The 115,343-nt window shown below is 68.2% G+C and carries 95 protein-coding genes, 1 tRNA gene and 5 pseudogenes; 49 read left to right on the top strand and 52 right to left on the bottom strand.

Annotated features, from left to right (window positions below; translation table 11 throughout):
- Nucleotides 1-393 precede the first annotated feature (393 nt).
- Nucleotides 394-843, bottom strand: coding sequence for a YybH family protein (locus IG04_RS0104085; RefSeq protein WP_030475154.1), 450 nt, complete (start codon nucleotides 841-843; stop codon nucleotides 394-396).
- Nucleotides 844-958: 115 nt separating this feature from the next.
- Between IG04_RS0104085 and IG04_RS0104080 the strand changes: the two genes are divergently transcribed.
- Both IG04_RS0104080 and IG04_RS0104075 read left to right on the top strand, forming a co-directional pair.
- The gene (locus tag IG04_RS0104080; RefSeq protein ID WP_030475153.1) at nucleotides 959-1,333 is read left to right on the top strand and encodes a YciI family protein; all 375 of its coding nucleotides are present in this window, start codon (nucleotides 959-961) and stop codon (nucleotides 1,331-1,333) included.
- Nucleotides 1,330-2,508: an RNA polymerase sigma factor gene (locus IG04_RS0104075; RefSeq protein ID WP_030475152.1), complete on the top strand. Its 1,179-nt coding sequence runs from the start codon at nucleotides 1,330-1,332 to the stop codon at nucleotides 2,506-2,508. The genes IG04_RS0104080 and IG04_RS0104075 overlap by 4 nt, the downstream gene beginning before the upstream one ends.
- Here the strand turns inward: IG04_RS0104075 and IG04_RS0104070 are convergent.
- From IG04_RS0104070 to IG04_RS0104060, 3 genes are read right to left on the bottom strand one after another with little or no spacing between them, the layout of a single operon-like run.
- Nucleotides 2,480-3,172: a histidine phosphatase family protein gene (locus tag IG04_RS0104070; RefSeq protein WP_030475151.1), complete on the bottom strand. Its 693-nt coding sequence runs from the start codon at nucleotides 3,170-3,172 to the stop codon at nucleotides 2,480-2,482. The two genes, IG04_RS0104075 and IG04_RS0104070, sit on opposite strands and share 29 nt — an antisense overlap.
- A gap of 9 nt (nucleotides 3,173-3,181) precedes the next feature.
- Entirely contained in the window at nucleotides 3,182-4,009 is an 828-nt protein-coding gene (locus IG04_RS0104065) for an undecaprenyl-diphosphate phosphatase (protein WP_030475150.1), read from the bottom strand.
- Entirely contained in the window at nucleotides 4,006-5,055 is a 1,050-nt protein-coding gene (locus tag IG04_RS0104060) for an LLM class F420-dependent oxidoreductase (protein ID WP_030475149.1), read from the bottom strand. The genes IG04_RS0104065 and IG04_RS0104060 overlap by 4 nt, the downstream gene beginning before the upstream one ends.
- 72 nt (nucleotides 5,056-5,127) lie before the next feature.
- Between IG04_RS0104060 and IG04_RS0104055 the strand changes: the two genes are divergently transcribed.
- From IG04_RS0104055 to IG04_RS0104045, 3 genes are all read left to right on the top strand, one after another.
- Complete coding sequence (locus IG04_RS0104055; RefSeq protein WP_030475148.1) at nucleotides 5,128-6,093, top strand: aldo/keto reductase; 966 nt, start codon at nucleotides 5,128-5,130, stop codon at nucleotides 6,091-6,093.
- Nucleotides 6,094-6,300: 207 nt separating this feature from the next.
- Nucleotides 6,301-6,957 carry a YncE family protein gene (locus IG04_RS0104050; RefSeq protein WP_051768856.1) on the top strand — a complete coding sequence of 219 codons (657 nt, stop codon included), beginning with the start codon at nucleotides 6,301-6,303 and terminating at the stop codon, nucleotides 6,955-6,957.
- Nucleotides 6,954-7,166 (top strand): DUF5703 family protein, encoded by a 213-nt coding sequence (locus IG04_RS0104045; RefSeq protein WP_030475146.1) that lies wholly within the window; start codon nucleotides 6,954-6,956, stop codon nucleotides 7,164-7,166. The genes IG04_RS0104050 and IG04_RS0104045 overlap by 4 nt, the downstream gene beginning before the upstream one ends.
- Here the strand turns inward: IG04_RS0104045 and IG04_RS0104040 are convergent.
- Nucleotides 7,159-8,091, bottom strand: coding sequence for an aldo/keto reductase (locus tag IG04_RS0104040; protein ID WP_030475145.1), 933 nt, complete (start codon nucleotides 8,089-8,091; stop codon nucleotides 7,159-7,161). The two genes, IG04_RS0104045 and IG04_RS0104040, sit on opposite strands and share 8 nt — an antisense overlap.
- Nucleotides 8,092-8,160: 69 nt before the next feature.
- Between IG04_RS0104040 and IG04_RS0104035 the strand changes: the two genes are divergently transcribed.
- From IG04_RS0104035 to IG04_RS0104025, 3 genes are all read left to right on the top strand, one after another.
- The gene (locus IG04_RS0104035; protein ID WP_036013646.1) at nucleotides 8,161-8,883 is read left to right on the top strand and encodes a helix-turn-helix domain-containing protein; all 723 of its coding nucleotides are present in this window, start codon (nucleotides 8,161-8,163) and stop codon (nucleotides 8,881-8,883) included.
- 46 nt (nucleotides 8,884-8,929) lie between these two features.
- A complete protein-coding gene (locus IG04_RS0104030) occupies nucleotides 8,930-12,571 on the top strand; it encodes an nSTAND1 domain-containing NTPase (RefSeq protein WP_030475143.1) in 3,642 nt (1,213 codons plus the stop codon).
- Between the two features lie 169 nt (nucleotides 12,572-12,740).
- A complete protein-coding gene (locus IG04_RS0104025) occupies nucleotides 12,741-13,202 on the top strand; it encodes a hypothetical protein (RefSeq protein WP_030475142.1) in 462 nt (153 codons plus the stop codon).
- On the opposite strand, the gene IG04_RS0104020 is transcribed toward IG04_RS0104025, so the two are convergent.
- The 9 genes from IG04_RS0104020 to IG04_RS43700 form a co-directional block, all read right to left on the bottom strand.
- Nucleotides 13,183-13,773 carry a hypothetical protein gene (locus tag IG04_RS0104020; protein ID WP_030475141.1) on the bottom strand — a complete coding sequence of 197 codons (591 nt, stop codon included), beginning with the start codon at nucleotides 13,771-13,773 and terminating at the stop codon, nucleotides 13,183-13,185. The genes IG04_RS0104025 and IG04_RS0104020 overlap by 20 nt on opposite strands.
- A 367-nt stretch (nucleotides 13,774-14,140) precedes the next feature.
- Nucleotides 14,141-14,974 (bottom strand): alpha/beta fold hydrolase, encoded by an 834-nt coding sequence (locus IG04_RS0104015; protein ID WP_030475140.1) that lies wholly within the window; start codon nucleotides 14,972-14,974, stop codon nucleotides 14,141-14,143.
- A gap of 63 nt (nucleotides 14,975-15,037) precedes the next feature.
- Complete coding sequence (locus IG04_RS0104010) at nucleotides 15,038-15,826, bottom strand: SDR family NAD(P)-dependent oxidoreductase (RefSeq protein ID WP_036013642.1); 789 nt, start codon at nucleotides 15,824-15,826, stop codon at nucleotides 15,038-15,040.
- Nucleotides 15,827-15,836: 10 nt separating this feature from the next.
- Nucleotides 15,837-17,162 carry a M20/M25/M40 family metallo-hydrolase gene (locus IG04_RS0104005; RefSeq protein WP_030475138.1) on the bottom strand — a complete coding sequence of 442 codons (1,326 nt, stop codon included), beginning with the start codon at nucleotides 17,160-17,162 and terminating at the stop codon, nucleotides 15,837-15,839.
- A 19-nt stretch (nucleotides 17,163-17,181) separates the two neighbouring features.
- Entirely contained in the window at nucleotides 17,182-18,072 is an 891-nt protein-coding gene (locus IG04_RS0104000) for a glutaminase (RefSeq protein ID WP_030475137.1), read from the bottom strand.
- 26 nt (nucleotides 18,073-18,098) lie between these two features.
- Complete coding sequence (locus tag IG04_RS0103995) at nucleotides 18,099-18,692, bottom strand: DUF6801 domain-containing protein (protein ID WP_030475136.1); 594 nt, start codon at nucleotides 18,690-18,692, stop codon at nucleotides 18,099-18,101.
- Between the two features lie 143 nt (nucleotides 18,693-18,835).
- Nucleotides 18,836-19,993 carry a PucR family transcriptional regulator gene (locus IG04_RS0103990; protein ID WP_036013638.1) on the bottom strand — a complete coding sequence of 386 codons (1,158 nt, stop codon included), beginning with the start codon at nucleotides 19,991-19,993 and terminating at the stop codon, nucleotides 18,836-18,838.
- A gap of 58 nt (nucleotides 19,994-20,051) precedes the next feature.
- On the bottom strand, nucleotides 20,052-20,714 hold the full coding sequence (locus tag IG04_RS0103985) for a GAP family protein (RefSeq protein ID WP_030475134.1): 663 nt from the start codon (nucleotides 20,712-20,714) through the stop codon (nucleotides 20,052-20,054).
- Nucleotides 20,711-21,277: a TetR/AcrR family transcriptional regulator gene (locus tag IG04_RS43700; RefSeq protein WP_084401009.1), complete on the bottom strand. Its 567-nt coding sequence runs from the start codon at nucleotides 21,275-21,277 to the stop codon at nucleotides 20,711-20,713. The genes IG04_RS0103985 and IG04_RS43700 overlap by 4 nt, the downstream gene beginning before the upstream one ends.
- Nucleotides 21,278-21,387: 110 nt before the next feature.
- On the opposite strand from IG04_RS43700, the gene IG04_RS0103975 reads away from it, so the two are divergent.
- The 5 genes from IG04_RS0103975 to IG04_RS0103950 all read left to right on the top strand — a co-directional run bounded on the left by IG04_RS0103975 (nucleotide 21,388) and on the right by IG04_RS0103950 (nucleotide 25,254).
- On the top strand, nucleotides 21,388-22,272 hold the full coding sequence (locus tag IG04_RS0103975; RefSeq protein WP_030475132.1) for an ABC transporter ATP-binding protein: 885 nt from the start codon (nucleotides 21,388-21,390) through the stop codon (nucleotides 22,270-22,272).
- Nucleotides 22,269-22,976 carry an ABC transporter permease gene (locus tag IG04_RS0103970; protein ID WP_030475131.1) on the top strand — a complete coding sequence of 236 codons (708 nt, stop codon included), beginning with the start codon at nucleotides 22,269-22,271 and terminating at the stop codon, nucleotides 22,974-22,976. The genes IG04_RS0103975 and IG04_RS0103970 overlap by 4 nt, the downstream gene beginning before the upstream one ends.
- Nucleotides 22,973-24,115 carry a sensor histidine kinase gene (locus tag IG04_RS47595; RefSeq protein WP_051768952.1) on the top strand — a complete coding sequence of 381 codons (1,143 nt, stop codon included), beginning with the start codon at nucleotides 22,973-22,975 and terminating at the stop codon, nucleotides 24,113-24,115. Before IG04_RS0103970 ends, IG04_RS47595 begins: the two co-directional genes overlap by 4 nt.
- Complete coding sequence (locus tag IG04_RS0103960; RefSeq protein ID WP_030475129.1) at nucleotides 24,112-24,717, top strand: response regulator transcription factor; 606 nt, start codon at nucleotides 24,112-24,114, stop codon at nucleotides 24,715-24,717. Before IG04_RS47595 ends, IG04_RS0103960 begins: the two co-directional genes overlap by 4 nt.
- A 454-nt stretch (nucleotides 24,718-25,171) precedes the next feature.
- Nucleotides 25,172-25,254: transfer RNA gene (locus tag IG04_RS0103950), tRNA-Leu, on the top strand.
- Here the strand turns inward: IG04_RS0103950 and IG04_RS44935 are convergent.
- From IG04_RS44935 to IG04_RS0103920, 6 genes are all read right to left on the bottom strand, one after another.
- Nucleotides 25,236-26,999, bottom strand: a complete 1,764-nt coding sequence (locus IG04_RS44935; RefSeq protein ID WP_030475128.1) for a recombinase family protein — start codon at nucleotides 26,997-26,999, stop codon at nucleotides 25,236-25,238. The genes IG04_RS0103950 and IG04_RS44935 overlap by 19 nt on opposite strands.
- A 150-nt stretch (nucleotides 27,000-27,149) precedes the next feature.
- The gene (locus tag IG04_RS0103940) at nucleotides 27,150-29,273 is read right to left on the bottom strand and encodes an FtsK/SpoIIIE domain-containing protein (RefSeq protein ID WP_036013629.1); all 2,124 of its coding nucleotides are present in this window, start codon (nucleotides 29,271-29,273) and stop codon (nucleotides 27,150-27,152) included.
- On the bottom strand, nucleotides 29,270-29,911 hold the full coding sequence (locus tag IG04_RS0103935; RefSeq protein ID WP_030475126.1) for a hypothetical protein: 642 nt from the start codon (nucleotides 29,909-29,911) through the stop codon (nucleotides 29,270-29,272). The genes IG04_RS0103940 and IG04_RS0103935 overlap by 4 nt, the downstream gene beginning before the upstream one ends.
- Nucleotides 29,908-30,240, bottom strand: a complete 333-nt coding sequence (locus IG04_RS0103930) for a hypothetical protein (RefSeq protein WP_030475125.1) — start codon at nucleotides 30,238-30,240, stop codon at nucleotides 29,908-29,910. Before IG04_RS0103930 ends, IG04_RS0103935 begins: the two co-directional genes overlap by 4 nt.
- Nucleotides 30,237-30,575 (bottom strand): WhiB family transcriptional regulator, encoded by a 339-nt coding sequence (locus IG04_RS0103925; RefSeq protein WP_030475124.1) that lies wholly within the window; start codon nucleotides 30,573-30,575, stop codon nucleotides 30,237-30,239. The genes IG04_RS0103930 and IG04_RS0103925 overlap by 4 nt, the downstream gene beginning before the upstream one ends.
- Nucleotides 30,568-30,765, bottom strand: coding sequence for a MerR family transcriptional regulator (locus IG04_RS0103920; RefSeq protein ID WP_030475123.1), 198 nt, complete (start codon nucleotides 30,763-30,765; stop codon nucleotides 30,568-30,570). The genes IG04_RS0103925 and IG04_RS0103920 overlap by 8 nt, the downstream gene beginning before the upstream one ends.
- Before the next feature lie 166 nt (nucleotides 30,766-30,931).
- On the opposite strand from IG04_RS0103920, the gene IG04_RS0103915 reads away from it, so the two are divergent.
- The 3 genes from IG04_RS0103915 (at nucleotide 30,932) to IG04_RS0103905 (ending at nucleotide 33,381) form a co-directional block, all read left to right on the top strand.
- Nucleotides 30,932-31,336, top strand: a complete 405-nt coding sequence (locus tag IG04_RS0103915; RefSeq protein WP_030475122.1) for a helix-turn-helix domain-containing protein — start codon at nucleotides 30,932-30,934, stop codon at nucleotides 31,334-31,336.
- Between the two features lie 135 nt (nucleotides 31,337-31,471).
- The gene (locus IG04_RS0103910; protein ID WP_030475121.1) at nucleotides 31,472-33,034 is read left to right on the top strand and encodes a hypothetical protein; all 1,563 of its coding nucleotides are present in this window, start codon (nucleotides 31,472-31,474) and stop codon (nucleotides 33,032-33,034) included.
- Complete coding sequence (locus IG04_RS0103905; RefSeq protein WP_030475120.1) at nucleotides 33,019-33,381, top strand: hypothetical protein; 363 nt, start codon at nucleotides 33,019-33,021, stop codon at nucleotides 33,379-33,381. The genes IG04_RS0103910 and IG04_RS0103905 overlap by 16 nt, the downstream gene beginning before the upstream one ends.
- Here IG04_RS0103905 and IG04_RS0103900 read toward each other — a convergent pair whose 3' ends face one another.
- The gene (locus tag IG04_RS0103900; protein WP_144065260.1) at nucleotides 33,382-34,941 is read right to left on the bottom strand and encodes a transcriptional regulator; all 1,560 of its coding nucleotides are present in this window, start codon (nucleotides 34,939-34,941) and stop codon (nucleotides 33,382-33,384) included.
- Nucleotides 34,942-35,142: 201 nt separating this feature from the next.
- On the opposite strand from IG04_RS0103900, the gene IG04_RS0103895 reads away from it, so the two are divergent.
- Entirely contained in the window at nucleotides 35,143-36,045 is a 903-nt protein-coding gene (locus tag IG04_RS0103895) for a Scr1 family TA system antitoxin-like transcriptional regulator (protein ID WP_030475118.1), read from the top strand.
- Between the two features lie 102 nt (nucleotides 36,046-36,147).
- Nucleotides 36,148-36,639: a hypothetical protein gene (locus tag IG04_RS46265; protein WP_144065261.1), complete on the top strand. Its 492-nt coding sequence runs from the start codon at nucleotides 36,148-36,150 to the stop codon at nucleotides 36,637-36,639.
- Between the two features lie 276 nt (nucleotides 36,640-36,915).
- Here the strand turns inward: IG04_RS46265 and IG04_RS46260 are convergent, their stop codons facing one another.
- Nucleotides 36,916-38,019 carry a hypothetical protein gene (locus IG04_RS46260; RefSeq protein WP_144065262.1) on the bottom strand — a complete coding sequence of 368 codons (1,104 nt, stop codon included), beginning with the start codon at nucleotides 38,017-38,019 and terminating at the stop codon, nucleotides 36,916-36,918.
- A 146-nt stretch (nucleotides 38,020-38,165) separates the two neighbouring features.
- A complete protein-coding gene (locus tag IG04_RS0103890; RefSeq protein ID WP_030475117.1) occupies nucleotides 38,166-38,474 on the bottom strand; it encodes a helix-turn-helix transcriptional regulator in 309 nt (102 codons plus the stop codon).
- Between the two features lie 167 nt (nucleotides 38,475-38,641).
- Between IG04_RS0103890 and IG04_RS46255 the strand changes: the two genes are divergently transcribed.
- Entirely contained in the window at nucleotides 38,642-39,451 is an 810-nt protein-coding gene (locus IG04_RS46255; RefSeq protein ID WP_144065263.1) for a DUF5677 domain-containing protein, read from the top strand.
- A 244-nt stretch (nucleotides 39,452-39,695) separates the two neighbouring features.
- Here the strand turns inward: IG04_RS46255 and IG04_RS0103885 are convergent, their stop codons facing one another.
- Nucleotides 39,696-40,841 (bottom strand): recombinase family protein, encoded by a 1,146-nt coding sequence (locus IG04_RS0103885; RefSeq protein ID WP_051768850.1) that lies wholly within the window; start codon nucleotides 40,839-40,841, stop codon nucleotides 39,696-39,698.
- Between the two features lie 65 nt (nucleotides 40,842-40,906).
- Nucleotides 40,907-41,293, bottom strand: a pseudogene (locus IG04_RS44930) (histidine kinase); the annotation flags it as partial.
- Nucleotides 41,294-41,498: 205 nt separating this feature from the next.
- On the opposite strand from IG04_RS44930, the gene IG04_RS0103870 reads away from it, so the two are divergent.
- The 5 genes from IG04_RS0103870 to IG04_RS44925 all read left to right on the top strand — a co-directional run bounded on the left by IG04_RS0103870 (nucleotide 41,499) and on the right by IG04_RS44925 (nucleotide 46,146).
- Nucleotides 41,499-41,804: a hypothetical protein gene (locus IG04_RS0103870; RefSeq protein ID WP_144065264.1), complete on the top strand. Its 306-nt coding sequence runs from the start codon at nucleotides 41,499-41,501 to the stop codon at nucleotides 41,802-41,804.
- Nucleotides 41,801-42,142: a hypothetical protein gene (locus IG04_RS0103865; RefSeq protein ID WP_051768849.1), complete on the top strand. Its 342-nt coding sequence runs from the start codon at nucleotides 41,801-41,803 to the stop codon at nucleotides 42,140-42,142. The genes IG04_RS0103870 and IG04_RS0103865 overlap by 4 nt, the downstream gene beginning before the upstream one ends.
- 214 nt (nucleotides 42,143-42,356) lie before the next feature.
- Nucleotides 42,357-44,687, top strand: a complete 2,331-nt coding sequence (locus IG04_RS0103860) for a phosphoketolase family protein (protein WP_030475112.1) — start codon at nucleotides 42,357-42,359, stop codon at nucleotides 44,685-44,687.
- Complete coding sequence (locus tag IG04_RS0103855; protein ID WP_036013626.1) at nucleotides 44,684-45,790, top strand: acetate/propionate family kinase; 1,107 nt, start codon at nucleotides 44,684-44,686, stop codon at nucleotides 45,788-45,790. The genes IG04_RS0103860 and IG04_RS0103855 overlap by 4 nt, the downstream gene beginning before the upstream one ends.
- Nucleotides 45,791-45,795: 5 nt before the next feature.
- Nucleotides 45,796-46,146, top strand: coding sequence for a universal stress protein (locus IG04_RS44925; protein WP_159460440.1), 351 nt, complete (start codon nucleotides 45,796-45,798; stop codon nucleotides 46,144-46,146).
- 206 nt (nucleotides 46,147-46,352) lie between these two features.
- Here IG04_RS44925 and IG04_RS0103850 read toward each other — a convergent pair whose 3' ends face one another.
- On the bottom strand, nucleotides 46,353-46,718 hold the full coding sequence (locus IG04_RS0103850) for an ArsR/SmtB family transcription factor (RefSeq protein WP_036013623.1): 366 nt from the start codon (nucleotides 46,716-46,718) through the stop codon (nucleotides 46,353-46,355).
- Between the two features lie 155 nt (nucleotides 46,719-46,873).
- On the opposite strand from IG04_RS0103850, the gene IG04_RS0103845 reads away from it, so the two are divergent.
- On the top strand, nucleotides 46,874-47,539 hold the full coding sequence (locus IG04_RS0103845; RefSeq protein ID WP_030475109.1) for a CBS domain-containing protein: 666 nt from the start codon (nucleotides 46,874-46,876) through the stop codon (nucleotides 47,537-47,539).
- 36 nt (nucleotides 47,540-47,575) lie between these two features.
- On the opposite strand, the gene IG04_RS0103840 is transcribed toward IG04_RS0103845, so the two are convergent.
- From IG04_RS0103840 to IG04_RS0103800, 9 genes are all read right to left on the bottom strand, one after another.
- The gene (locus tag IG04_RS0103840; protein WP_084401013.1) at nucleotides 47,576-48,334 is read right to left on the bottom strand and encodes a hypothetical protein; all 759 of its coding nucleotides are present in this window, start codon (nucleotides 48,332-48,334) and stop codon (nucleotides 47,576-47,578) included.
- A gap of 2 nt (nucleotides 48,335-48,336) precedes the next feature.
- Nucleotides 48,337-48,543, bottom strand: coding sequence for a hypothetical protein (locus IG04_RS0103835; RefSeq protein ID WP_030475107.1), 207 nt, complete (start codon nucleotides 48,541-48,543; stop codon nucleotides 48,337-48,339).
- 105 nt (nucleotides 48,544-48,648) lie between these two features.
- A complete protein-coding gene (locus IG04_RS0103830) occupies nucleotides 48,649-50,133 on the bottom strand; it encodes a hydrogenase large subunit (RefSeq protein ID WP_030475106.1) in 1,485 nt (494 codons plus the stop codon).
- Complete coding sequence (locus IG04_RS0103825; protein ID WP_030475105.1) at nucleotides 50,130-51,587, bottom strand: proton-conducting transporter transmembrane domain-containing protein; 1,458 nt, start codon at nucleotides 51,585-51,587, stop codon at nucleotides 50,130-50,132. Before IG04_RS0103825 ends, IG04_RS0103830 begins: the two co-directional genes overlap by 4 nt.
- Complete coding sequence (locus IG04_RS0103820; protein ID WP_030475104.1) at nucleotides 51,587-52,249, bottom strand: hypothetical protein; 663 nt, start codon at nucleotides 52,247-52,249, stop codon at nucleotides 51,587-51,589. The genes IG04_RS0103825 and IG04_RS0103820 overlap by 1 nt, the downstream gene beginning before the upstream one ends.
- Nucleotides 52,250-52,261: 12 nt before the next feature.
- On the bottom strand, nucleotides 52,262-53,209 hold the full coding sequence (locus IG04_RS0103815; RefSeq protein ID WP_030475103.1) for a respiratory chain complex I subunit 1 family protein: 948 nt from the start codon (nucleotides 53,207-53,209) through the stop codon (nucleotides 52,262-52,264).
- Nucleotides 53,206-55,203, bottom strand: a complete 1,998-nt coding sequence (locus IG04_RS0103810) for a proton-conducting transporter transmembrane domain-containing protein (RefSeq protein ID WP_030475102.1) — start codon at nucleotides 55,201-55,203, stop codon at nucleotides 53,206-53,208. Before IG04_RS0103810 ends, IG04_RS0103815 begins: the two co-directional genes overlap by 4 nt.
- Nucleotides 55,200-55,685 carry an NADH-quinone oxidoreductase subunit B family protein gene (locus IG04_RS0103805; protein WP_211257665.1) on the bottom strand — a complete coding sequence of 162 codons (486 nt, stop codon included), beginning with the start codon at nucleotides 55,683-55,685 and terminating at the stop codon, nucleotides 55,200-55,202. Before IG04_RS0103805 ends, IG04_RS0103810 begins: the two co-directional genes overlap by 4 nt.
- Nucleotides 55,686-55,769: 84 nt before the next feature.
- Complete coding sequence (locus tag IG04_RS0103800; protein ID WP_030475100.1) at nucleotides 55,770-56,120, bottom strand: ArsR/SmtB family transcription factor; 351 nt, start codon at nucleotides 56,118-56,120, stop codon at nucleotides 55,770-55,772.
- 214 nt (nucleotides 56,121-56,334) lie between these two features.
- Between IG04_RS0103800 and IG04_RS46250 the strand changes: the two genes are divergently transcribed.
- Nucleotides 56,335-56,490: a hypothetical protein gene (locus IG04_RS46250; RefSeq protein ID WP_157512863.1), complete on the top strand. Its 156-nt coding sequence runs from the start codon at nucleotides 56,335-56,337 to the stop codon at nucleotides 56,488-56,490.
- Nucleotides 56,487-56,882 (top strand): DUF5313 family protein, encoded by a 396-nt coding sequence (locus tag IG04_RS0103790; RefSeq protein WP_030475099.1) that lies wholly within the window; start codon nucleotides 56,487-56,489, stop codon nucleotides 56,880-56,882. The genes IG04_RS46250 and IG04_RS0103790 overlap by 4 nt, the downstream gene beginning before the upstream one ends.
- 18 nt (nucleotides 56,883-56,900) lie before the next feature.
- Here IG04_RS0103790 and IG04_RS0103785 read toward each other — a convergent pair whose 3' ends face one another.
- From IG04_RS0103785 to IG04_RS0103775, 3 genes are all read right to left on the bottom strand, one after another.
- A complete protein-coding gene (locus tag IG04_RS0103785) occupies nucleotides 56,901-57,554 on the bottom strand; it encodes a hypothetical protein (RefSeq protein WP_030475098.1) in 654 nt (217 codons plus the stop codon).
- Nucleotides 57,555-57,556: 2 nt separating this feature from the next.
- Nucleotides 57,557-58,714, bottom strand: coding sequence for a hypothetical protein (locus IG04_RS0103780; RefSeq protein WP_144065265.1), 1,158 nt, complete (start codon nucleotides 58,712-58,714; stop codon nucleotides 57,557-57,559).
- Between the two features lie 83 nt (nucleotides 58,715-58,797).
- Nucleotides 58,798-59,253 carry an IS110 family transposase gene (locus tag IG04_RS0103775; RefSeq protein ID WP_030475096.1) on the bottom strand — a complete coding sequence of 152 codons (456 nt, stop codon included), beginning with the start codon at nucleotides 59,251-59,253 and terminating at the stop codon, nucleotides 58,798-58,800.
- A 945-nt stretch (nucleotides 59,254-60,198) separates the two neighbouring features.
- Here IG04_RS0103775 and IG04_RS0103770 point away from each other — a divergent pair.
- The 5 genes from IG04_RS0103770 to IG04_RS0103750 are packed head-to-tail and all read left to right on the top strand — an operon-like array spanning nucleotide 60,199 to nucleotide 88,501.
- Nucleotides 60,199-61,473, top strand: coding sequence for a serine hydrolase domain-containing protein (locus tag IG04_RS0103770; RefSeq protein ID WP_030475095.1), 1,275 nt, complete (start codon nucleotides 60,199-60,201; stop codon nucleotides 61,471-61,473).
- A 49-nt stretch (nucleotides 61,474-61,522) separates the two neighbouring features.
- On the top strand, nucleotides 61,523-69,022 hold the full coding sequence (locus IG04_RS0103765; protein WP_051768842.1) for a non-ribosomal peptide synthetase: 7,500 nt from the start codon (nucleotides 61,523-61,525) through the stop codon (nucleotides 69,020-69,022).
- Between the two features lie 14 nt (nucleotides 69,023-69,036).
- Complete coding sequence (locus IG04_RS0103760; protein ID WP_030475093.1) at nucleotides 69,037-87,105, top strand: non-ribosomal peptide synthase/polyketide synthase; 18,069 nt, start codon at nucleotides 69,037-69,039, stop codon at nucleotides 87,103-87,105.
- Complete coding sequence (locus IG04_RS0103755) at nucleotides 87,102-88,307, top strand: MFS transporter (protein ID WP_030475092.1); 1,206 nt, start codon at nucleotides 87,102-87,104, stop codon at nucleotides 88,305-88,307. Before IG04_RS0103760 ends, IG04_RS0103755 begins: the two co-directional genes overlap by 4 nt.
- Nucleotides 88,304-88,501, top strand: coding sequence for an MbtH family protein (locus IG04_RS0103750; protein WP_030475091.1), 198 nt, complete (start codon nucleotides 88,304-88,306; stop codon nucleotides 88,499-88,501). Before IG04_RS0103755 ends, IG04_RS0103750 begins: the two co-directional genes overlap by 4 nt.
- Nucleotides 88,502-88,613: 112 nt before the next feature.
- Here IG04_RS0103750 and IG04_RS48775 read toward each other — a convergent pair whose 3' ends face one another.
- Together IG04_RS48775 and IG04_RS47950 are read right to left on the bottom strand one after the other, a co-directional pair.
- Nucleotides 88,614-89,318: a cold shock domain-containing protein gene (locus tag IG04_RS48775; RefSeq protein ID WP_420843954.1), complete on the bottom strand. Its 705-nt coding sequence runs from the start codon at nucleotides 89,316-89,318 to the stop codon at nucleotides 88,614-88,616.
- A 30-nt stretch (nucleotides 89,319-89,348) separates the two neighbouring features.
- Nucleotides 89,349-89,552, bottom strand: a pseudogene (locus tag IG04_RS47950) (cold-shock protein); the annotation flags it as partial.
- A gap of 36 nt (nucleotides 89,553-89,588) precedes the next feature.
- Between IG04_RS47950 and IG04_RS46245 the strand changes: the two are divergent.
- Nucleotides 89,589-89,819, top strand: a complete 231-nt coding sequence (locus IG04_RS46245) for a hypothetical protein (protein WP_144065267.1) — start codon at nucleotides 89,589-89,591, stop codon at nucleotides 89,817-89,819.
- On the opposite strand, the gene IG04_RS0103740 is transcribed toward IG04_RS46245, so the two are convergent.
- Nucleotides 89,794-90,396 (bottom strand): integrase core domain-containing protein, encoded by a 603-nt coding sequence (locus IG04_RS0103740; RefSeq protein ID WP_211257664.1) that lies wholly within the window; start codon nucleotides 90,394-90,396, stop codon nucleotides 89,794-89,796. The genes IG04_RS46245 and IG04_RS0103740 overlap by 26 nt on opposite strands.
- A gap of 170 nt (nucleotides 90,397-90,566) precedes the next feature.
- On the opposite strand from IG04_RS0103740, the gene IG04_RS0103735 reads away from it, so the two are divergent.
- Nucleotides 90,567-91,004, top strand: a complete 438-nt coding sequence (locus IG04_RS0103735; protein WP_030475088.1) for a nuclear transport factor 2 family protein — start codon at nucleotides 90,567-90,569, stop codon at nucleotides 91,002-91,004.
- A gap of 471 nt (nucleotides 91,005-91,475) precedes the next feature.
- Here the strand turns inward: IG04_RS0103735 and IG04_RS0103725 are convergent, their stop codons facing one another.
- Entirely contained in the window at nucleotides 91,476-93,908 is a 2,433-nt protein-coding gene (locus IG04_RS0103725; RefSeq protein WP_169745975.1) for a winged helix-turn-helix domain-containing protein, read from the bottom strand.
- Nucleotides 93,909-94,349: 441 nt separating this feature from the next.
- Nucleotides 94,350-94,700 carry a hypothetical protein gene (locus IG04_RS47945; RefSeq protein WP_245816039.1) on the bottom strand — a complete coding sequence of 117 codons (351 nt, stop codon included), beginning with the start codon at nucleotides 94,698-94,700 and terminating at the stop codon, nucleotides 94,350-94,352.
- Between the two features lie 658 nt (nucleotides 94,701-95,358).
- Here IG04_RS47945 and IG04_RS0103710 point away from each other — a divergent pair.
- The 5 genes from IG04_RS0103710 (at nucleotide 95,359) to IG04_RS0103690 (ending at nucleotide 97,998) form a co-directional block, all read left to right on the top strand.
- The gene (locus IG04_RS0103710; RefSeq protein WP_030475085.1) at nucleotides 95,359-95,667 is read left to right on the top strand and encodes a hypothetical protein; all 309 of its coding nucleotides are present in this window, start codon (nucleotides 95,359-95,361) and stop codon (nucleotides 95,665-95,667) included.
- Between the two features lie 215 nt (nucleotides 95,668-95,882).
- On the top strand, nucleotides 95,883-96,194 hold the full coding sequence (locus IG04_RS0103705) for a hypothetical protein (RefSeq protein ID WP_051768943.1): 312 nt from the start codon (nucleotides 95,883-95,885) through the stop codon (nucleotides 96,192-96,194).
- Nucleotides 96,191-96,373: a hypothetical protein gene (locus IG04_RS0103700; protein ID WP_030475083.1), complete on the top strand. Its 183-nt coding sequence runs from the start codon at nucleotides 96,191-96,193 to the stop codon at nucleotides 96,371-96,373. Before IG04_RS0103705 ends, IG04_RS0103700 begins: the two co-directional genes overlap by 4 nt.
- A 477-nt stretch (nucleotides 96,374-96,850) precedes the next feature.
- Nucleotides 96,851-97,696 carry an aminoglycoside phosphotransferase gene (locus IG04_RS0103695; protein ID WP_245816023.1) on the top strand — a complete coding sequence of 282 codons (846 nt, stop codon included), beginning with the start codon at nucleotides 96,851-96,853 and terminating at the stop codon, nucleotides 97,694-97,696.
- A 62-nt stretch (nucleotides 97,697-97,758) separates the two neighbouring features.
- Nucleotides 97,759-97,998: a hypothetical protein gene (locus tag IG04_RS0103690; RefSeq protein ID WP_030475081.1), complete on the top strand. Its 240-nt coding sequence runs from the start codon at nucleotides 97,759-97,761 to the stop codon at nucleotides 97,996-97,998.
- A gap of 132 nt (nucleotides 97,999-98,130) precedes the next feature.
- Here the strand turns inward: IG04_RS0103690 and IG04_RS0103685 are convergent, their stop codons facing one another.
- A complete protein-coding gene (locus tag IG04_RS0103685; protein ID WP_030475080.1) occupies nucleotides 98,131-98,988 on the bottom strand; it encodes a phosphatidylinositol-specific phospholipase C/glycerophosphodiester phosphodiesterase family protein in 858 nt (285 codons plus the stop codon).
- A gap of 373 nt (nucleotides 98,989-99,361) precedes the next feature.
- Here IG04_RS0103685 and IG04_RS48870 point away from each other — a divergent pair, with 373 nt between their 5' ends.
- A complete protein-coding gene (locus IG04_RS48870; RefSeq protein WP_084401048.1) occupies nucleotides 99,362-99,721 on the top strand; it encodes a DUF3592 domain-containing protein in 360 nt (119 codons plus the stop codon).
- A 42-nt stretch (nucleotides 99,722-99,763) separates the two neighbouring features.
- Here IG04_RS48870 and IG04_RS48865 read toward each other — a convergent pair.
- The 5 genes and pseudogenes from IG04_RS48865 to IG04_RS47940 all read right to left on the bottom strand — a co-directional run.
- Nucleotides 99,764-99,874 (bottom strand): annotated as a pseudogene (locus IG04_RS48865) (ATP-binding protein); the annotation flags it as partial.
- 251 nt (nucleotides 99,875-100,125) lie between these two features.
- Complete coding sequence (locus tag IG04_RS0103670; RefSeq protein WP_030475078.1) at nucleotides 100,126-101,085, bottom strand: hypothetical protein; 960 nt, start codon at nucleotides 101,083-101,085, stop codon at nucleotides 100,126-100,128.
- A gap of 350 nt (nucleotides 101,086-101,435) precedes the next feature.
- On the bottom strand, nucleotides 101,436-102,113 hold the full coding sequence (locus tag IG04_RS0103660) for a response regulator (RefSeq protein WP_030475077.1): 678 nt from the start codon (nucleotides 102,111-102,113) through the stop codon (nucleotides 101,436-101,438).
- Nucleotides 102,110-102,748 (bottom strand): annotated as a pseudogene (locus IG04_RS0103655) (sensor histidine kinase); the annotation flags it as partial. The gene IG04_RS0103660 and the pseudogene IG04_RS0103655, both read right to left, overlap by 4 nt.
- A gap of 48 nt (nucleotides 102,749-102,796) precedes the next feature.
- Nucleotides 102,797-102,904, bottom strand: a pseudogene (locus IG04_RS47940) (hypothetical protein); the annotation flags it as partial.
- A 321-nt stretch (nucleotides 102,905-103,225) separates the two neighbouring features.
- Between IG04_RS47940 and IG04_RS0103650 the strand changes: the two are divergent.
- The 9 genes from IG04_RS0103650 to IG04_RS0103605 all read left to right on the top strand — a co-directional run bounded on the left by IG04_RS0103650 (nucleotide 103,226) and on the right by IG04_RS0103605 (nucleotide 112,723).
- The gene (locus IG04_RS0103650; protein ID WP_030475075.1) at nucleotides 103,226-104,554 is read left to right on the top strand and encodes a TrkH family potassium uptake protein; all 1,329 of its coding nucleotides are present in this window, start codon (nucleotides 103,226-103,228) and stop codon (nucleotides 104,552-104,554) included.
- A complete protein-coding gene (locus IG04_RS0103645; RefSeq protein ID WP_245816025.1) occupies nucleotides 104,547-105,221 on the top strand; it encodes a potassium channel family protein in 675 nt (224 codons plus the stop codon). Before IG04_RS0103650 ends, IG04_RS0103645 begins: the two co-directional genes overlap by 8 nt.
- 68 nt (nucleotides 105,222-105,289) lie before the next feature.
- Nucleotides 105,290-105,925, top strand: a complete 636-nt coding sequence (locus tag IG04_RS0103640; protein WP_030475073.1) for a TetR/AcrR family transcriptional regulator — start codon at nucleotides 105,290-105,292, stop codon at nucleotides 105,923-105,925.
- The gene (locus IG04_RS0103635) at nucleotides 105,922-107,190 is read left to right on the top strand and encodes a glycosyltransferase (protein ID WP_030475072.1); all 1,269 of its coding nucleotides are present in this window, start codon (nucleotides 105,922-105,924) and stop codon (nucleotides 107,188-107,190) included. Before IG04_RS0103640 ends, IG04_RS0103635 begins: the two co-directional genes overlap by 4 nt.
- A gap of 17 nt (nucleotides 107,191-107,207) precedes the next feature.
- Nucleotides 107,208-107,699, top strand: a complete 492-nt coding sequence (locus IG04_RS0103630; protein ID WP_030475071.1) for a DUF6653 family protein — start codon at nucleotides 107,208-107,210, stop codon at nucleotides 107,697-107,699.
- A gap of 297 nt (nucleotides 107,700-107,996) precedes the next feature.
- Nucleotides 107,997-108,659, top strand: a complete 663-nt coding sequence (locus tag IG04_RS0103625; RefSeq protein WP_030475070.1) for a potassium channel family protein — start codon at nucleotides 107,997-107,999, stop codon at nucleotides 108,657-108,659.
- A gap of 406 nt (nucleotides 108,660-109,065) precedes the next feature.
- Nucleotides 109,066-109,701: an NAD(P)-binding protein gene (locus IG04_RS42215; protein WP_030475069.1), complete on the top strand. Its 636-nt coding sequence runs from the start codon at nucleotides 109,066-109,068 to the stop codon at nucleotides 109,699-109,701.
- A 12-nt stretch (nucleotides 109,702-109,713) separates the two neighbouring features.
- Nucleotides 109,714-111,726 (top strand): APC family permease, encoded by a 2,013-nt coding sequence (locus tag IG04_RS0103610; RefSeq protein ID WP_030475068.1) that lies wholly within the window; start codon nucleotides 109,714-109,716, stop codon nucleotides 111,724-111,726.
- 76 nt (nucleotides 111,727-111,802) lie between these two features.
- Complete coding sequence (locus tag IG04_RS0103605) at nucleotides 111,803-112,723, top strand: SDR family NAD(P)-dependent oxidoreductase (RefSeq protein ID WP_030475067.1); 921 nt, start codon at nucleotides 111,803-111,805, stop codon at nucleotides 112,721-112,723.
- A 213-nt stretch (nucleotides 112,724-112,936) separates the two neighbouring features.
- Here the strand turns inward: IG04_RS0103605 and IG04_RS0103595 are convergent, their stop codons facing one another.
- From IG04_RS0103595 to IG04_RS0103585, 3 genes are all read right to left on the bottom strand, one after another.
- The gene (locus IG04_RS0103595) at nucleotides 112,937-114,010 is read right to left on the bottom strand and encodes a sulfite exporter TauE/SafE family protein (RefSeq protein ID WP_030475066.1); all 1,074 of its coding nucleotides are present in this window, start codon (nucleotides 114,008-114,010) and stop codon (nucleotides 112,937-112,939) included.
- Between the two features lie 110 nt (nucleotides 114,011-114,120).
- Complete coding sequence (locus tag IG04_RS0103590) at nucleotides 114,121-114,537, bottom strand: hypothetical protein (RefSeq protein WP_030475065.1); 417 nt, start codon at nucleotides 114,535-114,537, stop codon at nucleotides 114,121-114,123.
- Nucleotides 114,538-114,658: 121 nt separating this feature from the next.
- Nucleotides 114,659-115,343 (bottom strand): MFS transporter (locus IG04_RS0103585; RefSeq protein WP_036013616.1); only part of this gene is annotated, 685 nt, incomplete at its 5' end.

Raw genomic sequence — 115,343 nt, 5'->3', positions numbered from 1 at the left:
ACTCTGTGTAGTTAACTATAAACAAGATCCCCGCCGGTAGGGCTGCACCACCCGGAGTAGCGGGCTACGCCGAAGGAACGTACGTACCGGGAAGTTTCCGTCGTGTTTCCACGCCGTTGAGCTGCTCTTATGTTCCACCATCCGGACAAAACCCGGTGTCCTGACCAGCGACTCAGTCCAAATCATGAAGCGATCTCGCATTTTGGGAGTGGCTGATCGCATGCACTGAGAGCAATACGATCACCACGCCCGGTCATAGACGACGGCCGGGTGTTCGCCCCGGCACCCCTGTAACGCCACCACGGTGAACGAACGTCACACAGACCCGCCGCCGAAGAAGCGCCGAGGCCCGGACCGACCCCCTGCACGGTCCGGGCCTCGGCACGGTCGTGCTCAGGGCTCCAGATCAGTCGCCGCCAGGAACGACCCGTCCATATGGAACGGCACCGAGTCATGCGCGTGCGTCACCAGCCACCGCCCGTCACGCCGCTGCAACCCCACCGTCGTGCGCATCCACATCGAGAAACCCTCGGGATAGCCGACCGGCACCGCCGACAGCCGCGCCAGCCCGTGCGCGAACGCCACGTCACCGGACACGACGACCGTCAGATCCCGGTGCTCCAGCGTGATCGGCCCCGTGAACCCGGCCATCCACCCCGCCAACGCCTCCACGTCCCGCGCGTCCGGCCCGGAGTTACGCAACGGAGGCGCCAACGTACACGTCACCACATCGTCGGCGTAGCGGGCCGCGATCCGCGCGGGATCACGCAGCCGCATGCCTTCCTCGTGCTCGGTGAACGTCTCGCGGATCGCCGCCTCGTCCTGCACCAGCGTGTGAGTCATCTCGAAACCCTCCGTCGAAATCGGCTGACACACCGGTGTCGAGACATGACCCGCGGTCTCGACATGACGGTGAGAAGATTTTTCCGCCAGCCAGCCACGAGCCGGGAGGCCGCACGTGAAGTACCTGATCCTCATCTACAGCAACCCGAAGTCGCGGGCCGCGTGGGACAAGCTCACCGAAGAGCAGCAGGCACAGTTCGGCAAGGACCACTACGACCTGTCCGACAAGCTCCGCGCCTCCGGTGAGCTCATCGTCAGCGAAGGCCTCCCCGGACCCGAGACCGGCAAAGGCGTCAGCATCCGCGGCGGCGAGGTCGTCGTCACCGACGGACCCTTCGCCGAGGCCAAGGAATACCTCGCCGGGTTCTACCTCGTCGAAGCCGACTCGATCGACCAGGTCATCGCCCACGCCGCGACACTGCCCGACGCCCACAACGACGGCATCGAGGTCCGGCCGGTCTGGGACACGTCCATGCTGGACGGCCTGTGAACCCTGAGGTGGAGGGCCTGCTGCGCACACTCGCGCCGCAGGTCCTCGGCGTGCTCGTACGCCGCCACGGCCAGTTCGACATCTGCGAGGACGCCGTGCAGGAAGCCCTGCTCGGCGCCGCCCAGCAATGGCCGGCCGACGGCATCCCGGACAACCCCAAGGGCTGGCTCATCACCGCCGCCTCACGACGATGGATCGAGCAGTACCGCTCCGACACCGCCCGCCGCCACCGCGAGGACAAGGTCGTCGCCCTCACCCCCACACCACCCGACCCGGTGCCGGCACAGGACGACACCCTCACCCTGCTCGCCCTGTGCTGCCACGAATCACTCACCACCGCCTCGCAGATCGCCCTCACACTCAGAGCGGTCGGCGGACTCACCACCGCCGAGATCGCACGAGCGTTCCTCGTCCCCGAAGCGACAGTGGCGCAACGCATCAGCCGCGCCAAACAGAAGATCAAACAGTCCGGCGCCAAGTTCCGGCCACCACAGGACCTCACCGCCGTCCTGCACGTGCTCTACCTGATCTTCACCGAAGGCTCCACCGCCAGCTCAGGCGACGACCTCGTGCGCGTCGACCTCACCGCCGAAGCCCTCCGCCTCACCCGGCAACTGCACAAACGCAGACCAGCCGACGGCGAACTCACCGGACTGCTCGCGTTGATGCTGCTCACCGACGCACGCCGCCCCGCCCGCACCGACACCAACGGCACACTCATCCCGCTCGCCGAACAGGACCGCACCCGCTGGGACACCGCAGCGATCGAAGAAGGCACCAACCTGGTCAGCACCGCGCTCAAGACCGCCCAGATCGGCCCCTACCAGCTGCAAGCGGCCATCGCGGCAGTCCACGCCGACGCCACCAAGGCCGAAGACACCGACTGGAACGAAATCCTCGGCCTCTACGACCTGCTCACCGTCACCGCACCCGGCCCGATGGTCTCACTCAACCGCACCGTCGCCGTCGCCATGGTCCACGGCCCGCGACAAGCACTCGACGAACTGTCCACACTGGACCTCGACCACTACCGCGTGCACGCCGTCCGAGCACATCTCCTCGACCTGCAAGGAGACCACGACCAAGCACGCCAGGAATACGAGAAAGCCGCCAAACTCACCCTGAGCGCACCGGAACAGCGCTACCTCAGGTCCCGGTCGCGCCACCCACGGTAGCGTCCGACGACGGAGCCTCCTGCGGCGGCGCCACCGGCACGACACCCGACAAATCCCCACCATTGTCATTGGTGCGCAACACAAAAGGCCGCGTCTGCGTGTACTGCACCACCGAGATCGAACACGGATCCACCACGATCCGCTGGAACCCGTCCAGATGCACACCCAGCGCATCCGCCAGCACAGCCTTGATCACATCACCGTGCGAACACAACACCCACACCGCACCAGGACCATGCTCCTCGGAAACACGCGCATCATGCGCCCGCACCGCCGCCACCGCACGAGCCTGAACGCGCGCCAGCCCCTCACCATCCGGAAACACCGCGGCGGAAGGATGCTGCTGCACAACCGCCCACAACGGCTCGTCGTACAGGTCCTTCAACGCCTTACCGGTCCACGCCCCGTAATCCACTTCGGACAGATCCGGCTCCGCCACCGCCTCCAAAGACCGATCCGCCAGCAACGGCGCCAACGTCTCCTCACACCGCTGCAAAGGAGACGACACCACCGCGCTGACCGGAACGTCCTTCAACCGCGACACCAGAGCCGTCGCCTGCGCCTGCCCCCGCTCGTCCAAACCCACACCCAGCGAACGCCCGGCGAGCACACCGGAACCGTTGGCGGTCGAACGCGCATGCCGAAGCAGGATCACCGTAGCCACGAACCCACCTTAGATCGGCTGCAGCAACCCCATCGACAGCAGCCCCATCAGCACCAGACCCAGCATCAACCGGTACCACACGAACGCCGAATACGAATGCTTCGACACATACTTCAACAACCACGCGATCGTCGCGTACCCCACCACGAACGAGATCAGCGTCGCCACGACCATCTGCGGAACCGACGCCTGCACACCCGTACCCGAACGCTCCAGCACGTCCGGAATGGAGAACAACCCCGCCCCGAACACCGCCGGAATCGCCAGCAGGAACGAGTACCGCGCCGCCGCCTCACGGTTCAGCCCCAGGAACAGACCCGCCGTCAACGTGCCACCCGAACGAGAAACACCCGGGATGAGCGCCAGGGCCTGCGCCAGCCCCATCCCGATCGCGTCCTTCATCCGCAACTCGTCACGCTGCTGCTTCGCGAGATGGTCCGCCAGACCCAGCAGCAGACCGAACACGATCAACATCGTCGCCGTGATCCACAGGTTCCGCGCCGACGTCCGGATCTCGTCCTTCAGCAGATAACCGAGAACCGAGATCGGCACGGAACCGATGATCACGTACCAGGCGAGCCGGTAATCCCTCTCCTTGCGCGCCTCCGCGCTGAAGAGACCACGGAACCAGGCGCTGATGAAGCGCCCGATGTCCTTGGCGAAGTAGATCAACACCGCCACCTCGGTACCCAGCTGGATGACCGCGGTGAACGAAGCACCCGCGTCGTTGCCGAAGAACAGCGTCGACGTGATCCGCAGGTGCGCACTGCTGGAAATCGGCAGGAATTCCGTCAGTCCTTGGACCAGTCCGAGGACCAGAGCCTGCAACCAGCTCAACTACCCACTCCTGCCAGATCCAAAGCCTCGGCCGCGGTCCGAAGACCAGCGATCCCCTGCTCCAGATCTTGCAGCATCGGCGAAACGGACAGCGTGGTGACCCCCGCCGCGGCGAGCGCCTTCATCCTGTCTGCTATGCGCTCCTTCGGGCCCAGCAACGACGTCGCGTCCAGGAACTCCAGCGGGATCGCCGCCATCGCACCGGCGTAGTCACGAGCCAGGTACTTCTCCTGGATCTCCTCGGCCTGAGCCGGGAAACCCATACGCACCATCAGGTTGTTGTAGAAGTTCTGCTTGCGCGAACCCATGCCACCGACATAGAGCGCCGTGTACGCCCGAACCGGGTCCGCACACGCCTTCCAGTCCTCACCCACGATCAACGGCACCGTCGGCACCACGTCGAAGCCGTCCATCGTCTTACCGGCCTTCTCACGACCGGCCTTCACCGACGCCAGCGACTCCGCCGAGTACTCCGGCGAGAAGAAGATCGCCAGCCACCCGTCCGCGATCTCCCCCGTCAGCTCCAGGTTCTTCGGGCCGACAGCGGCGAGGTAGATCGGGATCTGGTCACGCACGGGGTGCACCGTCAGCTGCAACGCCTTACCCGGACCATCGGGAAGCGGCAGCGTGTAGTGCTCACCCTCATAACGCAACTTCTCCCGAGACAGCGCCTTCTTCACGATCGCCACATACTCACGCGTGCGCGCCAACGGCTTGTCGAACCGCACACCGTGCCAGCCCTCCGACACCTGCGGACCCGACACACCGAGACCCATCCGGAACCGGCCACCCGACAGCGTGTCCAAAGTGGCCCCGGTCATCGCCGCCATCGCCGGCGTCCGCGCCGGAATCTGGAAGATCGCGCTACCGACGTCGATACGTTCGGTCTGCGCGGCCACCCACGCGAGCACCGTCGGCGCGTCGGAACCGTAGGCCTCCGCGGCCCACACCACCGAAAAACCGAGTCGGTCGGCCTCTTTGGCCAGCTCAAGGTTCGCGGCGTCGTTGCCGGCGCCCCAGTATCCGAGGTTCAGTCCGAGCTTCACACGGCAAGACCCTACCGGTCAGTAACACCGATTGCCAGGCTCAACCGATGATCACCCCTTAGCATCGCGCACGTGGAACAGCGATACCTCGGCCGCAGCGGCCTCCGCGTGTCCAGAACGGCACTGGGCACGATGACATGGGGCCGCGACACCGACGCGGACGAGGCCGCCACCCAGCTCATGGCCTACGCCGACGCCGGCGGCACCCTCATCGACACCGCCGACGTCTACTCCGAAGGCGAAGCCGAACGCATCCTCGGCACCCTCCTCGGAGAAGTCGTCCCCCGCGACGAACTCGTCCTCGCCACCAAAGCCGTCGCCCGCCGCACCGAAGGCCCCTTCGGCGGAGGCGCCTCCCGCGGCGCACTCCTGTCCGCCCTCGACGGCTCCCTGCACCGCATCGGCGTCGACCACATCGACCTCTGGCAACTCCACGCCTGGGACGCCGGCGTCCCCGTCGAGGAATCCCTGTCCGCCCTCGACCACGCCATCTCCTCCGGCAAAGTCAGATACGCGGGCATCTCCAACTACAGCGGCTGGCAACTCGCCACCGCCGCCCTCACCCCCACCACGTACCCGCTCATCTCCACCCAGGTCGAGTACTCCCTGCTGGAACGCGGCATCGAACGCGAAGTCGCCCCCGCCGCCCTGCACCACGGCCTCGGACTCCTGCCCTGGGCACCACTCGGCCGCGGCGTCCTCACCGGCAAGTACCGCAACGGCACACCACCCGACTCCCGCGGCGCCTCCGCCCACTTCGCCGGCTACGTCGAACAACACCGCAACGACCGCGCCGCCCGCATCGTCCAGGCCGTCTCCACCGCCGCCGAAGGCCTCGGCACCTCGGCGTTGTGCGTCGCCCTGGCCTGGGTCCGGGACCGCCCTGGCGTCGTCGCACCCGTGGTCGGCGCCCGCGACACGAACCAGCTCATCGCGTCCCTGGAAGCCGAGCACCTGACGTTGCCGCCGGCGATCAGGGCCGCACTGGACGACGTCAGCGCCATCGAACTGGGCTATCCCGAACGCCCCATGCTCTGACTTGGCCCCTTTTCTGTGCTGGTTGTCATGACCGGCGCTTGGAGGTTGTCGGGACTGTGATTGAGTATTAATTTCAGGCCACACTGAAGCTATAGAGATAAGTACCGGAAGGCCGCCGATCGGGATTTCACCCCACCCCTTGCGTGACCTTCGACCGAACGTCGTGGATGCTGGAAAAGACCACGACGTTGTACGGAGGAACCGCTCTTGCGCCGGCTCGCTGCTCTGATCCTGACCACCGCCGCTCTGACAGCGTGCGGCCAGAGCGAGGGGTCACAGGATCCGCTGCAGGTCGCCGAAGTCCTCGAGGCGGCCAAGCCCGCCCTCTCCCCCGCCCAGAACGGCACGCCGCCCGGCGCCATCACCCCCGGCGGCACGTTCTCCGAGGGCGGCACCACCCTGAAGTTCCAGGTCAACGGCCGCAACGTCGAACTCGACCGGCTACGCAGCGCCGTCTTCGAGATGACCACCGACGACAAGGGCACCGAGACCAGGGGCGCCGGCCTGCGCGCGGGCGACGGCGCCACCAACGGCGTCCCCGACCGCTTCGGACGCCTGCTCGTCGTCGACACCCGCGGCGGCGAGTTCATCGCGTTCTCCATCAACCCGCTGATCATGCGCCAGCGCTACCCGATGCCCGGCACGCCCTACGGCATCGCCTACGACGCCAAGCGCGACATCGCGTGGATCACGCTCACCGAGCGCAACGAGGTCGTGGGACTCAACGTCGCCGCCGGGGAACCGGCCGAGAAGTACCGGTTCCCCACCGTGCGTCAGCCCAACACCGTCAGCGTCGACCAGGAATCCGGACGCGTCACCGTCACGTCCGGCGACAACGGAGGGATACAGGTGATCTCACCATGAACGAAGGGGTGATCGACGGGGACTGGGAATACCGGCCGCTGCGTCTGCCGCCCGGCATCTCCCGCCGCACCGCGACCACGCAGCTGGCCATCCACGCCGAGTTCGCGGGCTGGGAACTCTCCAGAACGCTCCTCTACGGCGACGGCTCCCGCAAGATCTGGCTCCGCCGCAAGCGCCAGCCCGCCCTGGTGCCAGGCCTCATCACCTGACCACCAGCCCGTCGCCGAACGCCGCCGGCTCGCACTCGGCGATGAAGTCCGCCGGAAAGCCCCGCTCGAACGGGGCCGCCGCCTCCAGGCGCGCGACCGCTTCCGGCGGCAGCACGACCTCGCCCAGACAGTCCAGCACCTGCTCCGGAGTCCGCGCGCCCACCAGCGGCAGCGCCCCTGACGCACGCACCCACGCCAACGCCACCTGAGCCGGCGTCGCGCCCAGTTCCTCCGCGACCGCCCGCACAGCCCCCACCACACCCTCCTCCCGCGCGGACAGAGGGCCGGACCGCTGCGTGCCACCGGAGAGCTTCCCCGCGGCCAGCGGCGCCCACGCCGCCACCGTCAGCCCCAGCGCCGACGCCATCGGCAACAACTCCCGCTCCACATCGCGCCTGAGCAGGTTGTACGGCACCTGCAACCCCGCGAACGCCGTCCAGTCCCGCCACTCCGCCAGCGCGTTCGCCCGCGCCACGAACCACGCCGGCGCGTCCGACACCCCGACGTAGAGCACCTTGCCCGCCCGCACCACATCGTCGAGCGCCCGCATCGTCTCCTCGACCGGCGTGTGCCGGTCCCACAGATGCACCCACAGCACGTCCACGTAGTCCGTCCGCAACCGCCGCAACGACTGCTCCAGCGACAGCACCAGGTTCTTGCGGTGGTTCCCGCCCGCGTTCGGATCCGCCGCGTCCCGCGACAACGCGTACTTCGTCGCCAGCACGAACCGGTCCCGCCGCGTCAGCACCGCACCCAGGACCTCCTCGCTCTCGCCGTAGGCCGAAGCGGTGTCGAGGAAGTTCCCACCGGCGTCGGCGTAGGCGCCGACCACCCGCCGCGCGAGGTCCTCCGAACGCAGCGTCATCGTGCCCAGCAACAACTCCGAGACGCGCAGGCCGGTCCGGCCGAACAGTCGATATCTCATGATCCACAGCATCACCGCGACCGGCGGATCCAGGGAGACCGGCTCAGGGCCCCTCTAAACTCGCCGATCATGGCCGACAACGCACTGGGCCGCTTCCTGCGCGCCCGCCGGGAAGCCACCGCTCCCCCGGCCACCGGGCGCCGCCGCACCCCCGGCCTGCGCCGCGGCGAACTCGCCGACCGCGCCGGCATCAGCGTCGAGTACCTCACCCGCCTCGAACGCGGCACCGACCGCTCCCCCTCCGGCCAGGTCCTGTCCGCCCTCGCGGACGCCCTGACCATGACCGCGGACGAGCGCGTCCACCTGTACCGCCTGATCAAGGCGGACACGAACTGCTTCCCTCCCCCGCCTCCGCCGCTGCGCCCCACCGTGCAGGCGATGTTGGACACCCTCGAACCTGCCGCGGCCGCCGTGCTCTCCCCCGCCGGCGACGTCCTCGCGAGCACCGCACGGTTCCGCGAGATCTCCGGGCTGGACGACGAACTCAACCTCGTCCGCTTCGCCTTCACCCCGCGGGCCAAGGCCCACTACCCCGACTGGGACCAGGTCGCGAACGACCGCGCCGCCACCCTCCGCGCGGCCGCTGACCTGGGCGATCACGCCGCGGCAGCGCTCGCGTTCGAACTCTCCCTCACCGTCGGCGCCGCCTTCACGGATCGCTACGACGCCGCGTCGTCCCTGCCTGCGGCCACCGGTACCGAGCGCTGGGGCGCTCACCTCCTGGTGTTCGAGACGCTTTACCTGGCGGGTGAAGGCGAGCATCGATTGATGATTTACTTCAGTCAACACTGAAGCTATAGAGATAGTCGGAACACGAACGGATGAAAGACTCGCCGCCATGCCCCGCCCGGAAAGACCGCTCGACCCGTTCGCCGGGCCTGTTGAACAGTTCGCCTTCGACCTGCGCAAGCTCCGCGAGAAGGCCGGCTCCCCCGGCTACCGCGAACTCGGCAGGCTCAGCCACTACTCCGCCAGCACCCTCGCCGACGCCGCCCGCGGCCAGCGGCTGCCCAGCCTCGCCGCGTCGCTCGCGTTCGTCCGTGCCTGCGGCGGCGACGAAGAGGTGTGGGAACAACGCTGGCGCGAGATCGGCGAGGCCGAGCCGCAGCAGTCCGAGGGCGACTCCCCCTACGTCGGCCTCAAGGCGTTCACCGAGGACGACGCCGACCGCTTCTTCGGGCGGGAACGACTCGTCGGCAAGCTGCTGGGCAAGCTGGAGCACCACGACGCCGTGCTCGTCGTCGGCGCCTCGGGCTCGGGCAAGTCGTCACTGCTCAGAGCCGGTCTGCTGGCCCGCGTGCCGGGTGAGCTGATCACCCCGGGCACCCACGAGACACTCCCCTTGGTCGAGGGCCTGCTCGTGGTCGACCAGTTCGAGGAGATCTTCGCGCTCCCCCACCGTGACGAGTTCATCGCCGCGCTCACCCGCCGCGACGGCCAGACCGTGATCGGCATGCGCGCCGACTTCTACGGCCACTGCGCCCGCTACCCCGACCTCGTCGGCGCCGTCGAGAACGCCCAGGTCCTGGTCGGCCCGATGAGCACCGACGAGCTGCGCAAGGCCATCACCCAGCCCGCCGTCGAGGTCGGCTGCGCGCTCGAGACCGGACTCGTCGCCCGCCTCATCGCCGACGCCACCGGCGAGCCCGGCGTCCTCCCCCACGTCAGCCACGCACTGCTCGAAACGTGGCAACGCAAGCGCGGCAACACCCTGACGCTCTCCAGCTACCACGAGAGCGGAGGCATCGCCCGCGCGATCGCCAACACCGCCGAGAACGCCTACACCGGCCTCGACGAGCGGCAACGCGTCCAGGCCCGTCAGGTCTTCCTGCGCCTGATCACCCCGGGCGTCGGCACCGAGGACACCAAACGCCACGTCAAACGGTCCGAGCTCGCCGCCGACGACGTCGTCGAACACCTCGCCGGGGCACGCATCCTCACCGTCGACGACGACAGCGTCGAGATCAGCCACGAAGCCGTCATCCGCAGCTGGCCGCGCCTGCGGGACTGGCTCGCCGAGACACGCGACGACCTGCGCGTGCACCGCCGGCTCACCGCCGCCGCCGCGGACTGGGAAGCGCACGACCGCGACCCCGGCTCGCTGTACCGAGGGGTGTCGCTCACCCAGGCCACCGACTGGGCCCAGCGCGAACCCGACGCGCTCAACGCCGCGGAGAAGTCGTTCCTCGACGCCAGCAAAACCGCGGCCGAACACGAACTGGCCACCGAGAAACGCCGCACCACCAACCTGCGCCGCGTGGTCGCGTTGCTCGCCACGCTGCTGCTCGTGGCCACCACCGCGACCGTGTTCGCCGTACGGGCACAACGCCAGACCACCGAGCAACGCACCATCGCGCTCGCCCAGAAGGCCATCGCCGACGCCAACGGCCTGCAGGAGCGCGACCCCGGGCTGGCGAGCCAGCTCCGGCTGGCCGCCTACCGCCTCACCGGCCTGCCCACCGCCCGCGACAGCCTGCTCAGCACGTTCTCCGCGCCGCAGGTCACCGTCGTCAGCGGGCACGACGAACCGGCGTCGTACGCCGTGTTCAGCCCGGACGCCACGCTCCTCGCCACCACCGGTGACGACCGGATGCTGATCATCTGGGACTTCACCGACTCCTACCACCCCAAGGAACTGGGCCGCGTCCGCGCGGGCGACCACGCCACCCACGGGATGGCGTTCAGCCCGGACGGCAAGACCATCGCCACGGCCGGCTGGGACGGCTTCGTCCGCCTGTTCGACGTCTCCGACGCGCGCAAGCCCGTCGAGAAGGCGCGCATCGCCGGCCACACCGGCCAGGTGCAGGCCGTGCAGTTCACCCCCGACGGCCGCTCACTCGTCAGCAGCGGCCAGGACAGGACGATCAGGATCTGGGACGTCTCCGGCCCCGCCACCGTGATCCGCACCATCCAGGCCCACGACGGCAACGCGCACGGCCTCTCGCTCAGCCCCGACGGCTCCACGATCGCGTCCGCCTCCTGGGACGGCACCGTCAAGCTCTGGGAGCTCGCGACCGGCGCCCCGCTCTCCACCATCGACCCCGCGCCGGGCGACACGGCGATGGACGGCGTGGCCTTCTCCCCCGACGGCCGCACCATCGCCACGGGCGCGGACAACGGCGACGTGCGGCTGTGGGACGTCACCGACGCGCGCAACCCCGCACTTCTCAGCCTCGCCGGTGGACACACGTTCTCCGTCCACACGGTGGCCTTCTCCCCCGACGGCAGATTCCTCGCCAGCGCCGGCGGCGACAAGGGCACACGCCTGTGGGACGTGAGGGACCCGCGCAACGTCGCGCTCGCCTCCGTGATCGGCGGCCACGGCGACGCTCTCACGTCGGTGACCTTCAGCTCCGACTCACGCCACATGGTCGCGGCCACCAACGACACGGAGTTCCGCGTACTCGACGTGGACAACCTCACCTACCCACGGCACGAGCAGATCGCGTGGAAGCTCGACTACGACAAGCGCGGACGCTACTTCGCGACCGTGTCCTCCGACGGCGCCATCAAGCTGTGGCGCCCGGAGGACCGGCACGCCGAGGAGCTCTCGACCCTCCCCGCGTTCGCACCGGACGACGAGGGCCAGACCGTCGACGTCAGCCCCACAGGCGACGTCCTGTTCGGGTCGACCACGGCCGGCGCCGCCCTGTGGGACGTCAGCGACCCCGCCACCCCGCGGGAACTGACCAGGGCGATCACGTCCAACGCCCCGGTCGTCTCCGCCACCTTCAGCCACGACGGCAGGATGCTCGCGGTCGCCGACGTGGAGGGTGTCGTGGGACTGTGGAACGTCACCGACCCGCGCAACCCGGTCAGGGCCGGCGGTTTCGCCGTTCCCAGGACGGACACCGTCTGGCAGGTCGAGCTGTCCGAGGACGACCGCACGCTGGTCATCGCGAACGGCAGCCGTGAGCTCCACCTGTGGGACGTCAGCGACCCCGCCAGGCCCCGGGCCCACCCGCCGCTGAAGACCGACGACAACCCGAGTCCGATCCGCCGCGGCGGGCAGGCGGGCCGGGAGGAGGTCTACACCGTCGTCATCCACGGCACCGTGATGGCGCTGGCGAACCAGGGCGGCAGCGGCGCGCTGTACGACATCAGTGATCCCGCGCAGCCGCGCAGGCTCGGTTCCCTGCCCAACGACGGCGGGCCGCTGCAGCGCCTCGCGTTCTCCCCTGACGGCACCACCGTCGCGGCCGGGACGACCGACGACGTGATCCGCGTGTGGGACGTGAGCGATCCCCGAAACCCCCAGGTCCGGGCAGTGCTGCACGGTCACACGGAACGCGTGTGGGGTGTGGGCTTCGCGCCCGACAACCGCACCCTGGCGACCACCGGCGCGGACCGCACCGTCCGCGTCTGGGACATCGACGTCGAGGCGACCGCAGCCCGCGTGTGCGCCACTACGACGGCGCACCTGTCCACTCGTCATTGGGAGCAATACTTCCCCGGCGTCGAGCCGAGGCCTCTCTGCTGAACAACACCGCTCACCTTTCCTTTCGCCCTAGTTGTAGTGCGAAAAGGTTGTGCGGTGTCGACGTCCGGGCGTCGTACAACAACGTTCGTGCAACGCGAGCGGCCAACCGGCCGAAGGTGACTCATCAGTCAACACTGAAGCAATAAAATTTACCGAACTGGTTGTCGATATGATCAGATTCTGGGTCATGGAGCTCGTGCCGCAAGAAGTCGGGGTCGCTCACAGCGCACTGCCGCACGACGAAACATCCGCCCGTGCCCTGCTCGCGCAAGCCGCGGCCCAGGGCCTGCACACAGTCGTCGTCACCGCCGAGGAAGGTGACGAGCGCGCGATAGCCGTGCTGCGCGAACTGCGCGCGGAATGGCAGACGGAGGGCGGCCGGATCACCGCCCAGCTCGACACGGACGCAGAAGGCCAGTTGCAGCACCTCTGGGGCCTCACGGCGGACGAGCGGGCCGCGTGGCTCGCCGCGTTCCCCCGCCACGACGACCCGAACTGGTGGATGCACCGGCTGCTGGTCCTCAACCACCACCCGGAGTGGTCACCGCTGAAGGACTGGCTGGTCGACGAGCACGTGCGGCTCTTCGGCCGCCCGCCCGGACGCCGTCGTCCTAGCGCGGCAGGCCGCTGAAGTCGGGCTGGTGGAACCGCTGGATCCAGGGGATCGGGTCCTCCTTCGGGGTGTCCCGATCCGGCTGGACCGCGGCGAACGTCAGCACCGGCACCCTCGGCACGCCCACGGCGATCACGTCGCTGTGCGTCCCGGCGATCCACATGACGCCGGTGTCGGCGATGTTCGCGATCACGTTCAGGTCCGGTAGCACGAACTGAACCAGCGCGAGCCCGCCGGGCATCTCCGCGAGCCCGGCGACGTGCTGGTTGGGCTGCCACGGGAACAGCGTGATCGCCACGGGCGTCCACTGCGCCGAGTTCTCCACCGCCAGCACGGCGTCGCGGTACCAGCGGCTGATCTCGACCGACGTCGGGATGCCGAGCAGCCCGGAGACCAGCGTGAGCCCGCCCACGACCAGCCCGGCCGGGGCGAACGGGAACAGGCTCAGCAGGACCAGCACGGCGCCGGCACCCGCCGGAACGGCCGCCCACAGCCACGCCCGCACTCCCCAGCGCATGCCCCGGTAGGCCCGCGCGGTCGCCTCGTCGTCCAAGGGCCGGCCGAGCGGCCGCTCCACCCGCTCGCGCACCGGATACCGGCTCGCCGCGGTCGGCGTCCTGGCCGCAGACGAAGACCTCCTGCCGTTCCAGCACGATGTCCGGCAGGTCCTGGAACCAGCCCTGGAGCACCAGGCCGTCCAGCAGCAGCCGGTCGGTCCTGTCGCCGCACTCCCCAGCACCTGAGCCGGAACCCGCCGCCAGGGCTGCTCCAACAGGCCGCGCCGCTCGGCCTTCGCCTCCGACCGGATACATCAGCGGGCCGAGCTCGCCGACGAACGTGACCAGAGCCAGCACCACGAACGCGCCGATGTTCCCCGGCGTCGACGGCAGAACCAGCACGTCACCGCGCGAGCACGTCGGTCCGCGGTTCCAGGTAGTGCAGCACCGGCCCCCCAGCTATGCCTTGGCCGCCACCTCCCGGATCAGGTTCGCGAGTTCGGCCGGCCGCTCCAGCGGAAGCATATGTCCCGCGTCCGGCAAGATCACCGACGTGCCGCCGAACTTCGCCGCGTCCGACTCCGGCACCAGCCGGTCCTCGTCCCCCACGACGGCGACCACGGCCTTCTCCTTGGCCACGGTCAGCCCGGCCTCGCGGTCGTAGCGGTCCACGGCGGGCCGGAACAGCGCGACCGTCTCCGGCCAGTGCCCCCACACCATGTCCGCGGTCAGGTCGACGTCCTCGTCCGCCGGCTGGTCACCGAACAGCCACCAGCGCAGTCCCGCCGTCTTGGCCGGCTCGATCTTCTCCCGCACCGCGCGCACGATCGGCCCGAACGCCCGTTCCAGCTCCCGTACGAGCTTCCCGACGGCCTTGGGCCACGCCAGCGACGTCTCGGACATGCCGCTCGCCGCCGTGGACACGAACACGTTGCCCAGCACCCGTTGCCGGAACAGCCGCGGCCTGCGTTCGGCCATCGCGAGTGCCGCCATGCCGCCCATCGAGTGCCCGGCGATCACGACCTGGCCCTGCGGCACCGCGCGTTCGATCAGCTCGCCCAGGTCCTCGCCGAGCTGGTCGATCGTGGCCGTCTCCTTGGACGCGCCGGCCGACCTGCCGTGGCCGCGGTGGTCGTAGGCGATGACCTGGAACTCTGGGCTCAGTTGCTCCACGACCTTGTGCCAGCTGCGGTGGTCGAGCGCGTAGCCGTGCGCGAGCACGACCGTCACCGGCGACTCGGGGTCGCCCGCGCGCAGCACGTTGAGCTCGGTTCCGTCTTCCAGCCGCACCATGCGGAGTCCTTTCGCCGTGTCGTCTGTTCGTCCTAACGAGACGACACGGCGCAAGGACACGCCCTAAACGCGGCCGAGCACCACAGGGGGCGGCATCTGGCCGCCACCGACGCCCGGCACACCGCGGAAGTCGTAGGCCGTCGCCTTGCCGCCGGGCTGGATGATCCAGGCCTCCCCCGGCCCGCCCTCGGCCAGCACGGACTGCACGGCCTCCGCGACGTCCGAGGGTGTCAGCAACGGGAACCCGGCCGCGGCGAACTCCTCCTTCGCCCCGCCCAGCAGCAACGTGTCGACGAACCCAGGGCACAGCGCGGAGACCGTGATGCCGTCACCCGCCAACGCCTTGCCCGCCGCCCGCGCGTACCCGACGACCGCGTGCTTGGTCAGCGTGTACAGCGGGTCGGACGGCATCGCCGTGATCCCGGCCAGCGACGCCGTGATCACGATCTTCCCGCCACCCTGCCGCCGCAAAGCCGGCACGGCCGCGCAGAGCCCGTACACGACGTGGTCGACGTTGACGCCGACCAGCTTGCGGTAGCGGGCGACGTCCAGCGCGTCGTCCACACCGGCCTGACCGCCACCGATCCCGGCGTTGAGGTGCACGACGTCGAGGCGGCCGAGCTCCTTCTCCACCTGCGCCACGGCCTCGGGCATGGTCGCGGGATCGCTGACGTCACCTGCGATGGCGATGCCGCCCACCGCGGACGCGACCCGGTGCGCGCCGGCGGCGTCGAGGTCGAGCACCGCGACCTTCGCCCCGAGCTTCGCGAGCCGGTGCGCGACGGCGGAGCCGATCCCCCGCGCGCCGCCCGTGACCAGCGCGACCTGTCCGGTCAAGTCCACAGTGGACACGGCGGCCTCCTCAGCTGTTCCGCAGGAATCGGTCGAGAACCCGGACGCCGAACTTCAGGGCGTCCACCGGCACGCGCTCGTCCACGCCGTGGAAGAGCCCGGAGAAGTCGAGGTCGGCGGGCAGCTTCAGCGGCGCGAAGCCGAAGTTGCGGATGCCGAGCGTCTGGAACGACTTCGCGTCCGTGCCGCCGGAGAGCATGTAGGGCAGCACGCGGGCACCGGGGTCCTCGGCGATGATCGACGCCGTCATCGCGTCGACCAGGGCGCCGTCGAACGTCGTCTCGACCGGCGGCAGGCCGATCCACTCGCGTTCCACGTCCGGGCCGAGGAGTTCGGCGAGCTCGCGGTCGAACGCCTCCTCGCGGCCCGGCAGGATCCGGCAGTCCACAGTGGCCTCGGCGGTCGACGGGATGACGTTCGCCTTGTACCCGGCGGAGAGCATCGTCGGGTTCGCCGTGTCGCGCAGCGTCGCGCCGATCATCCGCGACAGCGCGCCGAGCTTGCCGATCGAGCCCTCGATGTCGTCCTCGGGGAAGTCGAGGCCGGTGATCTCGGTGACGCCGTCGAGGAACTCGCGCACGGACGGGCGGATGATCAGCGGCCACTGGTGCTGGTCGAGCTTGGTGACGGCGGCGGCGAGCTTCGCCACGGCGTTGTCGCGGTGGATCATGCTGCCGTGCCCGGCGGTGCCCTTGACGCGCAGCTTGAGCCAGCGGATGCCCTTCTCCGCGGTCTCGACGAGGTACGCGCGGACGTCGTCCTTGAGCGTGATCGAGAAGCCGCCCACCTCGCTGATCGCCTCGGTGACGCCCTCGAACAGCTCGGGCCGGTTCTCCACCAGCCACTTCGCGCCGTAGAGGCCGCCCGCCTCCTCGTCGGCGAGGAACGCGAACACGATGTCGCGCGGCGGCACGACGTTCTCACGCTTGAAGTGCCGGGCCAGGGCCAGCGTCATGCCGACCATGTCCTTCATGTCGACCGCGCCGCGGCCCCACACGTACCCGTCCTGCACGGCGCCGGAGAACGGGTGCACCGACCACTCCGAGGCGTCGGCGGGCACCACGTCGAGGTGACCGTGCACGAGAAGCGCCCCACGGCTCGGGTCGGCACCCTGAAGGCGCGCGACGACGTTGCCGCGGCCCTTGGCGCCCGACTCCACATAGGTCGTCTCGTAGCCGACCTCGGACAGCTTCTCGGCCACCCACTCGGCGGCCTTGCGCTCCCCCACGACCGTCGCGGGATCACCCGTGTTCGTCGTGTCGATCCTGATCAGCTCACTGACGAGGGTCACGACCTCGTCTTCCGCCAGTGCCAGTGCGTTCCCCGTTGTGCTCACCCCGTCTTCCTACCACCCGTCAGAACACAGACCAGCCCGTGAGAGTGGTGAAACGGTCCAGCGCGTCGAGACCCGCGACGGAGTTGCCGCGTGCGTCCAATGCTGGACTCCAGACGCAGATCGCGCACTTCCCGGGGACGACGGCGATGATCCCGCCGCCGACACCGCTCTTGCCGGGCAGGCCGACGCGGTAGGCGAACTGGCCGGCGGCGTCGTAGGTGCCGCACGTGAGCATCACGGCGTTGACGCGCTTGGCGCCGCTGACGCCGAGCAGCCTGGTGCCGTCGTTGCGGACGCCGTGGCGGGCGAGGAAGAGCGTGGCGCGGGCAAGATCAGCGCAGCTCATCGCGATCGAACACTGCCGCACGTACTCATGCAGCACCACGTCGACAGGGTTGCGCATGTTGCCGTAGGAGGCCATGAAGTGCGCGAGCGCGCGGTTGCGATCGCTGTGGTCCAGCTCGGACTTGGCGACCTCGGGGTCGACGCCCAGCGCCGGGTTGCCGCTCTCCTGCCGCAGGAACTCGAGCAGCCGGTCCGCGGCGCCGAGGCCCAGGTGGTCGGTGACGACGACCGCGCCCGCGTTGATGAACGGGTTGCGCGGGATGCCCTGCTCGGTCTCCAGCTGGACCAGCGAGTTGAACGGTGACCCGGACGGCTCGCGGCCGACGCGGGTCCACACGTCGTCGTTCTCGGCGAGGGCCAGAGCCAGCATGAACACCTTGGAGATGCTCTGGATCGAGAACGGCCTGTCGTACTGCCCCGCGCCGAAGACCTCGCCGTCCAGGGTGGCGACGGCGAGGCCGAAGGCGTGCGGGTCGATCCTGGCCAGTGCCGGGATGTAGTCGGCTACGGCGCCACCTGGCGTGACCTCTGAGGCGATCCGGTCCACCAACTGCTGTAGCTCCATGCCCTCATCCCATCACGGGCCGGGCGTCACGCCACCTGGAACTCGTAGAACTTGGTGGGCTGGCCCGCGACGACGGTGCAGGGGACGTGGACGACGCCGATCCAGGTGGGGTCGCCGTTCTCGTAGCGCGGCGTCAGCGCCAGGTCCGCGTTGCCGAGGTTGATCGACGTCGTGCCGGCGTTGGCCAGCGTCAGCGCGGGCAGGGTGCCGCTGGCGACGACCTGGAACGTGCCGGACGAGGGAACCGGCGTGTTCGGGATGGTCAGTGTCGACGACAGGTTCTGGACGCTGCCGGCGTTGTCCACGGCGATGTTCGTGGTGAGCGTGCCATCGACGGAACGGCCACCGATCCACCACAGCGTGTTGCGGACGTCGTCGGACACGGTGGACGTCACCGTCGCCGACGCCGGCGCGGTCGGCACCCCGACGGCGGCCGAGTCCGGCATGTCCGGTGAACTGACCACGGTCGGCACGTCGTGCGTGCCCGCGACCGAGAACTGGCACGAGTAGGTGAGGCTCAGCTCGGCGGTCGCGGCGGAACTCGTGCCGGCCGTCGCCACGCTCAGCGCTCCGGCGACCATCAGAACTGCGGCTGCGCGCGTGAAAAGTCCGGTCTTCATCTGCAGGGACCTCCTGAGAACGTCATTGAACTGCAAGAAGGCGGTGTTGCTTTACTCGCCAGTAAAGTAACCGCGCCGCATTCCGGGAGGCAAGCAAAAACCCGCTTTTGTCATCCGCGTGCGAAATTGCTTCCGGTGATTTGTCAGTCGCGCAGCAACAAATAGTGCGCGCGCAGGGCCAGTTCGAGGTTGAACCGCTCCTCCGCGTCGTGCATTCGGTCGCCGAAGAGTTCGTCCAACTGGTTGACGCGGTAGCGCACGGTCTGCGGATGCACCTTCAGCCGGGCGGCGACCTCGGGCGCCCCGCCCCGCGCCGACAGCCACACCAGCAGCGTCTCGGCGAGCTTGGTGCGTTGCAGATCGGTGAGCGGGACGAGCGGCGCCAGCGCCCGTTCGGCGAGCTGCCGGGCCAGGAACTCGTCCGCGAGCACGGTCAGTTCGACGATGTGGTCGGCGCAGTCGAGGACCGGCCGGTCCGGCAGCACCTTCTTCCTGGAGAGGGCGAGGACCCGGCGTGCGCAGGCCAGTGACCTGCGCACATCCTGAGGAGCCACCGGCAGACCGACCGCCGCCCGCCATCCCGGCAGGGCCCCGCGGAGCCAGCGCGTCACCGCGGCCGGGTTCGGCACCAGCAGGTACGGCGTGGCGTCCTCGAAGTTGACCAGGACGTCGGCCGGCAGGTCGTCCGCGGGCGCGGCGGACGGCTCGAGCGCCACCGCCACCAGCCGGTCCGGCATCGGCCAGGCCGCCGCCCGCGCCGCGTCCAGCACCACCTGCCAGTTGCCGGCGGAGTCGGCGACGAGCAGCTCCATCAGCTTGCGCCGCTTGCGTTCCAGCGTGCCCGCGGCACTCGCCTGCGCGGCCGCGTACCCCTCGACCGACAGGCTCACCAGCTCGTCGACGTGGGCGAACATCGCCTCGCCCAGCACCGACATGAGCCGCAGCGACAGCTCACGCCGTTCGGCGAACCCGCAGACGTGCCGCCACGCCACCCGCGCGCCGATCCGGTAGGCGGCCTGCAGGCTGTCGAGGCTGCGCCCGGACTTGAACTCCCACGCGCCGAGCTTGCGGTGGATGTCGTCGTGCGGATCGGGCTCGGCATCGGGCGCGGCAATGCGGTCGACGAACTTCACCAGCGCCTGCCGGATTCCGTCGACCACGTTGCCCCGGAACGTGCTGTATTCCGGAATCGATTTCTCGATCGCCTCGAAAATACTCACCGAAACGGGCGCGACTTCCATTCGGAGCAACGGCGCCAGTTCACGCGGGACCGATCTGCGCGGATCGTCCAGCCCAGTCACGCAGGCGAGTGTAGGAGTAAAACGGAACCGGGTCGTTCAGCCAACTGGACCAAATGGTTCACAGGAAGAACAGCCGGGCGACAGCATCGCGGGCGACCAGAAACCCGGCGATACCGAGAATCCAGCCCGTCGCGCCCGCCCCCTTTTCCGCGAACCAGGTGCTGATCCTGGTCAGGAACGGCTCGATCCTCGCCCGGAGCGCCAGCCTGCCGCCCAGCAGCAGGAGCGCGGGCACGATCATGACCAGGCAGTATCCGGCTAGGAGCAGCCCGATCTGGCCCGCGTTCAGGTCGGCGGCGCTCATCATCCCGATCGCACCCAGGTAGGGCAGCATCGTCGCGAGCTCGACCACACCCGCCAGCACCGCGACGCCTGCGAGCGCCGCCACGGACCCGTTGGCGCGGTTCTGCCACTTGCCGGTGTCCAGCTTCTTCTTGCTGTCGAAGCGGAAGCTGACCGCGAACAGGAACACGCCGATCACCAGTTGGATCCAGATCGCCACCTGGCTGTCGAGGTGACCGATCACCTGCGAGGCGCCGAGCACGATCAGCACGCCGACCACGAAGTAGAAGACCGTGATCGTGCCGAGGTAGACGGCGAACCTGCTCAGCTTCAGCCGCCCCGGCGTGAGCATCAGCCAGATCGGGATGAACAACGTCCCGATGCTCGTCGAGTCGAGCAGCGCCAGTCCCGCCAGCGCCGCCACCAGTCCCAGTGTCATGTGCTCCCCCACAGTCGTTCGAGGTGGCGGGCGATCACCCGCTCCGCCACCTCCCCTGTCATCACTTCCGGTTCCAGCGCGCGTTGCGCCGTCACCCCGTCGAGCAGAGCCGCGAGCCCGACGGCCTCCCCGCCGTCCAGACCCGCGGCCTCCAGCACGTGCCGGCACAGATCCCTGATCTCCCGCGCACCCTCCACATGCCGTTGCAGCAACACGGGATTGGCCGCCGCACGAGCCGCGAACGCGAGCCACACCCGTGCGCGCGCCGCGTCGTCCAGGAGCGCAATGGCGCACAACGCCTTGTGCAGCCGTTCCTGGAGGCTCCCCTCTTGCCCCAGGACCGTCCGCACGCTCGCCGTGAGTTCCTCGGTGAGCTGGTCCTGCGCGAACAGCAGCAGCTCGTCCTTGCTGCGGAAGTACTTCTGCAGCAGGCCCGTGGTGGCGTTCAGCTCCCGGGCGATCCTGGGCAGGCTCGCCGCGTCCAGCCCCTCGGCGTCGACCACCCGGTAGAGGGCGGCCACCACCTGCTGACGCCGTTCGACGGGATCCGCGTATTTTGGCACGGTCGTCAGATTACGACCTTAATCTGATCTTGGCAACTATGACATCTGTCATGGGGAACTGGTGTGTGACGGCACTGCCGATGCACCGTTTCCCCGGAGATCGTTTACTCATGACAGCGATCGAGGTGCGGGGGCTGACTCGCCGGTACAGCGGAGGTTTCGAGGCTGTCCGGGGCGTGTCATTTGACGTGGAGCGGGGCGAGATGTTCGCCCTGCTCGGCACGAACGGTGCGGGGAAGACATCGACGGTGGAGGTCGTGGAAGGGCTCTCACGCCCGGCCGAGGGGTCCGTGCGCGTGCTGGGCCACGACCCGTTCGCCGAGCGCAAGGTCGTCCGGCCGCGGATGGGCGTGATGCTGCAGGAAGGCGGTTTCCCGCCCGACCTGACCGTGAGCGAGGCGGCGCGGATGTGGGCGGGGACGCTGACGTCGCCGCGGCCCGTCGACGAGGCGTTGTCCCTCGTCGACCTGGCCCATCGGGCGTCGGTGCGGGTGAAGCAGTTGTCCGGTGGTGAGCGGCGGCGGCTGGACCTGGCCCTGGCGTTGCTGGGAAAGCCGGAGGTGTTGTTCCTCGACGAGCCGACCACCGGACTCGACCCGGAGAGCCGGCGCAACACGTGGGAGCTCATTCGCGCCCTGTTGCGCGAGGGCGTGACCGTGCTGCTGACCACGCATTACCTGGAGGAGGCGCAGGCGCTGGCCGACCGGCTGGCGATCATGCACCGCGGCCGGATCGTGGCGCAGGGAACGGTGTCCGAGGTGGTGGACGCGTACCCGTCACGCATCTCGTTCGTGCCGCCGCCGGGGATCGCACTGCCCGTCGTCGCCGATGCGGAGTCGTCGGGGCGCGTGACCGTACGGACCAACGAACTGCAGTCCACCCTGCACGAACTGCTGGTGTGGGCTCAGCACAACAACGTCGAACTGTCCGGTTTGGACGCCCGGTCGGCGTCGCTCGAAGAGGCGTTCCTGGCGATCGCGGAGGAGGCGGCATGAGGGCCGTGGCTGTGGGACAGGCCGAGCTGAAGTTGTTCTGGCGCAACCGGACCGCGCTGTTCAACTCGTTGCTGCTGCCGTTGTTGCTCGCGCCGGTGCTGTACTCGGTGGACGCCGACGGCGTGCCCCTGGTCGTCGGGCTGGTCGGGTTCGCACTGCTGATGGCGGTGTACTACAACCTCGTGACCACGTTCGTCGCGCGGCGTGAGGAGCTGGTGCTCAAGCGGCTGCGCGTCGGTGAGCTGACCGATCCGGAGATCCTGGCCGGCGCCGCCCTGCCGTCCGTCGTGGTCGCCTTGGGGCAGATGGTGCTGTACACCGTGGTCGTCGGGGTGATCACCGGCGTGGCGCTGCCGGCGCGGCCGTGGTTCCTGCTGCTCGGCGTGCTCGGCGGCGTCGCGGTGTTCGTGCTGCTGGCGGCAGCGTCCTCGGCGTTCACCCGGACCGTGGAGATGGCGCAGGTGACGTCGTTGCCGGTGCTGATGGCGTGCCTGTTCGGCTCCGGCCTGATGTTCCCGCTCTCGGTGCTGCCCGACCCGATCGCCTCCGTACTGAAGTACCTGCCGCTGACGCCGGTGCTCGAACTGCTGCGCGCCGGGTGGGCCGACGGACCCGTGCTGCAGCCGTTGATCGTCCTGGCGGTGTGGATCGTCCTGGGGACCTACGCTGTGCAGCGGTGGTTCAGGTGGGATCCCCGGAGGTGAACTTGCTCGGCTGGTGGCGGTCGCGTGGCAGCGCGGCGCGGTTCGACCTGTTCGTCCGCTACACGTTCTACGTCAGTTACGTGTTCCTGCCGCCGTTGCTGCTCATCGGCCTGGCCCCGGAGATCAGCAACGCCGCCCTGCTCGTGCTCGTCGCGGTGGTGCTGACCTACGTGGTCCTGAGCTTCCGCCTGGCTCACCTCGGCATCGAGTACCACCTCGGCCGGGGCCCGTTCCCGCGCACCCTGCTGACGGCCTACCTGATCGCCACCTGCGCGGTGCTGGCCGCCGGCGAACTGACGTACCCGGATCCGTTGCCCGGCAAGCCCGACAGCCCGGGCGACGGCATCTCGGTGATCTTCCTGATCCTGGCGATCACCACCCTGTCCGCCGTGCTCCGCCCGCGCTACGTCGTGCTGGCGGCCGCCGTGGGCGGCGTCTGGATGCTGCTCACCGCGCCACCAGGCCACGCCCTGTTCATCAGCATCATGCTGCAGTTCCTGGTGGTCGCGTTCCGCTCGACCCTCTGGATGCTCGCCATCGTCTGGGAGCTCGACCGCTCCCGAGACGTCCGCGCGAACCTGGCCGTGGCCGAAGAACGCCTCCGCTTCGCCCGCGACCTGCACGACGTGGTGGGCCGCAACCTCTCCGCCGTGGCCCTGAAGGCCGACCTGGCGGCCCAACTGGCCCGCCGCGGCCGTTCCCCGGCAGCCGTGGACGAGATGCTGGAGGTCCGCCAGATCGCCCAGGACTCCCTGGACGAACTCCGCGCCGTGGTCAGCGGCTACCGCACCGCCGACCTCTCCGTGGAACTGGCGGGCGCCCGCTCACTACTCGCCTCCGCAGGCATCGACTGCCGCGTGATCGGCGACGTGACGTTCGACGGCGAACCGGCCGGCGCCCTCGGCTGGGCGGTCCGCGAAGGCGTGACCAACGTCCTGCGCCACAGCGAAGCCACAACGTGCACGATCACGTTGCGCGGCAAGGTCCTCACGATGACGAACGACGGCGTCTCACTAGACGCGTTCCGCTTCGGCAGCGGCCTGACGGGCCTGCACGAACGCGTAGCGGCCCTGGGCGGCTCCGTAACCGCCACCCCGGAAGCCCCCAACCGCTTCGTCCTCACCGTGGAGCTCCCGTGATCCGCATCCTCCTGGCAGACGACGAACACCTGATCCGAGGCGCCATGGCGGCCTTGCTGTCACTGGAAGACGACCTGGAGGTAGTAGCCCAAGCCGCCACCGGCGCCGAAGCCATAGCCACCGCCCGAGTGGTCCGCCCCGACGTAGCCGTCATCGACCTGCAAATGCCAGACCTCGACGGCGTAGCGGTAGCCCAATCTCTCGCACTCGAACTACCCACGTGCTCCACCATGATCGTCACCAGCCACGGCCGCCCAGGACACCTGAAACGCGCACTGGCAGCAGGAGTACGAGGCTTCCTCCCGAAAACCGTCTCCTCGGACGTCCTGGCCACAGTCGTCAGAACCGTCCACACAGGCGGCCGCTACGTAGACCCGGCCCTCGCCGCCGAGGCCATCAGCGCCGGCGACAGCCCCCTGACCCCACGAGAAGCAGACGTCCTGGAACTGGCACTCGAAGGCGCCCCGATCGAGGAAATAGCCCGCCGCGCCTCCCTCTCCCCAGGCACAGTCCGCAACTACCTCTCCTCAGCCGTGGGCAAAACCGGCGCCTCGAACCGCCACGAAGCAGCCCGCTTCGCCAGGGCAAAAGGCTGGATCTAACCCTCCCACCACCGAAGAACCCTCATCGCGCGTGAGCCCACTTCGCCTCTCAACATCGATCTCAAACCACCCCGCCCACCCTGCAACCAGGTCCCATCCTCCTGCCGGGCAACACGAACAATCTTGGACGCCCTCAGGGATCCTTCTTCCCGGCCGCCCGGAAGTAGCCCAAGGCGTTGAGCACGCTGTACCCACACCAATCGAGCCCCGAACCGCTCACCCAAGCCCGAGCAGCACCCCAAACAGCCTCAGGACCCCCACCAGATCCCGCTCGACCTGCCACCGCAAGGCGCGGTCGGAGTCAAGCAACCACCCAGCAACCTCAACCACCCACCGACCTAACCCGCAGACCGCCGACCAGCACAGACACAAGCGCGTCCCCCCGATTTTGGCGCGCGCTGACGATCATGTAACCTATGCACACCACGGTGCGAGCCGGGGCACAACGAAATACGTCCGGGTGGCGGAATGGCAGACGCGCTAGCTTGAGGTGCTAGTCCCCGAAAGGGGGTGGGGGTTCAAGTCCCCCCTCGGACACTGGTTTTATCCCTACCAACGGGCCGGATGCTCGCATCGAGCATCCGGCCCGTTGCGTTGTACACGATCTCCACGTTCAGCGCTTCGTACAGTCTTTGCAGCTCGGCGGGGTCCGCCTGCCTGATTACCTTCTTCACGTCGCCGAGCGAATCAACCATGGCGTGGATCTCTGCGGCGCTTCGCCCGACGCGTTTCGGTACCCCGTTCAGCTCGGCTTGAGCCGCCGCGCGCTTCTCCTGCGCCTCGTTCATCGCCTCGACGAGAGCAGACGGGTCGATTCCCGCAGCAATGGCGTCCTGGAACCGGCGCAGCTTCGCTTCCGCATCGGTGAGACGTTTCCTCGCGGCTGCATGGTCGGACGCGCCAGTCCCGCCGTTCTCTTGGGACGCGACGAGAGCCGAGACCGTTTTGTCGACGTTCATCGGATCGAAGAGGTGATCAATCCACTTGTTGAAGTGCTCCATAGCCGCAGCCTCGGGCAGGTACACGTTCGTCGGGTGCCCCTTCAACGCAGGCGAACCGGGGACCATCGTCCGAAGCGCACAGCGGTAGTAGGTCCTCGGACCGCGCGGCGTGCCCTCCATCCGGCGAGTGCAATAGCCACACTTCACCCGTCCCCGAAGCGGATACACCCGCTTGGTCCGCTTCGGCCCCCGCACCAGCTTCTTTCCGGCCGAGAATCCACCAGCCGCGCGCGACCGACGAAGCAACTGCGCTTGAACGAAATCCTCGACTTCGATCACGTGCGGATGGGCCTTCTTGCGAGAACGGACCACACGATCAGGAGCAGCCTTGCGGAACCGCACTACGTGACCGGCGCTCACGTCCTCCGGGTCGAGCAGCATCTCTTGGCGCGTCCAGCGCCCGAAGAACGCAAAGCCCGTGTAGCGCGGGTTCTCCAGAATGGCTCGGACCGTGCCGCCCTGCCATCCATCGGCGAGCCGATGCCGGTTCTGGTCCGGCCGCCGAGCTGACGGACACGGAATCCCGTCACGGTTGAGGCCGTTCGCGATCGCCCGGTCTCCCATCTCACCGGTCAGGTACTCGGCGAAGATCCGCCGCACGACGACCGCGCTCGGCTCGTCGATCGCCAGCACGCGCAGTCGATAGCCCTCCGCCGCCTTCCTCGGGTTCGGGTGCGGTCCGGCGTCGACGACCGTGTACCCGTACGGTGCGCGTCCGCCCTGATGCCGTCCCTCGTTCACGACCTGAGCGTCCATCGCCGCCCGGACGCGTGCCTGCACGTGCTGGCGCTCAGACTCGCTCATGCCGCCGAGCACACTCATCAGCATTTTGTGGGACGGGTTCCGCGAGTCGAACTTGCCGCCGAGTTCCGGCACCCACAAATCCACGCCGTAGGCGGCGAACTTCGGTGCGATCAACGAGAACTGGTTTCCGAACCAGCATCGCGTCCCTTCACCGACCACAACCGCGTTCCATCCTCGGCCCTTGTCCTTGAGCGCTGCCAATAGGCGTGAGGCTTCCGGCCGTCGCTCCCACGGCACCGAGCGCGACTGACCGATGTCGAAGAACTCCTCGACGATGACACCGCCCAACGGCTCGACGAACTTGTGGGCGTTGCCGTACTGCCAGCCTCGCGACGTCTCCGGATCTTGGTTGTCCTCGGTCGAACACCGACCGAGGAACGCGAGCGATCCGATCCCATCGCCGATCGTCTCGACGACCTCGACGCCGAGCAGGCCGTCGAACGCCGCCCACGGGTCCTGACTGATTTCAACAGTCATCTGACCTCCCTTCCCGAGGCCCGTCCGGTGCCTCGACCTCAGTGACCCTGATCAGTACTTCTAGCAGTATGCGACTTACCTCCCTGGTGAGGACAGGTAGTTCAGCAGGTGGGTTGAACTTGAGTTCGCCGCGAGGCGGCTCGTCGGCGATCACTGCCGGGTCCCGTCAGCTTCGCTCGAAGTGCCGATTTCATCATCGGCCGCGATGCGCTCGACCGCCGTGCGCAGGTCGGCTGTCAGGTAGCCGCGCACACGCCGGGTGCCCTCATCAGTCGGGACGTACTGGCGTGTCGGCCGACAACCCAGCTCGCCCATGTCGACGCCGAGCGCGGTCACCTCGACTTCGAGCGCCTCGGCAAGCTCCGCAGTCGGTACGAAGTCCCGCGTGTTCACGTCGTCGCCGAGGTAGTCGACGACTGACGCCAACGGCTCGGGTAGCTCGATCTCGGCCAGGCTCGCCACGGTGCCGGTTCCGATTGCCTTGGCAGCCGCCGAGCGGTCGAGCATCGGCGGAACGTCCTTCCCTGCCGCGTGTCCGCTCAGCGTCCCTTCCGTCTCGCGCAGGGCACGGCCGCGCTCGCAGATCTCGCGCCAGTCCTCGTTGGGCATGTAATAGGTCCGCACGGTCAGCGCGAGTACGTCAGCACCGGCTTGGGTCTCACCGTCCGGTCGCAGGATGCCCACGCCCCGATGGGACGGGAGCAGTCGGCTGCTGTCGTATCCGCGTGTGTTCATCTGCTCGCCGAGGATGATGTTGCTGTCGCGGAAGTCCATGACCCGCAAGGCGAAGCGAGAGCCGAGCACAGCGCGCAGCCTGGTCGGAATGGTCTTGCTGTCCGGCCGCTGCGTCGCCAGAACGAGGATGACGCCGGCGGCAGGAGCTTTCTTGGCCAACCACGCCAGCAGCTCCCCGATGTACTCCCCTGCCGTGAGCTTCTTCCCTTGCACCTCAACGGGAGTACGGTCCTCCAGTGCAATGTGGACCTCGTCCACGATCAGTGCCGTGATCGGCATCCCCAACGATTGGTCGCGAGACATGTCCGGCGTCACCTTCGACTCGGGGCACGTCATGTCGTCGAGATCCTGCATCCGCCGGTAGCGGTTCTGAACGTCGGCGATTAGTTCGACGAGCCAGTCCAAGAACGCGAGAACGTGCTCGGCGTCGTCTCCCGACATGAACCGGTGGGCGACCTTCTCGGCGGCCTTCCAGTCCTTGCCGTTCTTGAAGTCGGCTACGTACAGCCGGACGTGCGGGTCCAAGATCAAGCCCGCGGCCGCCAGTCGTTCGGCCATTGTCTTGCCCTGTCTGGGAAGCGCGCCGATCAGAAGTGACGTCCATACCAGCGGCAGCGTGATCCGCCTGCCGCGTGCGTCGGTGCCGAACGGCACCGGCCGCCACGCGTCCCAACGCTCAACCGCCAGCAACGGCGTGCGGGTCGGCGGCTTGGCGTACGGATCCTCATCGGCAACCCACATCGCGACACGTCCGGCATGTCCGCCGTTGCCTCGCACCCGCTCGACACTGAGTTGGATCTCATCGACCGCCAGAGCCGACGCCAGGTCTTCCCGATGCTTCACGACATCAGCGGCCTTGCGGGTGGCGGGGAGATCGACGGTGACCGCCCATCCCCCGCCCTGGTGCTTCGCTCGCTCGACGAGCCGCAGACTCTCGTCCTTGCCGATCAGCTTTGCGTCACGGAACGCGTCCACCAAGATCTGTGGGTCCATCGTCCACGCGAGCGAGCGTGGCCCGGCGAGAGCAGCCTTTCGTCCAGGGTTCCCGTCCTTCTGCCTGCCGAGGATCGCCAACGCCGCCGAGCCGACAACGCCAGCGATCCACAACACTCGGTGCCCGTAAACGAGATCGAGGATCGCAAGGGAGACAACGAAAACGACAGATACAGCGCCGGTCACCTTCCATCGGAACAACGTCAGTGCACGGATCTCCGCGAACTTGTCCGCGAGCTTCTCCGACTGCTCAGCCGCCTCGCGGTAGTCGCGCACTCGCACCCATCGCCGCCAGCCACGCACCGCGACCACCAGGCCGCGACACACAGCCCGGACAAGGCGGAACGGCGACCGAACCAACCACTCAAGCCCGTCTTTCGCGGCGTAGGCGACTGCCTGCCGCGACTTCAACGCCGCCGGAACGAAGCGCGATCGCAGCCACCAGCCGGCGAGCCGGTGACTAGGTGGCGGCTGGATCGCGTCCTGCTGTTCGTCGACGAGTTCACCCTCGAACACCGGCCCCGCCGGAACCACTTCGCCGTTCATGGCTGCACCTCGGCGTTCAGCGCCGCAGCCAACCGTGAGGACAGACCGCGCGAGCACGCCGTCACCTCGCGCACCCACGCAGGCGTGACCATCACGTCCGGCGTTCGGGCCGCCCTGGCAACCGTGAGGTAGTCGTCAAACGACGTCCTCGGATTCGCGCGCTTCGGCGCCTCTCGCCGAGAACTCGGTGAAGCCTGCGGTTCCGCCTGCACCGCTGCGTACGCGGCGACCGCCGAGCCGAGCTTGTCCCGAAGGTCGGTCACCGCCTCGGCGGCGACGAACACCACGAGCGGCGGAACCGAGTGCAGCACCACCAGCGCGGCCGATCCGGCCGCGTACGCACTCCAGGTGTTCATGACGTACGTCGCGCCGAGCGTGAACCACTTCGCCGCCCGCACCCAACCGCCCATGCGGACGCCATGCCGGGCCGTGACCTGCTCGGCTCGAAGGATCGCCAGCAGCACCAGCGACACCATCGGGTCGAGCAGCCATGCCGCGCACCAGGCGAGCGACCACACCGGAGAACCGGCCGCCGCGAACTGCTGAACGTTGGTCATCGTGAACGCCAGTCCGAGCAGAATGCCGGTCCAGCACAACCGATCGACCTGTACCGCTACGCGCTCGATCGGCTCGCTCATCGCCGTTCACCGCCTCGGCGACGAGGCTCGTACGTCGTCACGGTCAATGCCTTGGTCAGCGTGTACGACGCGAACAGCGCGGGCACGGCGAGCACCGCGACGAGCAGCCAGCCGCTTCCCTGTTGGGTGATCACGATCCACTGCGCCACGACGATCAGCGCGGCGTTGAACAGCACGCGCCCGGCGAGCGAGGCGAACCGCGCTCCCGTGCGTGCCGCGCTCGCCGCAGCTTTCGCACGACGGGACGCCGTACGCCACACGAGCACCAGGACCAGCAGCGCGCCTACAGCGGCCATGATCTGAGTCGGGGTGAGAGTGAGAGCGTTCATGAACGCGGCCCCCTCTCGAAGCGTTCACCGCGTCGGAGCCAGTGCGGGTACAGCTCGCGCCGGTCGTCGTCGGTGAGCGCACCCCATACACCGGTGGTGTTCTCACCGGCCGTGCGCAGCTCCAATTCCAGGCACTCGTCTTGGACGGGGCACCCGGCACAGGTGCGCGCGGCGAGTTCGTGATTGGTCAGTTCTTCGCCAGCGTCGGGCGGTTCGTTCGTGAACGCCCACATGCACAGTCCGTCACGCTCGACCAGCTCGGCGAGCTGGTCGGTCGGCACCCAACGCAGGCGGTCGAGTGACCACGCGATGCCGATCAGTCGGTCGTCAGTCACGGAGCACCCCCGGACCGGCGTTGGCGAGCAGCGGCAGGAGCGCGCTCACGGGGATGACGGTCTGGCCGCGCCGACGTTCGGCGTGCAGCTTGCCGAGTCGGATGGCGCGGCAGACCTCGGACCGGTCGACGCCGAGGAGCCACGCGGTCTCGCGGATGGTGTGAGCGGAGGAAGACAGAGAAGTACTCATGAGGAATAGCCTTTCTGTGAATAATGATGATTTCAGTTTCTTTTGTGCTGATTTCAGCACTCATGAGGACATGGGAGGTCGCAAACGGCGCGTGGAACGCCGTGTCACGCCGCAGCGCTCGGAACAGTGACTAATCTCAGCGCCGAGGCGGAGCGCGGAGGAATACGTGTCGGAGGATTGGGCGGCAGTCGCCAAGGCGATCAACCAGCGGGTGGACGAGCTGGGATTGCGACAGAAGGAACTCGCCGAGCGGTCGCACGTATCGCTCGCGATCGTCCGCGAGATTCAGCACAACCTCGTGGAGCGCCGGCGGAGCCCTCGAACCCTGGAATCCCTGTCCACAGCGCTGGGCTGGCACCCGCTGCACCTGGACGCCGTGTTGCGGGGGCGCACGCCTCCCGAGGTCGGCGACCCCGTGGTGGACCTTGCCGACACCCTGTGGACTCGAATGGACCGGGTCGAAGAGCGACTCGAAGACATCACCGATCGGCTTGACGCTCTCAAATCCGACGTTGCTTCCGTAATGGGCCAACTCGCGGAAGTCGCGAAGCACGTCCGCGGCCGCCGGTAGTTCGCTGTTTGTCCTGGTGGAGCTGCTGTTTTCCATGGCACTAATTCCACTGCGAAAACGCGCCGGAGCCCACGCAAGACCCATACACAACCACGACAAGTTCCCTACATATCGCGCTTCGGGGGTAGCGACGAGATGACGTTGCCGAACGGCTGGACCGGGGCCGACGCGTGCGTGTTGCAGGACGCGCTACGCCTCAGTCAGGAAGCGTTCGCCGCACACCTCGGCGTTCACTGGCGCACGGTGGGCAACTGGCACAAAAAGCCCAGCTCACGACCTAAGTCAGAGTTGCAGCAGGCCTTGGACACGGCGCTCGATCGAGCGTCCGACGAGGTAAAGGCGCGCTTCGCCGAGGCACGCGCGGGTGCACCGCGCGCCACGACCGATGCGGCGGCTGACGCCGAACAGCGACTCGCGGCCGATCCGAACATCGTCGCCGCGCTCGACTGGCTCGACGAGCGCGGCACGCGCGAGCCCGGAACCGCTCGCCGCGCGGTCGCGTCACGGCTCGCGCAGGTTGACGTGAATTCCTTGCAGGACAGGGGAAGTCGTCGCGGTCGCGTCGATCAGCGCAAGGTCGCGCAGGCTCTCGCGGACTACTACGGCCGTGGTTCCGGCGGCTACGGCCGATATGCCGCCCGGTTCGGTGACGTCGAGGCCGACACGAGCGTCTTCACGCGCTCCGACTGGCTCGACCTCGACTGTCCGCTGATCGCGACTCATGACCGTCTCAAGCTGATGCGTGCGGCTGGTGCCGCGCCGGTGTCCCTCGACGAGGAGGCGTTCGACCAGGCCGCTCAGCGTCTGGCCGAGTCGCTCGCGCTCGGCATCCGCTTCGTCAACATGCCGCTGTATCGCCTGCTCGGCGTCGACATGCGCAGGGAGTCGCTCGGCGGCACGGTCGGGATCTCGTCGTTCGTCGAGTACATCGTGACGATGGATCTCCTGGAAGGTGAGCTGGTCGACGCGCTGGCCGGCGGCGTGCAAGCGGGCGAGCTTCCACTTCGTGACCGCTACCTGCCGGACCTCGACACCGTGCTGGACGTCGGCGGACGCCTCACCGCAGGCGGCACGCTCGCGCTGTGCGCGTTCGCTCGACCAGCCGACCCGTTCCGAGGCCCGGCAGACTACGTTCTTCTGGTGCAGGAGCGCTCAGGTCACGTCATCAACGCCGCGCGTCGGCTTGCCGTGATCCCGAAGGGCTTTCACCAGCCGCTGGTGGACTTCCGGGCCGATGCTCAGGTGGGCGCGACGCTTCGACGCGAGATGGAAGAGGAGCTGTTCGGCCGCCACGACATCGACAACACGGTGGGCGACCAACGCAGTGCCGATCCGATGCACCCGAGCCGCCTTTCCGAACCGATGCGCTGGCTCCTCGGCGAACCGGGCCGTCTGCGGATGGAATGCACCGGCTTCGGGCTGAACCTCGTCAGCGGGAACTTCGAGTTCCCGAGTCTGATCGTCGTTGAAGACGAGGAGTTCTGGCAGCGCTACGGCGGGCAGATCGAGGCCAACTGGGAGACGGCGAATCTTCGCCAGTACTCCAGTGCCGATGCCGAGCTCGTCGAGGAGCTCGCGGCCGACACGGCGTGGAGCAACGAGGGCCTGTTCGCGCTCCTGCAAGGGCTTCGCCGACTCAAAGAGATCGGCGGTAGCAGCCGCGTGAACATGCCAACGATCGAATGGGAGATACGGTGACCGCGAACTGGAGCCAGGGCAACGCTGCGGAGGACGGAAGCGCCACGCGCGGCTGGCTAGTCGGACACTTCATCGACCCATCAGAGGGTGTGCGGTCGTCGAAGGACGTCGAGGTGAAGTGGTTCAATCACCCCGCCGGAGACAAGCGTGTCGAGTGGACTTCAGACGACCAGCGAACGACCCTGGTTTTGTTGGTACAAGGGAACTTCCGCGTTGACCTCACCGAGGGAAGCGCGAGGATGACGCGCCAGGGTGACTACGTGATGTGGGGTCCCGGCATCGACCACTCATGGGAAGCAGTCGAGGACTCGGTGGTCATGACGGTCCGCTGGCCGTCCCAGACCTGATCAGCCGCCAAGCCGCCATTCGACCGGCGGCAGGCTGACGCGGTCGCCGCCGACCTCGCTCAGCCGACGCAGACCCTGGAGCAACGCGAACAGTCCCTCGTTGCTCCAGGTCTCCTGCATGATCAGCTCGCTCACCAGGTCGCCGTCGAGACTGGAGTACAGCCGCAGTCCGGCCGCCTCCCAGTTCGCCTCGACCTGCCCGCCGAATCGGCGCCAGAACTCCCCGTCCTCGATCACGACGAGGCTTGCGAACTCGTAATTCCCGCTGACGAGGTTCAGCCCGAAACCTGTGCACTCCATGCGCAACCGCGCTGGTTCCTCGGCGAGCCACTTCATCGGCTCCGACCAACGGCCCGGATGCATCGGGGCCGCCGAGCGCGCATTGCCAGCGGTCGCATCGACGTCAGGGCGGCCGAACAACTCCTCTTCCAACTCTCGCCGGAGCGTGGCCCCCACTGCCGCCTCGGCTCGCACGTCGGTCAGTGGCTGGTGGAAACCTTTTGGGATCACCGCGAGCCGTCCGGCCGCGTTCAGCACTTGGCCGGACCGCTCCTGCACCAGCAGGGCATAGTCTGCGGAACCGCGGACTTGATCATGCGGCCGAGCGATCGCACACAGCGCCAGAACTCCGCCCGCACACATACGGCCCGACAGGTCATGTACCGATTCAAGACTCGGCAAACGCTTGTCTCGCAAGGGAGTTCGCAGAGCGAGACTTCCGACCGAAACCGCATCGGTCAGCTCTCGTTCGAGTAGATCAGCAGTCAGCGCGTACTCGACGAAGGGCACGACGCTGACGCGTCCACAGACCCTCTGGAGGCCGAGGTCGACGCTCCGCAGTCGGTAGAGCGGCAGGTTGGTGAACCGGACGCCGAGCGCGACGGACTCGGCAAGACGTGACACTGCCGCTGATGCTTCGACGTCGTCAAGCGGAGCACGACCGCCGTTCTCATCAGCGAGCGTCAGTCGATCCTGCGTACCGTCGAGCGGGCACGCCAAGTCGAGCCAGTCGGCACGGGTGACGACACTGGTCAAGATCTCAGCGTCCGCGTAGACGCCTCGGTACATGCCGCGCTCGCCGTAGTAGTCGACAAGCGCGCGAGCGAGGGCCGTCCGCCCGACCTTGGTTCGCCTAGCACCCGCGTCCAGCAAGTGCCCCAGGTCGAGTTCCGCAAGCCGTGCCCGTACCTTCGATCGGCTTGTTCCGGACTGCCACCCTGCCCGCTCGTCGAGCCAGTCGAGCGCGGCGGCCAACTCGACCGTGTCCCGCTCCGGCCGTTGCCGCTCGACGACCTCAGGTGGTCTCGGCTCTGACAACAGGTCGTCAATGCGGACATCGAAGATCCGTTCCAGCAGACGCGCGGTCGCCGGCTGAACGGTCGGCCCTAGTGGCTCACCAGAGGGCTTCCGACCAGCGATAAGCCGCTGAAGATGCCGCACGCCGATCGTTCCCGCCTCGTTGTGCTCGCGCGCGAAGACCTCGGCAAACTCGACGAACTCCTGGAGTGTCTGACGCCGCTCCCGGATCTTCTGCTCCAGGACCGTCCGGAACGCCCGCACGTCGCGCCACCTCCCAAGTCACCCATGTCGCCTTCATGTCGCCGCCAGGTCGTTCCGCTGACCAAGTGCTGATGAGACGTTGATTTCAGTTTGACACGGACAGCCTCATGGCGGTCCCCCGAGCCGTCCGGCGGCGTGGACGCCTCCCGTCCGCCTCAGCGCCGCCGGACATCCACCTCACCAAGGATCTGAGGCCCACCGGTGAAGAACGACTTTCGCGCCTCGATGGCAGAGCGGTCCGTTGGGCGAGTTCTGCGCAGATGGCGGGACAACCTCGGCTTGAGCCTTGCGGAAGCCAGCGCGAAAGCCAGGTTTTCAAGCGCCAAGCTCAGCATGATCGAGAATGCGGTTCAGCCATTGGACCCGCTGGACATCATGGTGCTGGGCCACGTGTACGGGGTGCCCAACGATGTATGGAAGCAAGAGGTGAGACGCGCTGAACCCCCATCCTCCAAGCGCGCCATTCCGAGCACTCCCACAAACAGCCTCACCCTCAACGCAGCCGAGGATGTCGACGAGGTCTACCTCGAAGCTGCGACCCTCCGCGTGTTCGGCGCAGACATCATCCCACGCTGCCTCCAAACACCTGGGTACCGTCTTGCGGCTCGGGAGATGGGTCGCCCGACCTACGCCGCCGACGATGCAGCACGACGAGCAGAGGTGCACGAAAGCTGGATAGAGCGCCTTAGCGCACCGAAGAGTCAGCGCGCGGTCGAAGTACTGCTCACCAAGGACGCCTTACGGCGTGTCGCTGGTGATCCAGACACCACGAACGCCGCACTCGTACAGCTTGTACAACTTTCGGAGCTTGAGCGCTTCACGGTCCAGGTTCTCGCGCATGAGTCCCACCTCGATACTCAGCAGGAAAGTTCATACGTCCACCTCGGTTTCCCCCACCGGCAACACAACGACGTCGTGTACGTAGAGGACGCAAGCAACTGCCAGTACGTCGAAGATCCGACTGTGTGCCGGTTGATACAGCAGGGTTTTAAAGCGCTGCAACGAACCGCTCTCGACCCATCCCAGTCCGTCGAGTTGATAGCCGAGATAGCGAGTTCGCTGACGTTCGATCCGTCCGACCGAGCCAGGGTAAGGGCGTCCTAGATGAATTACCGAGTTCTTTCCGCCCTATACGGCCTGAACCCTCAAGGACTCGCCCTCAAGCGGTACATCCTGCACCGACTCCAAGAGGTGGCGCCAGACTCCTTGATCGCCGCAGAAGCCGCAAGGGGCGGGCCGTCTCGAAACCCAGGATCCATCGCGTATGCGCTGCGAGCACTTCGACGGATCGGCGCAGTTGAGTTCGTGGCCAGGGATCACCCTCAGAGTAACGACCGTTGGCGCCTCGAACCGGCGGCGAAGGACGCTGTTCGCGAGTTTCTCAAAGAGAACCAACGTGATGAGCAACCAGCCGTGACTCCGTTGCACATCAACGATCGGTACCACGCAATTCTAAGTATCCTATGTGGCGCACCGGCAACATCGTTCACCGTGCGCGAGCTGACGAACAAGATTCCTGGCGGCAACGAGACAACGGTTCGAAAGCACGTCATGCAGCTCTACGAGGCCGGTTATGTCCTGCGCAAGTTGCCTGACGGGAGAGATCCGGGAATACCAAGGTACTTATTTCAGCTGAACTCTGCCGCCGAGAAGTACGCCCGTGCACAGATCGACTGGCGGGCGGCTGCCGCGCTTTGAGCACTATACGATCGCCGCCGTACATTAGTCACAACGTCGATTAATGAAGGAGCCCAAGCCCGTACTGCGACACCAAGACTCCTCCATTCACTAGATCCTGCGGGACGACATTGACTCCCACTCCGGCCGCACGCGATAGCTTCCCCATCGGACCTACACGCTTGACCCTGCCGACGCGCCGACTCCGCACCGCCCGTTTACTCAGCCATCCTAGTTACCGACTGCAACTGCGATTGACCCGTGACGCTATGACCCTGTCCGCGTCGAATCGTCCTGTCATTTTGCCAGCACCGCAGCCACAGCACCTGCTGCGGCACCAAGGAGCGTTGAAGTTGACAGAACGAATATCTCGAACTCCTTCTTAGCTCCACCTTCAAGAAGCTTGGCAACTTCTTCCGCGGCTTTAAGCTGCTCACTTTCATCCGACGCGACCTCTTCAGATACCTCATGATCAAAAATGGTCACACTCATTGATTCTTTGAGCCTTTGAAATTCTTGCTGCATAGACGCTGTCGAGCGCGCTTCACCAAGCTTCGCCTGGATCACACCGATGAGCAGCTCTCTCGCCTGACTTCTAGACCACCATAGACGCTTCAAAAAGCCCTTCGCACCTGGAACGCGATACAGCTCAACAAGGGCATCAGCCATACGAGAAACAGATTGGGCCCGAGTCGCGTTGCGCCCACGTTCGCGCACACACTCATAAAAGAACTGAAGTTCAGCAAATAGATCTCTGTAGAGGTCCATCGTAGCTTGGGTCGGACATTGGACTTCGATGATGTCGTACCCACGCGTACGCTCACGAATCACTGAAAAGGGACTCCCCGCCAGCTCCAATCCTTCCTCTTCATGCACGCTGACATCAGCATGAAAGGGACTGGGGCCAACAACAAGGAAATCTATTTCGACCTCCGCGCGTTTGAACTCACGCTGAAGAAACTCGCGAACTACAAAAACTCCTTGAGCGCCCAAGAGTCGGGAGTCGGTCCCTCCATCAAACTGCACCACAGTAGCCGGTCCAGAGGTACCATACATCGTTATTACCCGAAAAGTTTCGTCGGGCGAAACGACTCTCCGTCCAAAAAGATTCAACTTCTCCTGGTCGCGCTCTTGGATAGCTACCGTAAACGCAATCATTCCAGCTTGTGGATGCAACTCAAAGTCGTAGGAGTCAGCCCCCCTGAACTCTTCCTCGCCCCACTCAAGGATGGGATCATATCTACTGACAAAGTGGCCCAGATCCGTGATCTCGACATCCCTAACCGACGCAACCGACTCCAACCCTGACTTGATCGCCTCACCCCACTTCGACGGCGCAATATCCTCCTTCGGACTAAAATGGAAGCAGGCGATTCCAAGGCTATAGGTACGCACACTCATCACTACTGACCCAATTCAAATAGGAGATGCAAGGCTTTTCAGAGAGCTTCGCAACACTACACGCAGCCAGGGGTCATTAACACAGCCCACCGGGCAAGCGATCCACGGCTATGAACGCTTTAGATTGGCCACGACTAAGGTCAGCTTTAGCTAACCATGCCTTGATAGATGATCAACAATGCTTCGCGCTGCTTCATAGTCAAGCGCTCCGCTTGCCAGATAGCCTGCTCAAAAGGATCTTCGGTCATGAAATTCGCGGCGGCCGCCATGACGAGGTCCTCATGAGGCAGGTCAAGCGCATCCGCTAGTCGGCGCATGTCGCTCGGCAGCACGACATTGCGCTCCCACTCCGAGACAGCAACCTGCGACTTGCCTACATGCCGCCCAAGCTGCTCCTGTGTCAGGCGGAGTTCGAGACGACGATGGCGGATCAACTCGCCAAGAGTCCGGGTCACATAACCAGTATCGGCAGTACTGGCTATGCCCGTCAAGGGTCATCGGCATGCCATCCCATCCAACGGTGACACCATCGAGCAAATCTAGGGCCATAACATCAGCCGAGTCGCTCATGCCGACGCCGTGACCGAGCGTAACAATATGCGGACGACACCGATATATTGACATGTCCTCCGTCGCAGATCTTCCGGGCACAGAGTGGGAGCGCATCCTCAAACTTCTCCTCGACCGATGGGAGGAGAACGATCAAGGGTTCAGTGGCCGAAAGGGCGTGAGCACGCCTCAAGCGCTAGGCACGTTCGCGCTCGCAGCTCACACCCACAGGCTTGCACGCAGCGTGCTGGCACTTCGCGATCTAGAGATGTACCTCGAATCGGTACCCCTGACCCGCGAAGCGTTTCAATTCGCACTGACCGCCCAGTGGATTGCACAGTATCAACCTGCCGTTTCGGGATTCATCAACGAGTCGAGCCGTCAGCACAATGCAACGATAAAGACAATCCTGGAGACTGGCTGGAAAGGAGCCGCAGACAGCGAAGACTCTCGCCAATTGGGTACGCCCGCAAGAGGCAAGTCCTTCACCGATCAGTCTGCGCGAAACTTCTCCCAACTATGCGACGACCTCCAACCAGGAGGAACCGAAGCGTACGCGATTTATCGAATAATGTCGTCGTACACACATCCCGGATACAGGGTTGTGGACCAGTACATAAAGGACGATCCGCTCCTCGGATTCACGTACCCCACGAACTTCAATAAGGAAGATTCACTACCGTGGCTACACGTGACCTGCATATCTGTTGTTTGGGCAGCACGCGCCGTCGACATGCTCGACCGCGAGCACCCCAACAGGGCCGAGCTGCGCACTTTCGCCAAAACACTTGGCGTACGCCCGGAACTCCAGCTCTCCGCCGCATTTAAACAGCGCGAGCAGGCCGCCCGACGGGCGAAGTGGAAACCACCACGGCAACCCTGACGGCCTAAGTCGTCGCCGTCACTCACGTCAGCTCGCCGCCAAACGTGTCCTGTCCCGTGCGAGATGACCTCAGACGGGGCGGTTTCGAGGCCAGAAACGCGAGAGTGGGACGGGGTGACTCACCCCGTCCCACTCTCGTCGATCGAGCTTCCTGCACAGGTAGATGCCAGATCTTAGCCGTCCCGCACACCCGTCCCAGCCTCAGGCGAGCACAGGACGACTGGGACAGGCTGACCGCGCACCATCATCCCAGGGACAGCCGTAGGGATAAAGAGCAACTCGGTCCTCGGACACGGACGTTAAACACACGCGGAGAGGTCGTCGCATAGACGGCCTCTTTTGCTATGTCGTACCTGAGTTCGACGCCGAGGTCTTCATAGAGCTTGGCGAGCCTTTCCGGCTTCCCTTCCGTGATGATCGTCGTCACGTCGTCGAGCCCGTCGAGCCTCGCCTGGACTTCAGCGGCCGTGAGTGCTGAAGGCGCGGGCAGCCCTTTCAGTTCGGCGCTCGTCGCCGCGCGCTGTTCCTCCGCTTCGTTGATCGCCTCCACCAGCGCGACCGGATCGACGCCTGCCGCGATCGCTGCCTGAAACCGCCGCAATTTGGCCTCGGCGACTTCTAGCCGCTTCTTCGCGGCATCACGCGTCGTCGACTTCTCCGCCGAGCCACCCTGCGACTCGACGAGGTGCGCCACCGTCCGATCGATGCTCGTGCGGTCGAAGACCTGACACAACCACTTGTTCAGCGGCTCCAACACCACGTTCTCGGCGAGATTCACCGTCCTGGGATGGCTGTTCAATGCCGCTGACCCTGGAGCCAACGAGCGCGCCAGACACCGGTAGTAGGTGTGCTCTTTCCGGATGATCGCCCCTTGCATCTTCCGCGTGCAGATTCCGCACCGCATCCGGCCTTTCAGGATGTACGGCCGCGCTCCGCTGGTGCGAGTGCGTTCGAGCTTCGCCCTGCCTCGCATTCCACCGGCCGCCCGCGACTTGCGCAGTAGCTGGGCCTGCGTGAACTCCTCGACCGACACGAGCGCCGGGTGCGCAGGTCGGCGACAGCGAACGACGCGGTCGGGGCTCGATCGGCGAAACTTGACGATGTGACCGGCCGCAACGTCGTCCGGGTCGAGCAGCGTCTCGAACTTCCACCACCGGCCAAAGAACGCATAGCCCGTGTAGCGGGGGTTCTCCAGAATCGCCCGGACCGTGCTCCCCTGCCAGCCGTCGCCCTGTCGGTGCCGATTCTGATCCGGCCGCAGAGCGGACGGACACGGCACGCCGTCCCGGTTGAGCCGAGTCGCGATGGCCCTGTCCCCGAGGTCGCCGCCGAGATAGTCGGCGAAGATCCGGTGCACCGCCTCGGCCGCCGAGTCGTCAACGGCGAGCACGCCGCATCACGCACGCGAACGGGCACACCGAGGAAGTTGCGCATCGGCGGGTGATGCTCCGGAAACCCGACGGAGGCCGGATGACTGCCGAGATCCATGAGCCGCAGCGGCCGCGGATCCGCGATGAGCTGGCCGAGCAGCCCGTGGCCCGTCGGCAGCGGCCCCATCTTCCGCCTGATCTCCTCGTCGATGCCCACGTAGACGAAGTTGGACAGCCTGCCGTCCGGCCCCAGCACTCCCAGCGCGCCATACCGGGCGTCGGCCAGTTCAGTGGCGGCTTCCACGATCCGCTTCAGCGTCGTGTCGAGGTCCAGTCCGGAGCCGACCGCGATGACCGCGTCCAACAGCGACTGGAGCTTGTCCTGGCGATACGCGATTTGAGCGAGCCGATCCGTCACCTCCTGCAGCAGTTCGCCCAGCCGCAGCCCTGACAGATCGCCGAACACGGTCATTGGTCCTTCGAGCGCCGAGTCCCCACGTGGCGATGCAGCGGCGGCCTCTCCGTGAACCATGCCGTCGACTACCCCGCCCCCAAAGTGCGGAAACCGTCCTGCGGCTGTCCACACACTCGGCCGCGTCCGCTCGAGTCGAACGGTCCTGCGACGACAGGCCTGGAGTCCCTGGTCCTCAGTCGAGGCCGACCGCATCGTTGAGATCGTGACCGTTCATCTTCCCGAACAACGACGCCGCGACACACTCTCGCAGCCAGTGATCCATCTACACCTGGAAACAACTGTGACCGCCGAGTCGCTCGGCGGGCTGCTCAGCTGGATGCGCCGCATTCCGGCAGCGGACACCGTCGACCTGACCATCAGGCCCTTCTCGCATCCCGCGATGCCTGATGCGGTGCTCGCCGATGTCACCGTGCTGACACCCGACGGCGTGCGCCGGATACGTGGCGTGGGAAGCACGGTGCACGCGGCAATCGAGAGTGCGCGGCTCAACGACAGGAGGTCACCGTGACCAGCACGGCACGAACGAGGTCTCGCACAACGGCGCGTCGCGGCAGCTACCTCGCCGGCGCGCTGGCCGTCGCACTCGTCGTCAACCTGCTCTGCCTGGTTCGACCTCGGCTCCCGTTCACCGCGGTGGGTGACGTGATCAGCACGGCCGCGGGGCTGGTGGCACTGATCCGGACGGCCCAGGTGTTCCCCTTCGCCTTCACGGACCCGACCACCGACTGGGTCACCATCGTGCGCCTGTCACTCGTCTCGATCATCGTCGTCGTGTCCATCGCACTGCTGGTCCAGCTCGTGGTGCTGGTGCGGATCCTCGTCTCCGGAGGAAACACCCCCGACTGAGTCTGTTCGAAGGCGTACGAGAGTGCCGTTGGGGTACCCGGTTGCCGGAGTCGGGCCATCCCGCCACCGCAGACGTGGGCCTCTTGGGAAGCCAGGGCCTGAAGTGCCGGTGCCGACGGGACCTCGGTCCTTGCCGGCGCGGACCACGCGCCCTGTTCCGTGATCGATCCGGACGGCAGCGTGAAAGGCAACAGACCCGAGTGAGGAGCGCGAGATGCCGAACGCCGATCTGTCGCTGGTCGACGCGTACTGGCGAGCCGCCAACTACCTGTCGGCGGGCCAGATCTACCTGATGGACAACCCCCTGCTGACCGAACCGCTGACGCCAGAGCACATCAAGCCTCGGCTGCTCGGCCACTGGGGCACAACACCGGGCCTGAACTTCATCTACGCGCACCTGAACCGGGTGATCCGCGACCGCGACCTGGACGTGCTGTTCGTGACGGGCCCCGGTCACGGAGGCCCCGCGCTGCTGGCCAACACCTGGCTCGAAGGCACCTACAGCGAGACCTACCCGGACGTGCCACGCGACGCCGATGGCATGCGCCGGCTGTTCCGCCAGTTCTCCTTCCCCGGCGGCGTGCCGAGCCACGTCGCGCCGGAGGTGCCCGGTTCGATCCACGAGGGTGGTGAGCTGGGGTACTCGCTGGCGCACGCGTTCGGCGCGGCGTTCGACAACCCGGACCTGATCGTGGCCTGTGTGATCGGTGACGGCGAGGCGGAGACCGGGCCGCTTGCGACCAGCTGGCACGCAGGCAAGTTCCTCAACCCCCAGCGGGACGGCGCTGTGCTGCCGATCCTGCACCTCAACGGCTACAAGATCGCCAACCCGAGCCTGCTCGCGCGCATCCCGCACGACGAGCTGGACGCGCTGCTGCGTGGTTACGGCCACTCGCCGTTCTACGTCGAAGGTGACGAACCGAAGGCGATGCACGCCCGGATGGCCGAAGTTCTCGACCAGGTCGTCGACGAGATCCACCACATCAAGGGCGCGGAGGAACGTCCGCGCTGGCCGATGATCGTGCTGCGCAGTCCGAAGGGCTGGACCGGCCCGTCCGAAGTGGATGGTGTGCCGGTCGAGAACACCTGGCGTGCGCACCAGGTGCCGCTGGCGGGTGTGCGGGACAACCCGGACCACCTGCGTCAGCTGGAAACGTGGCTGCGCAGCTATCAGCCGGCCGAACTCTTCGACGACGACGGGGCGCCGCGGCCGGAGCTCGCCGCATTGGTGCCGGACGGTACGCGCCGCATGGGCGCCACTCCCCACGCCAACGGCGGATTGCTGTTGCGGGAGTTGAAGATGCCCGGCATCCGCGCGCACGCCGCGGAAGTCATCAAGCACGGCACCACGCACTCCGAGCCGACCAGGGTGCTCGGCAGGATGCTGCGCGACATCGTCACGCTCAACGCCGACGCCCGCAGCTTCCGGATCTTCGGACCCGACGAGACGGCGTCCAACCGCCTCGACGCCGTGTACGAAGTCACCGGGAAGCAGTGGCAGGCCGAGACGTCGCCGGTCGACGAGCACCTGGTCCACGACGGCCGCGTCGTGGAGGTGCTGTCCGAACACCTGTGCCAGGGCATGCTGGAGGGCTATCTGCTGACCGGCAGGCACGGGTTGTTCAACTGCTACGAGGCGTTCATCCACATCGTCGACTCGATGTTCAACCAGCACGCGAAGTGGCTCAAGACGCACAAGAAGCTGGAGTGGCGCCGGCCCGTCGCGTCGCTGAACTACCTGCTCAGCTCGCACGTCTGGCAGCAGGACCACAACGGCTTCTCGCACCAAGACCCCGGCTTCATCGACCACGTGATGAACAAAAAGGCCGAAGTGGTCCGCGTCTACCTGCCACCGGACACCAACACCCTGCTGTCGGTCGCGGATCACTGCCTGCGCAGCAAGGACTACGTCAACGTCATCGTGGCGGGCAAGAACGAGACACCGGACTGGCTCGACGTCGACGAGGCGATCCTGCACTGCACCCGCGGCGCTGGAATCTGGGATTGGGCGAGCAACGACGACGGCATCGAGGAACCGGACGTCGTGCTGGCGTGTGCCGGGGACGCGCCCACGGTCGAGGTGCTGGCCGCGACGTCGTTGCTACGTGAGCACCTGCCGTCGTTGCGGGTTCGCGTGGTCAACGTGGTGGACTTGATGCGGTTGCAGCCCGACACCGAACACCCGCACGGCATGCCCGACCGAGAGTTCGACGCGCTGTTCACCACCGACAAGCCGGTGATCTTCGCCTACCACGGCTATCCGTGGCTGATCCACCGCCTGACCTACCGCCGCACCAACCACCACAACCTCCACGTCCGCGGCTACAAGGAGGAAGGCACCACCACTACGCCGTTCGACATGCTGGTGCTCAACGACATGGACCGCTACCGGCTGGTGATCGACGTCGTCGACCGTGTGCCCGGACTCGGTCCCAAGGCCGCCCGACTCCGCCAGCACATGCAGGACCAGCGAACCCGCCACTACAACTGGATCCGCGAGCACGGCGAGGACATGCCCGAGATCCGCGACTGGACCTGGCAGTGAACATCCTGGTGGTGAACGCGGGCTCCTCCAGCCTCAAGCTCCGCGTCCTCGGCGAGGACGACACCGTCCTCGCCGAGACCCACCTCGAACGCTGGTCGGGCGGCGACGAAACCGGCCCGCTGGAGGATTTCCTAAGCGGCGCCCCGTCCGTGGACGCCGTCGGGCATCGCGTCGTACACGGCGGCTCCGCGTTCACCAGCGCCACTGCGATCGACGACGACACGCGCGCCCAGATCGAGGCGCTCACCGGGCTGGCTCCGCTGCACCAGCCCCGCGCGCTCGCCGGCATCGACGCAGCCAGGCAACTGCTGCCCGACGTGCCCCAGGTCGCGTGCTTCGACACCGCCTTCCACACCACGATGCCCGCAGCCGCCACAACCTACGCCGTTCCCGCCGCATGGCGGCGCAAGTGGGACCTGCGCAGGTACGGGTTCCACGGCCTGTCACACGCCTATGCGTCGCGCCGAGCCGCTGAACTGGCAGCAAAGCCCGGTGCTCGCGTGGTGAGCTGCCACCTGGGTTCCGGTGCGTCACTCGCCGCCGTCGCAAATGGACAGTCCCTGGACACGACGATGGGCTTCACCCCGTTGGCGGGCCTGGTGATGGCCACTCGCAGCGGTGACGTCGATCCCGGCCTGCTGATGTGGCTGCAGCGCGCCGGTCTCGCGCTCGACGACCTCGAGGACGGTCTGGAACACCACTCCGGACTCGCCGGCCTGTCCGAGGTCGGCGGAGACCTGCGCGACGTGCGCAAGGCCGCCGAGAACGGAGACGAACGAGCTCTCCTGGCGCTCAAGGTGTGCACGCACCGGCTGCGACAGGGCATCGCCGCCATGACCGCGTCACTGGGCGGCATCGACCTGCTCGTGTTCACCGGCGGAGTGGGCGAGCACGACGCCGCATTGCGGGCGGACACCGCTGTGGGCCTTGCGTTCCTCGGCATCGACCTCGACACCGGACGCAACACCGAAGCCGCGACGGACAGCCGCATCAGCCGCGACGCTTCTGCCGTCGACGTCTGGGTCGTCGAGGCACGAGAAGACGTCGAGATCGCCGCACAGACCCGAGCACTGCTGAACGCAACGGACTGGAGGAAACGATGACGAGCATGACCAGGCCGGTGGTCGTCGGAGTGGACGGATCGCCCTCCAGCGACACCGCCCTGGCGTTCGCGTTCGAAGCCGCCGCGCTGCGCGGCGTTGCCCTGCACGCGGTACGCACCTGGTGGGACATCACTGCCGAGACCGCCTGGCAGCGAGGCTTGACCGCGACGAACCTCGTGTCGATCGAGGCCGCGGAAGAACGGTTGCTGGCCGAACAACTAGCCACCTGCACAACCAAGTACCCCGACGTGCCCGTACGAGGTCTTCGGCCCGGGCATGCTCGAGCAGTGAACTCGCGGGCGTTACCGCTGGCAGGTCGAGCATCACCTCGACCTGCCAGCGCTACTTCGGCTTGAACGCCGCGCGGTGCCGTCTTCGCGTACGGCGGACCGGCCAGCAGCTGCAGTTGCTCGTCACCACAGTGCTGACCCGAGAAACGAATCGGCTCGCAGTAGGCGAGTTCGTCGCCTCACGCACCGGACTCGACCCGGTGCCGCGCTGTCCCTTGTGGACTCGGTCCAGGTGAGGGGAGGCGCTCGGCCGCGTGGCGATCAGAAGGAGTTCAGCTCTGCTTGCGGGCTCGGCCGCGTGGCGCGGCGGCGGCAGGTGTGCGGAGGTCTTCGAGGAGCTCCATCTGGCCGGTAATGACTCCGGTGAGGATGCGCCTGGCGACGGCGAGCAGCTCGGCGACGTGAGGGCTGGTCAACGAGTAGAAGACGTTGGAGCCTTCCTTGCGGGTGGTCACGAGTCCGGCGCGGCGCAGCACGGCCAGTTGCTGGGAGAGGTTGGCTGCTTCGATACCGACCTCGGGCAGCATCTCCGCGACGGAGTGCTCGCGCTCGCTGAGCAGTTCGAGCACCCGGATGCGTGCTGGGTGGCCGAGGTTCTTGAAGAACTCCGCCTTGACTTGATAGAGGGGCCTGCTCATCGAAGCCCCTTCCGGCCGACCGTCGTCATGGTGCTGATCCTCCCTGGTTGATCCCTGTCATCGCGAGTCGGGATGCGTTTCAACGGGGTTCAGCAGTTGCTAATCTTACCAAGTACGCAACCCTGGTCACCTCGCACGGCTGTGGGAGGGCGAGCATGAGTGAGCCGAAGACGGCGGATGTGATGTGTCGGCGGGTCGTCACCGCGGCGCTGGACAGTTCGTTCAAGGAGCTCGTCGGCATGATGATCGCCCACGAGGTGACCGCGATCCCAGTGGTGGACTCGGCCGTGCGCCCGGTCGGTGTGGTCTCCGAGGAGAATCTGGCGGCCAAGCTGGAGTTCCACGGTGGTGCGGCGAATTCGCCGGTGCTGGCGGGCACGCGCACGCGGGTGCGGTGGCACAAGTCGTCCGCGACGGTCGCGGCTGACCTGATGACCACTCCGGTGGCGACCGTGTCAGAGGGCGTGAATCTGTGTGCCGCGCTGCGGCTGCTCGCGGGTGAACACGCGAGCTTGCTGTGTGTGGTGAACGGTGCAGGCACGCTCGTGGGGGTGCTCACCGGGCGTGACGCGCTGCGGCTGTTCCTGCGTGGCGATGACGCGATTCACACCGATCTCGAACAACGCCTGCTGACCGCCTCGACGACCGCGCACCGGGTGACGGTGCACGTGTCAGGCGGGGTGGTCACGCTCGACGGGACGCTCAGCCTGCACAGCACGACCGAGCGGGCCGAGTGGATCGCGCGCGGGGTGCCGGGTGTGATCGCGGTGCGCAACAGGCTGAGCTTCGACGTCGACGACCTGATGATCACTGGCCTCTGAGCACCGCTTCCGCTTCCTGGTCGGGAGTGGGGGCGGTCATCGTGCGGCTCCTCGGTGCAGTGCGTTCGTCGCGGATTCGGCGATCTGGCGGGTGAGGGTCTCGTCGGCACGCCGGGGCACCTGATGGCCGGGCGGGGTGGCCGCGGACAGCGCGATCGCACAGGCGTGCTGCACGTCCGGAGTCAGGCGTGCGCGCGGATGCCGGCTGAGCGCGCGCAGCAGACCCGGAAGAGCCAGTAACGGATCGCGTGCGGGATCCGGCACGATCACGACCGGTGCGGCGTGCCTCGGCCAGGCGAAGCGGCCGCCCCCGCCGACCAGGTTGATCACGGCGTCGGCGTCGGCGGCGATGTTGCGCAACGGGAACGAGAGCGCGTCGACGGGGTTCCAGGTGGTGATGTCACGGATTCCAGCGGCCAGTAGGACCGGGTTGAGCAGCGGCATGGTGCCGGCACCCGCGATGACGACCCGGCTGGTCTCCGGTGCGTTGCCGGCGCGCGTCAGCGTGGTGAGCAACGCGGCGGTCAGGACGACCGCGGTGGTGTCCCGCTCGGTGAGAACCGGGACGTCGGCGATGGAGTCGCGGGCCCTCTGCTCGCGCTCGGGTGTGGCCCGGACCAGCAGCACAGCGCCCGTATCAGGCGGCAGGCTGTGCAGTCCGTAGTCGGAGGCGATGACACGGGTCGGCAGTCCCGCCTCGTCTTCGACGATCGCGGCGTAACGACGCAGAACCGCGGTGGTCGCAGCGATTCCGCCGACCACCGCGACCACGCGGTCGCTCGATGGTGCGCTCATGGTCAGTGCCCGAGCCCGGAGTTCTCCAGCAGCGCCGGGTCGACCCAGTCGCGGGTGTCGACGCCGTGCTGGGCAGCCCGGTCGAGCAGGTCGCGGATCCGGGCGCTGTGCAGGTGGATCTCGTAGTCGTGGCCGGCCTCCCGGGCTTCTCGCAGGGTTTCCCAGGCTTCGGCGACCTTGTTCCGCAGCTCAGCTTCGAACTCGCTCATCGTCCTCAACATCTCTCCTCGGCCGAAGAACTCAATGATCTGCGCACTTAAACAAGTTTGCAAGTGTTGGTACGTGCGAGTCCGCACACACCCGATCGGGTCTCCCTACAGGTCGTTGCCGGCGTAGGAGAGGTTGAAGCTCTTGTTGGTCAACGGGAAGTCGGGAACGATCGTGTCGGCCAGCGCGACCGGGAGCGCGGGCCAGTTGAAGAAGCTGGGGTCCACGATCTTCACCCGGCTCAACATCCCGTCGCCGGCGAACTCGACGCGATGCACGATCGTGCCGCGCCAGCCCTCGACGATGCCGACCCCGGACCGGCCAGTCCCCCTGGCGGTCCGCGCAGTCGCGGCGGTTCGACCGCCCAGCATGTCGGTAAGGCTGGTGATCATGGCGATCGAGGTGGCGATTTCCTCTGCACGCACCAGGAAGCGGGACAGGACGTCACCGTCCGTACGAGTGTGAATGGCGCGGGGGAACTCCGAAGACAGAAACGGGTGGTCGTGTCGGGCGTCAATGGCCAGACCGCTCGCGCGGGCTACGACGCCCAGCGTGCCGAGGTCGGCGGCCTGAGCCTGGCTGAGTGGGGCGGTGCCGGTGAACCGGTCGGCCACGACGGTGTTGGACAGTGCCAGCGCGACGATCTCACCGACGTCGACGCCGATCGCGGCCAGCTCATGCGGGTCGGGAAGCGCGGCGATCGTGGCGCCACCGACGTGGATGGCGCCGCGCAGCAGCCGGTGACCGGTGACGGTGTCGTTGATGCGCAGCAGGCGTTCGCGAACGCGCTGGGAGTGGGCGTTGAGCACGCCGTAGGCGACGTCGTTGCACAGCGCGCCGATGTCGGTGACGTGGTTGTAGAGCCGTTCGAGTTCGAGCAGGATCGCGCGGATGCGTTGCGCGTCCTCGGGCACGGACAGACGGTGGGCATCCTCGACGGCGAGGCAGAAGGCGAGGGTGTGGCCGGCGCTGGTGTCGCCACTCACCCGTTCCGCCAGTTCGATCCCGTCCTCCGGAGTGCGGCCGTGGAACAGCTTTTCCAGTCCTCTGTGGACGAACCAGAGCCGCGCCTTGAGGTTGAGGATGGTCTCGCCGACCACGGAGAACCGGAAGTGACCCGGTCCGATCATGCCGGCGTGCACCGGTCCGACCGGGATCTCGTACACCCCCGGCCCCTCCACGGTCCGGAACGGGTACGGGCCGTCGAGGTCTCCGAACTCCGGCGGGTCGCCCGCGCCGGTGAGCATCGGGTACCAGCCCTGGGGCCAGTGGAAGTGGCGTACCAGCCGCCGCGGTAGCGGGTGGCCGGTGGGCACGATGCCGAACAGGTCGTGCATCTCGCGTTCGAACCGTCCGGCCGCGAAGGACAGCCGGGCCAGGCTCGGCACCTCAGGTGCGTCAGGGTCGAGCGGGACGTGCAGTTCGAGCCGCCGATTCGGTGCGGCGGCGGTGAACAGGTACACCGCGCGCAGCCTGCCAGCAGAATGGACACTGCTGTCGTCGTGGCCGGCGACCAGCGCGAGCCGGTATCCCTGTGCCAACAGGGAACTGGCGTGCTCGGGCAGCTCCGCGGGGACGAGGGTCGTGATCATCGGGTCACCATCAGGGTGTCAGTGGCCAGGTCCAGCAGCACCGGCAACGGTCCCGCGGCGACACCGAGCACGGCACACGCGAGCAACCCGCCCGCCAGCGCGATCGGGATCGGCGAGGCCACCGCGGTGTCCGGAGTGGACTCCGGCCCTCCGAGGAGCATCCGGCTGGTACGGACGATCAGGGCGGCGGCGATCACCAGCACCAGCAGCAGCGCGGCAGCGGTCGGCCAGCCGAGACCGGCCGCGAATCCGGCGCGGACAATGCCGAGTTCGCTGGCGAACAGACTGAACGGAGGCAGGCCGATCAGCGCGAGCACGCCGAGACCGAACGTTGCCGCGAGCGCCGGGTGGCGGGCCAGCAGGCCGCGCACGCCGTCGATCTGGCTGGTGCCGGTGAGCTGCAGGACGCGGCCGGCACCGAGGAACAGCACCGACTTGACCAGGCCGTGCCCGAGGACGTGCAGCAGCGCCGCGGCCAGCGCCAGCGGGCTGCCGATCGCGGCGCCGAACGCGACCAGGCCAAGGTGTTCGATGCTGGAATAGGCCAGCATCCGCTTGTAGTCGCGCTGGGCGATCAGCAGAGACGCCGCCAGCAGAAGAGACGCCAGCGCCATCACCACGAGCAGTGTGCGGGCGAACCCGGTGCCGAGTGCGCCATCGCTGATCACCTTGACTCGCAGGATCGCGTAGAACGCCACCGACAGCAGCACACCGGACATCAGTGCCGACACCGGCGCTGGGGCCTGGGAGTGCGCGTCCGGCAGCCACGCGTGCAGCGGAGCCAGGCCTGCCTTGGTGCCGAACCCGAGCACCAGCAACACGATCGCGATCTGGGTGACACCGTGGTCGAGACCGGGTGCATGGGCGGCGAGCGCGGCAAGGTCCAGCCCTGCGGCGCCGGGAGCGTGGGCGGCGGCGAAGTTGAGCACGATGGTGCCCAGCAACGCGAGCGCGATACCGGCCGAGCAGATCACCACGTACTTCCACGCCGCTTCCACGGAGGCGCGGGTGCGGCGCTGCCCGACCAGAAACGCGGTCACGATCGTGGTGGCCTCGACCGCCACCCACACCACGCCGAGATTCGCCGCGAGCACCGCCAGCGCCATGGTGGCCAGGAACAGCTGCACGAGCAGGCTGTGTCGCGCGGCGGTGCGGCCGGCGGCCCGTTCTGCCGCGATCTCCTCCCGCAGATACGCCGGGGTCGCGGCGGTGGCGATCAACCCGACCGCGCCGATCACCAGCAGCATGAACGCCGACAACGCGTCCACGCGCAGCAGTCCGCCCAACGCGGTCAGCGGCCCGGATCGGGTCACCGCGACCGCCAGGACGATCGCGGCGGTCAGCACGACGCCCGCACTCACAGCGCTGATCCACGCGGTGGCGCGTCGCCAGCCGAACAGGAGGTAGGTGAGTGCGCCGAGCACGGGCATTCCCACGGGAACAAGCACAGTCATCAGTCGCGCAACTCCCGCAGTTCGTCGAGGTCGGTGTTGCCGAAGGTCTCCCGCATCCGGGCGGTGAGGATCTGCAGGACCAGCACCGCCAGCAGCACGTCCAGCGACACCCCGAGCTCCACCACGAGGCCCACCCCGGTGGTGGCGAGGAACCCGACCGCGGTGATTCCGTTGTCCATCAACAGAAACCCGACCAGCTGTGACAAGGCGCGACGCCGGGTCACCAGCACGAAGAACCCGATCAGCACCACGGTCACCCCGACCGGGATCGCCTGTGTCGCCGCGGACGGTGCCAGCGCCACCAGCGGCTGCGACACCGCGTAGGCCAGCAATGTCAGCGCGGCGGCGGCCAGCAGCGACGAGGCCACGTTCACCAGCGGGCTGGTCTCCCGCTGCGACTCCCCCAAGCCTGCCAGGGCCCGGCGCAACAGGTGAGGCAGCAGTCCTGCGCGCAGGACCAGGACTCCCACCGCCACGGTCCACAGCTCCACGGAGTTCTCGTGGGCTGCCAGCACACCCACGACGACGGCGAGTACGACCCCCTGCATCGCGAACACCCGGATGATCACCGCGAGTTCGCGGAGCCACAGCACCAGCACGGCGGTCAGCAGCAGTGCTCCACAGGCCAGGTTCAGCAACGACACGTACAGGCTCTCGCTCATCGGCATTTCCCTTCAGGCCAGGAAGAACGAGGCCGCGACTGCAAGCAGGGCCAGCAGGAACGACCCGGCCAGCAGCTCGGGCACCCGGAACAGCCGCAACTTGGCGACGAACACCTCGCCGGCCGCGAGCAGCACGCCGAGCACACCGACCTTCACGACCAGGGCCAGTACCCCGATCAGCAGCGCCACCGGGGCGGCCGTGGCAGCGATTCCCCACGGCAGGAACAGGTTCGCCAGCAGTCCGAGGAACACGGACAACCGCATCGCGGATGCCAGTTCCACCAGCGCCAGATCAGGGCCCGCATACTCCAGCACCATCGCCTCGTGAACCATCGTCAGCTCAAGGTGTGTCGACGGGTTGTCCACCGGCAACCTGCCGGTCTCCGCGATGATCACCACGATCAGGGCGACCGCGGCCAGCAGGCTCACCGGGGAGATCACCCGCGCCGGTTCGTGCAGGGTCGAGGACACGATGGCACCGAGATTGGTCGACCCGACCCGCACCGACAACGCGAAGATCGCCACCAGCAGAGTCGGCTCCACCAGCGCGAGGATCGTCATCTCCCGACTGGCGCCCATCCCGCCGAACGCCGTACCGGTGTCCAGTCCCGCCAACGCGAGCGCCACAGCGCCCACCGCCAGCAACGCCACCACCGCGAACAAATCCGCCGCCGGATCCAGCGCTGAGTCGGTCGTCACGAACGGTGCCACGACCGCGACCACCAAAGTCGTGGCCACCAGCACCAGCGGGGCGAGGCGGAACACCTCACTCGTGCCGCGCGGAGTGATCGATTCCTTGCGCAGCAGCTTGCGCAGATCACGCCACGGCTGCCAGACCCCCGCGCCCGCCCGGCCCTCCAGCCGTGCCCGCACCTGCCGCATCAGCCCGACCAGCAGCGGCGATCCGGCGACGATCAGCACCGGCTGCACGACCCCGCCGACCATTCCGAGCGCGCTCATCGGGTCGCCGCCAAGAGGATCAGCACGCCGCAGACCGCGTAGAAGCCGTAGCCGAGGTAGCGATGCACACTGCCCGTTGCCAGCCCGCGTCCGGCCCGGCCCCACCAGGCGATCAGGCTCAGCACCGGCTGATAGAGGCGCCGCTCGATCCGGTCCGGCACAGTCCTGCGGTACTCCACCGCTCGCACCAGGTACCGGGACTCCTCGTGGTGAGTCACGTCCACGTCCAGCTCCGGCTGCACCACGTCGTCGAACACCCGCTGCAACGGCTCGGCGAACGACGTCGCCGTGTACTCCATCCGCGCCGACATGGGACCCCCGCCGCAGTCCCACAGCCGGGCTTCCCGGCGTGCCCTCCGCACCGCCACCACCCGCACCGCGCCGGCCACCGCGACCATCGCGGCGACCAGTCCGAGCGCGAGCAACAGCGGCGACAACGCACCGGTCACACCGGTCAGCCGCAGGGTCACCTCTCCAGACACCGCGTCCCCGCCTGCCGCGGCCTGCACGGCAGGCAGGATCCCGGCCGGCCAGACGGCGACCATCAGACAGGCCGCCGCCGCGATGCCCATCCCGGCGAGCATGGTGGCCGGGCTCTCGTGTGCGCCCGATGCGGCCTCGCTGCGCGGTTTCGCCAGGAATCCCACCCCGAACGCCTTCACGAAGGTCGCCACCGCCAACCCGGCGGTCAGCGCCACCGCCGCCACCGCGACCGGCATGGCGATCGCCGCCGCCACCCCACCCGCGGGCAACCCGTGGATCAACGACTGCAGCAACAGCCACTCCGACACGAACGCCGTCCCCGGCGGCAACGCCGACGCCGCCAGCGCCCCCAGCCCGAACGCGGCCGTGGTCACCGGCATCGTCGGCCGCAACCCGCCCAGCGCGTCGAGATCCCGGCTGCCGGTGGCGTGCAGAACCGACCCCGCCGCCAGGAACAGCAACGTCTTGAACGCCGCGTGGCCGACCACGTGCACCAGTGCCGCGGTCAGGGCGAGCCCGGCCAGAACACGGTCCCCCGAGGAGGCGAACAACCCGGCGGCGCCGACTCCGATCAGCACCAGCCCCATGTTCTCCGTCGTCGACTGCCCCAGCAGCCGCTTCAGATCCGAGCTCATCGCCGCCTGCAGGATCCCGTACACGGCCGACACCGAGCCCAGTGCGAGCACGAGCAGCCACCACCACGCCACACCACTGCCGAGCAGGTCGACCCCGACCCGCACCAGCCCGTACACCCCGAGGTTCACCATCGCCGCCGACATCAACGCCGACACGTGGCTCGGCGCCTCCGGATGTGCGCGCGGCAGCCAGGCGTGCAATGGCACGATCCCCGCCTTGGACACGAATCCCACCAGCGTCGCTACGAACACAACCGCAGCCACGGCGGGAGAGAGGCGCGGACCTGCTTCGCGCAGTGCGGTGAACGAGTCGTCGCCGGCGTGCGCGACGAACACCATCAGTCCAATCAGGACGGATATGAAACCCAGGTGCGTCATCACCGCGTACCACCGGCCGGCCGAGGCCACCCGCGGGCCACGCCGGTGCTCGGCAACCACCAGCACCAGCGACGCCAGCGCCATCAGCTCCCAGCACACCAGCAACGTGCCCACGTTCGCGGCGGCAGGCACCAGCACCATCGCCACCACGAACAGCGGCAGTGCCACCTGCACGCCACGCGTCCGCAGATCCGCAGTGTCCGCATAGGACATCCCGTAGATCCCGGCGGCCACCGCGACGCCGCCGGTCACCGCCACGAACAGCCCACCCAGCGGGTCCAGCGCCAGCGACACCCCAGACAACGGCAACAACCCGGGCAGCCCAACGGAGAACGAACCCCCGCCCAGCGCCACGGCCCCCGCGAACGCTGCGGCCACACCCGTCAATGCTGTCCCCGCGCCGACCACGGCCGTCCGCGCCGGAACGACGAATCCGGCCACTGCGGTCAGCAGCCCGATGACCACCGCCGCGGCCATACCTGTCGCAGCGAGGTTCATCGGCCGGTCAACTTCCGCAGTCCCTCGACGATCGCCTCCGGCCGCGGCGGACACCCGGCGATCTCCAGGTCGACCGGCACCACGTCACGCACCGCACCGGCCACCCCGTAGGCGCCCGCGAACACTCCGCAGTTGCGTGCGCAGTCCCCGACCGCCACCACCAGCTTCGGCGCCGGGACCGCGTCGAACGTCCGCCGCAGCGGCTCGGCCATGTTGCGCGTCACCACACCGGTCACCAGCAACGCGTCCGCGTGCCGTGGCGAGGCCACCAGCCGCGCCCCGTAGCGCTCACCGTCGTAGACCGGCCCGAACGCCGATCCGATCTCGACCTCGCAGCCGTTGCACGATCCCGCGTCGACGTGCCGGATCTGCACCGACCCGCCCAGCACCGCCGCCTGCGCCGGGCGGTCACCTGCGGGCAGCGGCGGCGCAGGTTCGGCCACTCGCCCGGTCCGGCGGATCTTGCGCCACAAACTCAGCACGCTCTTGCTCCCGCGATGGAGTCGGTAGTTCGAAGGAGGGTGTGGTCACCCCGCCTCGGGGGAGGGACACGGGGTGACCACGGCTCAACCGCCGCGCGGCACCGGCTGGCCGGCGGTGCGGAGATCCTCGAGCAGCTCGACCTGCCCGGACAGCACGGCCGAGAGGATCCGCCGCGCCACGTCCAGCAGCTCGGCCACGTGCGGGCTGGTCAGCGAGTAGTAGACGGTCCCGCCCTCCTTGCGGGTGGTGACCAGGCCTGCCCGGCGCAGCACCGCCAGCTGCTGGGAGAGGTTCGCGGGCTCGACACCCACCTGCCGCACCATCTCCGCGACCGCGTGCTCACGCCCGCTGAGCAGCTCCAGCACCCGGATCCGCGCAGGGTGGCCCAGCGTCTTGAAGAACTCCGCCTTGAGCTGGTACAGCGGCTTGCTCACCCGCTCCCCTCCCTGCTCGCGCGTCGCCCGGCAGCTGGTCGCACGCTTCAGCACTTGCTAACCTTAGCAAGTCCGAAAACACGCACAACCCGTCAGGACCGCACCGTGACCAGAACTCCCGATCGGCTGAGAGTTCTCGTCAGCGACGATCCTGACTGCCGGCACCCGCTGATGCATGCGGCGGATGGCGTGCAAGCCATCGCCGGACAGGTGCATGTCCACCACGGCGACGGTTGTGCGGCCTCATCGACGCCCGTCCGAGGCCGAACTCGGAGAGCTCGGCGTGGTCGAGTACGTGATCAAGGGCGTGCCGAACCGCAAGATCGTCGCCGCCATCCGCCGAGCGGCAGAGGAGAACGCCGACCGATGACACTGCGTGGAACCAGACCCAATCCGGCCCAGTGGCTGTGGTACGCGGTCGGCGGACGACTGCCTCAGCGATGCAGCCCGTGGGTGCTGCACGACGTCACCTGCCGTACCTGGGCGGTGCGCCACTTCGTGCGCGGCCTCGTCCAGATGTCACCGATCCTGCTGTTGCTCCTGCTACCCGGACCGCTCTACATCAGGATCCTGTCGATCGTGCTGGGCATGTGCGTCGGCTACTTCTACTCGATGACCTACATGTGGCACACGACCGAGCACCGCCTGGTCAAACAGGGCTTTGCACGCGGGCTCGGCGAGCAGACCCGCCGGGCCAAACACGCTGAGGCAGACGCACGCGCCAAAGCCGCCTACGAACGGCTTTACCGCAGCAACTCCTGACCTTCGCGTGAAGTACCGCTACTGCTTGGGCGACGCTGAACCGGCCGCACGCGGCGACTGTTGCCGGCCACCTCGGCTGAACACCGTCACGAGGCTGAGCCGCGGACCCAGGTACGACATGTCGTTCGAGTCCAGGTCAGGCTGGATGAAGTGCTTGCGGACGAACTCGTCCATGAGTTCCTCGGCGATCTTCCGATCGCCGGCGCGGCCGGCGTCACGCCGCTGCTTGGTGAACGCTTCGATCGCGGACACCCGGAGGGAAATCCGGCGACGGTCGAACTCGCGCCGCCGGTGGTTGTGCGACTCCACGGAGGCGTAGATGAACAGTGTGAACATCGGCGCGAAGGTCACCGCAAGTGCGACGCCACTGATCGCCGCCAGCTTCTCGATGAGCACCAGGAACAACGGCGACAACAGCAACACGAACACCGCAGCCGCACGCCACCGATTGGCCACTCTGGCATGGTGATCGGCATCCTGCGCATACCGGCCGAACAGCTCGGTACCCCGCAGGATCGTGGTGATCCGCTCCACCTCCTCCCGGGCTTCACGGACGAACGACAGATCCTCGGCGACCTGGGTCGCCAGGTTGTGCCCCGCTTGGCGATAGTGCAGGCGCAGAGCGGCCAGTTCCTCGCCGAGCTTCTCGATGTCCTCCTCTGTCGTGCCCATGGTCAGCGCAACCTTTCCGGGAGTTCGCTGATGACCGCGCGAATGACCACGACGAACGTGCCCACTATCAGGCAGCACGCCGCGAAGACGATGAGCCAGCCCGTTCCTGTCGTCGGCGGATGAAACATGATCAGATCGGCGCCGATGATCGACACCGAGAGGACGGACACGGCCAAGGTCGACCGCTCGAAGTTCAGCAGCGACTGCGGTGTCCGCTGGCTCTTGGTGTTGCTGGAGTCCGCGTACAACCAGATCACCGGCTTTCGCACGATGATCGTGGACACCAGGGCCCACCCGGCGTAGATGGTCAACGTCGCCGTCCACACGTACTCGGGGTTGACCCCAGGAACCGGAGCGTTGTCGAGCGGTTTGAGCAACGTGAGCACACCGTCCGCGGTCAGCGTGACCACCGTGGTCGCGATCGTCAGAAGGAAGGCTTTCGCGTACCGGAGCACGAGTCCGCGCAGGAACCTCTGGTGTCTCGCGATAGAGGCCTCCATCTTCGCCGCCTCCTGAGGCAGGCTTCGCACGTGAGAGGCGGTCTGACGCAACACGTACTCGCGCAGACGTTCGGAGAGCAGGTTCTCGTCGTCGTTCATCGACGCTCCACGCAGATCACCGATCGACTGGGCTTCCTTCAGGATGCGTTTCTTGAGCACGGCTGGGCTGGGCACAAGAAGATTGCGCACGTAGTCGTCGTCGCGAGCGGCGTGCAACTCCCCCACTGTGTGCGACAAGGAAGGCTCCGACACCATGATCCCCGACAGCACGAACCGCGGGTAGATGTGCCCCTTGGCATCGGGTTTGAACGTCCGCGCGGTGAAGTAGAAGAGAATCAGGTCCCGCACGAGTAGGTACAGCGCGGACAGCGGAAGCGCGATCGAGGCGAGCACCGGCAGGAGCGCCAGCCATCGCTCCAGAGAGGCCGGTGCGGGCAAGCCGGGCGATCGGTAGAACAAGAGCAGCAGCAACAGGCTGGAGAAGGTGCCTCCGACGAGCAGCGGCAGCAACGTGAGCAGTCCTGCGCCACTGATGAAGGCGCCGGCGACGCGGTGCAGGGTCGACAGTCGCGTCTCACCTCTTTGCAGATAAGCACGATATTCCTGGAGATCAGGACTCGAACCGTCCTCTGAAGCGTCGTCGGCGGACATCGCGTTCACGGCGCACCCTCCGATCACCCGTTCTGCAAAACGCCTGATCCTCTGATCGAGTGCTCGCTACACGCTGTTACCAAGGCCGCGACCTACCACTCGTTCAGACCATGCGACGGTCCGAGCGCGCGACCGAGCTCGTCACGACGGTCGACCAGCATGCCCATCACGACCAGTTCGGGGTCGGCCTGCAAACGCACCAGGTTCGGGGTCCGCAGCGCGGCCAGAGCTACTGAGTGCGCGTCGATCGGGTCGGTCTTGCGGCCGTTGCCGGTCGCGAACACCCGCACCTGCGCCGACAGCTTCGCCGGCACGTCCAGGACCGTCTCGCCGTCGTGGATCAGCCGGTGGGCGATATGGCGGCCGACGCCGTTGCAGCCCTCGATCGCCCACACCCGGTCGCTGAACCGGCGCCCGGTCGCTAACATCTTGGCATATCCGATCTGGTCTGTGCCGAATTCTCCGGCCGTGATCATGTTGCCGAGTTCGTTGATCACCTCGATTGTGGCCGACCGTTTATGCGGATCCATTCCGATGATCACGGGCATCCGGTTCTCCTTGCCTCGACACGGATATCGGCAAGGAGGGCACCGCTACTTCGAGCAAGGCAGACCCCTTTTCAGCCACTCCTCGCGCGGTGCTCGGCGAGACGCATGCCATGAGAGAGCCACGTCAATGACACCGGCGGGCAGCCGCTGTGAGCGAGCGACTCGCCGAGCACCTGGACCAGAGTCTGGCCGGACCCGGTCCTGCCGCCAGTCTTAAGTAGCCGCTGACAGCGTTCATGAACCTGAACGCGGTCTCGGCACGCAGGAAGTAGCCCTTGCGCTTCGTTCGCGGACCAACGCGATGCCGGGCACCAAGAGCCGTGGTGTCGAACCGCACCATCTCGCCCAGCTCCGACTTCGGCCGGTCGTTCACGTACTTCCGCCCAGCCCGCCCGCCCTGCGCGTCCAGTCCCCACGCCTCAGCGAAGGCACACGGGCAACGAACCGACGACAGGACGTCGTGCGCACCTGCCTTACCGGCTGGGCGTGCTGACTGCAGCGCCCGCCAGTGACGTGACGCAGGTCGGAGCGTCACGACGGGCTATCTGGAACGAGTGTAGTTGGAGTGTCGGACGCGCATTTCACAGTATCCACGATTTTCGAAATATCGACATTCACACAGTCCGTGACGACGTGTGACGATACGTATTCGAAACATTTTCCAAAAATACATCTCTTTTCAGGGCGGTTTTCGAGACGTTTCAGTCCAAACCCGCCCGTTCGAGTGGTTACCCTCCAGCGACCAACGACGGAGCGTCACCGGCGACCGCAAGAAGGCGTCCTATCGGGGGCACTCCAAAGACGTGCTCCATTTGGCGGTCCCATGGTGTGATGATGATTTGACAGCGTACGAACCGCTGAACGGACCAACCGACTGATTTCGGGGTCCTGACACAGAACTTGGGACGAAATAGCTCTGGGGGTCGACTTGTACTGCGAGGGAACATGCACGAAGTCCAGCTCCAGCCATTGTTGGAAAGACACTCCAGACACCATCTGATTCCGGGCGCCCAACTCGCCGTGCACCGCGGCGGAATTACCCGCTCGGTCGAGTTCGGCGTCCAGCACACGGGCGGGCCGCCGATGACGCGGGCCGCGCGCGTGCCGGTGGGGTCGGTCAGCAAGACCTTCACCGCGGCGCTGGCGATGATCCTCGTGTCGGACGGGGATCTTGATCTCGACGAGCCGCTCGCCGAGTACCTGCCCGCTGCCGCGAGTCTGAGCGAGCGGCTCACCGTCCGGCACCTGTTGAGCCACACCGGTGGTCTGCCGTCCGATTCGGACGAGGTCACGGCGTCTACGTTGAGCAAGCACGTGGCCGAGTGCCTGCTCCGCGCCAACCCGTTGCACGAGCCCGGTGACGGGTTCTCCTACTCGAACATCGGATACAGCGCCGCCGGGCATTTGATCGAGGTCGTCACCGGTATGAGCTGGTGGGAGGCCATGTCGTCGGTGTTGCTGCGGCCTCTGGGCGTGGAGGCGCACTTCGTGGTGGCGCCGGACGGACAGAACGACTCGGTGCCGGGGCACGCGGTCAATGCCGAACGGCACCGGGTCGTGCCGGTGCACCAGTCGCTCACGCTCGTGGACGCGCCCGCCGGCGCCGTCGCGGCCAGTGCGATCGATCTCGTGCGGCTCGGCCGGATGCTCGCCGGCGAGGGGCCGACGCTCGTGGACGACGCCCAACTGCGGGAGATGCGGACTCCCATGGACGGTGCGGAGCCGTTCGGGATGGCCGATGCTTGGGGGCTCGGCGTGGCGTTGTTCGAGGGCGGGTGGTTCGGCCACGACGGCACCGGGGACGGCACGTCCTGCCACCTGCGCGTGCATCCGGAAAGCGGTGCCGTGGTCGCGCTCACGACCAATGGCAGCACCGGATTGGCGATGTGGCACGAATTGGCTCGCGCGCTCGGCGTCGGTGACTACGACGGTTGTCGTGAGCTGGGGGAACGGGTGGTGGCGACGCCACCGGGCTGCGTGGGACGTTTCTACAACGGCGACACCGAGTATTCAGTGGTGCCGGGCGAGAATGCGCCGCTGCGACTCGTCGTGGACGGTGAGCCGTTCGCCGAGTTGACGCTCTACGACGGACTGCGGTTCCGAATGCGCGACGTCGACACCGGTGACACTTCGCAAGCCGGACGTTTTCTGCGCGGTTCCCCCGGCCGCGACATCGGGTGGTTGCAGGTGGGCGGCAGGCTCGCCCGCCGCGTCGCCTGATCATTCCCTCACCCTTCCGACTGATCCCCCGGAAAGGCGCCTCCCCGTCATGTTTCTCACGGCACTGTTCCGCGCCAGAGTGGCGTCGTCCCCGCACGCGCCCGCGGTCATCGCGCCGTCTGGCACGCTCACGTACGCCGAGCTGGACGTCCGCACCAACCGGCTGGCGTGGTGGTTGCGCGAGCGAGGGGCCGGTCCCGAACGGGTCGTGGCGCTGCGGATGCCGAGGTCGGCCGAGATCGTGGTGGCGCAGCTGGCCGTGCTGAAGGCAGGAGCCGCCTACCTCCCCGTCGACCCCGCCTATCCCGCCGAGCGGATCGACTTCATGCTGCGCGACGCGGCGCCGCTGCTCACCCTCGAGTCCGCGGTGGACACGAGCGGGATGCGGGACGTCGATCCGGAGGCCGAGGTCGACCCGGCGCACCCGGCGTACGTGATCTACACGTCCGGTTCGACCGGGCGGCCGAAGGGCGTGGTCGTCACGCACGCCGGGCTGGCGAACTTCGCGAGCGCCGAGATCGAGCACTTCCAGGTGCGGCCGGGCGACCGGGTGCTGCAGTTCTCGTCCCCCAGCTTCGACGCCTCGGTGCTGGAGCTGTGCATGGCGCTGCCGTCCGGCGCGGCGCTGGTCGTGCCGCCGGAGGGCCCGCTGCTGGGCGAGCAGCTCGCGGAGGTGCTGCGGGACAACAGGATCACGCACGCGCTGATTCCGCCCGTGGCCATGGCGACCGTGCCGGAGGTCCCGCTGCCCGACTTCCGCACGCTGATCGTCGGCGGTGACGCCTGCACGCCCGAACTGGTCGAGCGCTGGTCGCCCGGCCGCCGGATGATCAACGCCTACGGGCCGACCGAGTCCACGGTCGTGTCGACGTGGAGCGAGCCGCTGAGCCCCGGTGGCAGCCCGCCGATCGGCACGCCGATCCCCGGCACCGTCGCCCACGTGCTGGACGACGACCTGCGGCCGGCGGCCGAGGGAGAGCTGTACGTCACCGGCACGGGTCTCGCTCGCGGCTACCTCGACCGGCCGGGCCTCACCGCGCAACGGTTCGTCGCCAACCCGTTCGGACCGGGGCGCCTGTACCGCACCGGTGACGTCGTGCGGTGGCGCGACGGCGTGCTCGAGTTCGTCGGGCGTGCCGACCACCAGGTGAAGATCCGCGGGTTCCGCATCGAGCCCGGTGAGATCGAGGCGGTGCTGCGCGACCACCCAGGTGTGCGCGAAGCAGTCGTCGTCGCGCGCTCCGACCAGGGGCTCAAGCGACTCGTCGCCTACGTCACCGGCGAGGCCGAGCGGACCGACCTGCGCGCGCTGGTGGCCTCCAGGCTGCCCGAACACATGGTGCCGTCGGCGTTCGTCGTCCTGGACGCGTTCCCCATGAGCCCCAACGGCAAGCTCGACCGATCGGCGTTGGCAGAGCCGTCGGGCGGCGCGGAGACGGCCACGGCCCCGCGCACACCTGCCGAACACCGGGTCGCGCAGGTCTGGGCCGAGGTGCTCGGGCTCGACGCGGCCGGCCCCGAGGACGACTTCTTCCAGCTCGGCGGCGACTCGGTGCTGGCCATGAGGACTCTGACGTTGCTGGGCGGCGGACTGCCGTTGCGCGCGCTCTTCGAGCACCGCACGGTCGCGGCGCTGGCCGCAGTGCTGCCGGACGACAGACCCGCCGAGATCCGGCCCACCCACACCGGGCAACCGGTGCCGCTGTCCCGCACGCAGAAGCGGCTCCAGGGCGCGGAAGGCCCGGACAGCAACACCGCCGTCGGCGTGCGGCTGACCGGCTCGCTTGACCTCACCCGGCTGCAGCACGCACTGGACCTGCTGGTCGCCCGGCACGACGCGCTGCGCACCACCGTCCACGGTCACGTCCAGGTGATCAGCCCGCACGGCGCGGTGCGGCTGGAGCTCGCCGACGATCTGGAGGCCGAGCTGGCGAAGCCGTTCGACCTGCGCACCGGACCGCTGACGCGGGCGCTGCTCACCCGCGACCAAGTGCTCGTGCTGTGCCAGCACCACATCATCACCGACGGCCGTTCGGTCACCGTGCTGCTCGACGAGCTGGCCAGGCTCTACGAGGGCGAGCAACTGCCGCGGCCGCGCCTGCAGTACCCGGACTTCGCGCTGTGGCAACAGGAACAGCCGGTGCCCAGCGTGGACTACTGGCGGCACAAGCTCGACGGTCTCGAGCCGCTCGACCTGCGCACCGACCGGGTGCGCCCGCCACTGCGCTCGACGGCGGGCGCGGTGCTGCGGCGCAGGCTGGGAGCAGGGCTCGTGCAGCGGCTGACCACGCTGGGCCGGGCGCACGACGCGACGCTGTTCATGACGCTCACCGCACTGGTGAAGGTGATCATGGCCCGTCACAGCGGGCAGCGCGACATCGCGGTCGGCACGGTGAACGCCGGACGCGACCGCGCGGAGCTGGACGGCGTCTCGGGCTTCTTCGTCAACACGCTGGTGCTGCGCACGTGGCTCGACCCCCGGCAGCCGTTCACCGCCTACCTGGACCAGGTGCGCGACACGGTGCTCGAGGCGTTCGCTCACGACGACGTGCCGTTCGACCAGCTCGTGGAACAGCTGCGGCCCGACCGCGACCCCAGCCGGACACCGCTGGTGCAGGCCGTCGTCGCGCTCCAGCAGCCGCTGCTCACGCGCACCGCTTTCGGCGACCTGGCAGCCGAGGAGGTCGACCTGCCACGGCCGGCCGCGCGATTCGACCTCGTCACCGAGTTCTGGCCTGCCCAAAACCGTGGTGAGGGCGACGACCTCACGCTGACGCTGGAGTACAACACCGATCTGTTCGACGCGAGCACGATCGAGCGCATGGCCGACGACCTCGTCGCGCTGTGCGAGGCCGTCACCGCGAATCCGGACCACGACCTCGTCGAGTTCGCGGGTGAGGCGGAGGACGTGGCACGTGTGCGCGGGTTCCGCGTCGACCCGGCGGTGGTCGAGAAGGTCCTGCGCCGGATGGTCGACGACGCGCACGTGGTGATGCACGACGAACGGCTCGTCGGCTACGTCACGCGGGCGAATCCCGCAGAGCTCAAGGGTGTCCTGAGCCAGGTGCTGCCGGACTACCTCATCCCGTCGGCGTGGGTGGTGCTCGACGAGATCGACCGCGCGAACCTGCCGGAACCGCCGGCGCCGCGGATCGAGCGCGCCCGGTTCGTCGCGCCGCGCACACCGGTCGAGGCCGTGCTCGCCTCGGTGTTCGCCGAGGTGCTGGGCGTCGGCCAGGTCGGGGTGCGCGACGGGTTCCTGGAGCTGGGCGGCGACTCGATCCTCGCGATCGGCGTCGTCACCAAGGCGCGGGCCGCCGGTCTGCACCTGTCCGCGCGCGACGTCTTCCAGCACCAGACGATCGCTGAACTGGCTCCTCGCGTGCGGTCCTCCAGCCGGGCGAGCGCGGAGCAGGGCACGGTCACCGGAGACGTGCCGCTCACGCCGATCCAGCGCTGGTTCTTCGACCACCACGACGGGCTCAGCCGGTTCCACCAGTCCGTGGTGCTCGACTTCGCCGAAGACGTTGACGCCGAACGACTGGCCAGGGCCGTCAGCACGGTGGTGGCGCACCACGACGCCCTGCGGACGCGGTACACGTTCGACGACGGCTGGCGCCAGCGCATCGAGCCGTCCGGGCACTCGCAGCTGGAGACCGAGATCGTGGCACCGCGCCAGGTCAGGTTGTCCGCACACCACCTCGTCGTGGACGGCATCTCGTGGCGGATCATCGCCGAGGACCTGCGCGCCGCCTACCGCGGCGAACCGCTGCCACCGAAGACGACCTCGTTGCGCGAGTGGGCACACCAGCTCGCCGGCCACGCCCGAACGGGCGGCTTCGACGACGAACGAACGCATTGGGAGCAGCTCACCGGTGGCAGCTCCAAGACGGGCACCACCGCTTCCCAGCGCGGCGTCACGGTCCGACTGTCCGGACAGGACACCCGACGCGTCCTGCGCGAAGTGCCGCCCGTGTACCGCACTCAGGTCAACGACGTCCTGCTGACCGCGCTCGGATGCGTACTGAGCGGCTGGACCGGTTCCCGGCGAGTGCTCGTCGCCCTGGAGGGCCACGGCCGCGAGGAGCTGTTCGACGGCGTCGACCTGTCCCGCACGGTCGGCTGGTTCACCTCGATGTTCCCGGTCGCCCTCGACGTACCGGAAGCGGGCTGGGGCGAGACCCTCAAGGCTGTCAAGGAACAGCTGCGGGCGGTCCCCCGGCGCGGCATCGGCTACGGAGCCCTGCGGTACCTCACCGGCGACGGCCTGCCGGACGTCACGCCGGAGGTCGGGTTCAACCACCTCGGCCGGTTCGACGACGACCAGCGCGGCATGGACCTCGACGCCGACCCGGACGCACCGCGCCCGCACGCCATCGACGTGGTCAGCCGCGTCGAGGGCGACCAGCTCGAGGTGACCTGGTTCTACAGCACCGAACTGCACGACGAGGCGACGATCACGCGGCTGGCGGACGAGATGCTGGTGGCGTTGCGGGACATCGCGCACCACTGCGCGCAGCCGGACGCCGGCGGCCGCACACCGTCGGACTTCCCGCTCGCCCGGTTGGACCAGGCCTCCTGCGACCGGATCGCGCTGCCGCACGTCGAGGACGTCTACCCGCTCACGCCGATGCAGGCGGGCATGGTGTTCCACTCCCTCGACGGCGTGTACGTGCAGCAGACCAGTTTCGTCGTGACCGCGGACCCGGACGAGCTCGCGGCCGCGTGGCAACGGGCCGTGGACCGCACGCCGGTGTTGCGCAGCAGCGTGGTCTGGGAGGGCGTGCCGGAACCGGTGCAGGTCGTGCACGCGCAGGCACCGGTGCCGATCCGCCATCTGGACTGGACTCGCGGGGATCGCGAGGAACTGCTGCGGGCTTTGCTGGAGTCCGACCGCGTTGAGGGCATGGACCTCGCGACCGCGCCGTTGATGCGGCTGACACTGGCCCGCCTGCCGGAGGACGAGGTGCAGGTGTTGTGGACGTTCCACCACGTGCTGCTCGACGGCTGGAGCGTCTTCCAGGTGCTGACCGACGTTCTCGGCGAACCGGCGGAACGGCCGCCGTTCCGCGACTACGTCGAGTGGCTGCACCACCAGGACGACGAGCCGGCCGAGCGGCACTGGCGCGAGGTGCTCGGCGACTTCACCGAGCCGACGCCGTTGCCGTTCGACCGGACACCGTCCGGGCAGCACGGCTCCAGCACCACGGCGAACCTGCGGATCTCGTTGTCCGCCGAGGAGTCCGCCGCGTTGTACGCGTTCGCCCGCGAGCAGCGGCTGACGCCGGGATCGGTCGTACAGGGCGCGTGGGCCGTGCTGCTCGCCCGCTACGGCGGACGCGACGACGTGTGCTTCGGCGCCACCGTGTCCGGCAGGCCCGCCGATCTGCCCGGCGTCGACGACATCACCGGGATCTTCATCAACACCCTGCCGGTGCGCGTGGCCGTGGACGACCGGGCGCCCGTCGCGGCCTGGCTGCGCGGCCTGCAGGAGACGCAGGTCGAGGCGCGGCGGTTCGAGCACGTGCCGCTGACCGACCTGCGCGCCTGGAGCGGCGTCGAGGGCGGGGTGAACCTGTTCGACAGCGTGCTGGTGTTCGAGAACTACCCGGCGCAGGGTCTGCCGCTGCGCGACCTGCGAGCCGTCGAGACGACGAACTTCCCGCTCAGCGCCACGGTCTACCCGGACACCGAGCTGACCGTGCTGCTCGGGTACGACCCCGCGGCGTTCGACGAGACCACGGCGCGCAGGCTCGGCGGCCACCTGCGCGTGCTGCTCACCGGCATCGCAGAGAACGCCGATCGGCAGGTCGGTGCGCTGCCGCTGCTCACAGCGGACGAACGGCAGCGGGTCCTGGTCGAGTGGAACGACACCGCGCACGAGGTGCCGGACCGCACCCTGCTGGATCTGCTGGCTCCCCACGGTGAAGAGGCCGTGCGGTTCGAGGGCGAGGCGATCAGCGGCGCGGAACTGGAACGGCGGGCGAACCGCCTGGCGCACCGGCTGATCGCCGAGGGCGCCGGTCCGGAACGGGTGGTCGCCGTGTCGCTGCCGCGGTCGTTCGACCTGGTCGTGACGCTGCTGGCCGTGCTCAAGGCGGGTGCGGCCTACCTCCCGATCGACGCCGGACTGCCCGCCGAACGCGTCGCGTTCATGACCGATGACGCCGGCCCGGTGCTGGTGATCGACTCACCGCTCGACGCCTCCGGCTACCCGTCCACAGCGCCCGAGACCGCCCTGACCCAGGACCACCCCGCCTACGTGATCTACACGTCCGGCTCGACGGGCAGGCCCAAGGCCGTGGTCGTGCCCCACCGAGGGGTCGTCAACCGTCTGTTGTGGACACAGCACGAGTACGGGCTGACACCGGACGACCGGGTGCTGCAGAAGACACCTGCGAGCTTCGACGTCTCGGTCTGGGAGTTCTTCTGGCCGCTGATCGCCGGCGCGACGCTGGTGGTGGCCAAGCCGGAGGGCCACCGCGATCCGGCGTACCTGGCCGACCTCGTCCAGCGCGAGTCGATCACGACCGTGCACTTCGTGCCGTCGATGCTGCGAGCGTTCCTGCGCGAGCCCGCCGCCAAGGGCTGCACGGGGTTGCGGCGGGTGCTGTGCAGCGGCGAGGCACTGCCGCCGGATCTGGTGCGGGCCTGGTACGAGACGATCGACGTGCCGCTGCACAACCTGTACGGGCCGACCGAGGCGTCCGTGGACGTCACGAGCTGGGCGACCTGTCCTGGCGCGGACGTCGTGCCGATCGGCAGACCGGTGTGGAACACCGCCTTGCGCGTGCTCGACGCCGAACTGCGGCCGGTGCCGCCGGGTGTGCCCGGTGAGCTGTACCTGGCGGGCGCCCAGCTGGCCCGCGGTTACCTGAACCGGCCGGGACTCACGGCCGGGAGGTTCGTCGCCGATCCGTTCGGCCGGGCGGGCACGCGCATGTACCGCACCGGTGACCTCGCCCGGTGGCGGCCTGACGGCTCCGTCGAGTACCTGGGACGCACCGACCACCAGGTGAAGATCCGCGGGCTGCGCGTGGAGCTCGGCGAGATCGAGGCCGTGCTGGGCGATGCCGTCGTGGTCGTGCGGGACGAACGGATCGTCGCTTACGTCACGACGCCGGACGTGGACGCGCTGCGCAAAGCCGCGGAGGCCGCGCTGCCGGACTACATGGTGCCGTCCGCGATCGTGCGACTGGACGAGTTCCCGTTGAGCCCCAACGGCAAGATCGACCGGCGCGCCCTGCCCGATCCCGAGTGGACACCGGTCGAACACGTCCCGCCGCGCACGCCGGCCGAGGAGGCCGTCGCGTCGATCTGGGCCCAGGCGCTCGGTGTCGGCCGGATCGGTGCCGAGGACGACTTCTTCGCGCTCGGTGGTGACTCCATCCGCGGCATGCACGTCACCTCGCTGCTGCGCGACGCGTTCGGTGTCGAACTGAGCCCACGCGACGTGCTGTCCGCGCGCACCGTCGCCGCACTTGCCGACCTCGTCGAGGAACTGATCCTGCGCGAGCTCGAGCACACCGCTTCCCTCAACGAACTCTGAGGACCACGAGCACAATGACCACCTCCAAGCAGGACCGCGCCTCCGCCCTGCCCGCACACCTTCGGGACCAGCTGCGCAAGCGCCTCGCGGGTGCCGTGCCCGCCACCCCGGTGATCCCGGCGGTGCCGCGTACGGGACCGTTGCCCACCTCTCCCGCCCAGCACCGGCTGTGGCTGCTCGACCGGTTACGTCCGGGCGGCAACGACCACAACTCCGGGCGTGCGCTGCGGTTCCGCGGCCCGCTCGACGTGCCGAAGCTCGTGCGGTCCGTGCAGAACCTGGTGGCGCGGCACGAGGCGTTGCGCACCACTTTCAGCGAACGCGACGGCGCCGCCGTGCAGGTCGTCCATCCGGCTCGGGACGTCGACGTGCCCGTTGTCGGCGAGTGCGACCTGACGGCGGAGTTCGCGCGGCCGTACGACCTGGAGCACGGGCCGTTGTTCCGCGCACTGATCGTCCGGTTCGGGCCGCAGGACCACGTGCTGCTGCTCGGCGCGCACCACATCGTCACCGACGGCTGGTCGCTCGGTGTGCTGACCGACGAGTTGGCCGCCCTGTACCGCGGTGAGCGGTTGCCGGAGCCCTCGATCCAGTACGCGGACTTCGCGGCCTGGCACCGGGAGCAGCGCTGGGACGACGCGCTGGGGCGGTGGAAAGACCGGCTCGCCGGTCTGTCGCCGTTGGAGTTGCCGACCGACCGGCCGCGTCCGGCCGAACGCACTGGTGCCGGCGCGGCACACCGGTTCGTGGTGCCGGCCGCGATCACCGGCGGGCTGGAACAGATCGCCCGAGTGCACGACACCACGTTGTTCGGCACGCTGATGGCGGCCTGTCAGGTGTTGTTCGCCCGCTACAGCGGCCAGTCCGACGTGGTGCTCGGCACGGTCACCTCCGGTCGCACCCGCCCGGAGCTCAACCGGGTCGTGGGGTTCTTCGTCACCACGGCGGTGGTCCGGTCCGTTGTGGACGGCCGGTTCACCGACCTGTTGCGGCAGGACCACGCGCTGCACGACGAGGTGCCGTTCGAGAAGCTCGTGGACGCGACCGGCACGAGCCGGGACGCGAGCCGCAACCCGTTGTTCGACGTGATGGTGTTGCTGCAGAACACCGAGCGGGGCTTGCCGGCGTTCCCCGGGCTCACCGTCGAGGACGTGCCCGTCGAGCGGTGGGCGGCGGACTTCGACCTGACCGTGGAGTTCACGCCGCGCGGTGACGAGCTCGAGTGCGTGCTGGAGTACAGCACCGACCTGTTCGACGCGGTGACGGTGCAACGGCTCGGCGAGCACCTGCTCGTGCTGCTCGGCGGTGTGGTCGACGACCCGTCACGGCCGGTGCACGCTCTGCCCCTCGTCACGAGGGGCGAGCTGGATCGGATGCGGGAGTGGAACTCCACCGCGCTCGACGCGCCAACGACGACCTTCACCGCGATCTTCGAGGAACAGGCCCGGCGCACACCGCAGGCCACTGCACTGGTGTGCGGCACGGAGGCGTTGACGTACGCCGAACTCGACGCGCGGGCGAACCGCTTGGCGCACTGGCTGATCGGTGAGGGCGTGCGGCCCGAGCAGGTGGTCGGGGTCTCGTTGCCCCGCACGGCGGACGCGATCGTGGCGTTGCTGGCGGCGCTGAAGTCCGGCGCGGTGTACCTGCCGATCGATCCCGATCTGCCGCGGGACCGCCAGGAGCACCTGCGCGCCGACGCCGGTGCCGTCCGGGTGTTCGACGCGCTGCCGGACACCGACGATCTGCCAGCCACTGGTCCAGCGGTGCGGATCCTGCCGTCCCAGGCCGCCTACGTCATCTACACCTCCGGATCGACCGGCACGCCGAAGGGTGTCGTGGTCGAACACCGCAACCTGGTGAACCTGCTGCACAGCCACGTCGCCGACTTCGCGGGCGGTGAGCGGATGCGGGTCGCGCTCACCGCGGTGTTCTCGTTCGACACGTCGTGGGAGGGCCCGGTGCTGATGGCCGCCGGGCACGAGCTGCACCTGCTGGGTGACGACGTGCGGCTCGACGCGGACGCCCTGGTCTCCTACGTCGGCCGGCACCGGATCGACTTCCTCGACCTGACGCCGTCCTACCTGCAACAGCTCATCCCGGCCGGGCTGCTCGACCACCACCCGCGCGTGCTGATGCTCGGCGGTGAGGCGCTGGGCGAACGGCTCTGGCGCGACCTGGCCGGCACCAACGCCCACAACTTCTACGGCCCCACCGAGTGCACGGTCGACGCGGTGTCGTGCAGGGTCGAGGGCGACCGGCCGGTGATCGGCAGGCCGCTGCGCAACCTGCAGGCGCACGTGCTCGACGCCGACCTGCGTCCCGTGCCGGTCGGGGTGGCCGGCGAGCTGTACCTGGCCGGGGCTCAGGTCGGGCGCGGCTATCTCGGGCAGCCGGGCCTGACCGCGTCGCGGTTCCTCGCGAACCCGTTCGGCGATGACGATTCTTCTGGGGTGCGGATGTACCGCACGGGCGACCGCGTGCGGTGGACGGCCGAGGGGCATCTCGACTACCTGGGCCGGGTCGACGACCAGGTGAAGATCCGCGGTTTCCGCATCGAGCCCGGTGAGGTCGAGGCTGCTCTCCTGCGGCACCCGGACGTCACCGACGCGGTGGTGGTGGCGCGTGACGACCGGCTCGTCGGCTATGTCGTCGGCACGCGCGCCGATCTGCGGCCGTGGCTGAAGAACAGCCTGCCCGACTACATGGTGCCGGCCGCGTTCGTCACGCTCGACCGGGTGCCGTTGACCGGTAACGGGAAGGTGGACCGCAAGGCGCTGCCCGCGCCGGTGCTGGCGCGCGAGGAGTTCCAGGCGCCGCGCACGCCGGCCGAGGAGACGCTGGCGGGCATCTGGTCCGAAGTGCTGGGTGTCGAGCGGGTCGGCGTGGACGACAACTTCTTCGGGCTCGGCGGTGACTCGATCCTCGCCATCCAGCTGGTGTCCCGTGCCCGCCGGGGCGGGCTCCAGCTCTCGTCGCGCGACGTCTTCCGCCATCAGACCGTGGCGGAGCTGGCACTCGCGGCCGCACCGGCGGTCGAGGTGGAGATCGCGCACGTCGAGGGTCCCGCACCGCTCACGCCCATCCAGCGGTGGTTCTTCGAGCACGACGGCGACACCGGCTACGCGATGTCACTCGCGGTCGACGTGCCGTCCGGCGTGGACGTTCAGCAGGCCTTGGACGCCGTGGTGGCGCATCACGAAGCGCTGCGTCTGCGGTTCGTCGACGGCCGGATGGAGCTCGGTGCGCGGTGGCCGGCGCTGGAGGTCGCGGACTCCTTCGAGCATCGCGACTTCGACCTGGCGATCGGGCCGTTGCTGCGCGCGGTGCTGGTCGGGTCGCGGCTCTACCTGTCCGCGCACCACCTGATCATCGACGGCGTGTCGTGGCGGATCCTGCTGGAAGACTTGGCGAAGGCGTGGCGCGGTGAGCCGCTCGACCCGCCGACGATGCCGTTCACGCAGTGGGCGCACCACCTCACGCGCCAGGACTTCCGCGACGCGCTGCCCCACTGGCGCCGTCAGCCGACCGGCGATGTGGCAGTGGGAGAACGCCACAGCTTCACGGTGAGTCTCGACGCGGAGACGACCGCCGCGTTGCTGCACGACGTGCCCGGCGTCTACCACACGCAGATCAACGACGTGCTGCTCGCCGCGCTCGGCCGCCGGGAGCTCACGCTGGAGGGCCACGGCCGCGACGTGCTCGACGCCGACGTGTCCCGGACCATCGGCTGGTTCACCACGCAGTTCCCGGTGTCGCTCGACTTCCCCGGCGGGGACTGGGGTGCCGTCCTCAAGTCGGTCAAGGAACAGCTGCGGGCCATCCCGCACAAAGGCTTGTCGTACGAGGCGTTGCGGTACCTCACGCCGGACAGCGGCCTGAGCGGTGAGCTGCCGGATCTGTGCTTCAACTACCACGGTCACTGGGAAGGCGGCCACGAGGTCCCCGGACCCGACCTCGCCCGGCATCCGGTCGAGGTCAACGGCATGGTGGCCGACGGCTGCCTGCGGTTCACGTGGTCCTACGCCGGGGAAAGCCCGCGGGCCGAGGCCGAGCGGATGCTGGTGTCGTTGCGGGCGATCGTCGAGCACTGCCGGACGAGCCCCGGCGGCCACACGCCCTCGGACTTCCCGCTGGCCCGCCTCACTCAGGAACTCCTCGACGCGCTGCCCGCCGACGTCGAGGACGTCTACCCGCTCACGCCGCTGCAGGCCGGCATGCTGTTCCACAACCTGCTCGACCCCGCCGCGTACGTCGACCGGCTCGAGCTGGTGCTCGACGGCGTCGAGGATCCGGAGGCGCTGCGCGCCTCCTGGCGCAGGGTGATCGCCCGCACGCCGGTCCTGCGCACGAGCATCGTCTGGGAGGGCGTGGACGAGCCGGTGCAGGTGGTGCACCGGGAAGCGTCGCCGTTGCTGCGCATCGACATCACCCCGTCGAGCGGTTCCCGCGTGCGGCTGGTGTGGGAGTCGCACCACGTGCTGCTGGACGGCTGGAGCACCGCGCAGGTGTTCGCCGAGGTCGTCGCGGAGTACCGCCGCGAACCCGTGTTCGCCCGCCGGCCGTTCCGCGACTACCTGCGGTGGCTGGCCGAGCAGGACACGTCGGCCGCGCAGCGGTACTGGAGCGAGGTGCTGGACGGCGCCGAACCCACTCCCCTGCCCTACGACCGCAAACCCGCCGAGGCCCATCAGGCCGAGTCGACCGAGTCGATCCGCGTTTCGCTGTCCACTGAGGACTCCGAAGCGTTGCGTACGGCCGTGCGAGAGCACGGCATCACGGTGAACACGGTGGTGCAGGGCGCGTGGGCGGTGCTGCTGGCCCGGCACAGCGGCACTCGCGACGTCGTCTTCGGCACGACCGTGTCCGGACGTCCCGCCGAGCTGCCCGGCGTCGAGTCGATGATCGGCATGTTCATCAACACCGTGCCCACGCGGGTGGCCGTCGATGACGACCAGCCGGCCGCGTCCTGGCTGCGGGACCTGCAGCAGGCGCAGAGCGAGGCGCGGACGTTCGAGCACGTCTCGCTGGCGCGGCTCGGCGGCGGGCTGTTCGACAGCGTCGTGGTGTTCGAGAACTACCCGTTCGACCGCGAGTCCACTGCCGCGCCGCGCGTCGTGGAGGTCACCGCGACCGACACGACCACTCTGCCGATCACGCTCACCGCGCATCTCGGCGACCGGCTGAGCTTCGACCTCGCCTACGACCCGCGCCTGTTCGACGCCGCCACCGCGCAGCGGCTGAGCGAACGGCTGCACGTCCTGCTCAGCGGGATCGCCACCGACCCTCGCCGCCCGGTCGGCGCACTGCCGTGGACCGTTCCCGGCGAGCTCGACGCGCTGCTGGGGCAGACCGGACTGGAGACCACCGGCGGGCTGTACCACGAGGTCTTCGCCCGGCAGGCCGCCGCGACACCGGACGCGGCAGCCGTGTGGCCGCACACGTTCGCTGAGGTCGACGCCGCCGCGAACCGGTTGGCGCACCGGCTGATCGCCGACGGCGCCGGTCCGGAACGACTCGTCGGCCTGGCGTTGCCGCGGCATGACATGGTCGTCGCGCTGCTCGCCGTCATGAAGGCCGGTGCCGCGTACCTGCCGATCGACCGCGACCTCCCGCCCGGCCGCCGGGAGTTCCTGCTCGCCGACGCGAAGCCCGTGCTGGTGCTGGACGAACTGCCGGACGCCAGCGCGTTTCCCGCACACACCCCGGACGTCGAGGTGCTGCCGGCGCACCCCGCGTACGTGATCTACACATCCGGGTCGACCGGTACGCCGAAGGGTGTGGTGATCGAGCACGCCCAGCTCGCGAACCTCTACGCCGACCACCGGGCGACGCTCATCCCCGACGCACCGCTGCGGGTCGCGCTCACCGCGGCGTTCTCGTTCGACACGTCGTGGGAGGGCCTGCTGTTCCTCGCCGCCGGGCACGAGCTGCACGTCATCGGCGAGGACCTGCGGCTCGACCCTCCCGCGCTGGTGGGGTACGTGCGGGAGCACGGCATCGGCGTGATGGACGTGACGCCGACCTACGCCCGCCAGCTGCTCCCGGCCGGCCTGCTCGACGCCGGGCTGCGGACGCTGATGCTCGGCGGTGAGGCCGTGGACGAGTCGCTGTGGCAGGAGGTGCGGGAGATCGGCCTCAACTACTACGGGCCGACCGAGTTCGCCGTCGACGCCACGTACTGCGCGCTCGCCGACCACGACCGGCCGGTGATCGGGAGGCCTGGCCACAACGTGCGGGCGTACGTGCTGGACGACGGCCTGCGGCCGGTGCCGGTGGGTGTGCCCGGTGAACTGTTCCTTGCAGGCGCGCAGGTGGCTCGCGGCTATCTCGGTCGTGCCGGACTGACGGCCGAGCGGTTCGTGGCGAACCCGTTCGAGACGGGTAGCCGCATGTACGCCACCGGAGACCGCGTCCGGTGGCTCTCCGGCGGTGTGCTCGACTACCTGGGCCGCACCGACGACCAGGTCAAGATCCGCGGCATCCGGATCGAGCCGGGCGAGATCGTCGCCGCGCTGCTGGACGTGCCGGGGGTGCGACAGGCCGCCGTGGTCGCGGTGGACGACCGCCTCGTCGCCTACCTCGTCGGCACGCCGGAGGTCGAGGTCCGGGAGGCGTTGAGCCGCGTGCTGCCCGCGCACCTGGTGCCCGCGGCGTTCATGGAACTGGCCGAGCTGCCGATGACCTCCAGCGGGAAGCTGGACCGCAAGGCGTTGCCCACGCCCGAGTTCGCCTCCCGAGAGTTCGTGGCACCGTGCACCGGCGCCGAACGCGTGGTCGCGGCCGCGTGGGCCGAGGTGCTCGGCGTGGAGCGGGTGGGCGCACACGACAACTTCTTCGCGCTGGGCGGCGACTCGATCCTGAGCATCCGGGTCGTCGCGCGGCTGCGCGCGGCGTTCGGGGTGCAGGTGTCGCCGAGGGTGCTGTTCCAGCACTCCACCGTGGCGCAGCTGGCGGAAGGGTTGCGGGAGGGTGACTCCGCGACGATCCCGGTGGTGTCGCGGGTGGAGGTCCCGCAGTCGTTCGCCCAGGGACGGCTGTGGTTCCTGGACCAGTTCGAGAGCGGCGGCACGGAGTACATCACGCCGACCGCCTTGCGGCTGCGTGGTCCGCTGGACGTGCCGACGCTGAGCCGGGCGCTGACGGCGTTGGTGGCGCGGCACGAGTCGCTGCGCACGACGTTCACCGACGGCTTGCAGATCATCGGCGAGCCGTACGAGGTGCGACTGTGCCCCGAGCACGGCGACCTCGACGCGATCCTGCTGGAGGAGACGACCGCGCCGTTCAACCTGCGCACCGGACCGTTGCTGCGCACGCGGCTGGTCCGGCTCGGTGCAGACGAGCACGTGCTGGTGCTGACGTTGCACCACATCGTCACCGACGGCTGGTCGACCGCGGTCCTCACCGACGAGCTGGCCGCGCTGTACGAGGGCCGGGAGCTGCCGGCGCTGCCTGTGCAGTACGCGGACTTCGCGGTGTGGCAGCGCAACCTCGACCTCGACGCGCAGCTGCGGTACTGGGGGGAGCAGCTCGCCGGGGTGGCGCCGCTGGAGCTGCCGACCGATCGGCCTCGGCCCGCCGTGCGCACGACGTCCGGCGCGATGCACGAGTTCGAGCTGCCGGTCGCGGGCCTGCGCGACGGCGACACCACGTTGTTCATGACGCTCGTGGCGGCCTGCCAGCTGCTGTTCAGCCGGTACTCGGGACAGTCCGACGTCGCGGTCGGCACCGTGACGTCCGGGCGGGAGCGGGCCGAACTGGAGAACGTGGTCGGCTTCTTCGTGAACACCGTCGTGCTGCGGTCCACAGTGGTTGGAAGGCCGTTCGGTGAGTTCCTGTCCCAGGTGCGGCAGACGGTGCTGGACGCGTTCGAGCACCAGGACGTGCCGTTCGAACGGGTCGTGGACGCCGTCGGGCCGGACCGCGACCCCAGCCGCAACCCGCTGTTCGACGTGATGGTGCTGCTGCAGAACACCGCGGACGAGGTGCCCTCGATCACCGGTCTCGCCGTCGAGGAGGTGCGGCTGCCGGTCGTCACGTCGACGTGCGACCTGACGTTCGAGTTCCAGCAACGCGGTGACGTGCTGCTCGGCGCGGTCGAGTACAACCCGGACCTCTTCGACGCGCCGACGATCGAGCGGATGGCCCGGCACCTCGTGGTGCTGCTCGGCGAGATCGCGGCGGGCCGGGAGCCGTTCCTGACCGACGACGGCACGCTGCAGGCGGGTCCCGCGCTGGAGGTCTCCGACCCGCCGTTCTCACACCTCTTCGAGAGGCAGGCTCTGCTCACGCCGGACGCCACCGCGCTGGTCGCCGCCGAGTCCTTCACGTTCGCGGAGCTCAACGAGCGGGCGAACCGCTTGGCGCACCGGCTGATCTCACTGGGCGCGGGTCCGGAACGCCTGGTGGCGCTGCGGTTGCCGCGATCGGCGGACTTCGTGGTGGCCGTGCTCGCCGTGCTCAAGTCGGGCGCCGCCTACCTGCCGGTGGATCGAGCGCTGCCCGCCGAACGCGTCGAGCTGTTGCTGCGCGACGCACAACCGGTGGTCGTGCTGGACGAGATCGGTGATCTCGACGCGTTCCCCGGCACGGACCCCGTCGTGGGAATCGACCCGGCGAGCACCGCGTACGTGATCTACACGTCCGGGTCGACCGGCACTCCGAAGGGTGTCGCGGTCGAGCACCGCAACCTCACCAACCTGGTGGCACACCACCGGGAGCTGTTCGGCTCGCGCGTTCTCCGGGTCGCGCACACCGCCCTGTTCTCGTTCGACACGGCGCTGGAAGGTCTCGCGTTGCTGGCGTGCGGTCACGAGCTGCACCTGGTCTCCGACGACGTGCGTCTCGACGCGGTGGCACTCGTGGAACACGTGCGCTCGCAGGGCATCGACGTGCTGGACGCGACGCCGGCACACATGCGGGCACTCATCGCCTCCGGGCTGCTGGAGCGGGCGCCGGAGATCATCACGATCGGCGGCGAGGCGGTGCCACCGGATCTGTGGGACCAGCTCGGTGACGTGCGGGCGTACAACTTCTACGGCCCCACCGAGTGCACGGTCGACGCGACCTGGTGCCGCATCGCCGGGCCGCGGCCGGTGATCGGCGGGCCGCTTACGAACCAGCGGGCGTACGTGCTGGACGGCGACCTGCGGCCGGTGCCGGTGGGCGTGCCCGGTGAGCTGTACGTGGCGGGCGCACAGGTCGCGCGAGGATATCTCGGCCGTCCCGGGCTGACCGCCGAACGCTTTCTTGCCGACCCGTTCGCGCCCAAGAAGGATTTCGGGGCCCGGATGTACCGCACGGGCGACCGGGTGCGGTGGACGGACGACGGGCAGCTGGAGTTCCTCGGCCGGGCCGACGACCAGCTCAAGATCCGCGGTTTCCGGGTCGAACCCGGCGAGGTCGAGGCCGTGCTGCTGCGCCACCCGGACGTCTCGGCGGCGGTCGTCGTCGGCCGGGACACGCGACTGGTGGCCTATGTGGTGGGCACGCCAGAGCTCGATGACTGGGCGCGGAGGTTCCTGCCGGCGCACCTGGTGCCGTCTGCGTTCGTCGGGCTGGAGTCGTTGCCGCTCACCCCGAGCGGCAAGGTCGACCGCCGTGCGCTGCCCGAGCCGCACTTCGCGTCGCGTGAGTTCGTCGCGCCGCGCACCGAGCGAGAAGTCCTCTTGGCCCAGACCTGGGCCGAGGTGCTGGGGCTCGGAACCGTCGGAGCCGAGGACAACTTCTTCGCACTCGGCGGCGACTCGATCCTCAGCATGCAGGTGGTGGCCCGAGCCCGCGTACACGGTCTGATGATCTCGTCGAAGGACGTCTTCGTCCATCAGACCGTCGCCGCGCTCGCCGCCGCCGCGCAGGAGGCGCCGGCCCCCGTGAGCCACGACCTGGTCACCGGGCCGGCGCCGCTCACCCCGATCCAGCACTGGTTCTTCGAGAAGGTCGGCCGTGACGACTACACGATGTCGCTGCGCCTCGAACTCGCGCCCGGCACCGACGTCGACGCGCTCGCCCGTGCCGTCCGCGTGGTCGCCGAGCACCACGAGGCGTTGCGGCTGCGGTTCACCGGCGGCAGGCAGGAGGCCAGGGCGCCCGTGCCGCAGATCGAGTCCACTGTGGATGGATTCGACCTCGCGCGAGGACCGTTGTTCCGCGCCACGCTGGTGGACGGCACGTTGCTGCTCGTCGCGCACCACCTGGTGATCGACGCGGTGTCCTGGCGGATCCTGCTCGAAGACCTGGACACCGCCTATCGCGGTGATCCCCTGCCGCCGGCCACGCTGCCGTTCACCCAGTGGGCGCACCAGCTGAACCGCCTCGCACCCGAGTTCGCCGACGCTCTGCCGTACTGGCAGTCCATCCCGCTCGGCACCGCGACCGTGCCCGCCGAGCGGCACCACTTCACCGTGGAACTGGACGAGGCGACCACCGCGGCGTTGCTGCGCGACGTTCCCGGCGTCTACCGCACGAGGATCAACGACGTGCTGCTCAGCGCCCTCGGCAAGGCCGTCTCGCCGGTGTTCGCGTTGGAGGGTCACGGCCGTGACGACAGCGTGTCCCGGACGATCGGCTGGTTCACCAGCCAGTTCCCGGTGGCGCTCGAACTCCCGGACGGCGACTGGGGTGTTGTGCTCAAGTCCGTCAAGGAGCAGCTGCGGGCCATTCCCCACGACGGACTGTCGTATGAGGTGCTGCGGTACCTCACTCCGGGCAGCGGCCTGACCGGTGACCTGCCGGAGGTGTGCTTCAACTATCTCGGTCAGTGGGACGACGGCGAGAGTGACGGGGTGTTCCGCGGTCGCCCGGACACCGGCATCCCGGAGGTTCCCACGCACCTGGTGGAGATCACTGCCGCGGTCGACGGCGGCAGGCTCGTGCTGGACTGGGACCACGGACTGCCCGAAGCCGAAGCTCGTGGCCAGGCGGACGACATGCTCCGGGCGTTGCGGGAGATCGTCGAACACTGCCGCACCAGCCCCGGCGGGCGCACTCCGTCCGACTTCCCGCTCGTCCGGCTCACCCAGGAGCAGCTCGACGCGCTGGGCGAGGTCGAGGACGTCTACCCGTTGACGCCGTTGCAGTCGGGCATGGTGTTCCACAGCATCGACGATGCCGACGCGTACGTCGACCGGATGGAACTGCTGCTCGACGTCGACCTCGACCGTTTCCGCGGGGCCTGGCAACGGGTGATCGCGCGCACGCCGGCGTTGCGCGCGGACGTCGTCTGGCAGGGCGTCGACGAGCCGGTGCAGGTCGTGCGGCCCGAGCAGTCGCCGTTGCTGCGCCTGGACTTCTCCCAGGACGGCGATCGGGTGCGGCTCGTCTGGTCCACGCACCACGTGCTGCTGGACGGCTGGAGCACCGCACAGGTGTTCTCGGACGTGATCGCCGAGTACCGCGGCGATCAGCCGGTCACCCGCAGGCCGTTCCGCGATCACCTCCGCTGGCTGTCCGGACAGGACACCGCGGCCGCCGAGGAGTACTGGCGCCGGGTGCTGGACGGGTTCACCACACCGACGCCGCTGCCGTTCGACCGCGAGCTCCAGGGGCCGGCCGAGTCCAGCGCCGTGCTGGCGCTCGATCTGCCGCCTGCCGACCTGCGCGAGCACGGGCTCACGGTCAACACCGTGGTGCAGGGCGCGTGGGCTTTGCTGCTGGCGCGGTTGAGCGGAGAGCGGGACGTGGTGTTCGGCACCACGGTGTCCGGCCGCCCTGCCGAGCTGCCCGGTTCCGACTCGATGATCGGCATGTTCATCAACACCGTGCCGTCGCGGGTGGTCGTCGACCTCCGCCGCCCAGTGGTGGAGTGGCTGCGCGATCTGCAGGCCGCGCAAAGCGAAGCGCGCGCGTACGACCACGTTTCGCTGGCGCGGCTGGGCGGCGAACTGTTCCACAGCCTGCTCGCGTTCGAGAACTACCCGGTCGGCGCCGACGACGATCTCCGGGTCGACGTGGTGGAGAGTCGTGACACCACGACGCTGCCGCTCGCCGTGCGAGCGCATGCCGACGACGGTGCGTTGCACTTCGAGTTCACCTACGACCCGCGCCTGTTCGACGCGTCCACGATCACGTCGCTGGCCGGCCGGATGGCGTTGGTGCTGCGGGAGTTCACCGAACGGCCGGACCAGTCGCTCGCGGACGTGCGGTGGACGACATCAAAAGAAGACCACCGCGTCCTGGTCGAGTGGAACGGCACAGCCACGGGACGGCCCACCGCCACCCTGCCCGAGCTGTTCGAGTCCCAGGTCTCCCGCACACCGGATCGTGTCGCGGTCGGCGACCTCAGCTACACCGAGCTCAACGCCCGCGCGAACCGGTTGGCACACCGGCTGATCGCGGACGGAGCCGGGCCTGAGCGGTTCGTCGGGTTGCGGCTGCCGCGCGGCACCGACCTGGTGGTGGCGATCCTCGGTGTGCTCAAGTCCGGCGCGGCCTACCTGCCGATCGACCTGAGCTATCCCGAGGAGCGCGTCGCGCGGATGATCTCCGACACCGCGCCGGTGGCGGTGCTCGAGTCACTGCCGGACCTGAACGGCTTCCCGGACACCGACCCGGTCACCGCACTAGGGGCGGACAACCCGGCGTACGTGATCTACACGTCCGGGTCGACGGGCGCGCCGAAGGGTGTGGTCGTGCCGCACGCGAACGTGGTGCGGTTGTTCGAGCAGACCTCGGACTGGTTCTCGTTCGGCGAGGACGACGTGTGGACGTTGTTCCACTCGTTCGCGTTCGACTTCTCGGTGTGGGAGTTGTGGGGTCCGCTGCTGCACGGCGGCCGGCTGGTCGTGGTGCCGCACGAGGTGTCGCGCTCACCGCGGACGTTCCTGCGACTGCTGCACGACGAGCAGGTCACGGTGCTCAACCAGACTCCGTCGGCCTTCTACCAGCTGATGGCCGAGGAGCAGGTGCCGTTGGCCCTGCGGTACGTGATCTTCGGCGGTGAGGCGCTCGACCTGTCGCGGCTCTCGGCCTGGTACACGCACCACGATGCGCGGCTCGTGAACATGTACGGCATCACCGAGACGACCGTGCACGTTTCCTACCTTGCACTCGACCCCGCGCTGGCAGCGTCCGCGCCGGGCAGCCTGATCGGCACCGGGATTCCGGACCTGCGGATCTACCTGCTGGACGAGCACCTGCGGCCGGTACCACCCGGCGTGACCGGTGAGATGTACGTGGGCGGCGAGGGGCTGGCGCGCGGCTATCTCGACCGGCCGGGTCTCACCGCGTCGAGGTTCGTCGCGAACCCGTTCGGCAGTGATGATTCTTCTGGTGCACGCATGTACCGCACCGGTGACCTGGCGCGGTGGCGTGCGGACGGTGACCTGGAGTACCTGGGCCGGGCGGACCAGCAGGTGAAGGTCCGCGGGTTCCGGATCGAGCCGGGTGAGATCGAGGCCGTGCTGCACCCGGCCGTCGACCAGGTCGCGGTCATCGCGAAGGACCAGCGCCTCGTCGCCTACGTCGTGGGTGACACCCCGGTCGACGAGCTGCGCGCCCGCGCCGCAGCGGTGTTGCCGGAGCACATGGTGCCGTCTGCGTTCGTCCGGCTGGATCGCCTGCCGCTCAACAATAACGGCAAGCTGGACGTACGAGCACTGCCGGAGCCCGGCCGTGAGTCCGCCACGACGCAGGAGTTCGTGCCGCCGCGCACGGATGCCGAACGCGCGATCGCCGACATCTGGGCCGACGTGCTCGGCGTCGACCGGGTCGGTGTGACGGACCGGTTCGTCGAGCTGGGCGGTGACTCGATCAGCAGCATCCGGGTGATCTCGCGGTTGCGGGCGAAGTTCGGTGTCGACCTGACCCCGCGCGACCTGTTCGGTCATCCGACCGTGGAAGGCCTCGCGCGGGTCTTGCCGGGACGCGGCATGACCACCATTCCGGTGGTGTCACGGAAGGGCGAGCTGGAGCTGTCGTTCGCGCAGCAGCGGTTGTGGTTCCTCGACCAGCTCACGCCCGGTGGCACGGAATATGTGACGCCGCTGGCGGTCCGGTTGACCGGCGAACTGGACGTCGCGGCCCTCTCCGCGGCGATGTCCGCGCTGGTGGCCAGGCACGAGTCGCTGCGCACGACGTTCCGTGAGGTCGACGGCCGGGCCGTGCAGGTGGTGCACCCGCCGGCACCGGTGGAGATCCCCGTGGCCATCGGCGACGTCGAGAAGGTTCTGGGGCGGGAGGCGCACACGCCGTTCGACCTCACGACCGGCCCGCTGTTGCGGCCGTTGCTGATCCGGGTGTCGGCGCGCGAACACGTGCTGGCGCTGACGATGCACCACATCGTCACGGACGGCTGGTCCGGCGGGCTGATCATGGAGGAGCTGAGCGCGCTCTACGCCGGTCAGCCGCTGCCGCCGCTGGCCGTGCAGTACGCGGACTTCGCCGCGTGGCAACGATCCCTGCCCCTCGACGAGCAGCTCGGCTACTGGCGCACGCAGCTGGCCGGCGTGCCCGCGCTGGAGTTGCCGACAGACCGCCCGCGCCCGCCCACGCACACCACGAACGGTGCGACGGTGGAGGTCGCGCTGCCCGCCCACGGCCTGCGCGAGCTCGCTCGCGGCCAGGACACGACGCTGTTCACGGCGCTCGTCGCCGCGTGCACGCTGTTGCTGCGCCGCTGGACCGGGCAGGACGACATCGCGGTCGGCACGGTGTCGTCCGGACGCGAGCACCCGGAGCTGGAACGGCTCGTCGGCTTCTTCGTCAACACGGTGACGCTGCGGTCCACAGTGGACGAATCCGCGAGTTTCCGCGAGTTGCTCGGCGCGGTGCACGGGACGGTCCGGGAGGCATTCGCGCACCAGGACGTGCCGTTTGAACGGGTCGTGGACGCGGTACAGCCCGACCGCGACCCCAGCCGCACACCGCTGTTCCAGGTGCTGGTGGCGTTGCAGAACGCGCCGAGCCGGGCCGGTGCACTGCCCGGTCTGGTGGGTGAGGACGTCGACCTGCCGGTGCACACGGCGTCGTTCGACGTGGCGTTCGAGTTCACCGAGGCCGACGACGAGCTGCACGGCACCATCACCTACAACACCGACCTGTTCGACCACGCCACGGTCGAGCTGCTGGCGCGGCACCTGCGCGTGCTCGTGGACGGCGCCGTCGCGGCACCTGCGCTCCCGATGGCAGGGCTGCTGATGCTCACCCCGGCCGAGCTGGACCAGCTGGAGTCGTGGAACGAGGCGACGCAGGAGGTCACGCCCTGCTCGTTCGCCCAGCTCGTCGAACGGCAGGTCGCCCGCACACCGGACGCTCCCGCGCTGATCCACGCCGAGGGCGAGATCAGCTTCGCCGAGCTCGACGCGCGGGCGAACCGGCTCGCGAGGGTGCTCGTGGAGCGCGGCGCGGGCCCGGAGCGGATCGTCGCGGTGCAGCTGCCGCGGTCGGTGGACATCATCGTCACCGAGCTGGCGGTGCTGAAGACCGGTGCGGCGTTCCTGCCTATCGACCCGGACTACCCGGCCGAGCGCGTCGAGTTCATGCTGCGCGACGCCGATCCGGTCGTCGTGGTGGACGGTCCGCTGGACGCGAGCGGGTACGACGCGTCGCCCCTCGGCGTGCCGGTGGACCTGGCACAGCCCGCGTACGTGATCTACACGTCCGGTTCGACGGGACGGCCGAAGGGCGTGGTGGTCACGCACGCCGGGCTCGCGTCGTTCTCCGCGGCCGAGCTCGAGCACTTCGAGGTCCGGCCGGGTGACCGGGTGCTGGAGTTCTCCTCCCCCAGTTTCGACGCGTCGGTGCTGGAGCTGTGCATGTCGTTGCCGGCCGGTGCAGCGCTGGTCGTGCCGCCCGAGGGGCCACTGCTGGGCGACCAGCTCGCCGATGTGTTGCGCGAGAACAAGGTCACTCACGCGTTGATCCCGCCCGTGGCCATGGCGACCGTGCCGGACGTGCCACTGCCCGACTTCCGCACGCTGATCGTCGGCGGTGACGCCTGCACCGCGGAACTCGTGGCCCGCTGGGCACCCGGCCGCCGCATGATCAACGCATACGGGCCGACCGAGTCCACCGTGGTCACGTCGTGGAGCGGGCCGCTGGTACCGGGAGGAGTGCCGCCGATCGGCAGGCCGTTGCCCGGCACTCGGGTCCACGTGCTCGACTCGTTGCTGCGGCCGGTTCCCGTCGGCGTGCCGGGTGAGCTGTACGTCAGCGGTCCCCAGCTGGCCCGCGGGTACCTCGGCCGGCCGGGGCTGACGGCGGAACGGTTCCTCGCGAATCCCTTCGACAGTGATGATTCTTCTGGGGTGCGGATGTATCGCACGGGTGACGTCGTCCGGTGGAATCGCGACGGCGAGCTGGAGTTCGTCGGACGTGCCGACGACCAGGTGAAGATCCGCGGCTTCCGCGTCGAGCTGGGTGAGGTCGAATCGGCGTTGCTCAGGCACCCGTCCGTGCGGGAGGCCGTGGTGGTGGCGCAGGACTTCGGCGGCCACAAGCGGCTGGTGGCCTACGTCGTCGGTCTCACGGGCGAGCTACGCGAGTTCCTGGCGCAGACGCTGCCGGACTACCTCGTGCCGTCCGCGTTCGTCGCGATCGACGAAGTTCCGATGAGCCCCAACGGAAAGGTCGACCGCAAGGCGTTGCCTGTGCCGGAGTTCACCGCCACCACCACGCACGTCGCACCCCGCAACGACGTGGAGCGCGCCCTGTGTTCGCTGTGGGCTGACGTCCTCGCTGTGCCGGAAGTCGGGGTGGAGGACAACTTCTTCGCGCTCGGCGGCGACTCGATCCTGAGCATCCAGGTCGTGGCCCGCGGTCGCCGCGCCGGTCTTCACTTCACCGCCAAGGACCTGTTCACCCACCAGACGATCGCCGGGCTCGCACCGCACGTCACGGCGGAGAGCGACACCGGCGACCGCGCGGACGTCGTCGGCGACGTGCCGCTGCTGCCGATCCAGCGGTGGTTCTTCGCGGGTGACCGGACGGCTCCTCACCACTTCAACCAGTCGCACCTGGTGGAGCTGACCTCGGACGTGGACGTCGCCGCCCTCCGGCGGGCGCTGGAGGCGTTGGTGCGCCACCACGACGCGTTGCGGATGCGGTTCACGTCCGGCGAGTCCGGCTGGCAGCAGCACAATCCGCCGTTCGAACCGGCCGACGTGCTGTCCGAGCACCCGCTGGACGATCTCGAGCGGGTGGCCGACGAACTGCACGCGGGCTTCGATCTGGCCCGCGGACCGCTGCTGCGGGCAGCTCTCTTCGGGTCGCGGCGGTTGTTCCTGGTGGCGCACCACCTCGTGGTGGACGGCGTGTCGTGGCGCATCCTGCTCGACGACCTCGGCACCGCCTACCACCAGGCGCTGCGGAGCGAACCGATCGATCTCGGCCGCAAGTCCACCTCGGTGCGCGACTGGGCGGTGCGACTGGAGCCCTTCGTGGATTCGGGTGCGCTCGACCACGAGATCGAGCACTGGCGGTCGATCACCGCTGAGCCGCTCGACGCTTCGGAGGAGGAGTCGGCCTCGTCGTTCGAACTGAGCGCGGAGGAGACGGACGCGTTGCTGCGCGGCGCACCCACCGCCTATCGCACCGGCATCAACGACGTGCTGCTTGCGGCACTGGCGTGGGCGCTCGCACGGTGGACCGGCACGCCGTCGGTGACGATCGACCTGGAGGGGCACGGCCGCGAGGAGGTGCTCGACGATGTCGACCTGTCCCGGACGGTCGGCTGGTTCACCACGATGTTCCCGGTCGGGCTGGAGGTCAGTGACGTCACCGACTCCTCCTGGCGCGACCGGGTGAAGTCCGCGCGCAAGCAACTGCGCCGGGTGCCGGGCAACGGTTTCGGTTACGGCCCGCTGCGCTGGGCGGGCCGCGTGCCGGGCGTCGAGGCACCGGTCTCGTTCAACTACCTCGGTCAGTTCGACGCTCGGGCCGAGGACGAGTCGTTGTTCGGCGAGGTGCTGCCCGCGGTCGGCCGCGACCACGTCGATCAGGACCCGCACGTGGTGCAGGTGGTCGGCGAGGTGGCGGACGGGCGGATGACGTTCGGTGTCGTGCACCGCGTCCCCGTCGCGGGACTGGTCGGCGACTTCGCCGCGGCGTTGCGCGCCATCGCCGCCGACTGCCGGGAGGCGCGATGACCCCGTTGTCGCGCAACCGGAACTACAGGTTGTTGTGGGCCAGCCAGGCGGTGTCCGAGGTGGGCTTCAACGCCTCCCTCATCGCCTTCCCGCTGGTCGTGCTGATGGTCACCGGCTCGGCGGCGGCATCGGGCCTCGTGCTCGCCGTGGACGCGGTGGCCCAGCTCCTCGTCGGGCTGCCCGGCGGCGTGCTGGCCGACCGCTGGAACCGCCGGCGGGTCATGCTCTGGTCGGAGGCGGCGCAGGCGGTCGCGGTGGCCAGCCTCGCGGTGGCGTTGTGGCAAGGCGCCGCGACCCTGCCGCACATGGTGGCCGTGGCCGCAGTGCTGGGCGCCTGCCGGGCGCTCTTCGAACCCGCCGAGGACGCGAGCCTGCCGCGGATCGTGCCGGAGTCGCAGCTCGCCACCGCCGTGTCGCTCAACGCCGCACGGTCGTCCGTCGGGCAGATGGCGGGCACCGCGCTGGGCGGCTTCCTCGTGGCGGTCGGCCGCTGGGTGCCGTTCGCGGTCGACGCCCTGACGCACGCGCTGGCGTTCGTGGGCCTGCTCTTCCTGCGGGTACCGCCTTCACCGCCGGCCGAGCGCCGGCACTTCGTCCGCGAACTGCTCGATGGCCTGAAGTGGGTGCTGGGCAGGCCGGAGATGCGCGTGACGGCGTGGTGCGCGATGACGCTCAACCTGTTCTTCAGCGCGTACTACCTGGTGATCATCGTGCTGGCGCAGTCACGTGGCGTGCCGTTGGGCGAGATCGGCGTGATGGCCGCGATGCTCGGTGCCGGCGGTGTGGTGGGAGCGTTGATCGCCCCACGACTGAGTGCGTTGCTGTCGCCACACCAGGCGATCGCCGGCGTGTTCTGGGCGCTGACCCTTCTGGCGCCGCTGGCCGTGTTCATCTCCAACGGCTACCTGATGGGCGCGCTGTTCGCCGGCATGGCACTGCTCGCGCCCACCGCCAACACGGTGATCACCACCTACCAGCTGCTGCGCACGCCCGACTCGTTGCGCGGCCGAATGAGCGGCGTCATGAACGTCGCCCTCGGCACGGCCGCCGCCCTGGGCCCCGCGCTGGGCGGCGTGCTCGCCGAACTGCTCCCCGGATCAGGCGCGGTGCTGCTGTGCGCGGGCGGCATCGCGGTCATCACGGTGCTGGTCACCGCGCATCCCGTTCTCCGCGCATATCCACGAAAGGACGTCATGGCATGAGGGACGACATCGAGTACCAGGTCCTGTTCAACGACGAGGAGCAGTACTCGCTCTGGCCCGCGACGCACGAGGTGCCCGCGGGATGGCGCCCCGACGGGTTCCGTGGCACCAAAGAAGAGTGCTCCGCCCACGTGGACGAGGTGTGGACCGACATGAGGCCGCGCAGCCTGCGCGAGCGCATGGCCGCGGAATGACGGCCAGGCCGCCCGGCCATCGCGGCTGCGCTACGACCACCGGGAGGTCGAGACGCCGTGGCAGCGCCGCTACGTCGCCCGCTTCGAGGCGTCGTAGGACCGTCCCGGACGGTCAGGCGCGCTCGACGGCATCGGCCTGCGGGCCCCGGTCGCTCTGCCGGATGCGGAAGCGCACCCGCTCGCCAGCCACCAGGGGCTCGCCGGAGACCACCGAGACGTGCACGAAGAGGTCGGGCCCGCCCGCGTCGGGGGTGATGAAGCCGAAGCCGCGGTCCGCGTCGTAGCGGGCCACCGAGCCGTCGCCGGCGCGGGCTGCGGGCCGGGTGACCGAACGGGCCTGGCTGGGGGCCGCGGCGGCCTCCACCGGCTCGCCGGTGGCCACGAACCGCACCTCGCGCGCCTGACGACCCTGGTCCATGGTGACCGTGGTGAACGAGACCCGGTCGCCCTCGGCCGGCAGGTACAGCTCGTCGACCAGGGCGCGCACGTGCAGGAAGACGTCGCCCGCCCCGTCGTCGGCGGCCACGAAGCCGAACGACTTCTCCTCGTCGAACCACAGGACGGAGCCGTCGGCACCGTCGCCGGGCGCGACCAGAGGGGCTCGGCGGACCCCGGCGTCGAAGCTCAGCGGCACCAGGTGCTGGGCCTGCGGCCCCTTCTCCCCGGCGATGACGACGAAGGCCACCCGCTGCCCGGCCGCGAGGACACCCCCGGTGACGATGGCGGAGGAGTGCACGAACACCTCCGCACCCCCGCCGTCCGGCGCGGCGAACCCGTAGCCCTTGGCCGGCTCGTACCAGGAGACGGTGGCGAGCACGCCCAGGGTCGCGTCGGGCGCGGCGTCCCCGGTGACGACGACGTGCAGCGCCTGCGGACCGCGGGGTCCCTCACCGGGCTCGAACTCCACCGTCTGGCCCTCGCGCAGCGCCCGGGCCGCGCCCTCGCCCTGCACCTGCGAGACGTGCACGAAGATGTCGTCGCTGCCGTCGTCGGGGGCGAGGAAGCCGAAGCCGCGCTCGAGGTCGTACCAGCGGACGGTTCCCTGCTGCACGGTGCACTCCTGGTCTCGCGGGTGGTCGGGGGTCCAGTGTCCCAGGCGCCGTATGTACATCCTGACCCCGACGCGCGGCAGCTCCGCCGTGAGTACATCGCCGAAGTCACCGAGTTCGCGCGCCGTCACCAGCCGTTGCCCGAGTATGCGGACGTCCTCATTGCGATTCTCGCCGATCTGGTGCTCGAACGCGCGCTGTTGGCCGACGATCTTGTACCGCTCGAAAAGTCATCGCTGCAGCTCAAGCCGCATATCGGTACTCGTTGATCACCCCACCGAGGATCTGCGTGCGGACAGGTCGACTGCCAGAGACGTCAAGATCGTGCACCGCTCCGGTGTGTTCTTGAACGTCTGGCGGTAGCTGGTCGCGGGCTTGGTGAGGCCGGTGCTCGTTGTAGTGCGTTTGGTAGGCCGCTAGTACTTGACGCGCGTGACCTTCTCGCATGATGAGAATGTGGTCGAGAATCTCACGGCGGATGCTGCCGGTGATCCGTTCGCACTGCGCGTTCATCCGCGGAGCGCGCGGCGCGGTCGCAATGACACGCAGTTCCTCTGCCTCAAATACGGCGTCGAACGCGTCGCCATACTTACCGTCACGGTCACGCAGCAGGAAGCGGAGAGACTCCATGCGCGTTCCGAGCTCGCTGGCCAGGTTCCTCGCCTGCTGCACCGTCCAGTTCCGCGTCGGATGCGCGGTTACGCCGGTGATGTGCAGGCGCCTGGTGCCGTGTTCGAGGAACGCCAGCGCGTACAGACGTGCGCCGAGCACGGTGTCGATGTGGAAGAAGTTCGTTTGACAGACCCCTGAACGGACGCGCGCGGCGATCACGGCACAGGTGAGCACTTAGTACTTCCAGAAGCAGGCGACACGATCGGATCTGGTAACTCCGAACGCACGCTCATGCCGATGAGCGGGATGACCAGCGTCCGGTGATGCCATCGGCGGATTGACGGGCGATTGTGATGACGGATTCCCGCCAGCAGGCCGGGTCATGACGATCCACAGTGATCGTCATGACCACGTCATCGACAACGGCCGCCATGTCCGTGCTCAAAGGCATGTACGCGGCGGAGGCTGAGTATCTCGCCGCAGGTGGCCCGGGGAGTGCGTCGTTCGCACCACTCGCGCCGTTCTTCGCCCCGGACGTCGTGCTGCACCAAGCTTCGGCACTGCCGTACGGCGGAGTCTGGCGCGGTCACAAAGGCATGGAGCAGTTCTTCCTCGCCATGAGCCGGACGTGGGACACCTTCGAGATGGTGGACCAAGCCTTCCTGGCAACCACCAGCCCACTCGTCGTCCTGACTGATGTACGCGCACGCGCCCGAACCACCGGCCGCAAACTTGACTTCCCGATCTTGCAGACGATCACCGTCGAGGACGGGCGCATCACTGAGGTACGCCCCTTCTACTGGGACACCGCAGCGATCGTGGACGCCTGCTCACCTTGCTGAGAGCTGCCGTGACAAGGCCATGAACGCACTCTTATGCCAGTGATCGCGTTGCTCGAGCGCGCTCATGCCGATGAGCGGACGTCGTAGTGCAACGCGCTGACATGTCGCCACGATCCTAGACACCCACGGATAACTGATCGCCGAGCAGCTGAAGGTGTCCAGTGGACGGCGACACCTGCAGGGCTACGCCCAGGACATCACGGTCTTCAACTGACTACAACGGTGGGGCGGTGGTCGCATTTCCCGCGACCACCGCCCCACCGTCTGCTCGGAGCCTTCACCCTTTCACCGAACGACCTCTCCTACCAGCGGCCGGCCACGATGTGCGGCGGCCACCAGTGGATCTCGGCGTACACACCGTGGTCGGCGGCGTTGCCCCAGCCCTTGGCCCACTCCACGAGCAGGTTGCCCGCGGCGGTGCACAGCCAGCCCGGCAGTCTCAGCTGGCAGGGCCGACCAGGAAAGCACTGCTCACCCGTTCACGGGGTCGCTCACTCCGGTGAGCTTGGCCCTGACCGCCGCTTCGTCTGGGTGCTCGTGCTCCGCGTACCGGGCGGCCGCCTTCTCCCACCACGCGCGTGCCTCCGCGGGATCACCCAGCTCGTGGTGGGCGTCGCCGAGCAAGTTCTCGGCGTAGGCGAGGTCGACCCACGTGCCCTTCTGCCCCAATGACTCCAGCGCGTCCATCAGCTTCGGCACCGCCTCGGCGTGTCTGCCGAGCCCGAGGTACGCGCGGGCCAGTTCGGAGGCCATCAGCCCGCTGTTGTGCGGGTCCGCCACGCCGTCCAGGGTCTCCCACTCAGCCGCGAGTTCCAGCACCTCCGCAGGCCTGTCCGCGAGGACGAGAGCCCCGGCGAGCTGGTGCAGGGCCAGCCGCATCCGGGTCGGTGTCCGGCACTCGTCGCCGCGCAACAGGTCGAGCGACTTCCGCGCAACCTCGACCGACTCGTGCGGGCGGCCGAGCTCCCCGAGCAACCACGCGACGCCCGCCTGGGCCCGCACCTGTCCGGCGACCGACCCGACCTCCTCCCACATCAGGTCGGTGGCCTCGAACAGCTCCAGTCCCCACTCCAGCTCGCCGAGCCGTGCGTGACCGACCGCGCGCAGGAAGGCGAACCTCGCCACCTGCACCCGGTCGCCGAGCCGGTCCGCCACCTGGGTCGCACGCGCGAACAGACCGATCCACTCCCGCCAGAGCCCGAACCGCTCGACCAGGTCGGTCACGAACCACACCAGCTGCGAGGTGTGCCGGTCGTGGCCCTGCTCGTCGGCCAGCACGACGACCGCGTGGATCACCGTGCGTTCCGCCTGGAACCACGTCTCGGCCTCGTCCTGCCGCTCGAACGTCTCCGGGGTCGCGCCGCCCGACGGCACGGGAGGGTCGTCGAGGACACCGAGGTGGTTCCAGTAGTGCGTGCGGTTGATGCCTACGAGCGTATGGAGGTAGTGGTCGAGCATGCGTTCCACCGCCAACGCGCGGGACGCTTCCGCTTCGTCGGCCTCCGCGCGGTCGGCGGCGTAGACCCGCAGCAGGTCGTGGCACGTGAACCGGCCGGGGACGTGCTCGACCAGCAGGTTCGCCCTGACCAATTCGCGCACGGCCTCCTCGGCGGGCTCACCGGCGAGGCTCGTGGCCGCCGGGATCGTGAGGTCCGGTCCCGGATGCACGCCGACAAGCCGGAACATCCGCGCTGCCTGCGGGCTGAGCTGCTGGTACGACCACTGGAAGACGGTGCGAACGCTGGTCTCCGCGTCACCGGTGTCGAGCGAGTCGAGCCGGGTCCGTTCGTCGGCGAGTTCGGCGGCGAGCGCGGACAGCGGGAGGTTTGGGACCTCGGCCGCCCGTGCCGCCACGATCGCGAGTGCCAGCGGCAGGCCGCCGCACCAGGCCACCAGGTCGTCGGCGGCGTCCACCCGCCCCTCGCCGAGCCTGCTGACCAGCAGCGCGCGTGCCTCTTCGGTGCTGAGCACGTCGAGCGTGAGATCCCGCCGCGCCAGTCCGGTGAGCCGGTCGCGGCTCGTGATCAGCACGAACGACGGGCCGGTCAGCAGCGGGCGGACGTGCTCGGCGTCGCGGGCGTTGTCGAGCACCACCAGCAGCCGACGGTCCGCTGTCAGCTCGCGATAGAGCGCTGCCTGGCCGTCCATACCCGCCGGGATACGCTCCGTCGCGACTCCGAGAGCTTCGAGGAACCGGCTCAGTACGTCGCCAGGCGCCATCGGGTCTCGGTGCCGGTCGAACCCTCGCATGTTCACGTGCAGCTGACCGTCCGGGAAGCGGTCGGCCACGCTCTGCGCCCACTGCACGGCGAGCACGCTCTTGCCGACGCCCGCGGTGCCGGTGATCGTGGCGGTGACCGGTCCGGTCCCCTCGACCAGGGAAGTCAGCTCGCGCAGGTGACCGGCCCGTCCGACGAAGCGCGGCATGGCAGCGGGGAGCAGCCGGGGCGCGCGCCGCTTCGACCGTGCCAGAGCCTCGGCGTACTCCTCCGCCACGTGCCGGATCTCGTTGCGGTGCAACAATTCCGAGACGATGTCGGTCAGCATGGGACCGCGCCACAGCTTGACAGCGCCCGTGAGGTCCTGCGCCGCAACGAGTTCACGGAACCGCAGCAGGTCGAGCTCTTCGGGCTCGACGCGTGCCTCGTACCCGCCGGAGAGCGTCCGCACGCAGTCCGCCTCGCCCAACGCGACCCTCAGCCGCCGCACGACCTGGTGGAGCGATTGCCTGGCCCGTACAGGCGGCACGCCGTTCCACACCAGCTCCGCCAGTTCGTCGACGGACACGAACTGGTTGGGGCGCAACAACAACGCCGCCAGCAACACACGACACCGCCCGACGGGCACCGGCACTTCGGCGCCGTCGAGCGTCACCTCCAGCGCGCCGAGGACCCGGTACTGCACGACCACTGCATGCCTCCATCGACCTGTGACCGAAGTGTGAGCGTGACCAGCGAATCTAGAGGTAGCCGGCCTCACCGCGGCAGTTGTGCGTGCCGAAAACTGCATCCGCGCAGGTTAAGCGACATGGCGATACCCGTGATGACTCCGCCGAGAAGGTCGTGTCGATCGAGGGTGAGGGGTTCGATCTGACTGGCTTGGAGACGCTGGAGGCAAGATCCGGAGGGGGCTGCGGCGGCGAGTGATCGGTGGGTGCGGTGCTTGTTGTGGTGCCACTAGTACTCACGCAGCGCGTGCCATAAGTGGGTCTGATCTAAGATCAGCGTGCGATCCAACAGTTCGCCGCATGAACACACAAACTGCGCAAGCTTGCCACATGCGGGGACCCAAGTCCCTCGGACATTCCATTACTCCACGGGATTAACCATAATCCCATGGGGTAATTCATATTTCGGCCGCCGCTAGATCCGCGCACAAATCCAACGCGAGTGTCTCCTGAACTGGACGACGAGCAGGTTCCAGGGTTTTCGGTGTTAGTTGTGCGGGTCGAATTTCGAGACGCTGGTCGTCATAGTGAATCTGCAGGGGTTGCTCGCGGACTTGATCGACCAGCTCCTCGCCCACATCTACTTCCATGCGTCCAGCGGTCCGCCCGAGTAGATGCGGCAGCGCCTCGAGCAGGCGATCTTCTCGGACGTAGACGTTCCGCGGTTCGTCGTCGGAACGTCGCTTGGCGCTCGTGAAGCCATGCCTGCACCGATAGCCCGCTCGCCCGTGAACCCAGTGCCCGTCCATCCGACGGCCACACAGCGCGCACACGACGAGGCCCGCCAGCAGATAGCCACCGTCCGACCGCGAGCACGTTCGGCGAACATCCACCGCACCCACGGCGCCGTCACCGGATCCGGTGCCAACACCTGAACCCGACGACCCCACCGCCCATGCACCGGATTCGGATGCCGACCACCATCAACCAGCCGATACCCATACAGCGGACGGCCACCCAGAAACCGGCCCTGCACACGCCAACTCATGGCTCAGAAGGGCCACCACGCGCTTTCGCGGTGTGGTCGAGGTCGCGAGTGGGCTCGACGAGCAGGATGATGTGCAGGGACAGGCGGTCTCCCAGGGATTGCGGTGAGGCACGTGCCATTAGCTGCCGTCGACGACGCCGCGAAAGTGGCGGTGGAAGCCGAGTTCGAGGTCGACGGATCGCAGGCCACCAGGACCAGGCTGCGCGCCGCCGATCAGCGACCGCGCGCGGCGCCGCCCGAGGAGGGTAGCGAGGTCGAACTCGAGGCCGCGGTCGTGACGCGAGACCGGGCTGACCGACCAGCAGTGGTGGGACGCGGCGGCACCGTTCCTGATGAAGGTGTTCGACCCGGCCCGCTACCCGCTGGCCTCCCGCTGAGCACGACTAGCCTCGCGGTGGAATACGACACTTGGGGATCCGATGAACGCACCGATCACACCGGAAGGACGGCGCAGGCTCCGCGAAGCGCTGCTGGAGCTGCCCGACCAGGACTCGGGTGACGAGCCCGCGGCCAAGAGCGAGGTCGACATCCTCAGCGAGGTGATGGTGATGCTCGCGTTCCACGGGATGAACGTGGCCAGGCGGGTGCGAACGGCGCCCGGTGTGAGCGCCGACCCGCGCGCGGCGCGCCTGCTCGACGAGTACGAGGAGTTGCTGACCCGAGCGGGCTCGTTGTCGCAGCAGTTCCTCGGTCTCGCGAAGCGCTTCGGCGAACCGAACGGCTCGTGAACAGGTTTTCCAACTGGGAGTCACGGGCACCGGCGCCTCGCTAGGGTCGGTCGTGGCGTCCGATGACCATTTCCTACATCCGCCCCATCGTTCCTGACACAGCACCAGGACACGCACGAGGGGCATCTGCCCGCATTGTCGGCCAGCCTCTCCCTCTTATCGCCGTACCGGTATCGCCACCACCACGGCTGAGCAACGTTCTGTACAGCGTGGCCATGCTCGATGACTGCGGCCGGGTCGCTGACCGCCACATGACCGCCGCGCTGAACTGGACCGCCGCAACCCGGCTGAACATCCGCGAACACGACGGCCTGCTGGCCGTCACCGCCGACCCGCACGGCGTCTTCAAACTCACCAAACAGGGACACGTCCGGCTACCGGCCGACGCCGGTCAAGCAGGGCATTTGAGTTCTGGCGACCGGGTCCTCCTCGTCGCCCACCTCGACCGCCAGACAGTCACGGTGTTCCCACCCGTCACCCTGGACCGGTTGGTGCTGCCCGTCCTGCCGGAAGGTGAGGACCTGTGACCGGCGCACCGACACAAGTTGAGCTCGACGCTGCACGCCTCGTTCTCGACCGGATGGGCGTGACCGCCGAGGACCTGCACAACTCCGTGAAGCCGCCGGCCCCGACCTTCGCCGAATACATCCCGGTCGTGGCGGCGGCCGTGAGCGATGGAACCCGCCGCGCCTACAGCCCGTATTAGAACCGCGTCCTGGACCAACGCAGGCAGCACCGCGACCTACCCGTGCCACCCTTGAAGAAGTCGCCACAGCGCTGGCCGCGCTCACCGGCGAGCGCCATCCGCTGGCCGCGTAACTGATTCCAGAACCGTCGCGGGCTGCCTGCCGATGGCAGGCAGCCCCCGGCTGACATCCCTAACCGCGATCTTGGAAGTCCGTTAGATAGCAGATCAGCGGTGATGTGGCACTGGATTTGGTCGACACTGAAATAACTATGAACACGGGGATAGGGGCGCAGGCTGCCATGACGATGAAGTAGCTCGTCAGTTGGTGAACGAGGGGCAAGCCTGCAACTCGCTCACCAACCTCCCCGATTGGGGCACGCCCCCTTCAGCTCCTCGCTTGGAGTGTTTCCAAGCGGTACCAAGGAACTCGCACAGTGTGCTCGGTGAGCACCAAGGCGAGGGGATCCCGTGTCCGAACAGCTTGACCACCCACCCGTGCACGACAGCGACGGCCGAACGTTGAGCGACGATCTGAGCGAAGCCGACGCGCAGTTTCGGCAGTGGATGCACGAAAACCTCAGCCACGCCGGCGACCACTTCGGTCTCACCGTTGCCGGGCAAGTCCGGCTTGGCTGGCTGGACCGGTCGATCAGCGCACCTGTCCAAGCATCCGGCCGGCAACTCTGGCTTCGGGTGGTGTCCGAGGACAAGCAGTGGATCGGCGGTGACTTCTGGACCGGCAACCTCGACGCCAACGTGTTCGCCACGCTGCCCAAGCCGCAGGTTCTCGACGTCTACGAGTGGGAGGAATGGCGGCAGCAACGTGCCGAGCTGATGACCCTGGTACCAGGTTCATCCTGCTCCCCCACCGACATCCTGCGCCACGCGATCGACCTTCCCGATGAATGGTGGGCCGAACTCCGCAGAACGATCAAGGTGGTCGCGACGACGCCAACCGACCGGGTCCATGCCGATCAGGCTTTGATCACCGGAAGGATCCAGCAGCACTTCGGAAACTCGGTGAACCCCGTGGTCTGCCAATGGGAAACCGTACACGGCGACCTGCACTGGGCGAACCTGATGGGACCGGACTTCATGCTGCTGGACTGGGAGCTGTGGGGCCGCGGCCCAGCAGGGACAGACGCAGCCACACTGTTCTGCTACAGCCTTCTCGTGCCGGAAACCGCCGAACGAGTGCGCGACACCTTCGCCCACGTGCTCGACACCGACCCCGGCCAACTCGCTCAGCTCTACGTCGCATCCCGCCTACTGCACCGAGTCGACAAGGGCGACCACCCCGACCTCGCCGCACCGCTCAGGAAACTCGTCGAGACCTTGTAGGCCGCCGTCAGACTGCCTCACCGAGTGGCAGCTGTGCCTCTCCGAAGCTGGCTGTCAGCGCCTTGGACTCCACGCACACCACGGGTTCAAACCTTTCGAAGGTCGGCCGGGAGAACGGCCTGTCCGCCGACCTCAAGTACGCGGTGCTGCACATGCACGCAGGCGTCGAGGTGCTCGCCAAGTACCGGCGGGCCGGTGCGTCAGAGGCAGGCGTAGTCCCATTCGTCGAGCGGGATGCGGTGGAACCGTTCGATGCTCCTGTGTTCGTGAAGCTGCAGCAGGAAGTTGGCTGTCAGGCTTAGGTTGTTCGCCCGGACGGCCACATCGCCGAGGTCTTCGATCAGACCGTCACCCTGCCGCCCTGGTCGCCATGCTGAGGCGCCTCGCCGGACATGGGCAGGGCTCCGCCGGATCGGTGGAGCCCTGCCCTCGGTTCAGCCCCTGCGGCGCTCAGCCGGGTCGTTCGCCAGAAGGAACTCCCGCAACCCTGCGAGGTCGTCGGTGTTGATGTGGTCGACGCCGACCGCGAGCAGCTCACGCCACACCGCGTTCCGCGCCTCACCCGCCGCGTCCGGGGTGGCCCAGAACCGCACCCGGTAGCCGGCGGCGTGTGCCTGCGACACGATGCGGCGGAGCTTCTCCCGCTCGGCCACGGGCATGGCGCCGACTCCCTGCCACGTGAAGTTCTTCGTCCAGTTGTCGCTGACGAGCGGCATGAACGTGGCGGGGACACCACCGCCGAGATCGTTCAGCCGCCCGTCGTACCCGGCCCGCCGGATCCGCTGGGCGAGCATGTCCTCACGCGGCCGGTTCCCGCTGATGACCACCTCGACCGCGCCACGTCGTTCGTGGCCGTTGACCCACTGGGTGAGCATGGGACGGAACTCGCGCACCGCCTCGTCTACGGCCTTGTAGGTCGCCGGACCGTCGCTCTTGATGTCGACGAGCAGCTGGAAGGAACCGCGCCATTGCGGGTAGACGCGACCCCCGTTCGCACGCACGATCTCGGCGAGCGGTTGGAGGTAGAGGCCGCGCAGCGTGCGGCCCGGCCGCGTGCCGACCAGGTCGTGCGCCACGCGAAGTTCGCCGTCCACCAGCCACACGTCGGCCTCCACCGACGTGAACCCGCGGTCGCGGGCGTCGGCCAGCGGGCGGTCGTGCTCGTAGTCGTTGTGCGCGTGCGCACGTTCGAGCGGCTGCACCCGGCCTGGCGCGGCAACGGCACCCGGCAGTGGGCTCGCCACAACGGTCACGAGCAGTGCCAGCAGAACGGACAAGGTCGATCGCTTCATCGGACTCCCTTCTCTGCATCCACACGCGAACTCGCGCCGGCGCGAGTGGTGGGCACGCACCGTGTCTAGTGGTGTGGCCCGGAACGTTGCCGGGGGAATTCGCGCCGCGAGGCGCCCTGCTGAGCGTGGATTACCTCGCCGACGTTGACTTGATGCTGCACTGACGACTTCCCAATTGCCGCCCAGGAAGGTCTGCCAAAGCAAGAGCGGCGGCCGCACCAGAAGAACACGGATGGGAGGTTGAGGTCACTGCGTGGCAAGCCTGCTGCTGCCCTGGGCATACGCTGAAGGTCCTCATCGCGAGGCGAAAGGTGATCTTCATTGGTTTCGGCATCTTCATCTTCAGCCGGGCGCTCGGTTTCTTCGGGTTGGTATGGACGGCGTACGGTGCCTGGCTGCTGATCAGAGCACGGCGGCTCCGTGCCCGGTGGGCCCAGATACCCGGCGTGATCACGGATCTGGTGTGAGTTGTGACCGGGAGAGCCCTACGGCCAGGCCGATCTTCCGCTTCACGACCCTCGAAGGCCACGAGGTCGAGGTCACATCGAAGTATGGTGAGACCAACCCTCCTCAGCCAGGAGATCGCGTCACAATCCTTTACACCCCTCAAAAGCCGCAACATGCCGTCATCAACACCGGCGGTCAGCGCGGTTCCACGATGGGATGGGCCTTGACAGCCGTCGGCCTCGTCCTCGTAACCCTCGGCGTGCTCGCCGCTCTCGACATCCTCTGAACTCCGGCGCTCCGCACTCCGAACATGCGACCAGAAGAGCCGGTCGAGCATCGCGGCGGCGACGGTGGCATTACCGAAAGCTGTTGCCCAGTCAGCGATGCCGACGTTCGTGGTCAGAATCGTGCTGGATTTCAGATAGCGCTGGTTGATCACTTGGAACAGCGGGTGACGTCAAGAAGGGACTGCTCGGCCGGGGCGCACCGGCACCGCCAGACGGATCGAGAACGCCCAGGTCGGAGTGTCCTGACCTACACCACCACGGCCGGGCACAAGCTGATCGACCGCGAGCTCAATCTGCCGCGCTCAGGCCGACGCCGCACCTCCGACATCGCGCTCTGCACACGCGGCAGCTGCGAGGTCGCGGGGGTGATGTCGGCCGCGCTCGGCACGAGGGCACGTCCGGATCAGTCCGTTCGCTCCAACGGGTCCCAGTGTCCGGCGTAGCGCAGCAGGGACCGGGCGAGGTCCGGATGTGTTGCGGCCCAGGTGCTGTCGAACAGGTACCACTGCTGATAGCCGAACGTGTCGTCGATGTGGATCGCCAGCTGGGCGAGGTGGTCGGCGACGTGCAGCTCGGACAGGTTCGGGTCGCGGCCGTCGGTCAGCGCGTCGTCGCGAGGTGGCCCTGGCCATGGGTTCTCGTTGAGGTTGAACCCCGGCCAGCGGTTGCATCGGTCCAGAGCGGGGCCGACGGTGGTGTCGCCGGGTTCGGTCAGTTCCCTGAGCACCAGCAGTTCCGGGTCCCAGTCCGGGGTCGGTTCGACCGCGCGCAGGTAAGCGGGCAGGTTGTTCAGTGCGACGCCGGCGAACTCCCATGGTGTCGTGATGGCGAGTGACTCACCGTCGTAGAACGTCAGAAGCACGGCGTACGTCGACGTGCCGTCTGTTCCTGGTGGGCCGGCGCGGACCACGGACACGGACGGCGTGAAGTGGGTCGCCGTGCCTGCGGTGTCCGGGAGGGGCCACTCCTCGTGCAGCAGGTAGGTGAGTCGATCAGTAGATTCGGCGATCACGGTGTCGTCGAAGAAGAAGTAGGCCAGTTCGACCTCGTCGTCGTCCGTTCGCACGCGTAGCGAGTGGTCGTCGAGCCGGACGTGGTCCTCGCCGCCTTCGACGTAGAGGTGCTCGTGCAGCACCGCACGCAGCTCGTCCGTGGATGCCGGTACGGGCAAGTCGTGTCGCAAGGCGGCGTCGAAGATGGTGTGTAGGCCGTAGACGTCCGCACCGAGTTCGCGCTCCACTACCGTGCCTGGGTCCGGGTCCCGCCAGTTGCGTTGGAACCAAGCCAGCACCGAGTCGTCGGGCAGGCGACGGACCAGCTTGCTCAGGGGGCCCTTGTAGTGGGACCGGTACACGAAGAACACCGTCGGGATCCTAGAGGGCGGGTGCGACAGTGGCTGCCTGCCGCCAAGTGGCCCATGTGGGTCACCCGAAAGTCGCTCCACCCGACATGTCGAGCGGTGAGACGAGCGCGGTGCGGTCCTGCAGCACGAGCTTCGCGGGCCCGACCCTGATCACGCTTGCCGACTGTCTCAGGCGGGGTACAGCCGGTGCCCGCCCAACTAATCAGTGGTGCGTCAGGCAACATCTGCCGAGTAGTGGTTCACAGATCTTCGCGGCGGTGTTCAACACCACGACGGCCTGACCGAAGGCAAGCAGCCCCGCGACAATGCGCTCTTCGAACGGTGAAGCGGAGATTCCTCCCGCGGCCTCGTCAGGGCTCCAGGCGGTAGCCCATGCCGGGCTCGGTGATCAGGTGCCGGGGTCGCGACTGGTCCAGTTCGAGCTTGCGGCGCAGGCCGGCCAGGTACACCCGCAGGTAGTGGGCCTCCCTGACGTGCGACGGTCCCCACACCTCCTGCAGCAACTGCTTCTGCGAGACCAGCCGGCCGGAGTTGCGGGCGAGAATCTCCAGCAGGCCCCACTCCGTTGGCGTCAGGTGCACCTCGGCGCCGTCTCGGTGCACCTTCTTCGCTGCAAGGTCGACGGTGAACGTCGCCGTCCTCACGATCGGCTCCTCGACGGACAGTGTGGTGGACCGGCGCACCGCCGCGCGCAATCTGGCGAGCAGCTCGTCCATGCCGAACGGCTTCGTGACGTAGTCATCCGCGCCGGCGTCGAGCGCCTCGACCTTGCGGGCGGACTCGGTGCGCGCGGAGAGCACGAGGATCGGCACTGACGTCCAGCCGCGCAGGCCGGCGATCACCTCCGCGCCGTCGATGTCCGGCAGGCCTAGATCGAGCACCACGATGTCGGGTTTGCCGTCGGCGGCGACCTCCAGCGCGGTCTTGCCGTCATGCGCGGTGAGCACGTCGTAACCGCGTGCGGAAAGGTTGATCCGTAGGGCGCGGACGATCTGCGGCTCGTCGTCGACCACGAGCACGGTGGTCATACAGCGGACTCCTCGTGGACGGGCAGCGAGATGACGATGGTGAGGCCGCCGCCAGGGGTGTCCTCGGCGGTGATCGTGCCGCCCGTGGCCTTGACGAAGCCCTTCGCGACGCTGGGTCCCAGACCGATACCGGTGGTGGCGTCGCAGTCGCCGAGCCGCTGGAACGGCGTGAACACAGAGTCCAGCACCTTCTTGTGCGGGCCCGGTCCATGGTCTGCCACGCGCAGCTCAACGTGATCGCCGTGGGTGCTGGCGCGAACCGCGATCTCGGGCTCGTCGACGGCGACGTGCCCGTCCCCGTCGACATCGATCGGGCGGCGCGGACGTAGCCTGCCGTGCCGCAGCGCGTTGTCGATCACGTTGGCCACCACGCGTTCCAGCAACCCGATGTCGGCCAGTACCCGTGGCAGCCGCTCGTCCACGTCGACCGACACCAGGCGTCGCTCGTCGATTCCGGACAACGCCGCGGCGACGACCTCGTCGTAGCCCACTGGCCGCAACTGTGGTGTGACGGCGTCGGCAGCCAGGCGGGAGGAGTCCAGGGGGTTGCCGACCAGGCCGGTCAGCCGATCGGCGGACTCCTCCACGGTGGCCATCAGCTCAGCCGTGTCCTCAGTGGACAGCCGGAGCTCCGGGTCGGTGAAGTCGACACCGTGGTGGTGGATCTGCCCGCGGGGCACGATCTCCAAGCCGTCGAGCAGCTCGGCTGTCTTGGCCCGGCCGTGCGTCTCGACAAACCCGACGACCACGTCGATACCTCGCTCCCGGCGCCGATGCGCTTCGCCGAGCATGGCGAAGGTCTTGCCGACACCAGGAGCGGCGCCGAGATAGACGCGCAGCTCGCCGCGTTTGCCGGCGGTCTTCTTTTCGTCCACTGCTCCACGTCCCGACTTGTGCCGCCAGGCGCCGATCACGTGCCAGCGTGTAGCAGGAGCTGCAGTTTTCCGGTGCTTCTTGATGACTTCTTGACGGCTCTGATCAGTTTCCTTACGCGTTGTTAACGCTGATGCGATCCATTCGCTGAAGCCATTAAGAGGTCGTTAGAGTGTGCGAACGCTTGTCGATCTGGGAGTGACGTGTTCGGTGTTCGGGGGGCCGGTCGCCTGCGGCCGATGGAGCGGTTCCAGCATCCGACCCAGGTGATCGCGACCGGTTTCGGATCGGTGATCGCCATCGGTACGGCGTTGCTGTCGCTGCCTGTGATGACCGAGTCCGGAGAACCGGCGCACATCGTCGATGCGCTGTTCACCGCCACCTCAGCGGTGTGCGTGACCGGCCTGATCACGGTCGACACCGGTGGCCACTGGTCCACGCTCGGCGAGGTGGTCATTCTCGCGCTGATCCAGATCGGCGGCCTGGGCATCCTCACCCTGGCCACACTGTTCGCGCTGGTCGTCTACCGGAAGCTGGGGCTGCGCGCCCAGTTGATGGCCCAGGCCGAGACCAAGACGCTGCAGTTGCGCGACGTGCGCCGGGTGGTCCGCAACGTGGTGCTGTTCAGCCTGGTCAGCGAGGTCGTGGTGGCCGCCGTTCTCACCGCGCGCCTCATGATCGGCTACCGCGAGTCGTTCGGTGCGGCGCTCTACAGTGGAGTCTTCCACTCGATCTCGGCGTTCAACAACGCCGGGTTCTCGCTGCACGCCGACGGCCTGATGCGATACGTGGCCGATCCGTGGATCTCGTTGACGATCTGTGCGGCGTTCATCGTCGGCGGGCTCGGCTTCCCGGTGGTGTTCGAGCTCATCCGCTCATGGCGGCGGCCGCGGCATTGGTCGGTGCTGACGCGGATCACCGTGACCGCAACGGTGTCGCTGCTGGTGATCGGCACGATCGTGCTCACCGTCGCCGAGTACGACAACCCCGGCACCCTGGGCCCGTTGAGCGGCTCCGCCAAACTGCTGGCCGGTTTCTTCGCCGCCGCGTCCCCCCGCACCGCGGGTTTCAACACCATCGACGTGAGCAAGATGACCACCGAGAGCTGGTTCTTCACCGACATCCTGATGTTCATCGGCGGGGGCAGCGCCGGTACCGCGGGTGGCATCAAGGTCACCACCTTCGGCTTGCTGGCGTTTGTCATGTGGGCCGAGATGCGGGGCGAACACCGGGTCAACGTAGGACGCCGACGGGTTCCGGAGACCAACCACCGGCAGGCGCTGGCCATCGTGCTGCTCGCCATCGGTGCCATCGCGGTGTCGACGTTCGCACTGCTCAGCATGACCACGCATCCGCTGGACAAGGTGCTGTTCGAGGTGGTGTCCGCGTTCGGCACGGTCGGCCTGTCCACCGGGATCACCGCCGACCTGCCCAGGGCCGGGCACGTGCTGATCACCGTGCTGATGTTCATCGGCCGGATCGGGCCACTGACTCTGGCGTCCGCGCTCGCGTTGCGCGAACGGGAACGCCGCTACGAGCTACCGGAGGAGAGGACGATCGTTGGCTAGCCCAGGCAAGGAACAGGTAGTGGTCATCGGGCTGGGCCGGTTCGGCTCCGCGCTGGCGGTGGAACTGGCCAGTCACGGCACCGATGTGCTCGCCATCGACAGCAGGCCGAACGTGGTGCAGCGCCTGTCCGGCCGGCTCAGCCACGTGGTGACCGCCGACTCCACTGATGTCGAAGCCCTGCGCCAGCTCGGCGTGGCCGACTACGACCGGGCGGTGGTCGGTATCGGCACCGATATGGAGGCCAGCATCCTGACCATCGCGAACCTGGTCGACCTCGGCATCGAGCGCATCTGGGCGAAGGCGGTCACCGACCAGCACGCGAGCATCCTGAAGCGCGTCGGCGCCAGTTTCGTCGTGCTGCCCGAGCACGAGATGGGTGAGCGGGTGGCCCACCTCGTCGCCGGCCGCATGCTGGACTACATCGAGATCGACTCGGACTTCGCGATGATCAAGACCGAGCCACCGCGGGATCTCGTCGGCGTACCGCTGGGCGAGACCAAGCTTCCCGATCAGTACAACGTCAGCGTGACGGCGGTGCGCAGCAACGTGGACGGTGAAAACGCTGTCTTCAAGCCCGCCACTCCGAACACCGTGCTGATGTACGGCGATGTGATCCTGGTGATCGGCCGGATCGCCGACGTCGAACGGTTCGCCGACTCGCTCTGACCACTCGCCCTTCCCGCTCGTGGCGCCGAACACTTGACACGACTGAACAGGTGTTCAATGATCTGAACATGCGTTCAGTTTCTGACTTGACCGCCCGCGCTCGCATCCGCGATGCGGCTCTGGCGCGGTTCGGCGCCGACGGGATCGCCGGGACCTCGGTCCGGGCGGTCGCCGCGGACGCCGGGGTGTCACCCGCGCTGGTGGTGCATCACTTCGGCTCGAAGGACGGGCTGCGTCGGGCGTGCGACGAGCACGTGCTCGACACGATCCGCAGCGGAGGTGGGGCCGACATCGAAGGTGCGGCCGACATCGAAGGTGCGGCCGACATCGGCGCGTTGGCCGAGGTGTTGCAGGCCGCCACCCCGATGCGGCGTTATCTGGCGCGGGCATTGCTGGACGGCACCGACAGCGCGTCCGCGTTGTTCACCGAGATCGTGGACCGCACCCAGGAGTGGCTCACCCAAGGCGAAGCGGAGGGCTGGGTCCGTCCCACGGCCGACGCACGCGCGCGGGCGGTGACCTACGTGTCGTGGTTGCTGGCGCCGCTCGTGCTCGGGGACCAGGTCGGGCGGTTGCTGGGCGGTGATCCGGCGGAGACGGCCACCGCGATGCGGGGTGCGCGGGCCGGACTGGAGATGCTCACCGGCGGCCTGTTCACCGACGACCGGTGGCTGACGGCGTTCAACGAGGTGGACGCACGATGAGGGCCCTGCTGGTCACCCACGGCACCCGTGGTGACGTGCAACCGTTCCTCGCTCTCGCGGTGGCATTGCGCAAGCGCGGTCACGAGGCGGTGCTGGCCGCTCCGGAGTCGTACGCGCAGGAAGCGGCGGAGCGTGACGTCGAGTTCGCGACGCTGGGCGAAGGCCCGAACAGACTGATGAACGACCCCGTGATCCAGGAGGCGATCGAGGGCGGGTACCGGGGTGTACGCGGCAAGATCACCGCAGTGCGCACCACACAGCGCATCAAGCCGCTGATGGTGGACGTCCTGCACGACGTCGGCGCCGCGGCGCGCGCCTCCCGCGCGGACGTCGTCGTGCACACGCCGGGGATTCCGGCTCAGCACGTGGCAGAGATGCTCGGCGTACCCGCCGTGCTCGCCGCCCTGCAACCCGGCTGGGTGCCGACCTCTGAGTTCGCGTGCCCGATGGTCCCGCTGTCGCGGCTGCCGCGCGCGCTCAACCGCGCCACTTACCTGACGGTGGCGGCTACGTTGCGTGTCTACGCCGGTATCGCCACCCAGTGGCGCATGACCGAGCTCGGGTTGCCGCGCCGCCGGGGAAGCCACGACGTGTTGCACGACGCGGACGGCAACGACCGGCTGGTGCTGCAGGCCTTCAGCCGGCACATCACACCGATCGCCTCCGACTGGCCGGAATCGGTGCACACCACCGGATTCTGGTACCTGCCCGCCGTCGCTTCGTGGATCCCGCCGGAGCGCCTGACGCGTTTCCTCAACGATGGCCCCGCCCCGGTCTACATCGGATTCGGCAGCATGGCGGGCCGGAACTCCCGCAAAACAGCAGCGACCGTCGCGGACGCCGTGCGGCAAGCCGGTGTCCGGGCAGTGGTGGCCACCGGGTGGGGCGGCATCGCCGCGGACACCGGCACCGACGACGTGCTGGTGATCGACCAGGCGCCGCACGACTGGCTCCTCCCGCGCGTCAGTGCGGTGGTGCACCACGGAGGCGGCGGCACTACGGGGGCCGCACTGGCCGCGGGCCGGCCGCAGGTGGTGTGCCCGTTCGTCGCCGACCAGCCGCACTGGGCGAACCGGATGCACGCCGTCGGCGTCGCACCGCCTCCCCTGCGGCAGAAGGAACTCACCGCGGATCAGCTCGCCGCAGCGCTGCGGCTCGCCACCGGCGACGCCGCGATGCGTCAGCGCGCCGAGCAACTCGGACTGCAGATCCGCACGGAGAACGGCGCCGACGCGGCAGTCGACGCACTCGAACACATCATTTGACAGTTGGGGAGGACGTCGTGGCACTTGAGGACAAGGTCGCGCAGGCCTTTCGCATGGACGACGAGGCGTGGCGGCGACACGCGAACCCGTGGAGCGTGTGGACGCGCTTCGCCGCGATCCCGGTGATGTTGCTGGCGATCTGGAGCCGCACCTGGATCGGCTGGTGGAGCCTGCTCCCGATCGCCGCCGTGATCGTGTGGCTGTTCATCAACCCATCGGCGTTCCCGCCCGTCGAGCCACGCAGCTGGGCGGCGCGCGGGATCTACGGCGAGCGTGCCTGGGTGCGCCACAAGACGATGGTGCCGCCAGATCACCGCGCCGTGCTCCGGGTCCTGGTGACGCTCGGCCTCGTGGGCTTCGGCTTCATGGCATGGGGCCTGGTTCGCCTGGAGCTGTGGCCGACGGTGTTCGGGGCGACTGTGGCGATCGTGGCGCAGCTGTGGCGCATCGACCGATTCGGCTGGCTGTGGGAACGAGTCGAGCAGCGCGAAGGACAGATCACGGGTTAGTCTTGGTCCCGGTGTGCCGGGAAGCCTGGTCGGCGATGTAACCGCTGTCCCCGAGCCCAGGAGCCAATCATGGCCTCGCACACCGTGCTGACGTGTTATCCGTTGATCTTCCTGCGGGGCTGCTGGTCGTCGTGGACACCGCCCTGGACAGCCTCGGCTTGGTGCGGGAGCGCGGAGCCACCCCGTCCTCGGTGACGGTGTCCGGTGGCTCGATGACCCGAACGTGGCGAACCTGCGGACGAGCGACAGGCTGTTGGTCGTGTGTGCGTCCACATGAGACGAATGAGGAGCGATCCGTTGGCGGACAAACAGGTTTCCCGTGTAGTCGTGATCGGGCTCGGCCGGTTCGGCAGTTCGCTGGCCAGAGAGCTCAACGCGCGTGGAACGGAGGTGCTCGGTATTGACTCGGATCCGGCGATCGTCCGGCGCTACGCCGACGAACTCACCCACGCCGTCGTTGCCGACACCACCGATCCCGAGGTCATGCGCCAGCTCGGCGTCGACGAGTTCCAGCGCGCCGTCGTCGGCATCGGCACCGACCTGGAAGCCAGCATCATCACCACCGCGTTGTTGGTGGACTTCCACATCCCCAACATCTGGGCCAAGGCGGTCAGCCGCCAGCACGGCCGAATCCTCGAACGCATCGGCGCGCACCACGTCGTCCTGCCGGAACACGACATGGGCGAACGCGTGGCCCACCTGGTGACCGGCCGGATGCTGGACTACATCGAGTTCGAGGACGACTACGCCATGGTCAAGACCCGCGCCCCCGAGGAAGCAGTCGGCCTGCCGCTCGGGAAAAGCCGGCTGCGATCCAAGTACGGGGTCACCGTGGTCGGTGTGAAACGCCCCGGCCAGGGCTTCACCTACGCCACCGCAGACACCGTCGTCAACCACCACGACGTGCTGATTCTCGCCGGCCGCACCGCCGAGGTCGAACAAGTGGCGGACCTGACATGACACATGGGTTGGATCGGGAAGACACCGGCAAGGAGCAGGAAGGGCGCCGTCAAACCCGACATGGGCGGTACTGCGGCGAGGAGGACACGAGATGAACCTGCTTCTTCTGTCCGAGATCGACTCTTCCATGATCGATCTGGTAGGCGGCAAGGCTGCCGGGCTCGGTGAGATGAGCTGACCCATCGGCCGTCCCCTCAACGTTCTCGGGCGGTGCCGGACCTCGCCGAAGCTGTGTTCGACGCTGGGCGACAACGGGAACGTCTTGACGCGGTTTTGACGCGTGGACTCCGACAACGCGGTGAAGCCGTCAAGATCGCGTTAAGAGTCCTCTTCCGCATCGAGTATCTGACCCGGCCGCAGTACGGTCACCGGTTGTGGGGCTTGAAGGATGAGTGGTCAGACACTGGTGATCGGGTTCGGCGTGACCGGTCTCAGCGCTGTCCGTTACCTGCTCGATCACGGCATCCGCCCGGCCGATCTCATCGTGGTCGACAGACGCAGGGAGGCGATCGAGGAGGCCACCGAACTCGGCGCCCACGCGGTCCTGGGCGATGGCACGAACCGTCTGGTGCTCACGCAGGCGACTTCTGGGCACGTTCTGCACGTGGTGGTCGCAGTGGTGCCGGATGAGGCGGCGGTGCAGGCCACGATGCTGGCCCGAGGCCTGTGGCCGACCGCGACGATCGCGACGGCGGTGCGGAGTCTCGCGCGTGTCGCTTTCGTCCGTCGTCACGGCGCTGACCATGTCGTCACCACGTCCGAATCGGCCGGGACAGCGCTAGTGCACGCGCTGCACAAGCGCTCCGGACTGGCGACCTCTTCGCCGCCGATGCCATCCGCGATGCCATGGACGGTTGACCAGCGCCCGGCCCAGGCATCCGAGGTCGGACATGAACTTCACGACTGCGTCCCTACTGCGGTCGGCGTACTCCGCGGCAGCCGGCGCTACTGGGGCGCTGAGGCAGCGCGACTACGGCTGGCCGCCGATGACCAGATCGTGGTCCTGCAATCCCGAACACCCACCTGCCACACGGAAACCTAGGCTGCGTCCCTGATGCCCAAGTTCGCCACCGTCACGAAGCGACTCCTTTTAGGACGGCCGTTCCGGAGTGACCGGCTGTCGCACACTCTGCTGCCCAAGCGGATCGCGTTGCCCGTGTTCGCCTCCGACCCGATGTCGAGCGTGGCCTACGCGCCGGAAGAGATCCTGCTGGTGCTCTCCGTCGCCGGAGCCTCGGCCTACGTGTTCAGTCCGTGGATCGCGCTGCTCGTGGCGGTGGTGATGGCCGCCGTGGTGGCCTCCTACCGGCAGAACGTGCGCGCCTACACCTCCGGCGGCGGCGACTACGAGGTGGCCACCGTCAACCACGGCCCACGGTGGGGCCTGGTGGTGGGCAGCGCCCTGCTCGTCGACTACGTGCTCACCGTCGCGGTGTCGATCGCCTCGGCCGCGGCCAACATCGGCTCGGCCGTGCCGTTCGTGGGCGCCCACAAGGTCGAGTTCGCCATCGGCGCGATCCTGGTCCTCACCGCGATGAACCTGCGGGGCGTGCGCGAGTCGGGCACCGCGTTCGCCATCCCCACCTACGCCTTCGTCTTCGGCATCCTCGCCATGATCGTGTGGTCACTGGTGCGGGTGTACGTACTGGGCGACGAGGTACGGGCCGAAAGCGCCGACTTCCAGCTGGTGGAGGAACACGGGAGCCTCGCGGGACTCGGGTTCGCGTTCCTCATCCTGCGCGCCTTCTCCTCCGGCAGTGCGGCCCTGACCGGGGTGGAGGCGATCAGCAACGGCGTGCCGGCCTTCCGCAAACCGAAAGGCCGCAACGCCGCGACCACCCTGCTGATGATGGGCGTGCTCGCCATCACCATGTTCCTCGGACTGATCATGCTGGCCCGGCTCACCGGCGCCCAGGTCGCCGAGGACCCGGCGCACCAACTGATCGGCGCCCCCGCGGGCTACGAGCAGAAAACACTGGTCGCCCAACTCGCGAACGCTGTGTTCGCCGGCTTCTCCCCAGCGACCTGGTACGTCATCTTCTTCACCGGCCTGATCCTGGTGCTGGCCGCCAACACCGCCTTCAACGGCTTCCCCGTCCTGGGCTCGATCCTCGCCCAGGACCGCTACCTGCCCCGCCAGCTCCACACTCGCGGCGACCGACTGGTCTTCTCCAACGGCGTCGTCTTTCTCGCCACGTTCGCCATCGTCCTGGTGATCGCGTTCGATGCCGAGGTGAGCCAGCTGATCCAGCTCTACATCGTCGGCGTGTTCATGTCGTTCGTGATCAGCCAGAGCGGCATGATCCGCCACTGGACCCGGTTGCTGCGCACCGAAACCAACCCCGCCGAGCGGCGGCGGATGCGGCGCTCCCAAGCGATCAACGCCTTCGGCTTCTCCATGACCGCGGTGGTGCTGATCGTAATTCTGGTCACCAAGTTCACCCAGGGAGCCTGGATCTCACTCGCCGCGATGGCGATCATCTACGTGTTGATGGCCGCCATCCGCCGCCACTACCAGCGGGTCAGCGACGAACTCCACGAAGACGACGACACCCCACCCGTGCTGCCCTCCCGCAACCACGTCATCGTGCTCGTCTCCAAACTGCACCGCCCCACCAAACGCGCCCTCGCCTACGCCAGAGCGATGCGACCAGACGTGCTGGAAGCGGTCACCGTCAACGTCGACGACCACGACACCCGAGTACTCGTCAGCCAGTGGGGCGAACAGCCCTTCTCCGTCCCGCTCAAGGTCATCGAGTCGCCTTACCGCGAAATCACCAAACCCGTCCTCGACTACGTCAAAAGAGTGCGCACCAACAACCCCCGCGACGTGGTCACCGTCTTCATCCCCGAGTACGTCGTCGGCCACTGGTGGGAACACCTCCTCCACAACCAAAGCGCGCTCCGGCTCAAGAGCAGGCTGCTGTTCCAACCAGGCGTCATGGTCACCAGCGTCCCCTGGCAGCTCGCCTCCTCGACCAAGGTCCAGCACCGACCCGAACTCGCACCAGGAGCGATCCGGCGCGGCGTCCACTCCGAGAACCACAACGGAACCGACCAGAAATGATCAACCCGCCGATGTTGACGTACCGGCGCATCTGTTTCCCCGCCCGAATCACGCCGGTGTTCGCATTGGACATCGCATGAGCGGGCCGCAGCAGCTCGCCGTCGTGATCACGGGAGCCGGTTCCGGCATCGGGTTGCGCGCGGCCCGGCAGCTGGCCGAACGCGGTCACCGGGTGTTCGCCCTGTGCCGTGATCGACGGCGGGGCGAGGACGCGTTGGCCCGGATCAACGCGACCGCGCGGGAACCCGCGCGGCTGGTGCTCGCCGACATGGCCGAACTGGAAGGCCTGGACGCCGTCGCGGCCTCGGTGGCGGAGCACGTCGACCACCTCGACGTGGTGATCCACAACGCGGCGAACTTCGACCAGTCGCTGCGCCTGCCTCACCGGACCGCGGCCGGCCACGAGCTGATCTGGGCGACCAACCACCTGGGGCCCTTCCGGCTGACGGCCGCGCTCAGCGAGCTGCTGCGGGCGGCACCCCGCCCCAAGGTGATCACCGTGGCGAGCAAGGGCCTGATCACCATGCCCCGCATCAGAATTCGCTTCGACCACCTCGACGGAGCCGACTGGTACAGCCCCACCAGGGCCTACTACCACTCAAAACTCGCACAGATCATGTTCAGCCTCGAACTGGCGTCGAGGACCGCGGGCGGCGTGGACGTCACGTGCGTCCGGGTGCCCGCGGTGCGGGTGGACGCCGACCGGATGGCCGGCATGCCATGGCTGTTGCGCATGCTCTACGCGCCCAAGAACCGCCTGGCAGCCTCACCGGAGGACCTGGCAGCCACCTACCTGCGGATCGCGGAGGGCAGTGCTGATCGACCGCAAGGACCCGACCGGCCCGGCGAGGTTGTGCACGGCATCTACGTGGACGAACGCGAACGATCCGTGAACGCGCCCGCGTTCGCCTGCGACCCGGCGGCCCGCGAACGCCTCTGGTCGATCACCCAGGCCGCCACTGGGAACCCGTCGTGGGCCTGGTGGGACAACCGGTGACCGAGGGTGTTCCGGTGAAGATCGCCGACATCGACTCGATCGGCCCCATCAACGTCATCCGCCGCATCGCAGGATGACAGGTCGCGCCGGGCGGTCTCTCCCGAACCGCCCGGCGCTGGACATCATCAGGACATCGGCGAGGCCTGATAGCCGAGCTCTTCGATGCCCTCGACTCGGAAGACGTGGGTCGTGGTGGCCACAGTGGATCCTCTTTCAGACGATGGTGATGACGCCGGTGTACATGCCCATCCCGCAGGCGTAATCCAGCCGTCCCGGCTGCAGCACGCCCAGATCGATGCGGGTCTCGCCTCTCACCGGCAGGACCTTCTGCTCGTCGCGGATGACGAAGGACCGCACGCAGCCCTGCGCGTTCTCCGACTTGACGACGAGCGTCGTCGGCACACCGGAACGGACCTGAACGTTGTCCGGGCTGTAGGAGCCGCTGCGCGCGGTGATCACCACCGTTTGCTGTCCGTCCACCTCGGACACCGTCGCGGTGTCGGCAGGAGCGTCACCCGATCCGAAGGACTGCGCGATTTTGCTTGCAGACAAGGGTGATCCGGCCAGTTCCAAGCCACCGTTGAGCGTGTACATCCCCATGGCCAGCACCACCAGGCCGGTCACGACGGCGAGCCTGCCCTTCCAGGCGGTGGCTGCTTTGCGGGCGGCGTAGCCGAGGATGGCGAACAGTGGACCGGTGCCGAGCACGAACACAGCCATCGTCGCTGCTCCTGACAACGCGGAACCGGACGCGAGCGCCAACGCCTCCACGGACAACGTGACGCCGCAAGGGATCAGCACCGTGGCGAAGCCGAGCAAGGCCGGCGCGAACGCCGCCTGCGAACGGGCGCGGCTGCGCACGATCTTCATCCAGGACACCGGCGGCTCGATGACGATGCGGCGAAAGCCCGGAACCCCGAGCTGCGCCAGTCCGAACACGATGATCAGCAGGCCGGCGCCGATCTGCAGCCACGTGCGGAGCCCGACCGACAGCTCCACCACGCTGCCGAGCGCGCCCAGCAGCGCACCGAGCAGCGTGTGCGAGACCAGCTTGCCTGCCAGGAAGCCACCGACCGGGGCCAGGTCGTCACCCAGCTGGGCGCGCCAGTTCCGCCGCTCGGCGACCACGGCAGCCTGCTTGCTCTTCCCGCGACCGCCAGGCGCCCCAGGTTCGGCGGTCGCCGCACGCTGACGGGTGATCAATCCGGTGAGCAGACCGCCCTGCACCGCGGCACAGGACACACCACCGGCGAACAGGCCGGTGACCAGGACAGCAGCAAGATTCACGAAAGCTCCTCCGAGGGATGGGAAAGGCCGGAGAACGCACCGGCCGAGGTGCCGATGGCACGTCGTTGCCCGCCATCTCGGCGTCGAACCGAGGTGCGGGCAGACCTCTCCTAAATCCGCAACAGACAGAGTGTCGCGAGACTTGGCGCCTGCAGCAGGACGACCGGGGTCAGCGCCACACGGACAGGCCGCGGTGCTGCCGCTGAGCTGCGCAAACCGGGAAGCCTCAGCCCGGCGACGACGGCGATGACAGCCACGATGAGCATCAGACAGGCCGCGAGTGCACTGCCCATGTCACTGTTGCCAGGAGCATCCGGAGCCACGAGCATCCCGACCGCGGCCGGATGTTGTGCGGTGAGCTCGTGGCCGCCGTTCACCATGACGGTGTTCGCGCCATGTGCCATCGACATGCCGTCGCTGCACTGCGCGCCCACCACCAAGGCCAACCCCGTAAGCACGGCCAGGACGACGGCCAGCCGCGAGAGGTGTCCTCGCGCGCCGTGCGTGCCGTGGGCCGTGCCGTTCATGGCCGACATCCTACGGAGCAGGTGTCAACATCGTGTTTACCTGGTGCCGATACCTACTATTTGTGGCAGTAGGTGATCGGGAGGGTCAAGACAAGTGCAATGAAGCCGGGGGTGACGCCGGCTACCCGCGCGCACGGCGTGAGCCGGTCATGACGACGGCGATGACCGCTGCAAGCGCGAGCAGTCCGGCACCCACGACAAACGCCGCAACATAGCCGTCTGTGAGTGCGTCATCTCCCGAATTGCCTTTCGCCGCGGTGACGGACAGTGCCACCACGTTGAGCGCCGACACGCCAACCGCTCCGCCGATCTGGCGCATCGCGTTGGTCAGTGCGCCGGCAACACCCGCATCGCCAGACGGCACGCCGTCCAACGTGATCTTCGTGACCGTTGTGAGTGCAGCTCCGATGCCCAGGCCGCTCACCAGCAGTGCGGGGAAGAGCACCGACCAGAAACCACTGGCCGGGTCGAGCACGCCGAGGTAGGCCATGCCGGCCGCGCCCATCAGCAGACCTGTGGTCAACACAGCTCGCGGACCCGTTCGACCGAGGATCCGGCCGGCCGCCAACGAGCCCACGAAGACGCCGGCAGCACTGGGCAGGAACGCCAGTCCGGTCACCACTGGCGAATACTCGCGGACGAGCTGCAGGTAGTAGGTCAGGAAAAGGTAGAACGCCAGCAGCGCGGCGCCGGCGAGGAACACGATCGCGTACCCGGCACCGCGCACACGGTCGACCACGACGCGCAGCGGCATCATCGGCCGTTCCGACCGGCGTTCGATGACGACGAATGCGATGAGTAGCGCC

It is taken from the genome of Lentzea albidocapillata (assembly GCF_000719115.1).
Taxonomy (GTDB): Bacteria; Actinomycetota; Actinomycetes; order Mycobacteriales; family Pseudonocardiaceae; genus Lentzea; species Lentzea albidocapillata.
This window is presented reverse-complemented; position numbering and strand designations above follow the sequence as displayed.

Excerpts from the sequence above, each read along its gene's own strand:
- IG04_RS0103760 (WP_030475093.1), top strand. The coding sequence starts at position 69,037 with ATGACCACCTCCAAGCAGGACCGCGCCTCCGCCCTGCCCGCACACCTT.
- IG04_RS0103995 (WP_030475136.1), bottom strand. The coding sequence starts at position 18,692 with ATGAAGACCGGACTTTTCACGCGCGCAGCCGCAGTTCTGATGGTCGCC.
- IG04_RS0104085 (WP_030475154.1), bottom strand. The coding sequence starts at position 843 with ATGACTCACACGCTGGTGCAGGACGAGGCGGCGATCCGCGAGACGTTC.
- IG04_RS0103935 (WP_030475126.1), bottom strand. The coding sequence starts at position 29,911 with ATGAGCGAGCCGATCGAGCGCGTAGCGGTACAGGTCGATCGGTTGTGC.
- IG04_RS0103605 (WP_030475067.1), top strand. The coding sequence starts at position 111,803 with ATGAGCGGGCCGCAGCAGCTCGCCGTCGTGATCACGGGAGCCGGTTCC.
- IG04_RS0103610 (WP_030475068.1), top strand. The coding sequence starts at position 109,714 with ATGCCCAAGTTCGCCACCGTCACGAAGCGACTCCTTTTAGGACGGCCG.
- IG04_RS0103790 (WP_030475099.1), top strand. The coding sequence starts at position 56,487 with ATGACACTGCGTGGAACCAGACCCAATCCGGCCCAGTGGCTGTGGTAC.
- IG04_RS44925 (WP_159460440.1), top strand. The coding sequence starts at position 45,796 with ATGACCAGGCCGGTGGTCGTCGGAGTGGACGGATCGCCCTCCAGCGAC.
- IG04_RS0103770 (WP_030475095.1), top strand. The coding sequence starts at position 60,199 with ATGCACGAAGTCCAGCTCCAGCCATTGTTGGAAAGACACTCCAGACAC.
- IG04_RS0103815 (WP_030475103.1), bottom strand. The coding sequence starts at position 53,209 with ATGAGCGCGCTCGGAATGGTCGGCGGGGTCGTGCAGCCGGTGCTGATC.
- IG04_RS46260 (WP_144065262.1), bottom strand. The coding sequence starts at position 38,019 with ATGAGTGTGCGTACCTATAGCCTTGGAATCGCCTGCTTCCATTTTAGT.
- IG04_RS0103860 (WP_030475112.1), top strand. The coding sequence starts at position 42,357 with ATGCCGAACGCCGATCTGTCGCTGGTCGACGCGTACTGGCGAGCCGCC.
- IG04_RS0103970 (WP_030475131.1), top strand. The coding sequence starts at position 22,269 with ATGAGGGCCGTGGCTGTGGGACAGGCCGAGCTGAAGTTGTTCTGGCGC.
- IG04_RS0104040 (WP_030475145.1), bottom strand. The coding sequence starts at position 8,091 with ATGAGATATCGACTGTTCGGCCGGACCGGCCTGCGCGTCTCGGAGTTG.
- IG04_RS0103940 (WP_036013629.1), bottom strand. The coding sequence starts at position 29,273 with ATGAACGGCGAAGTGGTTCCGGCGGGGCCGGTGTTCGAGGGTGAACTC.
- IG04_RS46250 (WP_157512863.1), top strand. The coding sequence starts at position 56,335 with ATGTCCACCACGGCGACGGTTGTGCGGCCTCATCGACGCCCGTCCGAG.
- IG04_RS0103705 (WP_051768943.1), top strand. The coding sequence starts at position 95,883 with ATGCTCGATGACTGCGGCCGGGTCGCTGACCGCCACATGACCGCCGCG.
- IG04_RS46255 (WP_144065263.1), top strand. The coding sequence starts at position 38,642 with ATGTCCTCCGTCGCAGATCTTCCGGGCACAGAGTGGGAGCGCATCCTC.
- IG04_RS0103660 (WP_030475077.1), bottom strand. The coding sequence starts at position 102,113 with ATGACCACCGTGCTCGTGGTCGACGACGAGCCGCAGATCGTCCGCGCC.
- IG04_RS0103735 (WP_030475088.1), top strand. The coding sequence starts at position 90,567 with ATGACCACGTCATCGACAACGGCCGCCATGTCCGTGCTCAAAGGCATG.
- IG04_RS0103710 (WP_030475085.1), top strand. The coding sequence starts at position 95,359 with ATGAACGCACCGATCACACCGGAAGGACGGCGCAGGCTCCGCGAAGCG.
- IG04_RS0103850 (WP_036013623.1), bottom strand. The coding sequence starts at position 46,718 with ATGAGCAGGCCCCTCTATCAAGTCAAGGCGGAGTTCTTCAAGAACCTC.
- IG04_RS0103820 (WP_030475104.1), bottom strand. The coding sequence starts at position 52,249 with ATGAGCGAGAGCCTGTACGTGTCGTTGCTGAACCTGGCCTGTGGAGCA.
- IG04_RS0103750 (WP_030475091.1), top strand. The coding sequence starts at position 88,304 with ATGAGGGACGACATCGAGTACCAGGTCCTGTTCAACGACGAGGAGCAG.
- IG04_RS44935 (WP_030475128.1), bottom strand. The coding sequence starts at position 26,999 with ATGACTGTTGAAATCAGTCAGGACCCGTGGGCGGCGTTCGACGGCCTG.
- IG04_RS0104000 (WP_030475137.1), bottom strand. The coding sequence starts at position 18,072 with ATGGAGCTACAGCAGTTGGTGGACCGGATCGCCTCAGAGGTCACGCCA.
- IG04_RS0103920 (WP_030475123.1), bottom strand. The coding sequence starts at position 30,765 with ATGAGTACTTCTCTGTCTTCCTCCGCTCACACCATCCGCGAGACCGCG.
- IG04_RS0103975 (WP_030475132.1), top strand. The coding sequence starts at position 21,388 with ATGACAGCGATCGAGGTGCGGGGGCTGACTCGCCGGTACAGCGGAGGT.
- IG04_RS0103640 (WP_030475073.1), top strand. The coding sequence starts at position 105,290 with ATGCGTTCAGTTTCTGACTTGACCGCCCGCGCTCGCATCCGCGATGCG.
- IG04_RS0103905 (WP_030475120.1), top strand. The coding sequence starts at position 33,019 with ATGGGAGATACGGTGACCGCGAACTGGAGCCAGGGCAACGCTGCGGAG.
- IG04_RS0103910 (WP_030475121.1), top strand. The coding sequence starts at position 31,472 with ATGACGTTGCCGAACGGCTGGACCGGGGCCGACGCGTGCGTGTTGCAG.
- IG04_RS0104030 (WP_030475143.1), top strand. The coding sequence starts at position 8,930 with ATGCCCCGCCCGGAAAGACCGCTCGACCCGTTCGCCGGGCCTGTTGAA.
- IG04_RS0103650 (WP_030475075.1), top strand. The coding sequence starts at position 103,226 with ATGGAGCGGTTCCAGCATCCGACCCAGGTGATCGCGACCGGTTTCGGA.
- IG04_RS0103590 (WP_030475065.1), bottom strand. The coding sequence starts at position 114,537 with ATGAACGGCACGGCCCACGGCACGCACGGCGCGCGAGGACACCTCTCG.
- IG04_RS47945 (WP_245816039.1), bottom strand. The coding sequence starts at position 94,700 with ATGGACGGGCACTGGGTTCACGGGCGAGCGGGCTATCGGTGCAGGCAT.
- IG04_RS0103685 (WP_030475080.1), bottom strand. The coding sequence starts at position 98,988 with ATGAAGCGATCGACCTTGTCCGTTCTGCTGGCACTGCTCGTGACCGTT.
- IG04_RS0103825 (WP_030475105.1), bottom strand. The coding sequence starts at position 51,587 with ATGACTGTGCTTGTTCCCGTGGGAATGCCCGTGCTCGGCGCACTCACC.
- IG04_RS0103830 (WP_030475106.1), bottom strand. The coding sequence starts at position 50,133 with ATGATCACGACCCTCGTCCCCGCGGAGCTGCCCGAGCACGCCAGTTCC.
- IG04_RS0103810 (WP_030475102.1), bottom strand. The coding sequence starts at position 55,203 with ATGAACCTCGCTGCGACAGGTATGGCCGCGGCGGTGGTCATCGGGCTG.
- IG04_RS0104015 (WP_030475140.1), bottom strand. The coding sequence starts at position 14,974 with ATGGTGCGGCTGGAAGACGGAACCGAGCTCAACGTGCTGCGCGCGGGC.
- IG04_RS0103840 (WP_084401013.1), bottom strand. The coding sequence starts at position 48,334 with ATGAGCGCACCATCGAGCGACCGCGTGGTCGCGGTGGTCGGCGGAATC.
- IG04_RS0103775 (WP_030475096.1), bottom strand. The coding sequence starts at position 59,253 with ATGCCCGTGATCATCGGAATGGATCCGCATAAACGGTCGGCCACAATC.
- IG04_RS0103765 (WP_051768842.1), top strand. The coding sequence starts at position 61,523 with ATGTTTCTCACGGCACTGTTCCGCGCCAGAGTGGCGTCGTCCCCGCAC.
- IG04_RS0103785 (WP_030475098.1), bottom strand. The coding sequence starts at position 57,554 with ATGGGCACGACAGAGGAGGACATCGAGAAGCTCGGCGAGGAACTGGCC.
- IG04_RS0103930 (WP_030475125.1), bottom strand. The coding sequence starts at position 30,240 with ATGAACGCTCTCACTCTCACCCCGACTCAGATCATGGCCGCTGTAGGC.
- IG04_RS0103835 (WP_030475107.1), bottom strand. The coding sequence starts at position 48,543 with ATGAGCGAGTTCGAAGCTGAGCTGCGGAACAAGGTCGCCGAAGCCTGG.
- IG04_RS0104025 (WP_030475142.1), top strand. The coding sequence starts at position 12,741 with ATGATCAGATTCTGGGTCATGGAGCTCGTGCCGCAAGAAGTCGGGGTC.
- IG04_RS0103755 (WP_030475092.1), top strand. The coding sequence starts at position 87,102 with ATGACCCCGTTGTCGCGCAACCGGAACTACAGGTTGTTGTGGGCCAGC.
- IG04_RS0103845 (WP_030475109.1), top strand. The coding sequence starts at position 46,874 with ATGAGTGAGCCGAAGACGGCGGATGTGATGTGTCGGCGGGTCGTCACC.
- IG04_RS0104035 (WP_036013646.1), top strand. The coding sequence starts at position 8,161 with ATGGCCGACAACGCACTGGGCCGCTTCCTGCGCGCCCGCCGGGAAGCC.
- IG04_RS48870 (WP_084401048.1), top strand. The coding sequence starts at position 99,362 with ATGGACGGCGTACGGTGCCTGGCTGCTGATCAGAGCACGGCGGCTCCG.
- IG04_RS0104045 (WP_030475146.1), top strand. The coding sequence starts at position 6,954 with ATGAACGAAGGGGTGATCGACGGGGACTGGGAATACCGGCCGCTGCGT.
- IG04_RS0103985 (WP_030475134.1), bottom strand. The coding sequence starts at position 20,714 with ATGACACTGGGACTGGTGGCGGCGCTGGCGGGACTGGCGCTGCTCGAC.
- IG04_RS0103635 (WP_030475072.1), top strand. The coding sequence starts at position 105,922 with ATGAGGGCCCTGCTGGTCACCCACGGCACCCGTGGTGACGTGCAACCG.